At 40.5% G+C, this 115,343-nt stretch carries 99 protein-coding genes (2 of these 99 cut by a window edge); 46 read left to right on the top strand and 53 right to left on the bottom strand.

Features of this window, described 5'->3' with window-relative positions; translation table 11 throughout:
• Positions 1-553: the 3' end of a FlgD immunoglobulin-like domain containing protein gene (locus QZ574_RS04020; RefSeq protein ID WP_297087029.1), read on the top strand. The gene continues 1,226 nt to the left of window position 1, outside the view; 553 of the gene's 1,779 nt are visible here — the last part of the coding sequence; its start codon lies off the left edge, out of view; it ends in the stop codon at positions 551-553.
• Positions 554-693: 140 nt separating this feature from the next.
• Here the strand turns inward: QZ574_RS04020 and tsf are convergent, their stop codons facing one another.
• The 4 genes from tsf to rplM form a co-directional block, all read right to left on the bottom strand.
• Entirely contained in the window at positions 694-1,518 is an 825-nt protein-coding gene (gene tsf / locus QZ574_RS04015) for a translation elongation factor Ts (protein WP_297087027.1), read from the bottom strand.
• 45 nt (positions 1,519-1,563) lie between these two features.
• The gene (rpsB, locus tag QZ574_RS04010) at positions 1,564-2,328 is read right to left on the bottom strand and encodes a 30S ribosomal protein S2 (protein WP_297087025.1); all 765 of its coding nucleotides are present in this window, start codon (positions 2,326-2,328) and stop codon (positions 1,564-1,566) included.
• 100 nt (positions 2,329-2,428) lie between these two features.
• A complete protein-coding gene (gene rpsI / locus QZ574_RS04005; protein WP_297087023.1) occupies positions 2,429-2,815 on the bottom strand; it encodes a 30S ribosomal protein S9 in 387 nt (128 codons plus the stop codon).
• Positions 2,815-3,270: a 50S ribosomal protein L13 gene (gene rplM / locus QZ574_RS04000; RefSeq protein WP_297087021.1), complete on the bottom strand. Its 456-nt coding sequence runs from the start codon at positions 3,268-3,270 to the stop codon at positions 2,815-2,817. The genes rpsI and rplM overlap by 1 nt, the downstream gene beginning before the upstream one ends.
• 404 nt (positions 3,271-3,674) lie before the next feature.
• Here rplM and QZ574_RS03995 point away from each other — a divergent pair, with 404 nt between their 5' ends.
• From QZ574_RS03995 to queA, 5 genes are all read left to right on the top strand, one after another.
• Positions 3,675-4,550, top strand: a complete 876-nt coding sequence (locus QZ574_RS03995; RefSeq protein ID WP_297087019.1) for a permease-like cell division protein FtsX — start codon at positions 3,675-3,677, stop codon at positions 4,548-4,550.
• Positions 4,551-4,580: 30 nt separating this feature from the next.
• Positions 4,581-4,835 carry a DUF3098 domain-containing protein gene (locus QZ574_RS03990; RefSeq protein ID WP_297087017.1) on the top strand — a complete coding sequence of 85 codons (255 nt, stop codon included), beginning with the start codon at positions 4,581-4,583 and terminating at the stop codon, positions 4,833-4,835.
• A gap of 5 nt (positions 4,836-4,840) precedes the next feature.
• Complete coding sequence (locus tag QZ574_RS03985; RefSeq protein ID WP_297087015.1) at positions 4,841-5,620, top strand: undecaprenyl-diphosphate phosphatase; 780 nt, start codon at positions 4,841-4,843, stop codon at positions 5,618-5,620.
• A gap of 42 nt (positions 5,621-5,662) precedes the next feature.
• Complete coding sequence (truB, locus tag QZ574_RS03980) at positions 5,663-6,376, top strand: tRNA pseudouridine(55) synthase TruB (RefSeq protein WP_297087013.1); 714 nt, start codon at positions 5,663-5,665, stop codon at positions 6,374-6,376.
• Between the two features lie 100 nt (positions 6,377-6,476).
• Positions 6,477-7,526 (top strand): tRNA preQ1(34) S-adenosylmethionine ribosyltransferase-isomerase QueA, encoded by a 1,050-nt coding sequence (queA, locus tag QZ574_RS03975; protein ID WP_297087011.1) that lies wholly within the window; start codon positions 6,477-6,479, stop codon positions 7,524-7,526.
• A gap of 133 nt (positions 7,527-7,659) precedes the next feature.
• Here queA and QZ574_RS03970 read toward each other — a convergent pair whose 3' ends face one another.
• The 4 genes from QZ574_RS03970 to rimP all read right to left on the bottom strand — a co-directional run bounded on the left by QZ574_RS03970 (position 7,660) and on the right by rimP (position 15,346).
• Positions 7,660-10,443 (bottom strand): hypothetical protein, encoded by a 2,784-nt coding sequence (locus QZ574_RS03970; RefSeq protein ID WP_297087009.1) that lies wholly within the window; start codon positions 10,441-10,443, stop codon positions 7,660-7,662.
• Positions 10,444-10,593: 150 nt separating this feature from the next.
• Positions 10,594-13,572, bottom strand: a complete 2,979-nt coding sequence (infB, locus tag QZ574_RS03965; RefSeq protein WP_297087007.1) for a translation initiation factor IF-2 — start codon at positions 13,570-13,572, stop codon at positions 10,594-10,596.
• A 62-nt stretch (positions 13,573-13,634) separates the two neighbouring features.
• On the bottom strand, positions 13,635-14,870 hold the full coding sequence (nusA, locus tag QZ574_RS03960) for a transcription termination factor NusA (RefSeq protein WP_297087005.1): 1,236 nt from the start codon (positions 14,868-14,870) through the stop codon (positions 13,635-13,637).
• Between the two features lie 11 nt (positions 14,871-14,881).
• Positions 14,882-15,346 (bottom strand): ribosome assembly cofactor RimP, encoded by a 465-nt coding sequence (gene rimP, locus QZ574_RS03955; protein ID WP_297087003.1) that lies wholly within the window; start codon positions 15,344-15,346, stop codon positions 14,882-14,884.
• 268 nt (positions 15,347-15,614) lie between these two features.
• Here rimP and QZ574_RS03950 point away from each other — a divergent pair, with 268 nt between their 5' ends.
• Genes QZ574_RS03950 through lpxA form a run of 4 tightly spaced genes read left to right on the top strand, consistent with a single transcriptional unit; the run spans position 15,615 to position 20,147 of the window.
• On the top strand, positions 15,615-16,871 hold the full coding sequence (locus QZ574_RS03950) for an HD domain-containing protein (protein ID WP_297087002.1): 1,257 nt from the start codon (positions 15,615-15,617) through the stop codon (positions 16,869-16,871).
• A gap of 36 nt (positions 16,872-16,907) precedes the next feature.
• Positions 16,908-17,945: a UDP-3-O-(3-hydroxymyristoyl)glucosamine N-acyltransferase gene (gene lpxD, locus QZ574_RS03945; protein ID WP_297086999.1), complete on the top strand. Its 1,038-nt coding sequence runs from the start codon at positions 16,908-16,910 to the stop codon at positions 17,943-17,945.
• Between the two features lie 18 nt (positions 17,946-17,963).
• Entirely contained in the window at positions 17,964-19,349 is a 1,386-nt protein-coding gene (locus tag QZ574_RS03940; RefSeq protein WP_297086997.1) for a bifunctional UDP-3-O-[3-hydroxymyristoyl] N-acetylglucosamine deacetylase/3-hydroxyacyl-ACP dehydratase, read from the top strand.
• Positions 19,350-19,364: 15 nt separating this feature from the next.
• Positions 19,365-20,147, top strand: a complete 783-nt coding sequence (lpxA, locus tag QZ574_RS03935) for an acyl-ACP--UDP-N-acetylglucosamine O-acyltransferase (protein WP_297086995.1) — start codon at positions 19,365-19,367, stop codon at positions 20,145-20,147.
• Between the two features lie 65 nt (positions 20,148-20,212).
• Here lpxA and thiL read toward each other — a convergent pair whose 3' ends face one another.
• Positions 20,213-21,250 carry a thiamine-phosphate kinase gene (gene thiL / locus QZ574_RS03930; protein ID WP_297086992.1) on the bottom strand — a complete coding sequence of 346 codons (1,038 nt, stop codon included), beginning with the start codon at positions 21,248-21,250 and terminating at the stop codon, positions 20,213-20,215.
• A gap of 129 nt (positions 21,251-21,379) precedes the next feature.
• On the opposite strand from thiL, the gene sufB reads away from it, so the two are divergent.
• From sufB to QZ574_RS03910, 4 genes are all read left to right on the top strand, one after another.
• On the top strand, positions 21,380-22,825 hold the full coding sequence (gene sufB / locus QZ574_RS03925; protein WP_297086990.1) for a Fe-S cluster assembly protein SufB: 1,446 nt from the start codon (positions 21,380-21,382) through the stop codon (positions 22,823-22,825).
• Between the two features lie 63 nt (positions 22,826-22,888).
• A complete protein-coding gene (gene sufC / locus QZ574_RS03920) occupies positions 22,889-23,641 on the top strand; it encodes a Fe-S cluster assembly ATPase SufC (RefSeq protein WP_297086988.1) in 753 nt (250 codons plus the stop codon).
• Between the two features lies 1 nt (position 23,642).
• A complete protein-coding gene (gene sufD, locus QZ574_RS03915; protein ID WP_297086986.1) occupies positions 23,643-25,010 on the top strand; it encodes a Fe-S cluster assembly protein SufD in 1,368 nt (455 codons plus the stop codon).
• 121 nt (positions 25,011-25,131) lie between these two features.
• Positions 25,132-26,349 carry a cysteine desulfurase gene (locus tag QZ574_RS03910; RefSeq protein ID WP_297086984.1) on the top strand — a complete coding sequence of 406 codons (1,218 nt, stop codon included), beginning with the start codon at positions 25,132-25,134 and terminating at the stop codon, positions 26,347-26,349.
• Between the two features lie 89 nt (positions 26,350-26,438).
• Here QZ574_RS03910 and rbr read toward each other — a convergent pair whose 3' ends face one another.
• Positions 26,439-27,017 (bottom strand): rubrerythrin, encoded by a 579-nt coding sequence (rbr, locus tag QZ574_RS03905; RefSeq protein WP_297086983.1) that lies wholly within the window; start codon positions 27,015-27,017, stop codon positions 26,439-26,441.
• Positions 27,018-27,181: 164 nt separating this feature from the next.
• Here rbr and QZ574_RS03900 point away from each other — a divergent pair, with 164 nt between their 5' ends.
• From QZ574_RS03900 to QZ574_RS03890, 3 genes are all read left to right on the top strand, one after another.
• Complete coding sequence (locus QZ574_RS03900; RefSeq protein WP_297086981.1) at positions 27,182-27,604, top strand: SufE family protein; 423 nt, start codon at positions 27,182-27,184, stop codon at positions 27,602-27,604.
• A 12-nt stretch (positions 27,605-27,616) separates the two neighbouring features.
• Positions 27,617-27,922, top strand: coding sequence for an iron-sulfur cluster assembly protein (locus QZ574_RS03895; protein WP_297086979.1), 306 nt, complete (start codon positions 27,617-27,619; stop codon positions 27,920-27,922).
• An 82-nt stretch (positions 27,923-28,004) separates the two neighbouring features.
• The gene (locus QZ574_RS03890; RefSeq protein ID WP_297086977.1) at positions 28,005-28,643 is read left to right on the top strand and encodes a thiamine diphosphokinase; all 639 of its coding nucleotides are present in this window, start codon (positions 28,005-28,007) and stop codon (positions 28,641-28,643) included.
• Between the two features lie 53 nt (positions 28,644-28,696).
• Here QZ574_RS03890 and lon read toward each other — a convergent pair whose 3' ends face one another.
• The 5 genes from lon to QZ574_RS03865 all read right to left on the bottom strand — a co-directional run bounded on the left by lon (position 28,697) and on the right by QZ574_RS03865 (position 34,998).
• Positions 28,697-31,150 (bottom strand): endopeptidase La, encoded by a 2,454-nt coding sequence (gene lon / locus QZ574_RS03885; RefSeq protein ID WP_297086975.1) that lies wholly within the window; start codon positions 31,148-31,150, stop codon positions 28,697-28,699.
• A 263-nt stretch (positions 31,151-31,413) separates the two neighbouring features.
• On the bottom strand, positions 31,414-31,677 hold the full coding sequence (locus tag QZ574_RS03880; protein WP_297086974.1) for a type B 50S ribosomal protein L31: 264 nt from the start codon (positions 31,675-31,677) through the stop codon (positions 31,414-31,416).
• Between the two features lie 156 nt (positions 31,678-31,833).
• On the bottom strand, positions 31,834-33,000 hold the full coding sequence (locus QZ574_RS03875; RefSeq protein WP_297086972.1) for a GNAT family N-acetyltransferase: 1,167 nt from the start codon (positions 32,998-33,000) through the stop codon (positions 31,834-31,836).
• Positions 33,001-33,407: 407 nt separating this feature from the next.
• Positions 33,408-34,184 (bottom strand): Bax inhibitor-1/YccA family protein, encoded by a 777-nt coding sequence (locus tag QZ574_RS03870; protein ID WP_297086970.1) that lies wholly within the window; start codon positions 34,182-34,184, stop codon positions 33,408-33,410.
• Positions 34,185-34,293: 109 nt separating this feature from the next.
• On the bottom strand, positions 34,294-34,998 hold the full coding sequence (locus QZ574_RS03865) for a hypothetical protein (RefSeq protein ID WP_297086967.1): 705 nt from the start codon (positions 34,996-34,998) through the stop codon (positions 34,294-34,296).
• Between the two features lie 56 nt (positions 34,999-35,054).
• Between QZ574_RS03865 and QZ574_RS03860 the strand changes: the two genes are divergently transcribed.
• The 15 genes from QZ574_RS03860 (at position 35,055) to QZ574_RS03790 (ending at position 51,517) form a co-directional block, all read left to right on the top strand.
• The gene (locus QZ574_RS03860) at positions 35,055-36,371 is read left to right on the top strand and encodes a polysaccharide biosynthesis C-terminal domain-containing protein (protein WP_363313435.1); all 1,317 of its coding nucleotides are present in this window, start codon (positions 35,055-35,057) and stop codon (positions 36,369-36,371) included.
• Positions 36,372-36,402: 31 nt separating this feature from the next.
• The gene (locus tag QZ574_RS03855) at positions 36,403-37,320 is read left to right on the top strand and encodes a class I SAM-dependent methyltransferase (protein WP_297086965.1); all 918 of its coding nucleotides are present in this window, start codon (positions 36,403-36,405) and stop codon (positions 37,318-37,320) included.
• A gap of 88 nt (positions 37,321-37,408) precedes the next feature.
• Complete coding sequence (locus QZ574_RS03850) at positions 37,409-38,533, top strand: AI-2E family transporter (protein WP_297086963.1); 1,125 nt, start codon at positions 37,409-37,411, stop codon at positions 38,531-38,533.
• A 193-nt stretch (positions 38,534-38,726) separates the two neighbouring features.
• Positions 38,727-39,887, top strand: a complete 1,161-nt coding sequence (locus QZ574_RS03845; protein ID WP_297086961.1) for a cytochrome c3 family protein — start codon at positions 38,727-38,729, stop codon at positions 39,885-39,887.
• Between the two features lie 32 nt (positions 39,888-39,919).
• Positions 39,920-42,859, top strand: coding sequence for a TAT-variant-translocated molybdopterin oxidoreductase (locus QZ574_RS03840; RefSeq protein ID WP_297086959.1), 2,940 nt, complete (start codon positions 39,920-39,922; stop codon positions 42,857-42,859).
• A 6-nt stretch (positions 42,860-42,865) separates the two neighbouring features.
• A complete protein-coding gene (nrfD, locus tag QZ574_RS03835; protein ID WP_297086957.1) occupies positions 42,866-44,251 on the top strand; it encodes an NrfD/PsrC family molybdoenzyme membrane anchor subunit in 1,386 nt (461 codons plus the stop codon).
• Positions 44,244-44,756 (top strand): DUF3341 domain-containing protein, encoded by a 513-nt coding sequence (locus QZ574_RS03830; RefSeq protein ID WP_297086955.1) that lies wholly within the window; start codon positions 44,244-44,246, stop codon positions 44,754-44,756. The genes nrfD and QZ574_RS03830 overlap by 8 nt, the downstream gene beginning before the upstream one ends.
• 4 nt (positions 44,757-44,760) lie before the next feature.
• Positions 44,761-45,351 (top strand): cytochrome c, encoded by a 591-nt coding sequence (locus QZ574_RS03825; RefSeq protein ID WP_297086952.1) that lies wholly within the window; start codon positions 44,761-44,763, stop codon positions 45,349-45,351.
• A 38-nt stretch (positions 45,352-45,389) separates the two neighbouring features.
• On the top strand, positions 45,390-46,550 hold the full coding sequence (locus QZ574_RS03820) for a hypothetical protein (protein WP_297086950.1): 1,161 nt from the start codon (positions 45,390-45,392) through the stop codon (positions 46,548-46,550).
• 266 nt (positions 46,551-46,816) lie between these two features.
• The gene (locus QZ574_RS03815) at positions 46,817-47,740 is read left to right on the top strand and encodes an ATP-binding cassette domain-containing protein (RefSeq protein ID WP_297086948.1); all 924 of its coding nucleotides are present in this window, start codon (positions 46,817-46,819) and stop codon (positions 47,738-47,740) included.
• Positions 47,741-47,750: 10 nt separating this feature from the next.
• Complete coding sequence (locus tag QZ574_RS03810; protein WP_297086946.1) at positions 47,751-49,091, top strand: ABC transporter permease; 1,341 nt, start codon at positions 47,751-47,753, stop codon at positions 49,089-49,091.
• A gap of 319 nt (positions 49,092-49,410) precedes the next feature.
• Entirely contained in the window at positions 49,411-50,322 is a 912-nt protein-coding gene (gene cysK / locus QZ574_RS03805) for a cysteine synthase A (RefSeq protein WP_297086944.1), read from the top strand.
• Positions 50,323-50,464: 142 nt separating this feature from the next.
• On the top strand, positions 50,465-50,935 hold the full coding sequence (locus QZ574_RS03800) for a DUF302 domain-containing protein (protein WP_297086941.1): 471 nt from the start codon (positions 50,465-50,467) through the stop codon (positions 50,933-50,935).
• Positions 50,936-50,951: 16 nt separating this feature from the next.
• Complete coding sequence (locus tag QZ574_RS03795; protein WP_297086939.1) at positions 50,952-51,260, top strand: heavy-metal-associated domain-containing protein; 309 nt, start codon at positions 50,952-50,954, stop codon at positions 51,258-51,260.
• Between the two features lie 104 nt (positions 51,261-51,364).
• Entirely contained in the window at positions 51,365-51,517 is a 153-nt protein-coding gene (locus QZ574_RS03790) for a hypothetical protein (protein WP_297086937.1), read from the top strand.
• A 127-nt stretch (positions 51,518-51,644) separates the two neighbouring features.
• Here the strand turns inward: QZ574_RS03790 and QZ574_RS03785 are convergent, their stop codons facing one another.
• The 14 genes from QZ574_RS03785 to QZ574_RS03720 form a co-directional block, all read right to left on the bottom strand.
• Entirely contained in the window at positions 51,645-52,865 is a 1,221-nt protein-coding gene (locus QZ574_RS03785) for an ABC transporter permease (protein ID WP_297086935.1), read from the bottom strand.
• 2 nt (positions 52,866-52,867) lie between these two features.
• The gene (locus tag QZ574_RS03780; RefSeq protein WP_297086933.1) at positions 52,868-54,049 is read right to left on the bottom strand and encodes an ABC transporter permease; all 1,182 of its coding nucleotides are present in this window, start codon (positions 54,047-54,049) and stop codon (positions 52,868-52,870) included.
• Positions 54,050-54,052: 3 nt separating this feature from the next.
• Positions 54,053-55,039 (bottom strand): efflux RND transporter periplasmic adaptor subunit, encoded by a 987-nt coding sequence (locus QZ574_RS03775; RefSeq protein WP_297086931.1) that lies wholly within the window; start codon positions 55,037-55,039, stop codon positions 54,053-54,055.
• A gap of 26 nt (positions 55,040-55,065) precedes the next feature.
• A complete protein-coding gene (locus QZ574_RS03770) occupies positions 55,066-56,592 on the bottom strand; it encodes a TolC family protein (protein WP_297086929.1) in 1,527 nt (508 codons plus the stop codon).
• Positions 56,593-56,630: 38 nt separating this feature from the next.
• Positions 56,631-57,209, bottom strand: a complete 579-nt coding sequence (locus QZ574_RS03765; RefSeq protein WP_297086927.1) for a TetR/AcrR family transcriptional regulator — start codon at positions 57,207-57,209, stop codon at positions 56,631-56,633.
• Between the two features lie 190 nt (positions 57,210-57,399).
• Positions 57,400-58,326, bottom strand: a complete 927-nt coding sequence (locus QZ574_RS03760) for a sugar phosphate isomerase/epimerase (protein ID WP_297086925.1) — start codon at positions 58,324-58,326, stop codon at positions 57,400-57,402.
• A 152-nt stretch (positions 58,327-58,478) separates the two neighbouring features.
• The gene (locus tag QZ574_RS03755; RefSeq protein ID WP_297086923.1) at positions 58,479-60,764 is read right to left on the bottom strand and encodes a patatin-like phospholipase family protein; all 2,286 of its coding nucleotides are present in this window, start codon (positions 60,762-60,764) and stop codon (positions 58,479-58,481) included.
• Positions 60,765-60,852: 88 nt separating this feature from the next.
• The gene (locus QZ574_RS03750; RefSeq protein WP_297086921.1) at positions 60,853-61,029 is read right to left on the bottom strand and encodes a hypothetical protein; all 177 of its coding nucleotides are present in this window, start codon (positions 61,027-61,029) and stop codon (positions 60,853-60,855) included.
• Between the two features lie 59 nt (positions 61,030-61,088).
• Positions 61,089-61,859 (bottom strand): LytTR family DNA-binding domain-containing protein, encoded by a 771-nt coding sequence (locus QZ574_RS03745; protein WP_297086919.1) that lies wholly within the window; start codon positions 61,857-61,859, stop codon positions 61,089-61,091.
• Positions 61,860-61,981: 122 nt separating this feature from the next.
• Positions 61,982-63,049: a histidine kinase gene (locus QZ574_RS03740; RefSeq protein WP_297086917.1), complete on the bottom strand. Its 1,068-nt coding sequence runs from the start codon at positions 63,047-63,049 to the stop codon at positions 61,982-61,984.
• 50 nt (positions 63,050-63,099) lie between these two features.
• Positions 63,100-64,506, bottom strand: coding sequence for a TolC family protein (locus QZ574_RS03735; RefSeq protein ID WP_297086915.1), 1,407 nt, complete (start codon positions 64,504-64,506; stop codon positions 63,100-63,102).
• Positions 64,507-64,636: 130 nt separating this feature from the next.
• Positions 64,637-67,708 carry an efflux RND transporter permease subunit gene (locus tag QZ574_RS03730; protein ID WP_297086913.1) on the bottom strand — a complete coding sequence of 1,024 codons (3,072 nt, stop codon included), beginning with the start codon at positions 67,706-67,708 and terminating at the stop codon, positions 64,637-64,639.
• The gene (locus tag QZ574_RS03725) at positions 67,708-68,781 is read right to left on the bottom strand and encodes an efflux RND transporter periplasmic adaptor subunit (protein WP_297086911.1); all 1,074 of its coding nucleotides are present in this window, start codon (positions 68,779-68,781) and stop codon (positions 67,708-67,710) included. The genes QZ574_RS03730 and QZ574_RS03725 overlap by 1 nt, the downstream gene beginning before the upstream one ends.
• A gap of 89 nt (positions 68,782-68,870) precedes the next feature.
• A complete protein-coding gene (locus QZ574_RS03720) occupies positions 68,871-69,680 on the bottom strand; it encodes a glycosyltransferase family 2 protein (protein WP_297086909.1) in 810 nt (269 codons plus the stop codon).
• Positions 69,681-69,964: 284 nt separating this feature from the next.
• Here QZ574_RS03720 and QZ574_RS03715 point away from each other — a divergent pair, with 284 nt between their 5' ends.
• A complete protein-coding gene (locus QZ574_RS03715; RefSeq protein WP_297086907.1) occupies positions 69,965-71,833 on the top strand; it encodes a pyruvate kinase in 1,869 nt (622 codons plus the stop codon).
• 13 nt (positions 71,834-71,846) lie between these two features.
• Here QZ574_RS03715 and QZ574_RS03710 read toward each other — a convergent pair whose 3' ends face one another.
• Together QZ574_RS03710 and QZ574_RS03705 are read right to left on the bottom strand one after the other, a co-directional pair.
• On the bottom strand, positions 71,847-72,965 hold the full coding sequence (locus QZ574_RS03710) for an adenylate/guanylate cyclase domain-containing protein (RefSeq protein WP_297086906.1): 1,119 nt from the start codon (positions 72,963-72,965) through the stop codon (positions 71,847-71,849).
• Between the two features lie 16 nt (positions 72,966-72,981).
• Positions 72,982-74,142, bottom strand: coding sequence for a Pycsar system effector family protein (locus QZ574_RS03705; protein ID WP_297086904.1), 1,161 nt, complete (start codon positions 74,140-74,142; stop codon positions 72,982-72,984).
• A 218-nt stretch (positions 74,143-74,360) separates the two neighbouring features.
• Here QZ574_RS03705 and QZ574_RS03700 point away from each other — a divergent pair, with 218 nt between their 5' ends.
• Genes QZ574_RS03700 through QZ574_RS03690 form a run of 3 tightly spaced genes read left to right on the top strand, consistent with a single transcriptional unit; the run spans position 74,361 to position 79,683 of the window.
• Entirely contained in the window at positions 74,361-77,984 is a 3,624-nt protein-coding gene (locus QZ574_RS03700) for a BamA/TamA family outer membrane protein (protein WP_297086902.1), read from the top strand.
• On the top strand, positions 77,981-78,616 hold the full coding sequence (locus QZ574_RS03695) for a phosphoglycerate mutase family protein (RefSeq protein WP_297086900.1): 636 nt from the start codon (positions 77,981-77,983) through the stop codon (positions 78,614-78,616). Before QZ574_RS03700 ends, QZ574_RS03695 begins: the two co-directional genes overlap by 4 nt.
• A complete protein-coding gene (locus QZ574_RS03690; RefSeq protein WP_297086898.1) occupies positions 78,613-79,683 on the top strand; it encodes a hypothetical protein in 1,071 nt (356 codons plus the stop codon). The genes QZ574_RS03695 and QZ574_RS03690 overlap by 4 nt, the downstream gene beginning before the upstream one ends.
• Before the next feature lie 63 nt (positions 79,684-79,746).
• On the opposite strand, the gene QZ574_RS03685 is transcribed toward QZ574_RS03690, so the two are convergent.
• The 4 genes from QZ574_RS03685 to rlmH form a co-directional block, all read right to left on the bottom strand.
• The gene (locus QZ574_RS03685) at positions 79,747-80,217 is read right to left on the bottom strand and encodes a DUF6565 domain-containing protein (protein WP_297086896.1); all 471 of its coding nucleotides are present in this window, start codon (positions 80,215-80,217) and stop codon (positions 79,747-79,749) included.
• 109 nt (positions 80,218-80,326) lie between these two features.
• The gene (locus QZ574_RS03680) at positions 80,327-80,725 is read right to left on the bottom strand and encodes a phosphoribosyltransferase (RefSeq protein WP_297086894.1); all 399 of its coding nucleotides are present in this window, start codon (positions 80,723-80,725) and stop codon (positions 80,327-80,329) included.
• 30 nt (positions 80,726-80,755) lie between these two features.
• On the bottom strand, positions 80,756-84,451 hold the full coding sequence (locus tag QZ574_RS03675; RefSeq protein ID WP_297086892.1) for an ATP-binding protein: 3,696 nt from the start codon (positions 84,449-84,451) through the stop codon (positions 80,756-80,758).
• A gap of 3 nt (positions 84,452-84,454) precedes the next feature.
• Entirely contained in the window at positions 84,455-84,928 is a 474-nt protein-coding gene (rlmH, locus tag QZ574_RS03670) for a 23S rRNA (pseudouridine(1915)-N(3))-methyltransferase RlmH (RefSeq protein WP_297086890.1), read from the bottom strand.
• A gap of 229 nt (positions 84,929-85,157) precedes the next feature.
• Between rlmH and QZ574_RS03665 the strand changes: the two genes are divergently transcribed.
• Together QZ574_RS03665 and QZ574_RS03660 are read left to right on the top strand one after the other, a co-directional pair.
• The gene (locus QZ574_RS03665; RefSeq protein WP_297086888.1) at positions 85,158-85,577 is read left to right on the top strand and encodes a DUF4783 domain-containing protein; all 420 of its coding nucleotides are present in this window, start codon (positions 85,158-85,160) and stop codon (positions 85,575-85,577) included.
• Between the two features lie 8 nt (positions 85,578-85,585).
• Positions 85,586-86,530 (top strand): YihY/virulence factor BrkB family protein, encoded by a 945-nt coding sequence (locus tag QZ574_RS03660; RefSeq protein WP_297086885.1) that lies wholly within the window; start codon positions 85,586-85,588, stop codon positions 86,528-86,530.
• Positions 86,531-86,548: 18 nt separating this feature from the next.
• On the opposite strand, the gene QZ574_RS03655 is transcribed toward QZ574_RS03660, so the two are convergent.
• The 13 genes from QZ574_RS03655 to corA form a co-directional block, all read right to left on the bottom strand.
• Positions 86,549-87,430: a rhomboid family intramembrane serine protease gene (locus tag QZ574_RS03655; RefSeq protein ID WP_297086883.1), complete on the bottom strand. Its 882-nt coding sequence runs from the start codon at positions 87,428-87,430 to the stop codon at positions 86,549-86,551.
• Positions 87,431-87,448: 18 nt separating this feature from the next.
• Positions 87,449-88,171: a rhomboid family intramembrane serine protease gene (locus QZ574_RS03650; protein WP_297086881.1), complete on the bottom strand. Its 723-nt coding sequence runs from the start codon at positions 88,169-88,171 to the stop codon at positions 87,449-87,451.
• A 144-nt stretch (positions 88,172-88,315) separates the two neighbouring features.
• Positions 88,316-90,202 (bottom strand): DNA mismatch repair endonuclease MutL, encoded by a 1,887-nt coding sequence (gene mutL, locus QZ574_RS03645; RefSeq protein WP_297086879.1) that lies wholly within the window; start codon positions 90,200-90,202, stop codon positions 88,316-88,318.
• A gap of 40 nt (positions 90,203-90,242) precedes the next feature.
• Complete coding sequence (locus tag QZ574_RS03640; RefSeq protein ID WP_297086877.1) at positions 90,243-90,551, bottom strand: hypothetical protein; 309 nt, start codon at positions 90,549-90,551, stop codon at positions 90,243-90,245.
• Positions 90,552-90,643: 92 nt separating this feature from the next.
• Positions 90,644-91,792, bottom strand: a complete 1,149-nt coding sequence (locus tag QZ574_RS03635) for an iron-containing alcohol dehydrogenase (RefSeq protein ID WP_297086875.1) — start codon at positions 91,790-91,792, stop codon at positions 90,644-90,646.
• Positions 91,793-91,862: 70 nt separating this feature from the next.
• On the bottom strand, positions 91,863-92,171 hold the full coding sequence (locus tag QZ574_RS03630; protein ID WP_297086873.1) for an antibiotic biosynthesis monooxygenase: 309 nt from the start codon (positions 92,169-92,171) through the stop codon (positions 91,863-91,865).
• Positions 92,172-92,230: 59 nt separating this feature from the next.
• Positions 92,231-93,112, bottom strand: a complete 882-nt coding sequence (locus QZ574_RS03625; protein WP_297086871.1) for a mechanosensitive ion channel family protein — start codon at positions 93,110-93,112, stop codon at positions 92,231-92,233.
• Positions 93,113-93,230: 118 nt separating this feature from the next.
• The gene (locus QZ574_RS03620) at positions 93,231-94,667 is read right to left on the bottom strand and encodes a DUF389 domain-containing protein (protein WP_297086869.1); all 1,437 of its coding nucleotides are present in this window, start codon (positions 94,665-94,667) and stop codon (positions 93,231-93,233) included.
• A gap of 79 nt (positions 94,668-94,746) precedes the next feature.
• A complete protein-coding gene (locus QZ574_RS03615) occupies positions 94,747-95,691 on the bottom strand; it encodes a succinylglutamate desuccinylase/aspartoacylase family protein (protein WP_297086866.1) in 945 nt (314 codons plus the stop codon).
• Between the two features lie 46 nt (positions 95,692-95,737).
• On the bottom strand, positions 95,738-96,610 hold the full coding sequence (rimK, locus tag QZ574_RS03610; RefSeq protein WP_297086864.1) for a 30S ribosomal protein S6--L-glutamate ligase: 873 nt from the start codon (positions 96,608-96,610) through the stop codon (positions 95,738-95,740).
• A gap of 14 nt (positions 96,611-96,624) precedes the next feature.
• Entirely contained in the window at positions 96,625-97,098 is a 474-nt protein-coding gene (locus QZ574_RS03605; RefSeq protein WP_297086861.1) for a RimK/LysX family protein, read from the bottom strand.
• A 5-nt stretch (positions 97,099-97,103) separates the two neighbouring features.
• Positions 97,104-98,624 carry a bifunctional GNAT family N-acetyltransferase/carbon-nitrogen hydrolase family protein gene (locus QZ574_RS03600; RefSeq protein WP_297086860.1) on the bottom strand — a complete coding sequence of 507 codons (1,521 nt, stop codon included), beginning with the start codon at positions 98,622-98,624 and terminating at the stop codon, positions 97,104-97,106.
• Between the two features lie 21 nt (positions 98,625-98,645).
• Complete coding sequence (gene corA, locus QZ574_RS03595) at positions 98,646-99,710, bottom strand: magnesium/cobalt transporter CorA (protein ID WP_297086858.1); 1,065 nt, start codon at positions 99,708-99,710, stop codon at positions 98,646-98,648.
• 149 nt (positions 99,711-99,859) lie between these two features.
• On the opposite strand from corA, the gene QZ574_RS03590 reads away from it, so the two are divergent.
• Entirely contained in the window at positions 99,860-100,948 is a 1,089-nt protein-coding gene (locus QZ574_RS03590) for a carboxypeptidase-like regulatory domain-containing protein (protein WP_297086856.1), read from the top strand.
• 79 nt (positions 100,949-101,027) lie between these two features.
• Here QZ574_RS03590 and der read toward each other — a convergent pair whose 3' ends face one another.
• Both der and era read right to left on the bottom strand, forming a co-directional pair.
• Positions 101,028-102,338, bottom strand: coding sequence for a ribosome biogenesis GTPase Der (der, locus tag QZ574_RS03585; protein ID WP_297086855.1), 1,311 nt, complete (start codon positions 102,336-102,338; stop codon positions 101,028-101,030).
• A 77-nt stretch (positions 102,339-102,415) separates the two neighbouring features.
• The gene (era, locus tag QZ574_RS03580; RefSeq protein WP_297086853.1) at positions 102,416-103,300 is read right to left on the bottom strand and encodes a GTPase Era; all 885 of its coding nucleotides are present in this window, start codon (positions 103,298-103,300) and stop codon (positions 102,416-102,418) included.
• 229 nt (positions 103,301-103,529) lie between these two features.
• Between era and QZ574_RS03575 the strand changes: the two genes are divergently transcribed.
• Positions 103,530-105,713 (top strand): hypothetical protein, encoded by a 2,184-nt coding sequence (locus QZ574_RS03575; protein WP_297086851.1) that lies wholly within the window; start codon positions 103,530-103,532, stop codon positions 105,711-105,713.
• Positions 105,714-105,756: 43 nt separating this feature from the next.
• On the opposite strand, the gene dapF is transcribed toward QZ574_RS03575, so the two are convergent.
• Positions 105,757-106,620 (bottom strand): diaminopimelate epimerase, encoded by an 864-nt coding sequence (dapF, locus tag QZ574_RS03570; RefSeq protein ID WP_297086849.1) that lies wholly within the window; start codon positions 106,618-106,620, stop codon positions 105,757-105,759.
• Positions 106,621-106,791: 171 nt separating this feature from the next.
• Here dapF and QZ574_RS03565 point away from each other — a divergent pair, with 171 nt between their 5' ends.
• Positions 106,792-108,021, top strand: coding sequence for an LL-diaminopimelate aminotransferase (locus QZ574_RS03565; protein ID WP_297086847.1), 1,230 nt, complete (start codon positions 106,792-106,794; stop codon positions 108,019-108,021).
• An 89-nt stretch (positions 108,022-108,110) separates the two neighbouring features.
• On the opposite strand, the gene QZ574_RS03560 is transcribed toward QZ574_RS03565, so the two are convergent.
• Together QZ574_RS03560 and QZ574_RS03555 are read right to left on the bottom strand one after the other, a co-directional pair.
• Positions 108,111-108,491, bottom strand: a complete 381-nt coding sequence (locus QZ574_RS03560; RefSeq protein ID WP_297086846.1) for a hypothetical protein — start codon at positions 108,489-108,491, stop codon at positions 108,111-108,113.
• Positions 108,492-108,555: 64 nt separating this feature from the next.
• Complete coding sequence (locus tag QZ574_RS03555) at positions 108,556-109,758, bottom strand: pyridoxal phosphate-dependent aminotransferase (protein WP_297086844.1); 1,203 nt, start codon at positions 109,756-109,758, stop codon at positions 108,556-108,558.
• A 235-nt stretch (positions 109,759-109,993) separates the two neighbouring features.
• Here QZ574_RS03555 and ald point away from each other — a divergent pair, with 235 nt between their 5' ends.
• The 5 genes from ald to QZ574_RS03530 all read left to right on the top strand — a co-directional run.
• Positions 109,994-111,106, top strand: a complete 1,113-nt coding sequence (ald, locus tag QZ574_RS03550) for an alanine dehydrogenase (RefSeq protein WP_297086842.1) — start codon at positions 109,994-109,996, stop codon at positions 111,104-111,106.
• A 177-nt stretch (positions 111,107-111,283) separates the two neighbouring features.
• Positions 111,284-112,087: an ion transporter gene (locus QZ574_RS03545; protein ID WP_297086840.1), complete on the top strand. Its 804-nt coding sequence runs from the start codon at positions 111,284-111,286 to the stop codon at positions 112,085-112,087.
• 167 nt (positions 112,088-112,254) lie between these two features.
• Positions 112,255-113,148: a thymidylate synthase gene (thyA, locus tag QZ574_RS03540; protein WP_297086839.1), complete on the top strand. Its 894-nt coding sequence runs from the start codon at positions 112,255-112,257 to the stop codon at positions 113,146-113,148.
• A 14-nt stretch (positions 113,149-113,162) separates the two neighbouring features.
• On the top strand, positions 113,163-113,666 hold the full coding sequence (locus QZ574_RS03535; RefSeq protein ID WP_297086837.1) for a dihydrofolate reductase: 504 nt from the start codon (positions 113,163-113,165) through the stop codon (positions 113,664-113,666).
• 39 nt (positions 113,667-113,705) lie between these two features.
• On the top strand, positions 113,706-115,343 hold the 5' portion of the coding sequence (locus QZ574_RS03530) for a M14 family zinc carboxypeptidase (RefSeq protein WP_297086835.1). It continues 105 nt past the right edge of the window; the window shows 1,638 of its 1,743 coding nt (coding positions 1-1,638); its start codon is at positions 113,706-113,708; its stop codon lies off the right edge, out of view.

The following is a 115,343-nucleotide window of genomic DNA, read 5'->3' as shown; positions in this document are numbered from 1 at the left end:
ACCGCTTGGTTCGGACACAATTGTTGAGCCGTACTATTTTAATATCCCTGTAAACTTAAGTATGGTATTTAAACATGAATTGTTGGATTCGTTGGGCGTAAGTCCTGAAGATCTGGATGTATTTTTTGCCGACAATACCGGTTTCGAGGAGGTTGACGGGCACGTTGCCGTTGATACGGTTCGGAATAAAATTTATGCCAACATCATCCATTTCAGTACAATTGTGGTTAAACAAGGCGATGCAAAAACATCAGCTGAAAGTATACAGCCACTGCCGGAAAACGCACTTAAAATTTACCCAAATCCGTTTACTTCTTCAGCTACTGTAGAGTTTATGATTGACAAATCGGCAGACATACAAATTGTTATCTATAATCTTTTCGGGCAAGAAGTACAAATGCTTACCAATCGCGCTTACGAAGAAGGCATTCATCGTATAAAATGGAACGGAAATGACAATAACGGAGCAACGGCGACCTCCGGAGTTTATCTTTGCCGCTTTAGTAAAAACGGACAAGTTGAACACGTGAACAAAATTGTTTTGAACAGATAAGCTTTCCTCAGATATAAAAAATTGAGCCTTTTACAGTATTTATACCGAAAAGGCTCTTTTTTATAGTTCGCATCTAATATTTGGGCCACAAAAAAGGCCATCCTTTTTCGGATGGCCTTTTGTATATTCTCTTGCCAGTATTAAGCATTCAAAGTATAGCGATCAAACGCAGTAACTTTTAATTCTGCGTCAGCTTGCTTAAGGTAATCTTTTACAGGCATTTTTCCGTCTTTAACAAAAGCCTGGTTAATAAGTGTTACATCTTTGTACCATTTATTTAAAGAACCCATTGCAATTTTCTCAAGCATTGCTTCGGGTTTACCTTCTTTGCGGTATTTCTCTTTAGCAAACTCTAATTCCTTGTCAATTTCAGCTTGTGGAATTGAAGCCTCGTCGATAGCAACAGGAGCCATAGCAGCAACTTGCATTGCAATATCTTTTCCTACCTGTACATCAACACTTTTGTTAAAAGCAACAAGAGTCGACAATTTATTTCCTGGGTGAATATAAGGAACTACAGCCTCGTCAGCTAAACATTTGTAGTATGAAAGGTCAAGTTTTTCACCAGTTACACCTGTTTGTTCAGTTACTAATGCATCGATGGTTTTTCCATCAATTTCAACTGCTTTTAGCGCCTCTAAGGTTTCAACTTTAGTTTCAAGTGCTTTTGCAAGAATTTTCTCGGCAAATGCAACATAGCTTTCGTTTTTAGCAACAAAGTCAGTTTCGCAATTCAATACAACAATTGCACCGAATTTACCGTCTTCTGTTGCTTTTGAGATAGCTACACCTTCAGCTGCATCTCTGTCAGCACGTTTATTTGCAATTAGTTTACCTTTTTCGCGGATGATTTCCAGTGCCTTGTCAAAGTCACCTTCGGCGTCTTTCAGGGCATTTTTGCAATCCATCATCCCTGCGCCTGATACTTTACGCAATTTTACTACGTCTGCGGTTGTAAAAGACATAATTAAAATCTCTTTAAAATGGTTTATATTTTTCTTAACCTTTACTTACTCTTCAGAAGTTTCTTCTGCATTCACTTCTTTTTTTGAAGTTTCTTCAGTAGTATCTTCTTTTTCTTTCTCAATTTTGCGCTCGTTCAAACCTTCTTTTACTGCGTCGCACATGGCGCCAACAATTAAACGAATTGATTGAGAAGCATCGTCATTAGCAGGAATTACAAAATCAACATCTTCCGGGTTAGAGTTGGTGTCGACTATTGCAAATACAGGAATTCCTAATTTCTGAGCTTCGCGAACTGCAATTTTTTCTTTCAATACATCAACTACAAACAATGCAGCTGGCAAACGGGTAAGGTCTGAGATTGAACCCAAAACTTTCTCCAATTTCGCACGCTGACGAGTAATTTGAAGTTTCTCGCGTTTTGAAAGGTTGTCCCAACTTGTATCTTTCATCATTTTATCGATGGAGATCATTTTTTTAACCGCTTTGCGGATTGTTGGGAAGTTGGTGAGCATACCACCTGGCCAGCGTTCAGTTACGTAAGGCATACCTACACCTTTAACCAAATCAGCTACCAATTCTTTGGCTTGCTTTTTAGTGGCTACAAATAGCACTTTACGACCTGATTTTGCAATTTGTTTGATAGCAGCTGCTGCTTCATCAATTTTAACTACAGTTTTTTGCAGATCGATAATGTGGATACCGTTTTTCTCCATGAAGATATAAGGCTCCATGTTTGGGTTCCACTTTCTTTTCAGGTGTCCGAAATGTGCACCTGCATCCAATAATTCTTGAAAATTTGTTCTTGGCATCTGTTTACTTTTTCTATGCTCTAAAAGCAACCGCTGAGTAGTCCCGGTTTACGGTGAATCTCAGCCGTTTTAGATCCATATAATTGATAAATAAATAATCTTAACGTTTTGAGAACTGGAAACGTTTCCTTGCTTTTGGTTGCCCTGGTTTTTTCCGTTCCACTTCGCGAGGGTCTCTGGTAAGAAAGCCTGCTGCTTTAAGTTGTGGTCTCGACTCTGCGTCGATTTCAATTAAGGCACGAGAGATAGCCAAACGCAATGCTTCTGCCTGACCTTTTGGACCTCCACCATCAAGATTTACCTTCACATCGTATTTTTCTGCCACCTCCAACAGGTTTAGCGGCTGCATAACAATGTACTGTAATGTTTCTGCAGGAAAATATTCTTTTAAATCCCTTTTATTGATGATTACGTTCCCTTTTCCTTCGCTTACGTAAATACGAGCAACAGCTGATTTTCTACGTCCGATTGTGTTTACTACTTCCATTATTTAATCGTATTTAAATCAACAACTTTTGGTTTTTGAGCTTCATATTTGTGCTCGGCACCAATTACTACATGCAAATTTCTGAATAAGTCGCTACCTAATTTATTTTTAGGAAGCATACCTTTTACAGCTTTCTCTACCAAACGTTCAGGATATTTTGCTAAAATATCCTGTGGAGTCTGAGTACGTTGTCCACCTGGGTAACCACTGTGACGAACATAAACTTTGTCCGACATTTTTTTACCGGTTAAAACAACTTTTTCAGCGTTGATAACAATTACGTTATCGCCACAATCTACATGAGGTGTGAAATTTGGCTTGTATTTACCTCTTAACATTTTGGCCACTACACTTGCCAAACGTCCCAATACCATATTTTCAGCATCAACAACTACCCATTCTTTATTAACGGTAGCTTTGTTAGCCGAAACAGTTTTATAACTAAGTGTGTCCACTTTTCTAATTTTTTATTGTTTAAAACACTTCTGATTTTACTTTTTGTCGCATTTTTTGTCTCAACGGAATTTTTTCGACAAACTGCTTTACTAAAAGAAAATCAACTATTTACACTCCTTATTTCTAAGGATAATAATCGGGACTGCAAAAGTATTCTCTTTTTTCGGAATTCCAAAGAAATAACCATCAAAAATTCAATAAGTTAAATCATTTTTTCAGCAATTTTATGCTTACTCAAGCAGCAGGCAACAACAGGCTCATTATCTGCTACTTAAAAACACAGCACGAAAAAACGGTCGAAATCAATTTAATGTTAACAGCACTGTGTAAAAAAGAGGATACCCCAGGAATATTGGAGGGCACAAATTTAGTTACATTTGCATAGCGTTGAAATAAATAAAACATGAGCAAAAAGCCCAAAAGGTTAAAAAACCGTTTTTTTACTTCGTGGATTACTTCGCTTGTTAGCATAAGCCTTGTACTCGTTTTATTGGGGATGTTGAGCTTTATTTTAATTAACAGCAAAAAACTATCTGATTATGTACGTGAAAAAATTGGTTTCACACTTGTTTTACAAGACAATTTAAAAGAAACTGAAATTATAAGGTTGCAGAAGGTATTAAGTGCAGGCGACTTTGTTAAATCGGTTAACTATACCAACAAAGAAATGGCTGCCAGCAAGCTTGCAAAAGAACTTGGCGAAGATTTTGAAGGTTTTTTGGGGTACAATCCATTGTTTGCATCGCTCGACATTAAACTACAGGCTGCATACACCCACCCCGACAGTTTGCAGCTACTCGAGCAAAAGCTTTTATCTTTCCCTCAGGTTACCGAAGTGTACTATCAAAAAAATTTGGTTACGCTGATTAACGAGAATGTAAAAAAAATCAGTCTGGCATTGTTCACCTTAAGTGCGCTGCTTACATTTGTTTTTTTTGGACTAATTAATAATACCATCAGACTATTAATCTATTCGCAACGTTTTACTATTAATACCATGCAAATGGTTGGAGCCAGTAAAAACTTTATTCGCAAACCCTTTCTCCTTAAAAGCGTGCTCCTTGGTGTCAACGGGGGAATTCTTGCCAACATTGTTCTTATTGGTGGCATTTACCTTTATAAGAACGAACTTTATGGCTTAATAAATTTTGCCGATGCAAAAACCTTGCTGATGATAACCGGCCTTGTTTTTACACTCGGCTTTATTATCTCATTTTTATCAACGTGGTTTGCATTAAACAAATTCCTGCGTATGAAATTTGACGAGTTATTTTATTAACTATATTTACACCACCAATTTCACAAAACAATGGCAAAAAAGAATAAAGAGCTCAAAGAGACCGGAGGCTTTGCATTGGGCAAGGAAAACTATAAACTAATGGCAATAGGTTTTGCCGTGATTGTTCTTGGCTTTATACTAATGGCAGGAGGCGGCAGCGACGACCCGAACGTTTTTAGCGAAGATATTTTTAGTTTTCGCAGAATAACACTCGCTCCAATTTTACTACTAATTGGTTTTGCTTTTGAGATTTATGCCATTATGAAAAAACCCAAAGAGGATTAATTTAAATGACAGAAATCCAGGCATTTCTTCTTGGCCTCATTCAGGGACTCACTGAGTTCCTTCCAGTTAGCTCCAGCGGACATCTCGAGATTGGCCATACGCTTTTAAACATTCAGGATAAAAACAATTTGCTTTTTGTACTTACCGTGCATGTAGCCACCGTGTTAAGCACACTTGTTGTTTTTAGAAAAGACATTATGGTGTTGCTAAAAGATTTAATGGCATTTGAATGGAATGAATCGACAAAATATATTGCGAAACTCTTGTTTTCATCGGTACCCATTATAATTGTTGGACTGTTATTTCGCGAAAAAATTGAATCGTTTTTTACCGGAAACCTCTTTTTTGTAGGCTGCATGTTAATATTTACAGCATGTCTACTGGCTCTTACACAATTTGTAAAAAAGAGCGATGGTAAAATAACATTTTTCAAGGCCCTTATTATTGGTATTGCACAAACAATGGCAACCATGCCCGGCATTTCCCGAAGTGGAGCCACCATAGCCACAGGCTTATTATTAAAAGCAAAAAAAGAAGATGTTGCACGCTTTTCTTTTTTAATGGTTTTAATACCAATTCTCGGAGCAGCAGTTGTTGATATCATGTCAGGAGAACTTAATTCGGCCGAGGTTGAACTTTTACCCTTGCTCATTGGCTTTATTAGCGCTTTTATTTCCGGGCTACTGGCTTGCTCGTGGATGATTAAAATCGTAAAACAAGGTAAGTTAATTTATTTTGCAATTTATTGCGCTCTTATTGGCCTAATTGCTATCTTTGCAGCCTGATTTTTCAAAACAGGCTTAAAATACTGAAAGATAGATTCTTAAATGCCCGATTTCAAAAAAACATACAATTTCTCTGGTGGGGAAATTTTACTTTTCGATAAAGAATTGGAATGGACATCGTTTGATGTGGTGAATAAGGTTCGTTATATTTTGTGCCAGAAATTGGGTATTAAAAAAATGAAAGTAGGACATGCGGGTACCCTCGACCCCTTGGCAAGCGGGCTGGTTATTTTATGTACCGGAAAGGCAACAAAAAAAATCGAAGAACTGCAACTGGGAGAAAAAGAATACCTCGCAACCTTAAAACTTGGTGCTACCACACCATCGTTTGATCTGGAAACAGAAGAAGACAAGCAATACGATTATAATCATATCAGCCGTGAAGACTTTGAAAAAATTCTTCCACAATTTATTGGAGAAATAAAACAGGTACCTCCGGTATTTTCAGCGGTAAAGGTGAGAGGCAAACGCGCTTTCAACTATGCACGAAATGGCGAAGAGGTAAAACTAAAAGCAAAAAGTATTGTTATAAAAAGCATTGAAATTGAATCGTTTAACCTGCCCGAGGTAAAATTACGTATTGTTTGTGGTAAAGGAACTTACATACGCTCGTTAGCCCGCGATATTGGAGAAGCATTACAATGTGGCGCTTACTTAACGGGATTAAAACGAACAAGAATTGGCAATTACAAGTTGGAAGACGCTTTTAACGTGAACTTTTTTTTAGAAAATTTAATTTTAGATGAAACCAATTGAATATTTCTGCGTAAAACGGGGTTCTGAATAAAAAAATCAACTGACTGTATTACTTTTGTCAAGTACATAAAAAAGAAGTCATTAATAAATTAATTACAATATGAAGTTATCAAAATTCAAGTACAATTTAGATCCGGAGAAGATTGCCTTGCACCCTGCAGATAATCGCGACGAATCGAAACTTATGGTTTTAAACAGAGCAACACGAACAATTGAACACAAATTGTTTAAAGACCTGCTTGATTATTTTGATGATAAAGACGTAATGGTTTTTAACGATACAAAAGTATTTCCTGCCCGCCTTTATGGCAATAAAGAAAAAACCGGTGCGGAGATTGAAGTATTTCTTTTGCGCGAATTAAACCGTGAACAGCGTTTATGGGACGTACTGGTTGACCCGGCCCGTAAAATCAGGATTGGAAACAAACTTTATTTTGGAGACGATGACCTTTTGGTAGCCGAGGTAATTGATAATACCACATCGCGCGGACGCACATTGCGTTTTCTTTACGACGGGCCTTACGACGAATTTAAACAAACGCTTTACGGCCTTGGAGAAACTCCGCTGCCAAAATTTATAAACCGCCCTGTTCAACCCGAAGACAAAGACCGCTACCAAACTATTTTTGCAAAAAATGAAGGAGCAGTTGCCGCTCCAACAGCGGGATTACACTTTAGTCGCGAATTGTTAAAACGTTTAGAAATCAGAGGTGTTGATTTTTCATACATTACCCTGCACGTTGGGTTAGGCAATTTCCGAAGCGTTGATGTAGAAGACCTTACCAAGCACAAAATGGACTCGGAGCAGATTTGGATAAAAGACGAAGCCTGCGAAATGGTGAATACCGCAAAACAAAACAAACGCAATGTTTGTGCAGTTGGAACCACCGTTATGCGTACACTTGAAAGTTCAGTTTCTACTCAGGGCTTTTTAAAACCGTTTGAAGGATGGACCAATAAATTCATTTTCCCACCGTACGAATTTAGTGTTGCCAACAGCATGATTACCAACCTGCATTTACCCTACTCCACACTATTAATGATGGTTGCAGCTTTTGGTGGTTACGATTTTGTAATGGAAGCCTACGAAACGGCTATTAAAGAAGACTACCGTTTTGGAACCTACGGCGACGCCATGCTTATTATCTGATAAAAATTATAACACTATAAAAAAACCATGGAAATAATTCCGTGGTTTTTTTATGCCTATCTGCCTGATTAGCTATTTTTTAAATAAACGAACGAAAAACGCGACGGTTTTTAGCTCGCTGTTACAAGCTGAATTATTCCAAATCGTAACACACCAAATCGCCATCTTCATTTCCAGCCACCAAACTTAGCGGGCCTCCATTCCTTATTTTTCCAATCGACAACTCAGTGTTGCCGGTTAATGGGAAACCGGGGTATACTTTCCCTGATGATTCAAGCAAGAAAAGCTCATTAGCATCTGCATCGCAGAAGCCTATCAGTTTTTTTGTTGCAGAATTGGCATAGGTATTAATCCCGTGTATATCATTATCATATTTTTCCTCAACCAGCTTTTCTCCTGACTCCGTATAAACATACAACCTGTTTTTATCGGCAAATACAAACTCCGGTTTTCCATTACCATTAATATCGGCCACTTTAAATTCGTGTTCCGAAGACAATTTGGAAGTTTCCTTTTTAGCGTATTTCCCATCAAAAAACAAGTAATACACATCGCCGTCTTTACTTGAATCAACAATTTTCGCAATACCATCAGTATTTAAAGTCACGTCATTTGCCGACGGCGTATAGTTTGCCGGGGCGTTTACCCGCGTCTCTCCCCTCCGGTTCTGAATATAAACTTTGGCGTTATCTTTAAAAACAATATAATCTTTATTATTTACCCTAAAATGGTGAACCGGATTAGTAATCAATCCTGAGGTTTTACCAAACTTCCATCCTGAAATAATATTTCCTTCGTGATTATAGGCATACACTTTCTTGTCGTTGCAGGCTATAAAATAGCGATAACGATTATTGTTATCGTAATCAAAAACACTAACTCTATTGCTTGCATTTGCTTTTAAAACGATAGGAAAATTTGCTACTTTACTACCCGTACGATCAAGCAGGTAAATTTTTTCGTTCGTATTAAACAAGTATTGCAAACGGCCATTATTGTAATAATCAACCTGCTGAATTTCGCCAATAATTTTACCGGATATTGGTATACTCCAAACTATTTTCCCATCGGCGGTTATTAAATGTAGCCGGTTATTCTCATCCTGTACAATAATTTCCTTCTCAGCCTTATTTCTATGGTTAACCACAATTTGTGGCTTACCTGTTACTTGCGCTCCAAGATTACATTGCCAACGTGCACGCACATCTTTTTTAGGTTTTAACTGATAGGCCAATTGTACTGAATTAAAATAAACATTATTCTCGCATACAACCTGCCAACTTATTGCATTAAATTTTCTGAACACCTCCTCATTCTTTTCCAATCCTTTATTTAATTCAGATGAAAACAATTCATGACGTATTGGGTAAATGTTATTTACATTTGCATAAGCAGTCAGGTTGGCTTTATTTTCTGCCGACTTGTTTATTATACCGTAATCTGCATCTGCCTTTAGATTCATTCCGGAGTCCAAATCGTTGAGGTACCTTTCAAGCCCATTTTTCGAGCTGGCAAATACCAGCCAGTCGTCGCGGAAAGCAGCAAACCGGGCCTGTGTAAACTCAAAAGCCCCACCCAGCCAAATACCGGGCAACGAAGGATACGGAAAAGTATAAATGCGGTAAGTTTGTCCCTCGCCGGTAGCACAAGTGCTTGTTAAGCTACTAAATTCAATGGCTTTGCGTTTTGCATAGTTCTTTAGCAAGTTTTCAAACTGCTCACGGTTGTCGTTGCGCGATGGATTATTTACAAGAAACAAGGTTGTCTTTTCGTTTTGGGCCGGCACAGTGGTTACTGCTGCAATAACCCGATCTTTTACCAGATTACGTAAGCTTTCGCGACTATCTGTGCGGAAATTCCTTTCCATCATTTTTAGTTGCTCTTCGCGCACATAGTAGGCTTCAGCGTGTACAAAATACTCCTCAAGGTTTTGAAAAAACAAATCGCGATCGGAAAATGAGAACGCTAAATAAAAAGACGTATTTTTAGGCAAAACGCGATCAGAATTACAACTTACAGCCTCTTGCCCTTCTAACACCGACAAGAAATGATTTAAAGAATCATCGGCTGCAGTAATACCACTTAGGGTTAATCGCTCATTGTAAAAGCTAAGATCCAGCTCACTCCAACTGGCATAGTTTTTTATGTCCAGTACATCGCGCTTGTAATTTATCCTTTCGGTTTCGCCAAACTCGTTAACTACTTTTTTGGTTTTTGCATTAAGAAAATTTGCCCACAGTTCAGGGAAACGCCTATGATTAATATACCACGACACATCTGATTGGCTGGCCACCGTTTTATTTACCAGTTTAAAATACTTATTCTCGCTAATTCCCGGCACGTTTAATTGCCGTATACATTTTTCTACCAGTATAACTTCGGGGCTAATAATTACAAGGTTTCCGGCAACACTATAACTCAGCACATTTGTACCGGTTGCATTGGGCACATCAACTATTGTGTATCCGTTGTAATTTCTTTTCTGAAAAGTAGTTTGCGGAATTCCGGTAAGCTTTTCAATAAGAAGTTCAAGCCCCTGACGTTCTTTTGCATTTTTGAGCGTACTAATAACGACAGGGTACAATACATTTTTTCCAACAAAATCGAGCGCCAGCACGAATGGCCGGTTACTGAAATTGTTTTGAATTTCGGCCTCGTTCTTTATTACATTTTGTATAAACTGGATTTTATTTAGTAAGCGATTAAATTCGCCAACTCCTGCCAATTCCTGAATAACAGGATTTTCGGCTGGTAAAGCTTTTAAAGCATTCGCTTCTAAAAAAACGGGGGAGGTTAGAGGTACCGCTTTATAGAGCGACGACTCTTTTGTAAAAACCTGATCGTTTTTTGTAAAATACAGAAAGCCAGCCACTGCTGCCGCCAAAACAAGAAGTATGATTACGAGGTTCCGCTTCATTTTTTATTCTTTTTGTCAAAAGTAATAATAAGCTAACGCTTCAAACCTTCTTTTTCGTTTATGAAATTAAATATTGATTGTTAATAATTTAAGGGTAACAAAAAAGGCCAGGAAAAACCTGGCCCTTTACTATTTCATTTCAATCGGATTTTACAAAGTTTTGGCAACTTCAACTTCGTGGTAAGCTTCCACGTGGTCGCCAACTTTTATGTCGTTAAAATTCTCGATGTTCAAACCACATTCATACCCGTTCTTCACTTCTTTTACGTCTTCTTTAAAACGTTTCAGCGAGCCTAATAATCCGGAATAAATAACAATTCCATCGCGAATTACACGAACTTTTGAGTTACGGGCAACCTTACCATCGCGTACAATACAACCGGCAACCGTTCCCACTTTTGTTATCTTAAATGTTTCCAGCACCTCAACAGTTCCGGTAATTTCCTCTTTAATATCCGGAGAAAGCATACCTTCCATTGCGGCTTTTATTTCGTTGATAGCATCGTAAATAATCGAATACAAACGAATATCAATTTGTTCGCGTTCTGCCAGTTTACGGGCATTTAACGATGGCCTAACCTGGAACCCAACCACAATAGCCTCTGATGCTGCAGCAAGTTGAATATCGGATTCTGATATTTGACCCACCCCCTTGTGAATGATATTGATTTGGATTTCTTCGGTAGACAGTTTAATCAACGAATCAGACAGCGCTTCGATTGATCCGTCCACATCACCTTTCACAATCAGGTTCAGTTCCTGGAAGTTACCAATGGCGATACGACGACCAATCTCGTCAAGTGTAATGTGCTTTTGTGTACGTAATCCCTGTTCGCGGGCGAGCTGTTCACGCTTATTGGTAATGTTACGAGCTTCGCGCTCACTTTCCATCACATTAAACTTATCGCCTGCCTGTGGAGCACCATTTAATCCAAGGATAATGGCTGGCTGTGCCGGGCCAACAGCATCAACTTTCTGGTTACGCTCGTTAAACATTGCTTTAACGTGGCCGTAATACTGACCGGCAATAATAATATCTCCAACACGAAGCGATCCGCTTTCAACCAACAGGGTAGAAACATAACCTCTACCACGGTCAAGCTCCGATTCGATAATTGTTCCTTGTGCTTTTTTATCAGCATTGGCCTTCAGCTCAAGCATTTCAGCCTCGAGCAAAACTTTTTCAAGAAGATCTTCGATACCAATACCATTTTTGGCTGAAATATCGTGCGACTGGTATTTACCCCCCCACTCTTCAACCAGGTAATTCATATTGGCCAGTTCTTCTTTTATCTTTTCGGGATTGGCTCCCGGTTTATCAATTTTATTTATTGCAAAAACAATAGGTACTCCTGCAGCGGCTGCGTGGTTAATTGCCTCAATGGTTTGAGGCATCACGTTATCGTCGGCAGCAACAATAATAATCGCAATATCGGTTACCTGTGCACCACGTGCACGCATTGCGGTAAATGCTTCGTGCCCCGGTGTATCAAGAAAAGTGATATCTCTTCCGTCTTCGAGACTAACATGGTAAGCACCAATATGCTGGGTAATACCTCCGGCCTCACCGGCAATTACGTTGGTATTCCGGATGTAGTCGAGTAACGAAGTTTTACCATGGTCGACATGCCCCATTACCGTTACAATTGGCGGACGTGGCTTCAAATCTTCCGGGCTATCCTCTTCTTCCTCAATAGCTTCCTGAATCTCAACACTTACAAATTCTACTTTGTAGCCAAATTCTTCGGCAACTACCGAAAGTGTTTCTGCATCAAGACGCTGATTGATCGACACAAACAATCCGAGCGACATACACGACGATATAATTTCGTTTACACCAACACTCATCATGGTTGCCAATTCAGCTACAGTAACAAATTCGGTTACTTTCAATACATTCTGGTCCAGCATTTGCTGTTCCATATCTGCCTGCATCTTTTCATTGGCAGCTGCACGTTTATCGCGTCGGTGCTTGGCACCTTTTTTCGACTTTCCTTTTGTGGTAAGGCGTGCAAGCGTATCTTTTATTTGCTTTTGTACATCCTCCTCGTTAATCTCCTTTTTGAGCGGGCGTTTTTTCTTACCGGCTTGTTGTTTATTGGCCTGGAATTTACCACGTGGACGATCGCCTTGTTGTTGTTGTCTGTCAACACTAACTTTTCCGGTGTCTTTAGCAATACGTTTTCTACGTTTTTTTCGGTTGCTTTGGTCGCCGCCGCTTTCTTGCTTTTTCTCAGGCAAATCAATTTTTCCTAATACAGTTGGGCCACTAAGCCTGTTTGCTCTTGCTTTTATAACATCGTCGCCACCTGTTTTTTGCTGCGATTGATTATCTTTTGCCTGACGCTCAGCGTTTCTTTGTTTTTGTCTTTCCTTGCGCTCTTTTTCACGCTCTTCCTTGGTTTTTTTGGCAGGCCGGGTTTTTTGATTCATGTTACTCAAATCAATTTTCCCCACAACTTTTACCTCATCAACCTTTGGAACTTCAGTTTCCAATACTTTATCTTTTGGTTTTTCTTCAACTGCTTCGGGAGTTTTTTCAACTTCCTTTTCAACTTTAGGAGCAGTTTCTTCTTTTATTTTTTCAACCTTTTTCTCAGGCTTTACTTCTTCTTTTACGGGAGCTTCAGCTTTTACCGGCTTTTCTTCAACCGATTTAGGGGCCTCTTTTTTCTCTTCTTTCTTTTCGGCTGCCGGTTTATCTTCTTTTGGTTGCTCCGGCTTCTTTTTCGGTTTATTGATCTGGTCTAAATCAATTTTATCAAGAACCGTAACTTTTACTTCTGGCTTTGAGATTACCTCCTCCTCTGGTTCTTTTTCTACCTCTTTTTTAGCAACAGGCTCCGTCTTGGGTTCTTCTTTTACGGGCTCAGCCTCCTCTTTGTCCATCGAAATTACTTCTTTTCTGGGACGCTGACTTTTGAGGTTCATTTTTTCCGATTCTTTCTTGATGGTAATATCTGTCTTATATTCCATTTCAAGAAGTTGCACGGCATCTTGCGTAACTTTAGTATTCGGATTTGAATCAATATCATACCCTTTTTTGTGCAAGAATTCAACAATGGTATGAATACCTACATTGAATTGCCTTGCCAATTTACTAAGTCGTGTTGTTTTGCCTGCTACCATATAATTTCTTGTTTACTTTTCTAAATTTCTATGAATAAATTCTCTATTTTCCAATAAGAAACTTATTCAAACTCTGCACTAAGGATTTTCAGAACGTCATCGATGGTTTCTTCTTCGAGGTCAGTTCTTTTAATCAATTCAGATCGAGGGATATTCAATACATTTTTGGCGGTATCGCATCCGATTCCTTTTAAGGCATCAATTACCCATCCTTCAATTTCATCTGCAAACTCATCAAGGTTTACATCCTCATCGTCTTCTTCCATCTCTCGGTATACGTCAATCTCGTAGCCTGTAAGCTGACTTGCCAGGCGGATATTTAGTCCTCCCTTACCAATGGCTAGCGATACCTCTTCCGGTTTTAAGTACACCTCTGCTTTTTTACTTTCTTCAATTATTTTAATTGAATTAATTTTTGCCGGATTTAATGCACGTTTAATAAACAGCTGAAGGTTTGCCGAGTAATTAATTACATCGATATTTTCATTGCGTAACTCACGCACAATACCATGAATTCGCGAACCTTTCATACCAACACATGCTCCTACCGGGTCAATTCGCTCGTCGTATGATTCAACAGCAACTTTTGCGCGTTCACCGGGTACGCGTACAATTTTTTTAATGGTAATCAGTCCATCAAAAATTTCGGGAATTTCCAGCTCAAACAGTCGCTCAAGGAAAGCCGGTGCTGTACGCGATAATATAATCAGTGGATTATTATTTCGTAATTCAACTTTGTAAACAATAGCTCTAACGTTATCGCCTTTTCGGAAATAATCAGAAGGTATTTGTTCTGATTTTGGAAGAATCAGTTCGTTACTCTCATCATCAAGAATAAGAATTTCTTTTTTCCAAACCTGGTATACTTCACCGGTAACAATATCGCCAATCTTATTTTTGTATTTTCCGTAAATATGATCTTTCTCCAGCTCTAATATTTTGCTGGCCAGATTTTGGCGCAAATTTAAAATTGCACGACGACCGAAATCGGCCAGTTTAACCTCATCGGTAACTTCTTCACCTACTTCGTAATCTTCGTCAATTTTTAAGGCATCGCTTAATGTAATCTGCAAATTCGGATCTTCCAGCTCATCATCGGCAACTACCTCGCGGTTTCTCCAAATTTCAAAGTCGCCTTTATCAATATTGATAATAACATCAAAGTTCTCGTCCGTTCCGTACTGACGGATAAGTACGCTGCGGAATACTTCCTCCAGCACACTCATCATTGTAACCCTGTCAATGTTTTTTAGCTCCTTAAATTCGGCAAAAGTATCTATCAGGTTAATATTTTCCATCTTGCGTTACTTTATTTAAATGAAATAACCGCTTTCGCACTTTTTATTTCGTCGTATTTTAAATTATGTTTTTTTACCACCAATTGCTTTTTCTTATGCCCCTCCACTTTTTCTCGTTTCGAGGTTTCAAGCACAATTCCTTCTTCACTATTTTCTAAAAGTACACCTTCCAGTTTTTGGTTTTCCAAAGTTACTACCTCAATTTCTTTTCCGGTGTATTTTTCGTACTGTTGCTTTACTTTAAAACGTTCTGTTAACCCAGGAGAAGAAACCTGCAACGAAAAATCCTCCTCGTCTCTGTCGAGATTATGCTCTACATTTCGGCTAACAGAAATACACTGTTCAATGGTTACTCCATTATAACCATCAATATAAACATTAATATCGTTGCCGGCGCTCACGGTTATATCAACAATAAACATCTGATCATCAAGACGTTCATTCACCAATTCCAATATCTTTTGTTTATCTATCATTTTGCCTTATGTAACAAAATAGGGAACCATCGGTCCCCTAAAAACTTCGTTTTTTAGAAAATTCTCGGCAAAAATAGTAATATAAAACAACATTAACAAATTCCGACACCTATCTTAAGGCTCTGATTTTAAACTAAAAAATCATTAACCGTTTTCTGTGTATAACAATTTATTTTTTATTCTTCTGTTCGTTTTATTTCAGAAATAAAACATTGTCTTTTGCATTAAGGAAAGTTTTTTAATTTTAAACTACTGAATAGGCAGACAAGTGCAACAAATTCAATTAAATAAAAAGAAAATAATTAACGACCCGGTTCTGGGCTTTATCAACCTTCAGTCTGAAATTATATTTGATTTATTGGAGCATCCCGTATTTCAACGCTTACGGCAAATTAAACAGCTGGGCCTGTCATACCTTGTTTTTCCCGGTGCCAACCACACTCGTTTTGAGCACGCCATTGGCACGGTATATTTAATGCGCCAGGCCATTTCGGTTTTGCGTTTAAAAGGGCATCAGATAAGCGATGATGAAGCAGAAGCCGTTACCATTGCTATTTTGCTTCATGATATTGGTCATGCGCCTTTTTCTCATGTTCTTGAAAATACACTGGTAAATATTTCGCACGAAGAAATATCAGTGATGATAATGCAAGAGCTGAATAATGAATTTAATGGCCGGCTCGATCTGGCCATTCGCATTTTTACCAACACTTACAAAAAACACTTCCTGCACCAACTGGTTGCAAGCCAGCTCGACATGGACAGACTTGACTACCTGAGCCGCGACAGTTTTTTTACCGGGGTAGTTGAGGGGACCATTGGTACCGACCGGATTATTAAAATGCTGAACGTACATAACGACCAGCTGGTAGTTGACGTAAAAGGAATTTATTCAATTGAAAAATTTCTGATTTCGCGTCGTCTAATGTACTGGCAGGTGTATTTGCATAAAACAGTTGTTGCCGCCGAGTTTCTGCTTATTAATGTTTTAAAACGCGCCAAAGATCTCCTGATTAAAGGAGAGTCGCTTTTTGTAACGCCAACTTTAAATATTTTCCTTACCAATACCTTTACTCCAAAAGATTTTCAAAACAATATTCAAATAAATGGAAAAGGCGTATTAGGCTGGTACACTTTGCTTGATGACAACGACATTCTGATATCCATAAAAGAATGGCAAAACCATAGCGACCCGGTACTCTCCAAATTATCGGAAAGTATTACTAACCGAAAATTACCGCGCACTAAACTGCACGACAAACCCCTTTCGGCAAGTAAAGAACAAAAGTACCTTAAACAGATTGAGAAAAACATTATTGCCGACCCGGAAATGGCCAGGTATTTTTTAATGACAGGCCTGATTACCAACAATGCATACAATAAAAATTTAGAAAATATACTTGTGCTATACAAAGACGGAACCGTAAAAGAAATAAACGATGCATCAGACATAAATCTCTCTGCACTGGGCAAAACCGTGAAGAAGTATTTTGTGTGTTATCCCAAAGAATTGGACATTTACTAGTTAAAACCTATATTTGCATCGCCAAAAAAACAGATAATGGATTTTAAAGCTACAGACATTGCCTCCTTTCTTAACGGAGAAATAGTTGGCAATGCAGATGTAAAAGTTTCAAATGTTTCGAAAATAGAAGACGGGAAACCGGGTACGCTAGCCTTTCTGGCCAACCCAAAATACGAGAATTACATTTATGAAACCAAAGCCTCGGTTGTTCTGGTAAATAAAAGTTTTATTCCGAAAGAAGAAATTCCTGCTACTTTAATAAAAGTTGACGACGCCTATCAGGCGTTTGCTTCGCTACTCGAACTTTATGTACAAGCCAAAGCCAGCATGAAACAAGGAATTGAACAACCCAGTTTTATTGCTGAAACAGCAAGCGTTGGCAACGATGCCTACGTTGGGGCCTTTGCCTATATTGGTAACAATGCAAAAATTGGAAACAATGTAAAAATTTACCCGCAGGTTCATGTGGGTGAGAATGTTATTGTTGGCGATGATTGCATTTTGTACCCGGGAGCAAAAATATACGACGACTGCGTAATTGGCAATCGCTGCATTATACATTCGGGCGCCGTAATCGGGTCTGATGGGTTTGGATTTGCACCTCAGGAAGATGGAACATTCAAAAAAATTCATCAGATTGGCAATGCCGTTTTAGAAGACGATGTTGAAATTGGCGCCAATACTACAGTAGATTGCGGAACAATGGAGTCTACTGTCATAAAAAAAGGCGTTAAACTCGACAACCTCATACAAATAGCACATAACGTTGAGGTTGGAGAAAACTCGGTAATGGCTGCACAAACCGGTATTTCAGGGTCGACAAAAATTGGCAAAAACTGCATGTTTGGCGGACAGGTTGGCCTTGGCGGACACATAACTGTTGGCGACAATGTAACGCTTGGCGCACAATCAGGAGTTGTATCAAATTTAAAAAGCAATCAAACTTTACTTGGTTCACCGGCTATCGATATAAAGACAGCCATGCGTGCTTATGTACTTTTAAAAGACCTGCCGGAAATTCGCCGCGATGTGCTCCAGCTGAAGAAAACAATCAATACAGACAAAAAAAACTAAGAAATATTTCACTTCCCTATGGTGGTAAAACAAAAGACGTTAAAGAACTCATTTAAAATTGAGGGGAAAGGCTTACATACCGGTGTTAATGTAACTATGAATTTTTTACCGGCACCTGAAAACCACGGCTTTAAATTTAAACGAGTAGACCTTGAAAATAAACCAATTATTGATGCCGACGTTGATTTGGTTATCGATACTTCGCGCGGAACGCTACTTGAAAAAAACGGAGCCCGAATTGGAACCATTGAACATGCACTTGCTGCACTTACCGGGATGGACCTGGACAATGTGCTGATTGAAGTAAACAACGAGGAAGCTCCAATTATTGATGGTAGCTCGAAATATTTTGTTGAAGCAATTGAAAAAGCTGGCATTGTTGAACAAGAAGCCGAAAGAGATTATTTTGAAATAAGTGAAAAGATTGAAATCTTCGATGAAAAATCAGGTTCGCACATTATAGCGCTACCGGATAATGATTACAGCTTAAATGTGATGATTTCGTTTCCATCGGCGGTTTTAAACAACCAGTATGCAACATTAGAGTCAATAAAAGATTTTAAAACGGAAATTGCCGAATGCCGTACGTTTGTTTTTCTTCGCGAAATAGAATTTTTGCTTAGCCACAATCTTATCAAAGGTGGCGACCTTAACAATGCCATTGTTATTATCGACAAAGAAATTAGCCAGGAAGAACTGGACAGGTTGGCTGATTTAACCAATCACCCGCGGGTTGAGGTAAAAGCACAGGGCATATTAAATAATCTTGAGTTGCATTTTGATAATGAATGTGCACGCCACAAGTTGCTCGATGTAATTGGCGACCTTTCGCTATGTGGCAAGCGGATTAAAGGCCGGATTATTGCCTCAAAACCAGGGCACGGTCCTAACACCATTTTTGCCAAGGCCTTAAAAAAACAATGGAAAAAAGAGGCTGAAGCAGCACCTAAATGCAATCCGAACGACGAACCATTAATGGATGTTAACCGAATAAAAGAACTGTTGCCTCACCGGTATCCATTTTTATTGGTAGACAAAGTAGTTTGCATTCAGGAAGATGAAATTATTGGCATTAAAAACGTTACGGCAAACGAACCGTTTTTCCAGGGGCATTTCCCAGACGAACCCGTTATGCCAGGTGTTTTACTTGTTGAAGCGATGGCTCAGTGCGGAGGATTATTGGTTTTAAGCCAGCAAAAAGGGAAATTTGCCACTTACTTTATCCGAATCGACAATGTTAAATTCAGGAAAAAAGTTATCCCGGGCGACACCCTGATTTTTAAATTAAAATTAACTTCGCCGATCAGAAGAGGAATAGCCAACATGAAAGGGGTTACTTATGTTGGCGACAAAATTGTTGCCGAAGGAGAATTTATGGCACAAATTGTAAAAAAAGAAGATTAATCAAGACAGTATAAGATGAAACAACCACTAGCTTATGTCCATCCCGATGCAAAAGTTGCAGATAATGTAGTTATCGAGCCTTTTGTTTCCATCGACCATGATGTTGAAATCGGAGAAGGGACAAGAATTGGTTCTGGTGTAACCATTTTACCGGGAACCAGGATTGGTAAAAACTGTAATATTTTTCCGGGAGCTGTTATTGGAGCCGTTCCGCAGGATTTAAAATTCAAAGGCGAATATTCAACAGTTGAAATTGGCAACAATAATACAATTCGCGAATTTGTAACCATAAACAGAGGTACAGCTGCAAAAGGTAAAACAGTACTTGGCGACAACAATTTGTTAATGGCCTACGTACACGTGGCTCACGATTGTAAAGTGGGAAGCAACATTATTCTGGTAAACAACGTTCAGTTGGCCGGAGAAGTTCAGGTTGACGACTGGGCCATTCTTGGTGGCATGTCGGCAGTTCACCAGTTTGTTCGTATTGGAACACACGTAATGATTTCGGGCGGATCGCTTGTTCGCAAGGATGTTCCACCGTTTATTAAAGCAGGCCGCGAACCACTTTCGTATGTAGGTATTAACTCTATTGGCCTACGTAGGAGACAGTACAATAACGAAAAAATACGCGAAGTACAAGATATCTACCGTTATATTTACCAAAAAGGACTAAATACTGCTCAGGCTGTTGAAATAATTGAAGCAGAAATGCCGGCAACACCTGAACGCGATGAAGTATTGCTTTTTGTAAAAGACTCGAAACGTGGAATTATTCGAGGATATTTCCCCGATTAATGACTACAAAAAACATTAAAAAAATGCCATCACTATCTGATGGCATTTTTTTTAATGTTAATGAGCTATTTCCCATGATTCCACCCCTGGGCCTCCAGGGGGATAGACGAACCTCCTGTTGTTTGCAGGTTAATGCCTTCTCCAGCCTCAGTCATATGACCAATAATGGTAAAATCAGGATCATTTTTAATCTTTTCATAATCATCAAGCGAGAGTGTAAACAACAACTCGTAATCTTCGCCCCCATTCAGGGCTGCTACCAACGGATTAATATTTAACTCTTCAGCCATTTGTTTAGTCTGTAAATCCATTGGTACTTTGTCTTCAAACAAACTGCACCCAACGCCCGACTTGGTGCACAAGTGCATAATTTCCGACGACAAACCATCTGAAATATCAATCATGGATGTGGGTTTAATTCCGATTTTTTTAAAAGCAGCAATAACATCAACCCTGGCTTCCGGTTTTAGCTGTCGCTCCAAAATATAATCGTAACCATCAAGTTTGGGTTGCATCTTTTCATTCACTTTAAACACCTCGTTTTCTCTCTCCAGCAATTGCAGCCCCATGTAGGCCCCACCCAAATCACCCGAAACACATAGCAAATCGTTTGCCCCGGCACCACTTCTTGTTACAATATTTTCTTTTTCAGCTTCGCCAACAGCGGTTATACTTATTGTTAAACCGGTAAGCGAACCAGTTGTGTCGCCTCCAATCAAATCAACATTATACTTTTGGCAGGCAAGCTTAACTCCGGCATATAATTCCTCTAAAGCTTCAACCGAAAATTTATTGGAAACCGCGACGCTTACCGTAATTTGTTTTGGAGTTGCATTCATCGCATAAATATCCGATAAGTTCACAACCACCGCTTTATAACCCAAATGTTTCAAGGGCACATACATAAGGTTAAAATGTACTCCTTCTGTCAACAAATCAGTTGAAACAACAACCTGTTTGTCCTTGTAATTTAACACGGCGGCATCGTCACCAACGCCCAAAAAAGTACTATCGTTTATTATCCGAATGTCTTTTGTCAATCGGTCAATCAGGCCAAATTCACCCAACTCCGAAATAGTTGTTCTTTTGATTTCTTTATTCATTATTAAATAAGGACAAATAAGTATGTATTAAACTGTTGAAGCCACAAAAATACCCATACTTTTATATCTTTGCAATTTTATTTAAACAGTCTTAATAAAGCGTTGTTATAAGGATAGAAAATTCAGAAAATGGAAGAACAAGATAAAATATTGAATGACGTAACGCAAGGCGAATACAAATATGGTTTTGTAACTGATATTGAAACCGAGATTATTGAAAAAGGCCTTAACGAAGACGTAATTCGTTTGATATCTGCCAAAAAAGAAGAACCTGAATTTATGTTAAAATTCAGGTTAGACGCTTTTCAGAAGTGGCAGAAAATGAAGATGCCAAACTGGGCGTATTTAAAAATTCCGCCTATCGATTTCCAGGCAATAAGTTATTATGCAGCTCCTAAAAAGGGACCAAAGTATGAAAGTCTGGATGAAGTTGACCCGGAATTACTGGAAACTTTTGAGAAGCTTGGTATTCCGCTTGAAGAGCAAAAGCAGTTGGCAGGTGTTGCCGTTGATGCGGTAATTGATTCGGTTTCGGTTAAAACAACCTTTAAAGAAACGCTGGCAGAAAAAGGCATTATTTTCTGTTCGTTTTCCGAGGCCGTGAAAGACCACCCTGATTTGGTAAAAAAATACCTCGGACAAGCGGTACCTGTAGCCGACAATTACTTTGCCGCACTTAATTCTGCCGTATTTAGCGATGGGTCGTTTTGCTACATCCCAAAAGGTGTTCGCTGCCCCATGGAACTATCAACTTATTTCAGGATTAACGCAGCCAACACCGGACAGTTTGAGCGTACACTAATTGTGGCCGACGACGACAGCTATGTGAGTTACCTTGAAGGTTGTACTGCACCAATGCGCGACGAAAACCAGCTGCACGCCGCAGTTGTTGAAATTATTACTCTCGACCGCGCAGAGGTAAAATATTCAACGGTTCAGAACTGGTATCCGGGAGATAAAAACGGCAAAGGTGGTATTTACAACTTTGTTACCAAGCGTGGTGTTTGCCGCGGCGAGTCGTCGAAGATAAGTTGGACACAGGTAGAAACAGGTTCGGCAATTACCTGGAAATACCCCAGTTGCATCCTTATGGGCGACAATTCGGTTGGAGAGTTTAACTCGGTGGCGGTTACCAACAATCATCAACAAGCCGATACCGGCTCTAAAATGATTCACATTGGCCGCAATACCAAGTCTACCATTATTTCAAAAGGTATTTCAGCCGGGAAAAGTGAAAATTCATACCGCGGATTGGTAAAGATTATGCCTAAAGCGAAAAACTCACGTAACTTTTCGCAATGCGATTCGCTACTGCTGAATGACACCTGCGGAGCGCACACATTCCCGTACATCGAAGTAGGCAATAAATCGTCGGTTGTGGAGCACGAAGCCACCACATCGAAAATTGGTGAAGACCAGATTTTTTACTGCAACCAACGTGGTATTGATACAGAAAAAGCAATCGGGATGATTGTTAACGGTTATGCCAAGGAGGTACTGAATAAGCTACCTATGGAATTTGCCGTTGAAGCTCAGAAATTGCTTCAGATCAGCCTTGAAGGCAGTGTTGGATAGACAATTAAATAACTTAGGGCAGACAGTTTTAATACACACTGCCCGCAACAGGATAAAATAAAAATGTTAAAGATTAAAGACTTATATGCTTCCGTAGAAGGGATGGAAATCCTGAAAGGAATCAACCTGGAGGTTAAACCCGGCGAGGTGCATGCCATTATGGGGCCTAACGGTTCAGGAAAAAGTACACTTGCCAATGTGCTTGCCGGAAAAGAAGATTATGAAATTACCCATGGCGAAGTGCTGTTTGAAGGGGAAGACCTGCTCGATAGGGCACCGGAAGACCGTGCCAAAGACGGGATTTTCCTTAGCTTTCAGTACCCGGTTGAAATACCCGGCGTACCCATGGTAAATTTTCTGAAAACTTCGGTTAACGAACACCGCAAACACAAAGGGCTAAAGGAACTTACTGCAGGTGAATTCCTGAAACTTATGCGCGAAAAGATGGACCTGGTGGATATGCACACCAAATTAACCAATCGTTCGGTAAATGAAGGTTTTTCAGGCGGAGAAAAAAAGAAAAATGAAATCTTTCAGATGGCTCTGCTGGAACCCAGACTGGCTATTCTTGACGAAACAGACTCGGGACTTGATATTGATGCGCTAAAAACTGTAGCACACGGTGTAAATGCCTTAAAATCGCCCGAAACAGCAGCCATTGTTGTGACCCACTACCAACGTTTGCTAGACTATATTGTCCCTGATTTTGTTCATATTCTTTATCAGGGCAAAATTGTAAAAACAGCCGGAAAAGAGCTGGCACTGGAGCTGGAAGAAAAAGGCTACGACTGGATTAAATCAGAAAACGGAAATTAACATGAGCGTTTTAGTTGACAAAGCAGATTTATCGCTAAAATATACCGCACACTACAACGAAGTAAAGGACGAGCTTTTCAAAAACTCCTCCGACATTCTGAACGCACAAAGAAATAAAGCGTTCCAGAATTTTGTACTGCAGGGTATACCAACGCGAAAAAACGAAAACTATAAATACACCAACCTCAACCCGGCTTTTCTTCCCGACTTTAAATTTATTCATACCAAAGAAGAGAAAAAAGCTAACCTGGGTGAAGTTTTTCGTTGCGATGTACCGCAACTAAATACCAACCTGGCCATGGTTTTTAATGGTTGGTTTTATAAAAACGAAACTGAAAAAGGGAATTTACCCGACGGTGTCATTCTGGACAGTCTCGAAAGTATTTCAAAAGAAAAGCCAGAGTTGTTAGAGAAATATGCCAGCCTGGCAAAAGTGGAAGAAGACCCAATGGTGGCTTTAAACACAGCTTTTGCCAAAGATGGTTTTTTTCTTTACGTACCAAAAAATGTTATTGTTGAAAGTCCGATTCAGATTATAAACCTGCTGCAGGACGAGAAGGCTACTTTTGCGACCCAACGTAACTTTATTTTGGTGGAAGACGGAGCTAAAGTGCAGGTATTGTTGTGCGACCATACACTGAATCTGAACCAGTACCTGAGCAACTCGGTAACTGAAATTTTTGCAGGCAACAATGCTGATGTTGAGTTTTATATGTTACAAAACCAACACAATAAAGCAACAAGCATTCACTCGGTTTTTATTGATCAGCAGCGCGATTCGCGTGTTACTTCGCATACCGCCTCGCTGCACGGCGGATTAATCCGTAACAACCTGAAATTTATGCTCAACGGCGAAAATGCCGAAGCCAATATGTTTGGCATGGCCTTTATGGATAAAAACCAACATGTTGATAATTTCACACAGGTAATTCATGCCTCGCCACACTGCGAGAGCAACCAGGTATATAAAAATGTACTTGATGAAAAATCATCAGGGGCATTTTCAGGGAGAATACACGTGGTGCGCGATGCCCAAAAAACTAATGCTTTCCAGCGTAACAATAACCTGTTACTTACTGACGAGGCCAACATGCAAACAAAACCACAGCTGATTATTGATGCCGACGATGTAAAATGCAGCCATGGGGCTACTGTTGGGCAAATTGATGAAGAAGCGTTGTTTTATTTGCGTGCCCGCGGTATTGATGAAGATAAAGCACGTTTGATGATGATGAATGCCTTTGCGCACGAAGTGGTAAAAGAAATTAAACTTGAACCACTGCGCGACCGGATTGACGAACTGGTTGACAAACGCCTGAAAGGTGAAGTTGCCCGTTGTCACGATTGCGCTTACCAGTGCGATTGCTAAATAATACTTTGTGAAACTTTTTTGATGCCGCACTAACTTTTTGGTAAATAAACCTTTAAGTTAAACACCGGGCACAAAGTTTCACAAAGCATCTTTTCTTTCTTTTGGCTACCTTAGCTCTATGAATTACGATACCGAAAAAATAAGAGCATATTTCCCCATACTTCAGCAAAAAGTATACAACAAACCGCTGGTTTATCTCGATACAGCAGCATCAGCACAAAAGCCGGTTCAGGTATTGCTAAAACTTGAACAATTGCACAACGACTATTACGGAAACATTCACCGGGGTGCACATTACATGGCCGATAAAGCTACGCTTGAATATGAAGAGGTTCGAGACAAAGTGAAAACTTTCATTAACGCATCCTCGCGCAAAGAGATTATTTTCACTAAAGGAGCCACTGAAAGTATAAACCTGGTAGCAAGCAGCTTCTGCGAAAAATATGTTTCAGAAGACGATGAAATTATCGTGTCTGAAATGGAACACCATTCAAATATTGTTCCCTGGCAAATTAATGCCGAAAAACGAAAAGCAAAAATTGTAAAACTTCCGTTTAACGACAATGGTTTGCTTGAAATAGAAAAGTTACCGGAACTGATTACCTCGAAAACAAGACTAATTGCAGTAAACCATGTGTCAAATGTATTGGGTACCATTAACCCCATTTCCGAAATTGTTAAAATTGCCCATAAAGCAGGTATAGCAGTTATGGTTGACGGCGCCCAGGCATCAGCACATTTAAAAATAAACGTACAAGAGCTTGATGTTGATTTTTATGCATTTTCGGCACACAAAGTTTATGGCCCAAACGGTGTTGGTGTATTGTATGGGAAAGAAAAGTGGCTGGAAGAAATGCCTCCGTATCAGGGCGGAGGACAAATGATCTCGGAGGTGTCGTTTAATGGCACAACGTTTAACGAACTGCCCTATAAATTTGAGGCCGGAACCCCTAACATTACAAACCTGGCAGGTTTTGGTGCGGCACTGGATTTGGTTAACGAGATTGGCGTTGAAAACATTGGTCGGCACGAACACGAATTACTCGAATATGCCACCCGGCAATTAAAAAACATTGAAGGTTTAAGAATTTATGGTGAGGCCCCTAATAAATCAGGGGTTATCTGTTTTAATATTAATGGAATACATTCTTACGATTTGGGAATGCTTATCGATAAAATGGGAATTGCCATTCGTACCGGTCATCACTGCGCCGATCCGATAATGCAACATTTTGGCATTTCGGCCTGTGCGCGTATCTCATTTGGGATGTACAATACCAAAGAAGAAATCGATCTTTTTATGCAGGCACTCAACAAAGCAATACTGATGCTGTAGGATATTTCTACAAAAAAGAAAATGCCATCCGATTTGAATGAGTCAAACGAATGGCATTTTTTATAATAGAAGTTCTACTAAAAATAAGCCTAATAATTTGTTTCTTTAATTTCGAAATACGACTGAGGGTGCTGGCAAGCCGGGCACAATTTTGGCGCCGCTTTTCCTTCGTGAATAAAACCACAGTTTCTGCATTTCCAAACTACCTTGTCGCCACGCTTAAATACTTTTCCCTCCTCAAGATTTGTGTATAAAGTGCGGTAGCGGTTTTCGTGTGCTTCTTCCACACGGGCAATTAATTTAAAAGCCATTGCAATTTCTTTAAATCCCTCTTCTTCGGCAACTTTTGCAAATTCCGGATACAGTTCCGTCCATTCTTCGTTTTCACCTTCGGCTGATGCTTTCAGGTTTTCCATAGTTGTACCAATTTTTCCGGCCGGATAAGTGGCAGTAATTTCTACCATATTTCCGTCTTCCAGAAATTTAAAGAAACGTTTGGCATGCTCTTTTTCGTTGAGTGCTGTTTCTTCAAAAATGGCAGCAATTTGCTCTAATCCTTCTTTTTTTGCTTGTTTGGCAAAATAATCGTAACGCATGCGTGCCTGCGATTCACCTGCAAATGCTTTTAACAAATTCTGTTCGGTTTTGGTACCTGCTAATTTTGTCATCTTATAATTTAATTTTAGTTTTTTTTTGAGAAAAATAAAGGTAATAAAATAGCTTAATGCAAACTATACATAAAGTTAGTTTTGAATTAGTCTGAATAAAGCTCTTACCGCATTGTCAGAAATTAAAAAATTACGACCTTTGCTTTCGTTCAAAACATTTTTATATGAGCATAGAAGAAATTCAGCAAGAGATAATTGAGGAGTTTTCGATGTACGAAGACTGGATGGACAAATACGGATACCTGATTGAATTGGGTAACGATTTGGAAGAACTGGATGCGAAAGATAAGAACGACCAGAATATTATTAAAGGTTGCCAATCGCGTGTTTGGCTGGTGGCCGATATGAAAGACGGTAAAATCGATTTTCGCGGCGAAAGCGATGCGGTTATTGTAAAAGGTTTGGTAGCCTTGTTGCTTCGCGTGGTTTCGGGGCGCACACCCAAAGAACTACTTGAAAATGAGCTGCATTTTATTGACGACCTGGGACTAAAACAACACCTGTCGCCTACCCGCTCGAACGGTCTGTTGGCGATGGTAAAACAAATTCGTTTATACGCTGTTGCATATAGCAAGATTGCAGGATAAGGAGGCTATGAAATGGATAAAAGAATAGACTTAATAATAAATAACCTAAAAGAGGTTTACGACCCGGAGATTCCGGTAAACGTTTACGATTTGGGACTGATTTACAACGTGGATGTGGACGAAAATAACCAGGCCAATATACTCATGACGCTCACTGCGCCGGGTTGCCCGGTGGTTGATGTTTTAGTCGACGATATCACTCAGGCGGCCCAATCGGTTGAAGGAATTGAAAAAGTTGACGTAGAATTAACTTTCGAACCACCATGGGATAAATCGATGATGAGCGAAGAGGCCCGGCTCGAATTGGGTTTCTTTTAAGCTTATTGAATTCTTTCCCCTGGCATTCAGGAAACATCTCCTTTAAGCCAAATCACCATAAATTTTGGTATTTTCGCTGCTTATGAATTGGTTCCCTTTTAATTCAAAAGTTGTTATACTTTGTGACGGATCTTTCCCCAACCATGCCGTACCTCTTTCGGTATTAACAAATGCACACGAAATAATCTGCTGCGATGGAGCCGCTGATAAACTCATTGAATTTGGCATGGAGCCAACATTTATAGTGGGCGATATTGATTCGGTATCGGAAGAAACAAAAAAGAATTATGCCGAACGTATTGTTTTAAATACCGACCAAGAAACCAACGACCAAACCAAAGCCGTTGAATTTGTGCTGAGCCGGGGTGCCAAAGAAGTTATTATTTTAGGTGCCACCGGAAAACGCGAGGATCATACCATCGGCAATATTTCCTTACTGTTAAATTATGCTGAAAAGCTTAATGTAATTTCCATCAGCAATTCGGGTATTTTTCGTCCGGTTCTTTATTCGCAGTCACTGCCTTCGTTTAAGAGACAACAGGTTTCCATTTTTTCATTGGGGATTCCGGCTGCCATTACTTCAAAAAATTTAAAATATCCTTTAAAAAACACCACCTTAAGCTCCTGGTGGATGGGCACCTTAAACGAATGCATGGGTGATTCTTTTTCACTTGAGTTTGCTACCGGAAAGCTCATCGTTTTTCAAAAATTTGACCAATAGGCATAAAAAAAAGGCGCCCCTTAAGCGCCTTCTTCCATATTTTTATCTGTACGTTATTCAATTTTCATTGGCTTATCTACTTTTGTTTTCAGCAAAGCAATTTCAAGCACATCCATTATAGTTTCAACAAAATGGAACTTTAAGCCTTTTAGGTAAGCCTCTTTAATATCCTCCAGGTTTTTCCTGTTTTCTTTCGATAAGATAACTTCGGTAATACCTGCACGTTTTGCAGCCAGAATTTTTTCTTTTATCCCCCCAACCGGAAGCACTTTTCCCCGCAAAGTTATTTCGCCGGTCATGGCCAGGTTTTTCTTCACTTTTCGCTGGGTAAATGCCGATGCTAACGACGTAACCATTGTCACTCCGGCCGATGGGCCATCTTTTGGAATTGCCCCTTCAGGTACGTGCACATGCACATTCCAATTCTCGAAAACCTGTGGCTTTATATTTAATTCCTCGGCATGCGATTTCAGGTATTCGTGTGCCAGCATTGCCGATTCTTTCATTACATCGCCCAGGTTACCGGTAAGGGTTAATGCTCCTTTGCCTTTGCTCAGGCTGGTTTCCACAAAAAGAATTTCGCCGCCCACTGCAGTCCAGGCCAGCCCGGTTACCACACCAGCAAAATCGTTGCCCTGGTATTTTTCTTTCGAATATTCGATTACTCCAAGGTATTCGCGAACATCAGCCTTGGTAAGCTTTTTATTGTACGATTCCTCAAAAGCAATTTTTTTGGCAATCCTGCGAACCACCTTGGCCAGCTTTTTATCCAGTTCCCTCACCCCACTTTCGCGTGTATAGCCATCAATTATCAATTCAATAATATCTTTCGGAAATGTAAGGTCTGCTTTCTTTAATCCGTGGTTTTCCAGCTGCTTCGGGATAAGATGTCGTTTGGCAATCTCAATTTTTTCTTCAACCAGGTAACCACTCACTTCAATTAGTTCCAAACGGTCGCGCAACGGCGGTGCAATGGTGCTCAAGGAATTGGCAGTTGCAATAAACATTACTTTCGACAGGTCGTAATCCTGTTCAATATAATTGTCATGAAACTCGCCATTTTGTTCCGGATCAAGCACCTCAAGCAAAGCTGAAGCCGGGTCGCCATGAAAATGTTTCGAAACTTTATCAATCTCATCCAAAATAAACACGGGATTCGATGATTTGGCTTTTTTAATATTCTGAATTATTCGTCCGGGCATGGCTCCGATGTAGGTTTTCCGGTGGCCGCGAATTTCTGATTCATCGTGTAAACCGCCTAAACTCATACGTGCATATTTACGCCCAAGTGCCCGCGCTACTGATTTCCCCAACGATGTTTTTCCAACTCCCGGAGGGCCATACAAGCAAAGGATGGGCGATTTCATATCGTTTTTCAGTTTTAACACTGCCAAGTGTTCCAGCATCCGTTCCTTTACTTTTTCAAGGCCGTAGTGGTCTTCGTCAAGTACTTTACTGGCATGCTTTAAATCAAAATTATCTTCGGTATATTCATTCCAGGGTAAATCGAGCAGGGTTTGGCAAAAAGTAAACTGTACTGAATATTCACCTGCGGCCGGATTCAAACGTGCCAGCTTTTCCACCTCGCGATGAAAAAACTCATCCACCTCTTTCGTCCATTTTTTGTCTTTTGCACGTTCCTTCAGGTTATTAATTTCCTGCTCCACCGGATTGCCACCGAGCTCATCCTGAATGGTTTTCATTTGCTGGTTTAGCATGAACTCGCGCTGCTGCTTATCCATGTCGGTTTTAACCTTTTTCTGGATATCCTGTTTCAGCTCCAACATTTGTACCTCTTTTACCAAAAAGCTAATGGCCTGTATTCCCCTGTCTTTAAGCACTCCTATTTCGAGCAGCTTTTGTTTATCGTCGACATTAATATCGGTATTGGAACAAATAAAGTTGATAAGAAAGGTAGAGTTTTCGATATTTTTAACGGCAAAAGTAGCTTCGGGGGGCACATTTGCCGAGAACTGTGCAACCTTTATCGACAAGTCTTTTAGAGAACCTACAATGGCATTAAACTCGTTATCATCCTCCGAGCTTAAATCATTCAAAGGTTCAACTGATGCCTTAAAATAGGGATCTTCGGCAACAAATTCATTTACTTTAAAACGCCTTTTCCCCTGAATAATCACAGAGGTTGAGCCATCGGGCATTTCAAGCACTTTCATTATTTCTGCAACGGTACCAATATCATACAAATCGGCTGTTTCGGGCCGGTCTACGGTATAATCTTTCTGTGCTACCGTTCCCAGCAATTTACTGCCACGATTAACATCGCGTATTAATTTTAACGAACGTTCGCGCCCAACTGTGATTGGCAGTACTACCCCCGGAAACAATACGGTATTACGCAATGGCAAAATGGGCAACACCGAAGGTACCTCCGTATTTTTAAGTTCCTTGTCGTCTCCATCAGCAATTATTGGAAGAAAATCCGATTCATCATCCATCATTCCCGATCCAAACATTGTATGCAACGCTGTATTTTTATATTTCCCCATGATTCTTTTTATATGATGACAATCTGTCGTTAAACAGATCGGTTCAGGCAAAACAATGCCTTGTTTTAAACGACTTGCATAAAAACAATAGCCATGCCATTTCTCCAGATTGTAATTATTTCGGGCATGTTTACCTATACAAAACTAAAATACCGACAAAATTGCATTAAAATCGTCAGTTCCTGCCTGCGCAGATATTTTTCAGATAAAAAAAAAGCATTCATCAAACTGACGAATGCTTTTCTTCTATTTCTTTATGAAAGTTATTTCTTTCTGTTCTCCATGTGTTTTCCGTAACGGCTCATGAATTTGTCAACACGTCCGGCAGTATCCACAAGTTTGGTTTTACCTGTGTAAAATGGATGCGAAGTATTAGAAATTTCCAGTTTATAAACCGGGTATTCAACTCCGTCGATAGTTTCTGTTTCTTTGGTATCAACAGTAGAGCGGGTAATAAAAGTATGACCGTTCGACATGTCTTTAAAAGCTACCAATCTGTACTCCTTTGGATGAATGTCTTTTTTCATTTTGCTTTATTTTTTCTGGGAATGGTTACATTTCCCTTATGCAATCCATTCGTAAATTTATAATTCAATTCTAATTTTCGGCCTGCAAAGATATATATTGTTTGTAACTTTCCAAAAAGTTATACTATTTATTTGCTTCGTAAACAAGTTGTTAATCTAGCTTATAAGTGGAGCTTTGGTTACCGGTTTGCTCCTGTCGAACATATACCGCATGGTATAATGGGTTTTGGCTCTTTTTGCGCCTGTAGCTTCGTAAATAGCAATTATTTTCGGATTAAAATCGCCTGCCCACGAGAGTTCAACCTCGGTGTAGTGGCGATGCGATTTCTTTTTCATTATTTGCTCCTGATGCCAGAAGATTCCTGACTCAATTCCAGAACGCTGGAATTTTGGATCAACCCCCATCAGAAAAATCCGGGTACGATTGATTACTTTTTTCTTTTTATAGTATAAAAACTTCAGAATCCCCGGCAAATTCAACTTCCCGTTAAGCTTTGCCAACAGCTGATTGATATCGGGAATCATTACAAACATGGCAATTGGTTTTTCGTCGGCATAGGCATACCAAATCATTTCCGGGTCAAGAATGGCTTTTGATTCGGTAAGGAAATCATGTAAATCATCCGGGTCAAGTGGTTTATAGTGCTCATGAAAAGACCAGGCGGCATCGTAAATATCGCAGAAGTCTTTTACAAATTTATCGGCCTGTTTAAAATCGAAATGTTTAAACTGGTACTGCGGCTTTTTGGCCACCCAGCCTGCAATTTTCCAAAAGCGTTCGGGAAAAGGCACCGTATAATCAAGGTGGTAACAATACTGCTCGAAATAAACATCAAAACCAAATTCCCGAAAAAGTTTCTCGTAATATTTAGGATTGTATGGCATGCCAAATCCCTGTGGCATAAAACCGTCAACCAACAGTCCCCAGTTTACGTAATTTTCGCCAAAATTTATGGGACCATCCATGGCTTCCATACCGTTTTCTTTATTCCAATTGGCAGCTGCATTAAAAAGCAGGTTAGCTGCTTCCTGGTTGTCAATACACTCAAAAAAACCACAGCCTCCGGTTGGTTGCTCGTAGGTTTTTGCCAGATTAAAATTTATAAATGCAGCTATGCGGCCTATAAGCTCACCTTTTTCGTTAAGCAGTACCCAACGAATAGCTTTACCATTCCTAAAGGTTTTGTTTTTATTCGGATCAAAAATCCCCTCAACCATTCCCTGCAACGGAGCCACCCAGTTCGAATCATTCTTGTAAATAATATGGGGCACCTGGTGAAACTGTTTTTTTGTCCGCTTGTCAACGACTTCTAGTAACTGCATTTTCTGATTTTTGTGGCAATATTAGTTTAAAAATCAACACTAAATACCATTTTTATTCAATAATCGGTACCCTTTCAAATTCTTTCTACGGGTTAAATAAATCGCGCAAAGTGCAATGCGTTTGTGTTCGTCTGGCTCCGAACGATTTAAACAGGGCATTCATCTTCGGATCAAAATCGCCTACCCAACTCATCTTGACATGATTATACCACTACTTTCATAACACTACTTTTTAAGGTGATAAAAAATGGCCGATTCCATTCCTTTTCCCCGGAAACCTGAACCAATTGGGTAATCAATGTTGATTTTGGGTTGCATAAAGGCCAAAATTAATACTTACAGTCTAAAAATAAAAAAGGACCTGTCGGCTGTTCCAACAAGTCCTTTTCGGTATTTTATTTATTGTATTAATCGCGGCTGGCGATTTTCGACAATAAGCGCAGTATTTCGAGGTATAACCAAATAAGCGTTACCATTAACCCGAAAGCCCCGTACCACTCCATGTATTTTGGAGCACCCTGTGCCGATGCTTTTTCGATAAATGAAAAATCGAGCACCAGGTTTAAAGCAGCAATGGCCACAACAACTAAACTAATTCCAATACTCAAATTGCTGTTACCGTGTAAAAAAGAGGTATCCATCCCAAACATTCCACCAATAAAGCTTACCAGGTAAACAACGGCAATTCCTGCGGTAGCTGCAACCACACCCATCATAAATTTTTGGGTTACTTTAATAATTCCCGAACGGTATAAAAACAGCATTACCATAAAAACGGCCAGCGTTAGCATTACTGCTCTCAACACTATTCCTTGCTGAGGATACATGCTCTCGAATAAGGCAGAAATTCCCCCCAGAAACAATCCTTCGAAAACCGCATAAACCGGAGCTGAAATACCCGAACTTTGCGGGCGAAAAACAGTTACCAAAACTGTTATAAAGCCGCCGATTCCGCCAATGGCCAGCCAGGGTGCAACTGCTGCAATTCCTGCTTCAGGATTACTTGCAACTGCATCAAAAAATTTGTTCCAGGTAAAAACGGCACCGGCAATTACCAACAGCAACATTAATGCTGTTTTATTTATGGTGCCATTTACAGTCATTACATCCGACTGTGCCGTATAATTCCTGCTAAATACATTCTCTTTTAAAACAGGATTTGAAGATTTTGTAATATTCATCATTCTTAATTTTTCGTTTCTTTAATTAAAACATTATCGTTTTCAGCAGCCACTATAACAAACAGTCTGCCACGAAGTTTTTACCTGACAGCTTTTCAGTAGTTCCTTCTCACTAAAGGTTAAAACGTTCCTGAACATATTCGCTGCTTAACTCTTCAAAGAGTTCTTCGCCAAGTTTAACTGCAATTTCGGAGTCGCTTAACTGAAAATTTTTCGACAGTTCAATGCATTGTTCATTTAGCACTTTTGAACGACACCCCATTCCGATTATGGCACGGTAAATAGGCGTATATAATTTTTTGTCTTTTGCCAGTGTTAACAACTCTTCGAAGAAAGGTTCAAACATTTCGTCGATGGCCTTTTTGTCAGTAATTGCAAGTCGCCCAATAAGGTGAACTCCTGAAAAGCGCACCAGGTGTTTTTTGCCGCGGCACCACTCCAGTGCTTTTACAAAGGCAAACTTACTTTTCACCCACAAATTGGTTGAGGCTTGTTCGGCAATTTCGGTATTCTCGAAACTTTTTGTCCAGAAATCCATTTGCTCTTCGGTAACTTCGGCAGGCTCGTCGAGCAGTGTTGCCAATATCATTGTTTCGCGCCATTGCTTATTCCACAGCTTTAACGCCAGCAAATGATTTGCCTCGTAATTTTGTGCTATCTCGCGTAAATCGAGCAACGACACTCCCCAGTTCAATTTATACGAAATACCGCGTTTGTTCATTGCCTCTGCAACTTCACCACTTTGCCTTAATCGTGTAGTTTTTAACAATTGTTGAAATTGCTTCTCTGTTTCCTGGTTGTCAAGAATAAAATCCATTTTCAAAATTTAAGCAAAAATAAAATAAATGCATTTATACCGTTAAAAGTTTATTTTTGTGCAAGCCTTACAATAAATTGCAGCTAAGAACAAACATAAACAATATTTCCGGCCTTCAGTTTTTTCAGATTCTGAGATTTGCAACATTGCTGCTTATTAGTATTGTATTTACAAAAACTAGTATTGGCACCGAAGCTATTGGGAATTACGAATATTTCCTTTTTGTTGCTGCATTGGCCTGTTCTTTTTGGATTAACGCCATAATTCAGTCGTTTTTGCCCTTGTTCAAAAACAATAATACGTTTAAAAATAAAGATCAAAAATCAGCTGAATTATTTAATGTATTTGCTCTCATAAGTCTGCTGAGTATAGGCGTGATAATCGTTCTGACTTCTTTTCATTTTTTGTATTCTAGCCTACCCTATTTTCGCCTGCTACTTCTGTACATTTTTCTCAGCAGTCCGGCTTTTCTGCTTGAATATATCTATTTATTAAAGAACAAAGCTCACCGGATTATTTGGTACGGGCTAATCACTTTTTTGGTGCAATTTGCGTTTGTTGCCGGTCCGGCCTTTTTAGGATGGGATATGAAATACAGTATTGTTGGTTTGGTACTGATTTCGGCAGTACGTTACGGCTGGCTTTGGGTTTTATTAAACAAATATGCCCGGTTTTTATTCTCTGTAGATTTTTTAAAAGAACATATTTCGTTAGCAATGCCACTGGTAGCAAGCAGCTTACTTGGAGCATCAGCGCAGTATATTGATGGGTTTTTGGTACTTAATAAATTCGACACCTCCACTTTTGCCATTTTTCGCTACGGTGCCAAAGAGTTTCCGTTGGTGGTGTTAATGGCCAACGCAATGAACACCGCCTTGATTCCCGAATTCTCTTCAAAAGAAAAAGTGCAAGAATCGTTAAAAGTCTTACGTGCAAAATCTGCGCGATTAGCACATTTTCTTTTCCCGGTAAGCATTTTGTTCATTCTTATTAGTGAATGGCTTTATCCAATAGTTTTTAACGCGGATTTTGTTGACAGCGCAGCAATTTTCAATATTTATTTACTACTGATAATCAGCCGTCTTGTTTTTCCACACACCTTACTAATTGGATTAAAGAAGACAAAAATTGTAATGTATGCCTCAATGGCAGAATTACTGCTAAATATTGTTTTAAGCGTAATTTTTATCGAATACTGGGGAATTGAAGGAGTAGCTTTTGCCACATGTATTGCTTACAGCGTACAAAAAATTATTTGGGTAATTTATAATAAAACAGTGCTAAACATTGCCGCCCGCGAATATATTCCAATACCAATATGGGCTGTTTATTCGCTACTTACTTTACTGGCTTTTGTGCTGGTGTACTTTTAACCGTGCTTTAAATAAAAAGACAAACATTAACATGATAAATAGAACACTTTCTGAAATAGTACATTGTACCAATTGCGGAGCCATTCCATTAACTTCGGCTGAAGGCAAGAGCCAACTGAATTGTAAAAAATGCGGGGCAAATTACGAGGTAAAAAACGGTGTTTTAGTTATGCTTCCCAACCACGCAGCTAAAGAAATGGCCGATTCAGAAATTCACTCAAAGCAAAGTTCGGTTTTTAACTACATCGATCATTACCAGAAAGACGGCATTGAACACGACTATTTTCAGGAACGTGACCCGGGGACAGAACACATCGAGCGCAGGGTAAGAGAACAGATTTTTTCGCAATTTACAAACACAACAGGCAAGGTACTCGATGTAGGTTGCGGCCGGGCGTGGGTTGCGCAACATTTGTGTCCTAAAAACTATGAGGTAATTTCAATGGATATCTCCTTGAAAAACACCACAGAGGCACTAAAATTATATCCGTTTAAAAATCACTCGGCAATTGTTGCCGATGTATTTTCCTTACCTTTCAATGAAAATAGTTTCGACTACATAATTGCTTCAGAAATTATTGAGCATGTTGTTGATCCGAAAATATTTGTTGAAAACCTGATGCGGGCACTAAAACCCGGCGGCACACTGATTGTTACCACACCTTACAAAGAGAAAATCAGATACTCGCTGTGTGTACACTGTAACAAACTAACTCCGCTCCACGCACACATTCACTCGTTCGACGAGAAAATCCTCAGCACCATGTATGCCGGAGAGGATTTACAATCGTGCAATTACATCACATTTGCCAATAAAATTCCCATCCACCTGCGAATGCACCTGTTTTTTCGCTTTTTCGGGTTTCGTTGCTGGAAAATAGCCGACAGGTTTTTTAACCTTATACACAATTCACCCATGCGAATACTGGTTAAATGGCAAAAAAAATAAATTTAGGATTCTTAGTCTGAATTCAATTCAATAACACTTTTGAGTTCGGGTAATTTAAAGCTATTTTTGTTTAAAATCAATTGTTATCATGATTCAACTAAAAGGCTGGGCACGCAACACACTCTTTATAGCCGGACTACTCTTTATCATTTTTTTACTGTGGTACTTTAGCGCCATCGTAAGCTATATTCTTATTTCGGTAGTACTTTCGTTTATAGGCCGTCCTTTAATCCGTTGGTTGATTAAACTAAAATACAAACGACTGAAAATGCCAAAAGGCCTGGCAGCGTTTATAACGCTGCTAAGCTTATGGATTGTTTTTATTTCGTTTTTTCGTTTTATGATTCCCTTGCTAATCAGCGAAGTAGAAACCCTGGCTCGTATTGATTTTACACTGGTGCTTGATTCTATTGAAGAGCCTTTGCTTAACCTGATGCACGTTTTTAGTAAAGATGCTGTTGCCATCGAATCAAAAAATTTCCTCGATATTGTTACCGAAAGCCTTGGTGCTCAAATCGATTTTTCACAGGTTTCCAACTGGTTTGGGCTTGTGGCAGGAACAATTGGCGAACTTTTAATCGGCTTCTTTTCGGTTTCATTCATCACTTTTTTCTTTCTGAAAGACGAAACCATGTTCCGCACTTTTATCATCCTTCTGGTACCTACTCACCTCGAAAAAAAGGTTGCCCACATTCTGGATTCAATTTCGTATTTGTTGCGGCGGTATTTTATCGGACTTCTATTTGAAGTATTTATGGTTATGCTGCTCGTTACCATAGGCCTTACCATTACGGGAATAGAGTTTAACCATGCCGTGGTAATTGGCCTGTTTTGCGGCATGTTTAACGTAATACCTTACCTTGGCCCGTGGATGGGAGCCGCTTTGGGCTTACTTATTGGGGCCGCATTACATATTCATCTCGACTTTAGCAACGAGGTACTGCCAATTCTGGGCTGGATGACCCTGGTTTTTCTATCGGTGCAAATCATAGACAATGTACTTTTTCAACCGCTCATCTATTCCAGCAGTGTAAAAGCCCACCCCCTCGAAATATTCCTGGTGATTATGGCTGCCGGAAGCCTGGCAGGCATTATTGGGATGATTCTGGCTATTCCGGTTTACACCATTCTTCGGGTTATTGCCAAGGAATTTTTTGAGAATATGAAACTGGTAAAAAAAATAACTGAACACCTTGAAAAAGAAAAGGCTTAACGCTCAAATCTTCTTCTCTCATAAATAATTAAAATCGAATTTATATTTTCATAAATCTTAACTATCGCATTTACCGAACATTCTTTTCTGTTTAACGTAAAAAAGTCAATTCTCACAAAACTTTAAGGTCTTTTTATTGTTAATAGGTTAAATCCGATAAAAAGGCCTTTGTTATAATACTAAACTTAACAGAATGAGAGAACACTTCTTTAGGAGAAACTCAGTAAAAAAGATACCGTTTTTCGTTTCCCTGCTCGCTTTTGTTACATGTTTTTCACTGTCAATTAACACTTATGCCGATGGGCTTGAATCAGTCATTTCCGACGGGCATTCGCATGAAGACATAAAACGTGGCGAACGTTTTTTTAAAGGTTTGCTGCCTTTCGAGCGTGCTAACGCCTCTTGTGTTAGTTGTCATAATTTAAAACAGGTCGACACCTTAAACTGGAATCCATCTGCCATGGATATTGCCTTAAAATATGTCGACAAAGATTTTGAAAGTTTTCAGTCCACCGTTCTAAATCCGGTAGGAGTTAAAATGGAAGCTTCACACACAAGTTTCAATATTAGCGAGGAGGACTTGCGAACGGTAAAAATTTACCTCGACGATTTGGTACATACCGGTGTGCCAACACCCAAACCAACCTACTACAACCTTATTCTGTTCTTGTTTTTGGGTTTAATAATTACCTGGGCCATTGTTGAGCTTATTTTCATCCGAAAAATAAAACTTAAATTCATTCCACTGATTTTGCTACTCGGGGCATTTGGCTGGCAGGTAAAAATGATTGTTACCGATGCGATTCGTCTGGGTCGTCAGGAAAATTATGCTCCGGATCAACCCATAAAATTCTCGCACAAAGTACATGCCGGCGACAACGGGATAGACTGCCTGTATTGCCATACTACTGCAGAGCACAGCAAATCGGCTGGCATTCCGGCAACCAATTTATGCATGAACTGCCATGTACTTATCAGGGAAGGAACAAACAGCGGAAAATTTGAAATAGCAAAAGTGGTTGACGCTGCCGAAAATGGGAAACCCATTGAATGGAAACGCATACACAACCTGCCCGACCATGTTTATTTTAACCACGCGGTACATGTTGGCTCGGGAAAACTTGACTGTATGCAATGCCACGGACCAGTTGAAGAAATGGATATTATGGAGCAACACAGCGACCTCTCTATGGGTTGGTGTGTAAACTGTCATCGCGATACCGAAGTAGACTTTGGCAACAACGGTTACTACGAGCATTATGTGCAATTACACGAAGACCTGAAATCGGGTGCTATCGACTCGGTAAAAGCAGCAGACATTGGCGCAAACGACTGTATGCGTTGTCATTATTAATAGATCAAGTTTTAAGCAGAATCAAATAAACTATGACAAAATATTGGAGAAGTTTAGAGGAGTTAAACAATCCGGCAGAGTTTAAAAAGAATGAAATTAAACTGGAACTGGATGCTAAACGTGCCGTGTTAAAAAAAGCCTCCGGCGCATCGCGTCGCGATTTTCTAAAAACCTTCGGATTCAGTGTTGCTGCAGCTGCGGTTGTTGCAAGCTGCAAACGCCCGGTTGATAAAGCCATTCCCTACCTGGTTAAACCCGAAGAAGTTTCGCCGGGAATGGCCAACTATTATGCCTCTACCTATTTTGAGGCCAACGAATATTGCAGCGTTTTGGTAAAAGTGCGCGATGGCCGCCCAATAAAAATTGAAGGCAACGACCTTTCACCCATATCGCAAAAAGGAACCTCGGCACGTGTACAAGCCTCAGTGCTCGATTTATACGATGATGCCCGTTTTAAAACCCCATTAAAACGAGGTGAAGCCACCAATTGGGCAGAAGCCGACAGTTACATATCGAAAAAATTAAGCCAACTAAATGCCGACGGCAAAAAAGTTGTACTGCTGACATCAACCCTAATTTCTCCATCAACCAAAAAAGTAATCGCAAACTTTCAGGAAAAATTCCCCAATGTGGAGTGGGTAAAATACGATGCCGTTTCGGCCAGTGGAATGTTGCAGGCCAACCAACAAAGTTTTGGAACAGCCTTAATTCCTGATTACCGATTTGAACGGGCGAAGGTAATTGCCAGCTTTGGCGCCGATTTTTTGGGTACCTGGCTATCGTCAACCGAATATACCAAAGCCTATGCCGCCGGAAGACGGGTGCTCGACCAGGGCGATGAAATGAGCCGTCATTACCAGTTTGAAGCAGGAATGACACTTACCGGTTCGAATGCCGATGTGCGCGTACCCATAAAACCATCGGAAGAAAAGACACTATTAACAGCCCTTTATTATCAGCTTTTACAGGCTAAAGGAACAGTAACCATTGCTGCCCCCGGAAGCCCGGTTGATGTAGCAGGATTAGCTGAAGACTTACTGGCTAACGAAGGGCAATCACTTGTAATTTCAGGCACTAACGACACTGATACTCAACTGATAGTAAATGCCATAAACAATCTTTTAGGCAACTACGGATCTACAATTTTATGGGATAAACCCCTGCTAAGCCACCAGGCAATTGATGCCGATTTTGAACAGCTGCTTGGCGGGTTAAAAAGTAAAGAAGTTGCAGGTTTGCTCTGTTGGGGGGTTAATCCGGTATACAACCACCCGAAAGGAGAAGAAATAAAAGCGTTGATTCAAGGTGCAGAACTCTCGGTATCGTTTGCCGACAGAAAAGACGAAACAACAGCAGCCTGCCATTGGGTGTGCCCCGCTCCACACTACCTTGAGGCCTGGAACGATGCAGAAGTTAAAACAGGTTCGTACAGCCTGGCACAGCCTGCCATATCAAAACTTTTTGATAGCCGTCAGGCACAGGAAAGTCTGCTGAAATGGGCAGGAAATGAGGCGCCCAATTATTACGAATATGTAAAAGCCAACTGGGAAGAAAACTACACTGGTTTGCAATCAAAATATTCCGATTCAAGATTATTCTGGAACGATGCCTTGCAAAAAGGTGTATTCGAAACAGCGACAATTGCAGAAGCACCTGTTTACAGTGAAAATGGATTAGAAAATGCCTTACAACTTGGCGGAGCTGAATCTCAAGGATGGGAGATTGTTTTCTACCAAAGTGTGGCATTGAAAGACGGAACTGCTGCCAACAATCCGTGGTTACAGGAATTGCCTGATCCCGTTGCGAAGATCAGCTGGGATAATTTTGCCGCAGTTCCGGTAAAATGGGCCGAAGAGAATGGCGTTCAGAACGAATCGGTGATTACTATAAACGGGTTGGAAATGCCTGTTTTTGTTCAGCCCGGACAAGCTCCCGGAACCATTTCGGTGGCCTTGGGTTATGGCCGCCAAATTGCCGGAAAAGTAGGCGATGGAGTGGGTAAAAATATGTTCGCACTCACACCAATTAAAAACGGCGGCAAACAATTTTGGCTAAGCGGAGCCGATGTTCAAGCTACTGAAAAGACATACGAATTGGCTTTGTCTCAAACACACCACTCAATGGAGGGGCGGCCAATTGTGCGCGAAACCAATTTCGATAAATGGCAACTCGACCCTGCCTCGGGGAACGAAATTCGCGAAGTACACAAAAAACACCACGTTTCGCTCTATCCCGAGCAGGAATTTAAAGGGCACCACTGGGCAATGGCTGTAGATCTTTCGAGTTGCATTGGCTGTGGAAACTGTTCCATTTCGTGCCAGGCCGAAAACAATGTGCAGGTGATCGGAAAAGAACAAGTGCGCAACCGTCGGATTATGCATTGGATTCGTGTTGACCGTTATTTCTCGAATGATGCAGAAAACCCCGATGTGTATCATCAACCCGTTATGTGCCAGCACTGCGACAATGCACCCTGCGAAAATGTTTGTCCGGTATCGGCAACACCACACAGTGATGAAGGACTAAACCAAATGGCCTACAACCGCTGTGTAGGAACCAAATATTGTGTAAACAACTGCCCATACAAAGTGCGGAGGTTTAACTGGTTTCAGTACGTAAATAACGATGCATTTGACTATGCCTCAAACAGCGACCTGGGACGCATGGTATTGAACCCCGATGTTACTGTTCGTTCGCGTGGTGTGGTTGAAAAATGCTCGTTCTGTGTACAACGCATCCAGGAGAAAAAGGCAGAAGCCAAAGTTGCCGGTAGAAAACTGCAGGACGGAGAGATTCAACCTGCATGTGTACAGTCGTGCCCGGCTGATGCACTGGTTTTTGGCGACCTGAACGATCCGAACGGCAAAATAAACAAGCTGTTTAAAAACGAACGCAATTATCATTTACTTGAAGAACTGCACACCCTGCCATCGGTAGGTTATTTAACCAAAGTAAGAAACAAAAAAGCATAAACGCCTATGTATAATTCAGCCGTTAGAGGAAAACTTATTGATGGCGACAAGTCGTACAGCCAGATATCGAAGGAGATACTCGCTCCGATACACGACAAAACACCTTTGTGGTGGTATGCGGCCATGCTGGTAAGTTTGGGCATGTTTGGTTTTGGCTTGTATTGTAAATACGTTACCATTTCAACCGGTATTGGCACCTGGGGAGTAAACAACTCTGTTGCCTGGGGCTGGGCCATCATCAACTTTGTTTGGTGGATAGGAATTGGCCATGCCGGAACCGCATTTTCCATATTCCTGCTTATTTTAAGGCAGAAATGGAGAACAGCTATTAACCGTGCCGCAGAAGCAATGACTGTTGTAGCTGTATTTTGCGCCAGTCTCTTTCCCTTGTTGCACATGGGGCGTCCGTGGTTATTTTTCTATATTTTCCCGTATCCGAATACGCGTGGTCCGTTGTGGGTAAACTTTAACTCGCCCCTGTTCTGGGACTTTGTGGCAATTTCTGCCTACCTGCTTATTTCGGCCAGTTTCTGGTATTTTGGTATGGTACCCGATTTTGCTACCGTGCGCGATACGGCCAAATCCAAAATAAAAAAAGCAGTGTACGGTTTTTTTGCATTCGGATGGACCGGATCGAGCCGCGAATGGCTACGTTTTGAAGGACTTAGTTTTGTGCTTGGAGGTATTGCTGCAGTGCTGGTTGTTTCGGTACATTCAATTGTTTCTACCGACTTTGCCGTTTCGGTACAAGCCGGATGGCATACCACTATTTTCCCGCCTTACTTTGTAATTGGGGCTATTTTTTCGGGTTTTGCCATGGTACTTACCCTCGTTATTACCATGCGTGGACTGTATAAAATGAACGATTTTATTACCGACCGACATGTGGATGCCGTTTGCCGCATCCTTATATTTATCTCGCTGATTATGGGTACAGCCTACATGACCGAGATTTTTATTGCCTGGTACTCCGCTTCGGATTACGAGAACTATATGTTCTTTAAAAATCGCTTGTTTGGCGACTACGCCTTTCAGTTTTGGGCCATGTTTACAGCCAACGCTGTAATTCCTCAACTGTTTTGGTTTAAAGCCGTTCGCAAACGCATGTGGATTGTTTTTATCATCTCCATAATTATAAATATTGGAATGTGGTACGAGCGATTTAACATTGTTGTTACCACCCTAAGCCGCGATTATCTGCCCGCTGCATGGGCCAATTACTCGCCCTCGTGGGTTGAAATCGGATTCTTTGTTGGTACCCTGGGCATGTTCATTGCCGGCGTACTGTTGTTCTTCCGCTATATCCCAATGATTGCTATTTCGGAATTAAAAAGTGTGGCAAAATTCGACAAACCTAATAACGGACAACTAAAAGCTAAATCTCATGAGTAAAAAATATATGTTGGGTGTATTTAATGATGAGGCAACGCTGGTTGATGCCTTTGAAAAGCTAAAAAACAAAGGCTTAACTCCGGTTGAGGTGTATACGCCTTATCCGGTGCACGAAATACTGGAAGGAATGCCAATAAAAACACGTATTACACATGCTGCTTTCTTTTTCGGACTGTTTGCAGCAATTGGCATTCTGGGCTTTTTAACCTATGCCGCGGTGTACAGCTGGCCTTTGCACTACGGAGGAAAACCTTTTAACGCATTTCCCTCGTTTATTGTAGTTACCATTGTGGCCACCATTCTTTCTATCACCTTACTAACCTTGTTTACCTTTTCGGCACGTGCCAATATATTTCCGGGCAAGAAGGCCAAAATCTTTCATGAACGTGCAACAGATGACAAGTTTGTAATGGTTTTTGATGAAGCTGATATTGTAAAAAACAGCGAATTGGTAAAAACTATTCTGACGGAACATGGTAAAATTGAAAACAAGATTTCAGACTAAAAATATGAACAGTAAAAAGAACATAAAAGGAAGAAGCTTTTTGCAGAGTTTTACTTTTTCATTGCTGATTGTGGCTTTTGTTTTGCTAAGTGCCTGCGACTACAACCGCCGTACTACCGGGTGGCAGTATTTTGAGGACATGGTAACTTCACCCGCCTACGAGAGTTACACTGCTAACCCGAATTTTGCTGATGGAAAAACGATGCAACCACCTGTGCCGGGAACAATTCCGCGTGGCATGGTGCCTTACGCTTACGAAAAAACAGATGAAGACAGAGTACTGGCTGCTGCAACACTGGTTAACGAACTGGAAAACAATAAAACAAACCTTCAGCGTGGTGAAAAAATGTATGGAGTTTACTGCATGCAATGCCATGGCGATACCGGCGATGGACAAGGTCCGTTGTATGTTAATAAGAAATACACTTACCCACCGGCCAGCTTGTTAAGCGAGAAAATGCTTGCCAGCCCCGAAGGCGATATTTATCATGTAATAACCGTAGGCCATGGTATTATGGCCGAACACGGATCGATGATTCGCCCCGAAGACCGCTGGAAGATTGCCATGTACGTGAAAGAGGTTTTACAAAAGTAATGCGATAAAGAACTGAAAAAGAACAAAAAGGAACAGATATGGAAGACCGTTTAGTACTTTCAAACCGATTTAAAATGGCCACTTATGTTTTAATGGGCATAGGCGTAATATCATATGCGCTTGGTTTTGTTTTTGATGCAGAACGAACCTGGGCAAACTACCTGTTAAACAATTACTATTTTGTTTCGCTGGCTATTGGAGCCGCCTTTTTTGGAGCCATCCAGTACATTACCCAGTCGGGCTGGTCGGCCCTGTTTAAACGCGTGCCCGAAGCTATGGTAGCCTATCTGCCGTTTGCTGCAGTTTTTTTTCTGATCCTTTATTTTGGCATGCATTCGGTTTTTGAATGGACCCACCACGAAGTGGTTCAACACGACCGCATTCTGCAACACAAATCGCCATACCTTAATATTCCGTTCTTTTTTGTGCGCGTAGTGGTATTTTTTGCAGCCTGGATTATTTTAACCAAAGTATTGCGAAAGTTTTCGCTAAAAGAAGATGAAGTAGGCGGCATGCTTTACTTCCGGAAATCCGAATTGTACTCCAAGATCCTGATTTTTGTACTGGCTCTTTCGTTTAGCTTGTTTTCGGTTGATATGTTAATGTCGCTCGAGCCGCATTGGTTTAGCACCCTGTTTGCCGGAAAAAGTTTTATGGCCGGAGTGCTTCATGCAGCATCCATTATTGCATTAATCGTAATACTTTTGTCAAAACAAGGTAAATTCCCGCAATTAAACAGTAGCCACCTGCACGATTTTACCCGCTACATATTTATGGCCAGTATTGTTTGGGGCTATTTTAATTTTGCCGAGTTTATGCTTATCTGGTATGGCAACATCCCCGAAGAAACAGGGTGGTTTGTGCACCGCTGGCATGGTGCCTACAAAGTGCTTTTCTTTGTAAACATTGTGCTTAACTGGGCCATTCCGTTTTTGGTTTTAATGCCGCGCAAAACCTCGCGAAGCAAACTTTTTATGCTGCCCGTAATTTTTATACTTATTGTGGGACAATATACCGAACTTTACTACATAATCTGGCCTCCAACTGTACACGAGGCAAAATTTGGCTTGCTCGAAATTGGTACTTTCCTGGGTTATGCCGGATTATTTACGTGGGTGGTGGGAACAACACTTACAAAAGCCAGTTTAGTCCCCAAAAATCATCCTTATCTGGAAGAAAGTATTCAACATCATTTTTAACCAAAAGTTTATAGCCTCTTAGAATTGCTTGCCCGGTGTAGTATCACTTAATACCTCAAACTATCAAGAAAAGAGTTGTGCGTATTCCGTTGTTATATTTGTTAAGAACATTGGAGTTAGAATCTTTCATGAACAGTTTGTCCTCTAAAAATCACCATTCGCCGAAATTCGTTATCACCGGAAGTATTTTCGCATTTACTTTACGCATATTTAAAACCAAACCTGTAATTTGCAGGAGTTAAATCTTACTATTCAATAAAAACAATATGGAATTATTTGAAGCGCGTAATGTAAACAAGGTTTTTGCCAGCACACAGGCCTTAACTGATGTTAGCATTTCGGTAAAAGAACAAAGTATTTTTGGTTTGCTTGGCCCCAATGGCGCGGGCAAAACCACCCTAATCCGCATTATTAACCAAATCACCGCCCCCGATAGTGGTGAAATTTTTCTGAAAGGCAAACGCATGAACCGTGCTGACATTTCACATATTGGCTATTTGCCCGAAGAACGCGGTTTGTATAAAAAAATGAAAATTGGAGAACAGGCCATCTATCTTGCACAGTTGAAAGGTATGTCGCACCGCGATGCAACAAAAAACCTGAAATTGTGGTTCGAGAAATTCGACATTATGCCCTGGTGGAACAAAAAAGTAGAAGAACTGTCGAAAGGAATGCAACAAAAAGTGCAGTTTATTACCACCGTGGTTCATCAACCTAAGCTGCTTATTTTCGACGAACCCTTTAGCGGTTTCGACCCTATAAATGCCAACCTGCTGAAAAAAGAAATTCTCAACCTGAAAAAAGAAGGTGCCACCATTATTTTTTCTACCCACAATATGGGATCAGTTGAAGAGCTTTGCGACCATATCGCCCTGATTAATAAGTCGAAAAAAATTGAAGACGGTCCAACCGATGAAATCCGCATGAAGTACAAATCAAACACCTTTGATATAAAATACCGGGGCGATTTTAATAAGGTTGACCTGGCGTTAGGTACCGATTACAATATTATCAGCCATAACGAATCGGAAAAAGAAAACACTTTGAAAGTGCAATACCTCAACGGGAATTCGAATAACAACCTGCTATCTGCTATAATGCCGGTTGCCGAAGTTCTGTCTTTTGAAGAACTTATTCCGAGCATGAACGATGTATTTATTAAAGCTGTTGAAGAATCGAACAAAAACTAAACAAGCCATTATGAATAACACTTTACTGATATTAAAGCAAGAATACCTGAAAAGGGTTAAAAAGAAATCCTTTATCATATTAACCATATTAATGCCCTTTTTAATAGCCGGGGTATATGGTTTGGTTATTTATTTTTCGATAAAAGACGACACCGAAGAACGCACCATTGCTGTTTATGATGCCACCAATCTTTTTCTGGGCGAATTTACCGACCAGGGTACAACCAAATACCATTTTGTACCCAAAGAAGAATTTTCGAGCCTGAAAACAAACCTGAAAGGCAGCGGGTATTATGGTCTTTTATACATTCCATCAGACATTTACTCGAATAACCTGGCCCAGCTGTTCTCCGAAAAACAGCTGCCTTTTGAGCTAACCGAACAAATACAACGTAAACTCAGTCGATTTATCGAGAACGATAAACGGCAAAAAGTAATTAGCGAAGCTGGCATACCCAATCTGGAAGAAAGTTTGGACAAAACAAAAACATGGGTTAACCTGAGCACCTTAAAAATTACCGAATCGGGAGAAACCAAAAAAAGCTCGTCGATAGTAGCCTTTATAGCCAGCTATGCCATGGGGCTTATCATTTATTTCTTTGTGTTTATGTATGGAGCCATGGTAATGCGTAGTGTTATGGAAGAAAAGAAAAGTCGCATTATCGAGGTAATAATATCATCAGTAAAACCCAGCCAGTTAATGGCCGGAAAAATTATTGGCACCGCACTGGTTGGCCTAACACAGGTGGCCATTTGGGTTATCTTAGGCGGAATTGGCCTGGTGGTGGTGCAAAGCTTTTTTACACCCGAATCGGCACAACAAATGGGGCAAAACCTGATGGAAACTCAAGGCCAGATGAACCCGGCCATGACTCAGGCTGCCGAACCCAACAAGGTTATGGAAGTGATGGAAATGATAGGCAATTTAAACCTGCCGCTTATTCTCTTTTCTTTTGTTTTTTATTTCCTTGCAGGTTACCTGCTGTACAGCGCATTACTGGGAGCCGTTGGCGCAGCTGTTGATAACGACGAAGACTCGCAGCAAATGGTATTTCCGGTAACCTTCCCGCTAATCCTTTCAATAATGTTGCTGTTTCCAATTGCCAAAAACCCCGAAGGTGCCTTGGCCTTTTGGTGCTCCATAATTCCGTTTACCTCGCCTGTGGCCATGATGGCACGTGTACCGTACGACTTACCACTTTGGGAGCTGTTACTTTCAATGGGATTATTGGTTTTAACAACTATTGGATGCATAATGGCGGCTGCAAAAATTTACCGCATCGGACTGCTCATGTACGGAAAGAAAGTAAATATTAAAGAGCTCATAAAATGGCTAAGATATAAAGGTTAGCACAAGATTGAAGGCAAGGAATGGCGATTCCTTTAGTTGCAATTTGGGCATCGTAAATCTTGAGTCTTCTTAACAAAAAAGCAAAAAACATGATTTTTTTCATATTTATTATTTAGAATCAATTAAAATTACATATATTGCCAACGATTATGAAAAACACCTGTTACCATATGATGATGTGTTGTTGTTTCCAACAAAATGGGAAAGGTGTTATAGTATTTTAAGTTGAACTTAATGGTGAAATTATACAAGGCCTTTCCATAATGGAAGGGCCTTTTTATTTGAAAATACATTACCGAAATAACTCAAAATTTGAAAAATGAAAGCAAAAAACATTTTAGAAACCATTGGCAACACGCCACACGTAAAAATTAACCGCCTTTATCCGGCAGATTACGAAGTATGGGTAAAAGTGGAGAAAACCAATCCGGGCGGAAGTATTAAAGACCGTATTGCCCTGTCGATGATTGAAGATGCCGAGCAGAAAGGCATTTTAAAAGAAGGTTCGATTATAATTGAGCCGACTTCGGGAAACACAGGAATTGGCCTGGCCCTGGTGGCAGCGGTAAAAGGTTATCGATTAATATTAACGATGCCCGAGTCAATGTCGCTCGAAAGAAGAAGAGCACTGAAAGCGCTGGGAGCCGAGCTTGAACTTACTCCAAAAGAAAAAGGAATGAAGGGCGCTATTGCCAAAGCAGAAGAACTGGCTGCCGAGCTTGATAATTCGTGGATTCCCTTGCAGTTTAACAACCCTGCAAATGTTGAAGTACACCGCAAATTTACCGCAAAGGAAATTCTTGCTGATTTTCCTGAAGGTTTTGACTACCTGATTACAGGAGTGGGTACCGGAGGACACATTACCGGTGTTGCCGAGATATTAAAAGAGAAATTTCCTGATTTAAAAGTTTTTGCTGTTGAGCCCGACACCAGTCCGGTTATTGGCGGCAAAGACCCCGGTCCGCATGGAATCCAAGGTATTGGAGCAGGTTTTATACCTAAAAATTTGAATACCGAAATATTGGACGGTACTATAGAAATTGGGAAAGATGAAGCCTTTGAGTATGCTCAGAAAGCAGCCCAACAAGAAGGCCTTTTTGTGGGGATTTCATCAGGAGCATCATTGGCGGCTGTTGCAAAAAAAATTCAGGAACTGCCAAAAGGTTCGCGAATTTTAACCTTTGCCTACGACCACGGAGAACGCTATTTATCCATCGAGGGATTGTATTAATAATTCAGCTGACAAGAGAAAGGAATCATTATTTAGTGGTTCCTTTTTTTATGAATACACGCAAAATATACCATCAAAAATCTCTATCAAACAAAAGTTCCCTATTTATTGTTCCTTTTTTGTAAATTAACAAAAACTTACAATGAAAGGATTAGCTATGTTTTTAACCGGACTAATTACAGGAATACTCTTATCCGTAATAATAATTGTACTTGTACTGCCTAAACAAATGTTTGTTGTAAACGAGAGTAAATATGGCTTCGAAGAGACCGTGGCTAAAATCGAGCAATCGGTAAAAGACAATGACTGGAGCATGCCGCATTTATACGATTTACAGGCAACAATGAAAAAGCACGGTTTTGATGTGAAACCTGTTAAAGTTTTTTCGCTTTGTAAACCCGACCATGCCTACAAAATTTTAAGTAGCGACGAAGAACGGGTTGTTTCGGCACTAATGCCCTGCCGCGTAGCTGTTTACGAACGCAATGGAAAAACCTATGTTTCGATGTTAAACTCGGGGTTATTCTCGAAATTAATGGGCAATAAAGTAAAAACAGTAATGGGAGCTGCAAGTGAGGAAAATAAACAAATACTTGCTCCCGTTATCAAATAAACAAAAACAATTAACCATGAAAAAACTATTTTATGTGCTGGTGCTTTTTGCATTTGTAGCTTGTAACACCAACACCAAAAAAAATGCTGATGAAACAAAAGCTGCTGAAATTACAGAAGCTACAATTAACATTGGTGGCCTTCATTGCGAGAACTGTGTGGCTTCAGTAACCAAAGGAATTAACGAGCTGGAAGGCATTGCAGAGGTTAAAGTAACCCTTGCAGATTCTTCAGCTGTGGTAAAATTCAATGCATCGGCAGTGTCAATTGACGAGATACAGAAAAGCATTGAAAAGCGGGGGTACACCATTAAAAGTGCCGACTAAGCAAAGTAACCCACTGTTATTCACAGTGTTTTGGTGATATCTCAAATTTATTTTTCGGCATAATTTTTGTAAAATAACGTACATTGTGAAAAAGCCATATAGAAATGAAACAAAATTTTAGAAACGGAAAACTGGAAATAAAAGAAACAGGGCCTGTGTGGAAAGTTAAAGTTGCTATTTCTTCAGCAGTTTCTGATAATTCCATTAGGCATTACAAGAATGCCAGGAAATTAAAAATGAAAGTAATTTTGAATTAAAATAAAGCTTTGGTCAAACGATCAATGCTTTTTTTTGAACCAAATTGTGCTTTTACCATCCACTAAAACACCAGCACAAAACAGGTAAACCGCTGCAACTATGCGGTTTCTCCCATCAATAAAAATATCAAAACTCATTTTCAGGCTTTACATTTCGCCTGTCAACATACATTCGCACAAAAAAATAGCCAATGGTTAACAGAGCATAACTGCCAGCCTGCAGGTAAAGTTTTAGCACCTCTGTTTTAACTTCCATTAATCCTACTCCCATTGTACGTATGCGCAAATAAGCAGGTACGCCGGTTGTTCCAGGCAAGATTTTCGACAAGCCGGCTAACCATTCGGGCATAGCTGAAACAGGCCACGAGATTCCGCTTAAAAACAATGCTATGGGCGAAAGAAACATCATAAAAACGATGGCCGATTCGCGGTGCCTGAAAAGGGTTGACAGGCCAATTCCGAAAAAAATAACGGCCAACAGAAAAGGGAAAAGCAACATAAGTACATCAAGAAAATTTCCTTTATCGGGATAACTAAACCAATGATGAATAATAATTAAAGCCAGACAAATATTGAACAATGAAATGAGTAGGTAAGCTCCAACGCGCCCAAAAACCAGGGGAATAATTTCGCGGTAACGTTTTGCCGCTTTAAGCTGAAATGGCGATGCTTTAGATTCGGAGAAAGTGCCTCCCATAATTCCAATGCCAATTAACAATGTTTGCTGAATGATAATAATTATTAGCCCCGGCATAATGAAACTTCCGTAAGCCCCTGAGGGATTGTAAAGCGTGTGCGTTTGAATGCTTAAAGGACCTGCAGCAATTTTTGCCTGCCGTAGCGATTTTCCTTCAGCCAGGTAGTGTTTTACGCCAATCCCCGCACCAAACAGAGCATTAACAGTTGAGGCTGCGGTGTAAAATGTTTTGTATTTTAACAGGTAGCTTCCATCGGCGTAAACGGCAACGTTGGTTTGTTTTGTTGCCAGCATATCTTTCTGAAAACCTTTGGGAATAAGCAATACACCATCAATTTTATTCGTCATAAAAAGCTCCTCTGCTTGTTTTAAACTATGCGGCTTACAATTTACACTTACATTTTCAGTAGCATCAAGCATTCGGGTATACGCCCGGCTGGCCGACGTTTGGTCCAAATCAACTACACCAACCGGCAAGTTGGTTAGCACCTCGTTAAAATACCCAAACGAATACAGCAATGGATAAATAATTAGGGCTCCGATTAGAATTAACACAGCTCCGCTATCAGCAAAAATGGCTTTTAATTCTTTGATGAAGTGAATAGCCGTCAACTCGAAACTGTTCAGGTTTTTACTTTTGTTAGTTATCATTTTTATAGTTTCCCCCAATATTTTGAATCACTTAAGCCTCTTTTATACAACTTGAAAGAACTCATTCCAACCAGCATAAACAAAAGCATATAGCAAAGGTATGGTAAGGCTTCTTTTAGCGGTGCTCCGCGCAACGACTGCGAAATAAAGAGTTTTTCCCACCAGGTAAACGGGAAAATAGCCGTAATAGGTTTAACCAACGGCAACATACCTTCCATAGGGAAGGTTAAACCCGAAAAGGTAATACCCATCATAATATAGGCACTGCCAACTGATAAGGACAAACGCAGGTTTTTTGTGAGTGCCACAATTAGTAAGCCCAGTAACTGGTAGGCAATTATGCTTATTAACTGACCACAAAAAAGAACAAAGAAATTGCCATTTAAGGGTGTCCCTTCAATCACATATAAAAGGTAAGCAATAAACATGGCAAAGCCACAATAGATAAAAGTATAAGGAAACAGTTTGCCTGCAATGGCCAGCCGTACGCTGTTGTTTCCGGCTGTTAACAAACTCTTCCCGGTTCCGCGCTTAAGCTCGTTGCCAAAGGTGTAAACCGAGCTCATAAAAGCAAATAGAAACAGAATGAAATAAAGCATTGCCGAGTTAAGAAAATAGGAATAGTTAGAATACGGATTAAACAAAACGTGCTTTTGAATAGTTACCGGCAAGGCTCTTGCCATGGCTTCTTCGGTATTTGCTCCACCAAGTGCCAGTTTTTTTAGCTGAATACCCGCCGAGTAGGTTCCAAGGGTTGTTAAAACCGAGCGTTGCACAATGCCTGCAACGGTAACATTGGTGCCATTTATGTATACCGGAACAGGAGCTTCAATTCCCTGAAATACATTTTTTTCCAATGCTTTTGGCAATACAACAACCGCATCAACCTTCCCATTTTTCAGCCATTGTTGCGCCAGAAAAATATCGGGGTTAGCGGCAACAATTTCCACATCGGGAGAAGCGTTAATCGCATGGCCAATTTTAATCGACAAGGATGAATTATCCTGATCGACAAGGGCAATTGGCAAACGTTTAGCCACCCCTTGCTGGAAAATAAAGAACAGTAAAAATATGCCTGTTAGCGGTCCCGTTACCAGCAGGAACCGGTATGCCGTATTAGCTTTAATCCTTTCGGTTTCGCGGCTCATTACTTCAAAAATGGGATGCCTTTCTTTCCCGCTCATTTTTTATTGATTTTCGGGTAAAGTAACTACAGCCGTCATCCCGGGGCGTAAGCCTTCTATTTTTTTACACGGACGTGCCTCAATTTCAAACGATTTTAAATCAAATTCGCCGGAGGTTTTGGTAGCATTCCAACGGGCAAAACTTGCCGACGGACTAATGTATTTTACTTTAAATTCGAATTCTTTTCCGTCTAAACCGGGGATTACCGCATTAAAACTTGCCCCCATCTTAAAATGGCTCAAATAATCTTCGCGAATAAAAAGGGTTAGCCACACATCGTCTAAATCAATTAGCGTTACAACCGGAAAGCCGGTAGCCACCAATTCACCTTCCTCTACATTTATTCCCGACACCTCTCCATCGGCTATGGCATTTATCGATGTCTCTTGAAGATAAGCTTCCACCTCGGCAATAGCTGCCTCGGCGCGTTTTACCATTGCTGCTGCTGCTGCTTTATCTTCTTCGCGAGCCCCTTTTTCGGCTTTTTGCCAAATGGCTTTAGCTGCATTTGCGGTTTCGCGTGCCGCTTTCATCTGCGTTTCTGCTTCGTCGCGTTTTTGTGCCGGAACTACCCCGTCGTTAAACAGGTTCTCTACACGGGCAAATGTTTTTTCGGCAAACTGCGCTGCCGCTTCCGCCTTTACAAAAGTGCTGTAGGCAGCGGCAATGTCTTCCTGCTGGGCGCCATTTTGTGCTTTTCGGCTTTGTGCACTGGCAGCAGAACGAGCTGCATTGGCATTGGCAAGTTTGGCAGTTATTTCGGGGCTATCAATGGAGAAAATAAAATCTCCTTTTTTTACTGTTTGTCCTTTTTCAACCGCAACCTGCTGTATTCGTCCCGGAATTTTTGAAGCAATACTGTATTGTTGGGCTTCTACTTCTCCCTGCAAAACCACAGGCTCTTTTTTTGAAACAACCACAAAAGTGTAAATCATAAATGCCAAAATGGCTGCAATTACTATAAGTGTGCTTAACGTCTTTTTATTCATTGTTTTGGTATTTTCTGGTTAAAAAGTTACTGTTTTTCGGTAGTGGTATTTTCTCCGGCTGCGAAGTTGATGTATTGTTCGGGAACACCTGCTGTTTGCAGAAAGTGCGCCAGGGCGACGTCGTAATTGTACAAAACACTCAGGCGCTTTGTTCTTACCTGTAATACCTTTGTATTGGCTTCAACCACATTTGTTGAGGTGGCAAAGCCTTCGTTAAACGCTTTTTGGGTACTATTGCGGTATTCGTTGGCCAGTTCAAGGGTAGTTTCCAACTCGGTTTTTTGCTCTATTTGCATTTGCAGCTCGTGGTATAATTTTACCAGGTAGGCCTCTAAATCGTTTCCGGCTTTTTGTTCGGCAAATTCTACCTGTTTGTGCAATGTTTCGCTCGCTTTTAGGTTATTTTTTCGGCTCATTCCTTCAAAAAGTGTCCATCTCATCCCAATTCCAAGTTGCCAGTCGGGCATGTATGGCGAAAAATCTTTATCTGCCAGGTTGTAATTTCCCATGGCAGCGACGGTTGGCAGGTATTCGTTCTTTTCCACTTTGTGTTTAATCTCCACCAGCTCCTTTTTTCCTTGAATTTGCTTTAGTTGTGGATTCAGATTTTTTGCCTTGGTAATCCAAGTTGATAAACCGTTTAGTTCAGTATTAATAAATAAATTATTTGCAGGAACAATCTGAGTTAGCGAATCGGTAGCAAGGGTAGCTTTTAAACCGGTACGCAAAATTTCAACATTTCGCCGGGCCTCTTTAACTTCGCGCTCTGCCTCGCTTTTTGCCACCTTAGCATGCAACAATTCAACTTTGGCAATCATGCCATTATCGAAAAGTTTTTGTGCATCATTAAAATGGGTTGCCATACTTTTTTGCATTTCTTCGCGCAATTCAACTACTTGTATTCCCAGGGCAAGGCCATAATAGCGCGTTACCAACTCGGTAAGTAAAAGCCCTTCGGTATGCCGTAGTTCTTCTTCGCAAATGCTTAGGTTAACTTCGGCTGCCTGGTTGGCACCATTAATTTTGCTACCGGCATAAATTGGCATGGCAAAGCTTGCTGTTAATAAAGCAAAATTCTTTTCCTGAATTATTTCGTTCCAATCGTGGGCTTCAATAGCCTCGCCGGCCTCAAGCAATTGCTGGCGCACAATAGCGGTACTCATGTCGTCGCCGAGAACCGGTAAAAGAGCACTGGTTGAAGGATCGGGATTAGCCACACCGCTAAATACGCCATAGCTACCAAGAGTTTGGTAGAGCGGCGTAATTGCCTCGCTTACAGGGGTTAAATCAAGATGCAAAGGGTCGAACATTGCCATTGCTGTGGCATTTAGTGAAACCCTTGGCAGCCGTAAACCTTTTTTTGATTTTATTTCGTATTCTTTTTGCCTGATTTCTTCTTTCTGGCGCAGCAAGGCCGGATTCTGCTCAAGCATTATTTGCATGGCCTGGCTAAAGGAAAGTAGCTGACCGCCAGGTTGGGCAAAAGCCGATAAGCCCATTGCAAAAAACACCATTAGGCTTAACATTAATTTTTTTGGGTGAGTTGATTTCATTTTCTCGTTGTTCTTTTTTACAGGAAGTTCAAGTCTTATTATTTCAAAAATTTGAAAATCAATTTTAACAGATGCAATACATCTTGTTCTGAAATTATTTCCTGGTTGCTGTATTTGTATTTTTGGTTGATAAACTGAATGGTGGTAATAATTAACACCAAGTACAAATCCTCAACGTTTAGTGTTTTATCCAATTCGCCCTTTTCGCGGCCCATTTTTATTAATCGCTCAATCAGCTTCAATGTATTTTTGTGAATTTGTTCCTCAATGATAAAATTGTAATCATTGGTAAGCACATACAAGAATTTCACCTTTATGGGCTCGTGGTTGGCAACATTTACAAAGTGCCGAACCAATTCCTCAATGGTTTTCAGAAATGGTAGTTCCTGGCCAATTAATTTTTCAAACATTCCAAATACCTCGGCATAAACCTCTTGCAAAATGGCATTTACCATCTCGTATTTTCCCTTGTAATGCATATAAAAATACCCCGAAGCCACCTGGGCATCTTTGGCGATTAACGCGGCAGAGGCTCCTCCAAAACCACGATCTACCACCAGTTTCATGGTAGACTGTTTTAGGCGTTCAATTTTAGTTTGATCTGTTATTCGTGCCATTCTTATTCACCTGTATTAATAAATGAACATTCATTCATTTATGCAAATGTAATGGCTTTTTGCCAATGCTTAGTAGATTTTTTTTATTAAATCCCCAAAATTTTAATGTGAAATAACATTGAGGGCTTGTCCCCCCCAAAAAAAAACCGGATTCGAAAGAACCCGGTTTTAATGCAAAGCCATTTACAGCTTAAGCAAATACTTTTGATTTAATATTATCAATACTTGTTTTTACACCTTCAAAGGGCAATCCGTTGCCCTGGTTATCGTCTTCAACAAAAAGGTATTTCATTCCTGCTGTTTCGCGGGCTTCGTAAATGCGTTTAAAGTCGATATAACCTGCTCCAACCGACGTAATGTCGTCTTTTACCACATCAAAATATGGTTCTGTTTTTTTCGATCCATCTTTAAAATGGAATAATTGGAAGCGTCCGGGATATTTGTTAAACATTTCAACAGGGTCTTGTCCGGCTTTAGTGGCCCAATACATATCCAGCTCCATGGTTATCAGGTCAGCATCCATTTCTTTCAGGAATATATCGTAGTACGGAACCAATCCGTCAACTGGGAGAAACTCGAAATTATGGTTGTGATAGCCAAACTGGATACCAACGGCTTTCATTATTTCTCCAACTTTATTCCAGTCGGCAATCATTTTCTTGTAGCTTTCCACGTTTCTGTCGGGTTCATTTACCCATGGCTGCACACAATATTCAACGCCAACAGCAGCATGGTCGTCGGCCATTTTTTTGGCATTTTCCATGGTTATTCCTTCAGCTTCAACCATGGTATGGCTACTTATTATTTTCATGCCCAGGTCTTCCACCGCTTTTTTAAACTCGGCTGGTGCCATTCCATAAAATTTGCCATTGGTATAACCTGCCATTTCAACAAATTTATAACCCATATCGGCAATCTTTTTCAACGACCCCATGGTGTCGGCTGCCATTGCATCGCGAATGGAATACAGTTGAAGTCCAACTCCCATAGCGGCACTTTTGCTTACTGCCTGATCGGCTGCTTTTTTGTTAGATGGTTGGCACGCATATGTTCCCAGGGCAATTACACCTGCTGCTCCGGCGGTAGTAATTTTCAGAAATTCTCTTCGATCTCTCATGATTATTTTTTTAGTTAGTTTATTACGTAATTCTGATTGCAAAAAAACTATTTTTTTTTGAATGATTTTAAAAATAGAAAGATTTTGTAAGAATTACAAAAAGCAAGTCCATCGTGCATGACTTCCCTTAAACTCGAACTAATTGAAATCCGTTAAAAAGGAAATCCTATGCTAAAATGAAAACGCGATTCATCATCCTGGTTATTTCCAGAAACCATTAATTGCATTGGCCCCAGTAAAGATTCGTATTTAAATCCGAAGCTGTAGCCGAAGATGCTGTTTTCAAAAGGATTAGAAGCAATTTGCTCAACCAAATCTTCGTAAGTATTTGCTGTTGCCGCTACATTTGCAATGGCTGTAAAATGCACTCCTGTGGCAAATTCCCAGTCAATTGCCGATTTTAAAAATGCAAAATTATAGGCATACACTTCAGCAAAGTTGAAACCGGCAAAATCAACAAATTGCAATTTGTTTCTGCCAAACTGCGATCCTCCAAGCATAAAAATTCCGTTTGATGCGGATTCTTCGGTACTCAAGCCTCCACTTACGCCAAAGTTATAGGTAAACTTCTTTGCAAAGGTTTTGTACCAGTTATGTTCGAGCACCAGCGTTGCATAAGGCTCGTTTATTGCTTTTACAAAATAATCACGTTCATCAAAATGTTTAAGTTTCATGTGGCTGTTGGCCGATAAAACATGCTGAAACCTGATATTAAATTTGATGCCTCGTTTGGGGAAATAGAGGTCATCGGTTGTGTTTGCTTTATAGTACAACTGGTAGCCCCAGTCGTGCGCTTTCAGGTATTCAAAATCAGCTTCAGGATATATCGATTGTAAATCGGCCCGGGGCGTAAGCCGGTTATATTTATAAAAAGCATTGCCGCCAATTTGGTTATTCAATCCAAACAAATACTCTAAGCCATACCCCCCTTCAAAATACCCGCGTTTATAATTCCCAAGTCGTTTCCCCAAATCGTAAAAAGGAAGTTTATAGGAATAGCTGCTCGCGAAAAAATAATCGGATAAACGTTGCTTTTTGCCTACAAATTTGTTCAGCATAATTTCCATTCCCGGATTTTCGGCAATATTAAAAGATAACAACATGCGTGTTGCAGGTGCTATCATGTTTCGCAAAGTGAAATTTGTTACAATTCCAACCCCCAAATCGTCGTCGTAATTTGGAGCAAGTTTAAACATGGCCCTTGGGTTTTCTTTTACCTGAAATACCAGAATATAGCCATCATTTTCAGGATCTTCTTTAAGCGAATAGGTAAGTTTTCCGAAATGCCGCGACCCGTACATAAAATCAATAGCCTCATCAATGGTTTTGTAACTTACCGAATCTCCCTTTTCAAGCCCCGATTTCGACAAAACATAACTTTTGCTTAGGTATTGTAATCCATCAACTTCAAAATCGGTAATTTTAATTTTACGAGGCTGATCGATTTTTTCAAGTGGCTGAAACGTACGATTATATTTGGTGGCCAGTTTTTTTATCTCGGTAAATTTTTCGCGGGCAGCCTCTTCGCCCAGTTGCTGAATTATTGCTCCGTTTGAGAAGTCACCTGCAGAGTATTTACCCAGGTCGGGAACAATTAAAACATCGCATTTCGGGAACTGCTCTTTGGCATCAACAATACCGGCTAAGGCTATTGAGCGCTGCAGAATATCAGTCATCGAGGTCATTTCATCAGCGGTAACATCTTCCTGAAAACCAACATAAACTCCAATAATAATATCGGCCCCCATATCAATGGCTTCCTGAACCGGGAAATTACGTGTGACACCGCCGTCAACCAAAAGCAACGAATCCATTTTCATGGGCGAAAATACGGTTGGAATGGACATGCTTGCACGAATCGACTGTACCAAATCTCCGGAGCTGTGTTCAATTGTCTCTCCCGAAATCATATCAACCGACATGCAATGAAATGGAATGGGCAGTTGGTTAAAATTGGTTTGTGAAGTAAGCGGCCACAGCAACTCTGAAAAATAAGCCTCAAGGTGTTGTCCCTCGATTAGTCCGGCCGGGAGGTTAATTTTATTATCCCTTACCGGAATTTCAAACAGGTATTTTTTTGTTTCCTGTTTCTCATCCATTGCCACACTTAACAGTTTTACTTTGTCGGTAAGCAGCTGGTCCCAATTTGCGTTTTTATTAATTTCCGTCAGCTCATCAGAAGTGTACCCGGCGGCATAAAGCGCCCCAACAATGCTTCCCATGCTTGTTCCGGTAATAATATCCGGTCTTATCCCGGCTTCTTCCAATACTTTTAACACACCAATGTGGGCCAGGCCTTTGGCTCCTCCTCCGCTTAAAACAAGGGCAATTTTAGGTGTTTCCCGAGTATCTTTTTCCTGCGCCTTAACAGGGGGCAAATTCAAAAATAAAAATAAGATGACAAGAAATGGACAGGTTTTAAGTGTAGTCTTTTTCATTTCGTTTGGTTCAATCTTGTGTTTAAACTCAAGTCATAAAAAAACTGTTAAATCCTATCTTTAAGGGGTAGATTTGATTAACGTTCTTTTAATCGTATGAATTTAAAAAATTAACCAATTCGCGCACTTCTTTTTGCGATGAAAACGGATAACCACCGTTAACTTTTAACGAATAAATGTTGTGGTACAGAATACTTTCTTTTTGAGGAGTTGCATCTTCAATCATTGCGATTGCTTCTTCGTATAACTGATCTCTTTGTTTCATTCTTTATTGAAAATGTGGTCAAATATATGATAAACTATTAACAGTTCCTTTATTTTTACTTACTTCCCTACCCACTCTTTAAATTCAGTGGCTTTTAAGCGGCTAATAATTATGGGCTCATCAAAAGGATGAATAAGGCGCAGTATTAACTTTCCTCCAAAATGATTTTCGAATTTCCGGATAGAGTTGATATGAACGATTGTACTCCGGTTGGTTCGAAAAAATTCCTCGGGATTTAATTGTTCTTCCAGTTTCTCAATGGTTAAATCAACAACATGCTCTTTACCCTGGTAGGTAACAGCAGTGGTTACCCGGTTCTCGGTGTAAAACCATGCAATATCTTTAACATCGAGTTTAAAATACGAGGTAACACCCGAAATAAGAAAGCGGTTGCGGTATTTTTTTTCGCCTGCCGTAATGGCTTCCAAAAGTTCTTTGTAATCGGGTTTTGATTCAGCTGACGAGTTAGTAGTTTGAAAAATGTGTTCGAATTTTTCGATGGCCGTACGGAGTTTTTCCTCTTTTATTGGTTTCAGCAAATAATCGATACTGTTTACCTGAAAGGCACGTAAAGCATACTCGTCATAGGCCGTGGTAAAAATTACCATACTTGTTACCTCAACCTGGTCGAATATTGAAAAGCTGATACCATCAGTTAGTTGAATATCCATAAAAATTACATCGGGTGGCGGATTTTGTTCTAACCAGGCTACCGTGCTTTTAACACTTTCAAACCATTCATCAATTTGCCATTCCGGTCTGATTTTTTCAATCATCCCCTTTAACAATCGATAGTTATGCAGCTCGTCTTCAACAATTATAACTCTCACAACTTTACATTTAATGTTAACTTTTAATCCTAAGCCAAAACCTGTTTAACTTGCAATATCACTGATTTTATTGTAACCGTTTGTAACACATGTCGCATTTGTACAATTTTGCTGCTTCGCAATTATAGCAAAGGTACTTTAACTTCAAACCGTTCTTCGTTATACTGAATGACCACCTCGCGCTCGGTTAACAGTGCGTAGCGTTTTACCAGGTTTTTCAGGCCTGTTTTGGTGGAATATGACGATTCGCGCCGGTTAATGCTATTTGAAACGATTAGATAATCATCCTCGATATAAGCCTTTACCCGCAAGGGCGTTTCTTTACTGGTTATATTGTGTTTAATTGCATTTTCCATTAATAGTTGAGCTGTCAAGGGTGCAATTTCTTTATCCCAATAAACTTCCGGGAAATCTTTTTCGACAATCAAACCATCTCCCAGGCGTTCCTTATGCAAACCATAGTAGGCCTTCATAAATTCCATTTCTTCGGTCAGTTTCACCAAACGTTTGTCTTTACTTTGAAGCACATAACGGTACACATCGGTAAAATTTTCGGTAAAATTAAGAGCCGACTCCTGGTCGTATGTTATCAATGATTTTAATACACTCAAATTATTAAATAAGAAATGTGGATTAATTTGGTCTTGCAGCGAGTTATAGTCCATGCGAAGTTTTTCGCGTTTTATTTCTGCCATTTCCTCCTGCGTATCGAGCATTTTTTGTGTAAGCCGCGCAATTGTAAGCGAGTTGGCTACCATTTGAACAAATACCAATCCTGTTAATATACCCATAAATACACCCGATTCTGATTCTCGTTCAAGAATTTGCGGATGTAAGAAACGCATAAGTAACGAATGAGCCGCAACAAGTGTAAGCAAGCCCAGCGAGATTTGCAAGGCTATCCGGAGCTTAATTTTTTTGGGTACCGGTAAAACGCGCTCCAATATATTATCCAAAAGAATTTGAACCTCGGCCGCCACATTAAACCCCATAATCATTACAATATAAATAATTGCAGGCGGGCCGCTATACCCCTCGGGCTCGGGCACTACCACCAACAACAAATGCAAAATACCCACAGCTATTATACCAATTATAACAAAGCGCACCAAAATATTTAGCGGATGATAACTGGGCAAGCGGGTTGCCAGTGTTCGTTTTTTATTGTTATGGTATTTAATACACTTCATTTAACCTGTAGCTGCTCTATGTCTTAAAACCCTTGCGTTTCTTCTGTTTTTTATTGCAATTGCGAAACTGGCTCCCCATCTGGTGCATACAAATTGCCTGTTACCCGTTCCCACTTTGTTTCAAGCACTTTAAACCCGGCCACTGCCTGTATTAATTGCGATTTTGCTGCCGCCCACTGGGCCTGTGCATTTAGCATGTCGGTGGTTGTATTCAGTCCTACCTCAAAACTGGCTTTTGTTTCTGCCATGCTTTCGGCGGCTTCATCAACACTTTTCTTTGCTATTTTAATCGATTCGTATGCTTCTTCCACCTGAACGCGCACTTGCATAACTTCAAGATTAATCAAATCATTTGTATGTACCAAATCGGTTTGTGCCTGTTCAATGCGTAACTGAGCTGCACGTTGCTTCTTTTTACCTTGTCCCCACTGAAAAATTGGGATAGAAACCGATGCTGCCAACATTGGCTGGGGGTCAAAACTTTCATTTAAATCGTTGATGTAAAAGTTGGTGTACTGAGCGCTGACTCCAACAGTTGGCAGGTAGTCGGCACGTGTAATTTTTGCATCCAGTTCCGAGATTTCTTTTTGTTTTTCCAAGATTTTAATTTCACTGCGCTGATTTATTGCCTGCGTTACCCCATCTGCCAAATCAAACAACAGCACATCTGCACCAACATTGTGGCTCACATTAATATCGGTATCTAAAGGCTGTCCTAAAATCTGGTTCAGGTACATTTTTGCAATCTTCAGGCCGTTATTGGCTTTCACCAAATTTAATTCTGCCTCGTTTTTCTGAACACTTACACGCAGTTTTTCGCTGGCCGGCTGTAAACCCACCTCATACATTGCACGCATTTGTTCTTCAAGCTCTTCCAGCATTTTTATATATTCCCGGGCGGTTTTTATATTCTCTTCAACTGTAACAACATTCCAAAAGGCCTGGTCGGTATTTTCAATTATTTCGGAGTATTTAAGATTTAATGCATGCCCGGCTATTGACACTCCCGCATCGGCCTGTTGGTTAGAATATTTAATTCTCCCGCCTGCATAAACAGGCTGTTCAACACTCAGTCCGCCGTATATTAGCGAAAGGTTATCGATTGCGAGAGGAAATCCGGGACTCCAAATATTACTGGTGCCAAAATCACCTGCCAGGGCCGCGGCCTCACTTTCGGCAGTTGGCAAAAACCCTCCTCCCGAGAGATCGACATCAACACCCGGAACATACATTCCCGTAAGGCTACCGCTAATACTTGGCAAATATGCGGTTCGGGCCACCTCCTGATTAACCAGGGCTTCTTTGTTTTGCAATACTGCCTTTTTCAACTCCTTGTTGTATTCAACAGCTTGTTGGCGACATTCCTCAAGGGTCATTACTTTTTGCCCATGGGTTTTGCCAAACACCAAAAGAAAAACAACAAGTGTGCTTGTTATATATTTTATTGATTGATTCATAATTTCTATAATCTGAATTTATCTATTTAACTTCTTTGGGATTTTATAATCCCTTCCCTTTCCCTCCCCAAAACCGGGAGGGAAGATTCTGTCGTTGACAAAATCAGGGAAGGAATCCTTACATCCCCTATTAAATGCCTTGTTTTTCAACTATTGCAGATGCATTTCTCAATTTACTTCCATCAACTTTGTATAGCACGGTGTAAAGAACGGGTACAACAACCAGGGTAATAACTGAGCCAACTGCCAGGCCAAACATAATTACAATGGCGGTTGACTTAAACATTGGATCCCAGATTAAGGGGCTCATTCCTAAAATGGTGGTTAACGATGCCATCATTACAGGACGTAGCCTCGACATGGCAGCATCAATGGTGGATTGCAACCTGCTTTTCCCTGCTTTAAGATTAAAATTCACCTCATCCATCAGTACCACAGCATTTTTAATCATCATACCAATTAACCCGAGCGCACCAATAATTCCGGCAAAAGTAAGGTAGGTGCCAGTGCTAACCAGGCCAATTACAATACCTACAAAAGCATAGGGAAATACCATACCTATAATCAGCGGTTGTTTCAGGTTATTGAACAGACCGATAATAATAATGGCCATTAACCCCAGCGCCAGCGGCAAGAACATAAACAAGCCGGCATTAGCTTCGCCCGATTGTGCTGTAGCTCCTTCCCAGCGCATGTTGTAACCTGCCGGAAGTTCAATAGCTTCTACCTGCGCCTGTATTTTTGCCTGCACCTGCGCGGCAGTATATCCTTTTTGAGCATCGCAACGGGCTTGTATCGAACGCTCGTTGTTCAAGCGGTTTATCAGTTCGTATTCCCAATGCAATTCTAAACTGTCAACAATTTGAGACAAGGGTACACTTGAGGTGCTTTGTTGCCCCCAAACCGGTATGTTCAATATTTCTTCGGTATTAGTTGCCACATTGTTAGATGTTTTCATCACAATTGGGAGCATTTTGTCGCCCTCGTAAACGGCTCCGATTGGCATACCGTTGGTGGCTACCAAAATGGAATTACCCATGTCCGAACGGCTTAAACCAAGCGGCTGCGCACGTTCAACCGAATAGAGTGGAACAATCTTCTTGGTTTGGTTTTTCCAGTTATCGTCAACATTTATGGCAGTTGGTTCGGCATGCATAATAAGTTTTGCCTGGTTGGCAAGGTCTTTTAGTACAGCCGGATCGGGGCCAGTAAATTCCACTTCAACATCAGAGTCGGAGAATGCTGCTCCATACTCTTTTGTACGGAAAAAGGCATCGGGATAGTTTTCGTTCAGGTAGGCTTCCACCTCGGGAATAAGCGACTCGATACGCTGGATTTCTTCCGTTTGAATGATTAAGTCGCCATAGTTTGAACCACCTGTTGCCAACAAACGTAACAACTGGTAACGTGCAGGCGGGCGTCCAACAGCGGCGGTAATCGAATGCACGCCTTCCATCTCTAAAATATCTTCCTGTATTTGAAGCAGGTCAGCCTCTACCGCTTCAATATCGGCTCCCTGAGGCAAATAATATTCTACATAAAACTGGTCGTAATCTATTTTCGACATAAAATCAACCGTTACAAAACGGAAGGACCAGAACGCGATAACCAAAACAGCCAGGGCACCGGCCGAAAAAACATATTTATTACGGATACTCCATGCTAACATGGCTCCAAAACCACGATAGAATTTGGAGTCGTAGTGCTCTGCTTTTTCACCTTTCGGACGCTCTTTACGGTAAAAGAATTTAGCGTTGAAAGGGGTTTGAATCATGGCAAACACCCAACTCAAGAACAACGAAATAATGAGCACCGTAAACAAGGATGAAAGAAATTCGCCTGCCATATTTGGTGACATTCGCAAGGGTAAGAATGCCAAAATTGCAACAACTGTTGCTCCCAACAAAGGCAGGGCCGTTTTTTGGGCCGTATGAACAAAGGCCTTGCTACGATCCATTCCTGATTTTAGATCAACCAAAATACCGTCGGCCACCACAATAGCGTTATCAACCAGCATACCCATTGCCAAAATAATTGCAGCAAGGGTTACCCGGTGCAAGGGCAAACCAATTGCCATCATCACAATCAGAGTTCCTAAAATAGTAAACACCAAACCGCTTGAAATAAGCAAGCCAGAACGTAAACCCATAGAGAACATAAGCACCACAATTACAATAGCAACTGAGATTACAAGATTCCACATAAAGTTTTTTACGGCAGCGTCAACGCGGTCGGGTTGGTAGTATACCTGATTTACTTCAATACCTGCCGGCAGTTCTTTTTCCAGCTGGGCCAGCTTTTGGTCAAGTCTTGCGCCAAGCTTTACCACGTTAATTCCACTTTCGTTTGAAAGCCCAAGAGTCAATCCTTTTTTACTGTTATAGTACAAAGCCTCTTGCATTGGCTCCATATACGAACGTTCAACTGTTGCAATATCGCCCAAGCGAAAGTTACCACCGCCAGGCACCTGTATCAGCAAATTTTCAATATCCTCAACCGACGAAATCTTATCACCAACACCAACCCGTATCGATTCGGTACCAGTTACAATGGAACCAGGATTGATAATTGCTGTTTCGTTTTGCATGGCCAAAGCAATCATCATCGGGTTAATGTTCAGGCCGGCTAATTTTTCGGACGAGAAGACCACATCAATGGTTTCGGTTTTTTTCCCAAACACCTGCGAACGACGAACGCCGTTAACGCTCAACAATTCACGCTCAATAAATTCGGTGTACTTTATCAGGTCTTTGTGCGAGTACCCCTCGGCTGTAATAGCATACAAAATACCATAAACATCTGCAAAGTCGTCGTTTACAATCGGATCGTAAGCGCCTTGTGGCAATTCGCCCTTTACATCATTTACTTTTCGGCGCAGGTGGTCCCAAAGTTGGGGTAACTGCGGCGTTTTTACTACAGGATCAATCTCAATGGTGATAAACGAAACACCGGGACGCGAAACCGAAGTAATTTCATCGATGTTCTCCAGTTTCTGGATTTGTTTTTCCAATACATCGGTAACTTCCAGCTCCACCTCATGGGCTGTTGCCCCGGGATAAACCGTAATTACCATTGCCGATTTAATTGGTATCTCGGCATCCTCCAGCTTCCCAATGTTTGTATAGGCAATAAAACCACCAATCAATACTGCAAACAGTATGGTGGTAATCATTGCCTTTTGGTTCAATAATTTTTCCAGCATTACAACAGCCCTCCAACGTTGGTTACCGATGGTTTTTTAACCAACTTCACTTTTTGTCCCTCATATAAATAATGTACACCGGCTGCTACCACCTGTTCGCCATCTTTTAGGCCCGAGTGAATAAATGCCCGTCCTTGCGATCCACCTTTTGCTATCGTAATTTCTCGTTTTTCAACCTGTTGGCTACCTGGGTTATACACCCAAACAAAATCATTTTCCTTTTCGTGAAACAATGCCGAACCGGGAACCGAAATCTGGTTGTTCAGAGCCATACACATTAAAGTAACTTCGGCGGTCATACCCGGTGCTACTTTCATATCCTCTTTATTTTCGAACAAGAATTTCACTTCGTAAAGTCCATCGTCCATAGCTTTTTCACCAATACTTAGCAGCTTAACTGGCAAGTTCCGAACACCGGCATTGGCAACTGTTAACAAGCTTTCTTTATCGCTTTTCACCCGTTGTAACTGGCTTTCTGAAACCCAAACAACAGCTTCGAGTTTTGAGTTATCAATAACTGAAACAATAGGCTGGCCGGGAGCAACCGTTTGATGATTTTCGGTAAATTTTTCAAAAATATAACCCGAAAAAGGAGCTTTTAACTCGGTATCGTATAACTGATTTTGAGCATTTTCGAAGGCGGTTTTTGCCATCAGATACCCCGATTTTACCTTTTCGAATGTGTTTTCCGGGATTTTTTTTTGCTCGATTAATTGTTTGTAACGATTGTACTCGCTTTCAAGCTGCTCGAACTGTGCTTTTGTGGTTTGCACCTGCAACTCGTAATCGCGTTTATCAATTTGTGCAATTACCTGCCCCGCGCGTACATAATCACCTTGTTTTACATTCAGTTTCAATAGCGGGCCACCCACACGAAACGACAAAGAGGTAAGACTTTTTTCTTTAATCTTACCATTCAGTGTCAGTTTGCTTTGCGTGGTGCTGCCATTAATGGTTTCCACCTTCACATATTTAACTGTTTTGGCTTGAGGCTCGTCGCCAGTTGTTGTTTTGCAACCTGTAAATGCAAAAGCAATGGCAATCATTCCAATAAAAAAGTTTCTGAGTTTCATTTTTATGACTGTTTTTTTAATTGTTTCTTTTTTGTACAACAAAAGTATATACCTGAATAACAGGCGCTTGTTAATACTTCTTGAAATGGTTAAACTGCTTCTTGAAATGCATTTTTAAGCGATTTCATTTCAATACTTCCCACCCGGTCTTTTAATATTTTCATTCGGCGGTTAAGTTCAATTTGTACACTTGTAATGGTGGATTGAGTATAGTTTTGTGTTTTCTGAATATTATTCTGTAAACGCTTGGTCATCAGGTCAATGTTCGACAGTAAGGCATGGGCCACCTCAAAAGTTTCGTTTTGCACTGTGGCAGAAGTATTTAACTGCGGGGTTTCAAGCGCTTCAGTTGGGATTTGCAAACCATGAAGAGCCGCAAAATGAATGCGTTTACCCAACGTTTGGTAGTGCAGCAAAATGTAGGTGTCAACACCATAACGAATTTCGCTTATATCTTTAAGTATTGGCAGCACATCTTTTTTAAGCAGCGCTTTTTGCCCCAAAAGTGTTTTGTAGGGGTTTAAGCTAAAATCTACGGTAAGACCTGAAGGCGAACCGACAACAAGTTCGGCCTTACCCGAGACCAACGGAGTTAGCATTGCTGAAAAATGATCTTTACGAACCTCGGTGACATTTGCATCAAAAAACAGGATAATTTCATTGGTGGCATATTCAACTCCATAGGCCATTGCATAATTTTTCCCATGGTTTTCAGTCAATTTGAGGTAAGCAAAATCGTAATGAAACGACAGGGTTTCCAATACCACTTCGGTATCATCCGTTGAACCATCGTCAACTACAATTATTTCAGCTTCGGGGTTGTGTTTACAACAGGCAGCTACCACATTAAAAATGGTATCCTGCTCGTTGTAGGCACACACAATAATACTTGTTTTCATGTTGCTAGCATTGTTTATTTTCGAGGCATTGCTTCAAAACTGCACTTCATTTTTCTGATTTTCAGCTATGATTTTCAGCATGATGCTTCAATTACCGCAAGGCTCTCGGTTTGTTTTCAGGACTAAAATAAAACGGCGGCGAGGTAGTTTAGCGACAAACTTTCGTGAAATGATAAAAACAATGCGTGAGGTGAAAACCAGTAAAATTTAATACTTTATGAGTTACATTTCCGGCTCTTGATTCATAAAAAAAGCGTATTTTCATTTCTCTTAATTTTCTTATTATGAAATTCAACCCGGAAGTTTTACAGCAGATTAATGTACGGCTGAGCGAAATAATTGATAAAGCCAAAATGCTTGAAAACAATTACTCTGAACATATATTGCGGGTGCTGCCTGTTTACCGAAGAAGTGCACTTAACCTGGTGCACTATCTGGCATTTCGCACCTTTAACATCGATGAACTGCAACAACAGCTTCGCGAGTTAGGATTACCCAGTCTTTCCAGCATTGAAGCCCATGTAATGGATAGCCTGCTTTCCATAAAAACCATAATAAACCATTTGCAAAATAACCCTACAACTGAGGATATACCCGGCGTTGTGCGTATTCACGAAAGCCGAAAACTACTTAAAAGGAATACCAAATTATTGTTTGGCTATAAATCGAAAAAACGATTGACCCGCATTATGGTTACCTTGCCCGGTGAGGCTGCCGACAATTACAATTTTGTGCAAAATTTAATGGAACTGGGGATGAATAGTGCCCGTATTAATTGCGCGCACGATGGCCCTGAAGAGTGGAGTAGAATGATTGCCAACGTAAAACAGGCAAAAAAGACCCTGAAAAAAAATTGTAAAGTAATGATGGATTTGGGTGGTCCTAAATTACGCACCGGAGAAATTAAACCCGGGCCTCAGGTACTTCGGATAAAACCCGCGCGCAATGTGTTGGGGCAGGTAATTAAACCGGCACGCGTATGGCTGGCACCACAAGGCTCAGAGCGTCCAGCAACTGCTCCTGATGCGGTAATTCCGGTTGATACGCAATGGCTGGCCAATGTAAAACGCCATTCTGCAATTTTTTTTACCGATAGCAGAAGCAAAAAATGCAAAATTACCATGGAAGGACGCGAGGGAGAAGGGCGTTGGGGAGTTTGTTACGACTCGGCCTACCTTACTTCGGGTACCGAACTGATTTTAAGGCGTACCAAAAAATCGGGTAAGGAAATTGTTAAAACAGGCGAATTACTTCCACTCGAACAGTATATTACCCTGCATGTTGACGATACGCTTCTGCTAACAAAGCATCCTGTTGCCGGAGAAAATGCCGTGATTGCCGATGATGGAAGCCTTGTTGAACCGGCACATATTTCGTGCACCTTGCCCGCTATTTTTAAGGATGTTAAAAGGGGCGAACCTATTTATTTTGATGATGGAAAAATTGAGGCAACGATTGAAGAGGTTTTTCCTGAAGCACTAAAAATTAAGATTACTTATGCCCGCGACAATGGCGGCAAACTAAAAGCCGACAAAGGAATAAACCTCCCCAATTCTGATTTAAAAATTAGCGGACTAACAGAAAAAGACAAGCAAGACCTGGCCTTTGTTGCGGAGCATGCCGATGTGGTTAATTTTTCGTTTGTAAACTCGGAAAACGATGTGCAGGAATTGATTGACGAGCTGCGCGAATTGGATGCACGGATAGGAATAATTTTTAAAATTGAAACTCAAAAAGGATTTAAAAACCTGCCACTAATTTTGCTTAAAGGTATGGAAACCTACCCGATTGGCGTAATGATTGCTCGTGGCGATCTTGCTATAGAAACCGGCTGGAACAATTTTGCATCCATCCAGGAAGAAATTTTACGAATATGCGAAGCTGCCCATATTCCGGATGTGTGGGCAACACAGGTATTGGAAAACCTGGCAAAAAAAGGGGTGCCATCGCGCGCCGAAATTACCGATGCTGCAGCAGCAAACCGTGCCGAATGTGTAATGCTGAACAAAGGGTTGTATATTGCAAAAGCAGTAAAAATGCTGGATAAGATTTTGCGTAGGATGCAACGTTTTCAGAAAAAGAAAGACACCCTTTTGCCGCGTTTGGAGAATGCTGAAAACCTTCAGCTTTCGCATAAAGAGTTTGATGTTTAATGGCCACTACCCATCAATCAACTTTGTGTACTTCGTAAATTTTAATCGATTTTTTCTTTCCAAAGAATTTAACCAGGTCAACGTATTCAATTTTGTATTCCCTGGTATTTTTAATTAAGCGAACAGCAAATTCACGGGTTACCAAAACCCGCTTTCGGTAGCGTTTACATTGTTTCTGAATACGGGCTGCCGTATTTAAAACATCGCCATGGAAGGCCAGTTCGCGCTTAATTTCGCCCACCTCGGCTGCCATAACCTTGCCCACGTTCAACGAAGCCGTAAAAACGGGCATCATGCCATAATGTTCTTCAAAGTATGCTCGTCGCTTACTCAATGCTTTTTCATAGAGGTAATAAAAATCAACCGCTCGCTTAAAACTCGATTTCTTTTTGGCATCCCAGTTAATAACCACTTCGTCGCCAACAAATTGATATACCCTTCCACGGGTAGCCAGCAGCGAGTTTGAAACACACTTAAAACAATCCTGAATAAAATAACTGTACCGCTCGTGCCCCAGTTTCTCGGCAACCGCTGTTGATGATTGTAAATCGAGGAACATAAAAATCAACTCTTCTTCCCGCGGTTTTTGATAATATCCCATCATTATTTTTCCGAGCGGCGCATAACCAATCTGATGAAATAATGTATTTATTAACTGGTAAACATACCCCCCGATAAATAATACAATCAGAAAAAAGAGAATGGTTGAGTTAAACAAAAAGCGCGGCAAGTGATTAATAGCTTCCGTAAGGCTCAGATCTTTTGAAACACTGTAATGCACAATTCCGAGCAAAATACTTATAACCAAAAAGATGATAATATCAAGCATTACAACACCCACAGTAAGACGCCTCATTTTAAAATTGCGCACTAAATGCGGATAAACCATGTTTAAGGTAAACCAACTTAATGTTGCAAAAACAGAAATTACTACCGACGAAGAAACGATTTCATCAACCAAAAAAGTCATGCCTTTCGAAAGCATATCTGCCATGTGATGATCGCGGGCTCCAAGCATGCGCATAAAAATGGCAAAACGTATTACCACGTTCCAGTACACGAGTGAAAATACCAACAATTTAAGCTGGTAGCGGCGCATGGCACCTTTATATGTTCTTTCAAGTTTTGGCATTGATGAGTTTAAAGAACTACATTTTAGAAACGTAAACAACTAAGAAAGTAATTACTGCACTCACAAAACTAATCATAAACACATTGTAGGAATAGCGGAGCAATTTATATTTTTTGGCCAAAACCTTACCCAAATTGTATTGATCTTTGGTAAGTGTACCGTACAAATAATCGTAATCGTTCATCATATCCTTTACACCTTTCTCGTAAGTTTCGTAGGGCATTTTAAAAAAGTTGCCAAAAAACAAGAGGTTTAGTTTACGCTTTTTAAAATCTTCGTTGCTGTAATTTCCGGTTCCAAACTTTGGGATTACCGACAGGATAGCAAATATTAGTGAAATCAGGCAGCCAATTAGTAACACCATACCCGGAACCAGAAAATTTTGTTCGCTTGTGCGTAAGGTTAAAGCACTGGTACTCATTAAAACCGACACTAAAACGGCATTTATGGTAAGCATTATATTGGCTTTATTGTCGGCAATCGAACTCAGATTTATTTGATTACGCGCGGTTAACCTAAACATGGTTTCAATACCCCGGGCCGTACTTCGGGGTGCATTTTTGGGTAACTCCGAAGCTTTTTCTACCGATAACTTTTTTATGCGTTTCTCCACTCTTTTGATGTTCTGAATACGCACCGGTTCGAAATTTGTTTTGGCATATTCGGTATAAAATTTTACATCCAGAATAAACTCCAGTGTTTGTTTCCAATAATCTAATTTCGAGCACTTTCGCTCTACAAAATTACACATCTCTTTACGCAGCAAATTCGAAATTTCCATAAAATTATCCATCCCGGCATGTGCATGGTCGGCATCTCCCAAAATCTCTTCAAGCAGGGTGTTTTTTGGCGCTCCCATTTTTGTTGAGCAAATGCATTTCTCAACCTCCGCCATAAAAGCTTCATCCATCCCTTTCTCCGATAAAAATTGCTTAGCAATTTTGCAACTCTCCGTTTCATGGTCTTTTAACGAAACCGCATGCCCGATATCGTGAAACCAGGCGGCCACAACAACAATACTTTTTTTTGTGTCATCCAGTTTTTCTGCTTCAGCAATGCGTTCCGAAACATCGGCTACCAAACGGGTATGTTCAATCGAATGGTAATTCAGCAACGACGAAACATTGGCCTCGTAATAATTTATGGTAAAATCTTTAACCTCTTCTATTATTTTCATATTACCTCTTTTATCCGTCATTTTGGCTTATTTGTTTACACCTAACAAAACTCCGTAAAAAACACCACTAATCGAAATTTTGCTGAAGTTAAAAATAACTACTTTTGATTCAAAGAAAATATTTATCTGCACAGCATACCTGTTTTTGTGGTTTTTAAGCGATAAAACAGGAAGAACCATTTTGGCATAAAGGTTATATTTGTTAAAATATGAAACGAATGACTAAACTTTTTCTGACAAAGATAAAATCGCTTAAAATCAATACGCTTGTTCTTGTGTTGTTTTGTTGCCTATTCTCTTCTGCTCAAAGTCAGCCAATTAAATACAGTGTTTTTTTAGCCGGCAACACGGCAAGCGAACAGCCTGAAACACAAAATAATTTCATCGGCCAGCTCACCCAAATTCCTCAGCCACACTCATTTGTATTTCTCGGCAATTTTTCAAGCTACACCACTCACGACGATAAATTTGCTTTTACCTTTTCGCCGCAATTAAAAGATAAAAACACCCCTTTGCTGTTTGCCAATGGTTTAAACGAATGGAAAACCGGCAAAAAGCATACAAAGAAAGTTAACAAGGCATTGGGTAAAACATTTACTGAAAATACTTTTTACACAACCGACTGGGGGTGCCCGGGGCCCACTGAAGTAGAGCTTAGCGATGACCTTACCATTATTTTAATTGACACCTACTGGTGGCTAACCGCATTGGATACCCGTTACGGGAAATGTGGCATTGAAGAAGACGAAGATGTTTTTATCTGGCTGCAGGATGCCTTGCGTAACAACAGGCACAAAACGGTTATTGTGGCCGGTTACCACCCTATTGAATCTTATGGACCACATGGCGGGAAGTTTTCTGCTGCTACCAGTATTTTCGGATTTCCGTATGCCCTGTATAAAAATACACTTGGAGGCAAACACGACCTGGTTCACCCCAATTACAAAAACCTGCGTCACCAGTTAAAAAGTATCTTAAACCGTTTCCCGAATGTAATTTATGCATCGGCATTAGAGAACAGTCTTCAATACATTAAAACCGACAATATCCACCAGGTTATAAGTGGATCGTTGGTAAAGCAAAGCTACGTAAACGACCAAAAAACAAAGTTTGCCAGTAGCAAGGCCGGTATTTCGCGCATCGATATATGTGAAAACGGCGATGTTGTTCTTAATTTTTTCACGATTGAAAAGGGAACAAAGGAACCCCTTTACAGCAGGCTTTTATACTCGAAAAATGTTGAAACACAAGATCGCCTGAATGCCCAGCGCGAAGATCTGTTTAAGGAACCAACACATACAACTTATGCCAGCCGGCAATACCTGGCCACCGACAGGTATAAAAAATGGATGGGAACCAACTACCGCCAGGTTTGGGCCACACCAGTTGAAGCTCGTATTTTTGACATCAGCAAAGAAAAAAATGGTCTGACGCTACTTAAACGCGGCGGCGGACAGCAAACAAAATCGGTTCGTTTAGAAACTGAAGAAGGGCACCAGTACGTATTGCGTTCGCTTGAAAAGTTTGCAGAGGGAGCGCTACCCGAGGAAATGAAAATAACCTTTGCTAAAGATATTGTACAAGATCAGATTTCGGCTTCGAACCCCTACTCTGCATTGCCTGCAGCTGTTTTGGCAGAGCACGCCGGAGTTTTTCATACCAACCCGGAGCTTGTTTATGTGCCGCAGGACCCCTTGTTTCAACATTATAAAGAAGACATGCGCAGTGGCTTGTTTTTATTTGAAGAACGACCGGCTAATGACCGGCGCGATTTAAAAAGTTTTGGCTACTCGAAAAAAATTGTTGGCACAGATGAGGTATTGGAGAAAATTATTGAAAGCGAAGACCACCAGGTAGATCAGCTGGCTGTTTTACGTGCCCGCTTACTTGATATTTACATAAACGACTGGGACCGGCACGACGACCAATGGCGCTGGGCTTCATTTAAAAACGACGGTCTTACTACCTACCAACCTATTCCGCGTGACCGCGATCAAACCTTTTTTGTAAACCAGGGTATTCTTCCGGGATTTGCCTCGCTGCCATTTATTTTGCCAAAAATCCAGAATTTTCAGCCCCGAACAAAATATGTTATCGGGCTTGGATTTAATGCCCGTTATTTCGATCGCACCTTTTTAAACCAGATGGACTGGAACGATTGGCAAAAAACCAATGCCATGCTGATGAGCAAAATGACACCGGAAGCCATTAACGAAGCAGTGCAGACTTTTCCGAAAGAGGTGCAACCTATGGTGGCCGATTCTACTGCAAAAATCCTGTTAAAACGAAAAGATTATATGGAAGAGATGGCCCGTGAGCTCTACCTTTATCTCTCGAAAAGAATAAATATTGCAGGTACCGAACGAAGAGATCTTTTTGAAATTAACCGAATAAATGATGAGGAAACAACAATTAATGTTTACCACATAAAAAAAGACGATACCAAGGGGAAACAAATTTACCAGCGAACCATTAAAACCAACGAAACTCGCGAGGTGGTTTGCTATGGATTAGATGAAGAAGACCGTTTTGAAATAAGCGGATCGGTAAACAAAGGCCCCGTAATACGAATTGTTGGCGGACAAGATAAAGATGTTGTTGTAAATAATTCATCAGTATCAGGACTGAGGGCAAAAACAGTTGTTTATGATTTAAAAAAGAGTACAAAAGTAAAGGGGATCGGACGAACCAACAAACAACTTACACATAACAAAATTATTCATGAATACGACCGTAAATATTTTAAACCTGATATTGGAATGCCCCTGGCATCGGGCGGATACAATGCCGACGATGGAGTTTACCTGGGCTATGGTCGATCGTGGTATAAACAACGTTTCCGTCGCGACCTGAAAACTTCTTTAATAGGCGACTACGCCATAAAAAACTCAGCTTTTAATATAAAAGCACAGTTTGAATCACTATCAACAAACAATGGACTAGATGCCATATTTGGAATTGATATTAGTGGCCCCAATTACACCACCAACTATTACGGGTTGGGGAACGAAACCAGCCACCAGTTTCCGGGGTACGACTATAAGTATTTCAGAACAAAACAACAGAGAATTGTTGCTGCCTTCTCGCTGCAGAAACGATTTGGCGAATCGGTTTGGGCCCGGTACGACGAGGAAGACCTGCATAAAGACCACCCCATTAACGAACATAAAATTGGGCTACAAGCCAGCTGGAAGCTGAACGACACACAAAACCTGGAAGATAAATTCATTTCCAATTTCGAGCAAAACAACCTTTCTCCTGCGAACCTGGGACAAAAACAGTATGCCATTTTAGGTGGCTATTACGAATATCAGAATCTGAATAAAGATTTTAGGCCAACACGCGGATTTGTACTAAATGCATCGGCTAAGCACTTTGTAAACCTGCACGGAAACGAACCCAATTTTACTAAAATTGGCGGAACGGCAGCCACCTTGTTAAGTTTTAACAAATACCCGCGCACGGTTTTAGCCATGCGCATTGGTGGCGAAAAAATATTTGGCGATTTTTATTTTCACGATGCTGCTATTTTAGATGGAAAAACAAACTTGCGTGGTTTCCGAAAAACACGCTTTTATGGCGATGCCAGTGCTTACCTCAACAGTGAACTGCGTTTTAAAGTAATTGATTTTAAAAATTACCTCTTAACCGGTGAACTTGGCCTGCTTTTATTCGACGATATTGGCCGGGTTTGGCTCGATAATGAAAGCTCATCAAAATGGCACAACGGCTATGGTGCTGGGATTTGGTTATCGCCTTTTAAAATGGCCATTGTTACCGCCACTTTAAACAAAAGCCGCGAAGAAACGTTAGTTCAATTTAACTTTAGCTTTTTGTTTTGAAGACAGTAGTTTGTAGCCTTTTAATACTTGTAGCCTTGTGGCCTGTGCACCAAATAAATGCACAGGAGGTGGTGCTAATCCGGCATGCCGAAGTTAAACTCGAACACAATGGATGGATGGGTGCAAAAAAAGCAGCCAGGCTTCGCAATTCATACGACACCGCTCCAATCAGCCAGTTTAATCCGGATACCGTATTACAAAAAGTGCCGGATAGATTAACCGATACCATTTATGTTAGCAACTTATCACGATCGGTTGCCACTGGACTAAAACTTTATGGCGACTCGGCCATTTTGGTATCGCTAAAAGAGCTCAACGAATTTGAAATGCACATGGTGTGGCTACCGCTGGTATTACCGTATAAAGGCTGGACTTCCTTATCGCGTGCGCTGTGGCTAATGGGCCTCGAAAAACCCGGAACGGAATCTTTTCAGGAGGCCAAAGAACGAGTGAACAAGGTATGTTCGTTTATTGAAAAAAAAGCGGAACACAACAATCAGGTTGTACTTGTTACCCACGGGTTTATAAATAGAAACATTGCAAAAGAACTGGAGCAAAGAGGCTGGGTTGTTATTAAAAACAAGGGGAAAGAGAACCTTGGAGCAACAGTTTTAAAAAAATATAATAATTGAAAAGATTGAACGTTATTAGCCTTGTGAAATATTTTTTGGGAATCATATTAATTTTGTTTTGTACGCATAGTTTTGCACAAGATACACTCTCTCGCGAAGACTGGACTCCGTATTTTGAAAACAACCTTCCCACGCGTTTTTTCTATTTAAAAATGGAAGGGCCTTTTCAGTACAACATTTCCTCCACATCCGATTTGGAAGAAATTGGCAACGGATCGGCTGAAATTACGGGTAACAGAACGGTTACAGCCCGGCTAAAATTCCCTTTAATTAACAAACAGCGGGTTAAACTTACCGGTGGATTTCGTTATGTAAACGAACAGTTCTATTTTGAAGATCTGGAACCTGATGACTACCCCATGTATGTGGGGCTGAATGATCGGAATCTGCGGCGATTAGGCCTTGATATGAAAGGACTTTTTCACCTGAACGACAACCGTTCGCTGGTGATGCAAACCAGCTGGAACCTGGCCGGCGACTTTCATATCCAGGACGAAAAGTACTTTTCATTTGGCGACCTGCTAAAATCGTCGCTTGCCCTGGGATATGCCATACGTAAAGACCGAAATACTTATTACGCTTTTGGGGCATATTTTGGCTATACCTTTGGCGAACCATCAATTTACCCTGTGTTTAACTACTCTAAACGGTACGCAAATGGAATTGGTATTGATTTATTGTTGCCCCAGGGATTTAAAGCCTGGAAACGTGTGAATAATAATTTTTATGTTTTCTGCGATGCCGAAATATCGGGAACCAGTTATACCGTACGGGTTGACGATACCGTTTTAAGTGAAACTGAAAGTATTCAGCTACGTCAGTCCACCATCGACGCAACGGTGGGGATTATTACTAAAATAAACAGGTGGGTTGGTTTTGAGGCTAAATTTGGCTACTCCAACAATATTAATTTCAATGTTACCGAATCAAACTTTAAATCAGGAAGTACACTGCCCCGCCCTGATACCGACTACCTGATTAAATCAACCGTTTCGGGGGCACCTTATGCCAGTGTCTCTTTGTTTTTATCGGTTCCAAAAGACTTAATGGAGCGTTGCATTGAATAGCACAAGCCTTTGAATTAATCAAATTATAGCTTATTTTAAACCACACAAAATCAAGGTTTTGCCCTAAAAAGATTCGTCTAATTCTTTTACCACTTGTTCTAACACTTTAACCGCTGAGTCGCCAATTTCTGTTGCTCCATCTATAATCTTGTCCAGATCCTCATCCAGGTCTTCATCAACATATTGTTGAAATTTGTCGCCAATGTTATTTACATCATCTTTAAAAAGATCGTGTAACAAATCGCCAATACTCTCCTTGTTCTTTAAGGCATGGTATTTAATAATCAATCCTTTTATTTTTATCTGATCTTCAAAAGTAAATTCATTGCGGTAGTTTATATACCATTCTGAATTGTATCGTTCAAACTTTTTATCGGCCCATTCCCAGTCATTAGTAGTATATTTTTTATGGTTTTCTTCCACCCGCTGAACAAAGCGGCTAAACTTGTTTAGGTAATCTTCTTTTGATGTAGGTTGCGAACACGACAGAAGGTAGATCAGACCAAAAACAAACAAAAAATTTATTGGTTTCATACTTAAAAATTGATGAAAATACTGTTGCCTGTTACAAACTTTACGCTGTTTTTAATTTAACAGGCCTCAAGTAAAAATATTAAAATTATGCCCTGTCCAGTAATAAAATTCAGGGTTTCCATGGCCACTTAACACAATCTTTTATTTCAGGGAATAGCACAAAATCGGCTTTCCCTTTCATTGCACAAGTTTGCACGTTCAGCCCTTTTAGTTGTTTTAAAGCGGCATTCATTGTTTTCCCCGAAACCGAAACATCATCAACCAATAAAATACGTTGGCCGGCTAAGTTCCAGTTGGCTTTTTCCAGCACTTTCGGTTCCTCGTAGCGCGGATTATTTTGCTCGTCGCGATAATTCAGTGTCATCACAAACAGTTCCGATTTTAAATGATAAGCCAGCATGGTGGCTGCAGGCACTCCGCCCGATCCTATACCGATAACAACATCAATCTCCGGAAATTTTATGGTGTGCAAACGTGCTGTTATTTGTTTAAAAGATAATGGTGTCATTCGTATTGTTTTATCACATGTTTATTTTATTTAAACTTCGTGCAACTCATCGTTTTCGTTAAAAACCGGAATTTCAAGGAAAAAAGTGGAGCCAACGCCCAGCTCAGTTTCAAACCATATTCTCCCTGCAAAATTCTCCACAATATTTTTTACAATGGCCAGTCCCAGCCCCATACCGCTTGTTTTGGTAGTAAAACTTGGGCTAAAAAGTTTATCGCGTAATTCAAGCGGTATTCCCATTCCATTATCCTGCACCGAAATTACAGCCATGTGCTCGCGTCGGTTAAGCTTTAACAAAACAGCTCCTTTTTGGTCTTCGGGAATGGCTTGAATTGCATTTCTGATGAGGTTGATAATGGCACGCGAAAGCTGTTCGCGGTCGGCATTAACATTGAGGCACTCTTGCCCGTTGGTGTCGAATTCAATTTTTGCCCGATCGTGCGTTTCGTATAAATCGATGGTTTTTCGCAACTGCTCGGCCAAACAAAATACCTGGTTACGAGCTGTTGGTATTTTGGCAAAATTCGAAAACTCGGTGGCAATATTCGAGAGGTTATCTATTTGTTCGATTAAGGTTGAGGTTACCCGCTCCAAAAATTCATTGTATTCCTCGTTTTGTCCCTTGGCGCGCTGTAAATACTGAATATTCAGTTTCATTGGGGTGAGCGGATTTTTAATTTCGTGGGCAATTTGTTTGGCCATTTCGCGCCAGGCCGACTCTCTTTCAGAGCGCGCCAATAAATCGGCACTAATTGCCAGTTCATCAACCTTTTTATTGTATTCGCGCACCAAACTTCCAATCTCGTCTTTTCGGCTGTACTGAATGGGTTCGTTACGTTTTCCCAGTTGCATTTTTTGCAAATTCTCCTGAATAACCACAAGCGGTTTCGTAATCTGGTTGGCAATAAAAACGGCCGCAATTATACTGGCTAAAAACAGCAACACATACAGGTTGATAAAGGCTACAATAAAAGTTGAAATTTCCTGGCTATAGTTATCTTGCCTAATAAAATAGGGCAGGTTTATCACGCCCAGGTAATTTCCCCGGTTATTAATTATGGGCCGGTAAGCCGACAGGTACGACAGTTTTCCGATATTCTCGGGTTGAAAATAGCTGATGGAGAAATTCTGGTAAACTTCGTAATTAGCGCGGGCATTAATTTTTGTTGACACCAAACCGCGCTCAAAAATCTCTAAACGCGATGAGGCTATCAGGTCGCCATCAACGCCGTAAATATTAATGTCTGTGCGGAAAATATTTGAAAGTTTGGCTAACTCGCGGTGTAACCATATTTCCAGTTCTGGTGTAATTTCTTCTTTGTCTTCCAGGCGATGGTCTATCTCCTCGGCAATCGATTTCATTTTCTCATTCAGGTCGTTCTGGTGTTTCTGCCTGTATTCTTTTACATTATAAAACAAAGTAACCGCTGCCACTACCAGTAACGAAATAAACACAATGGAAATAATGGCAGCCTGTATCTTAAATTTCAGGTCGAAAAATACCCTTCGCTCGCGAATCGACTGGTTGACAACCATTAACACGACCAACAAGGTAAGAAAGTAAAATACAAACAAATAAGGGAACGAAATCAGGTAATCGATGGGGCTTAACAAAACCCGCGAAACCACCACATAGTTTTGCTCGCTGGTGTGATAAACCAAATGCTCCAGCTGATCCTGGCGCAGGTACGAGAATTCATCGTCGGACTTAAGGTAAACGTGCCCGTTGTAATTGTAATTGTATTCGCCAAACTTATCGGTAAGTTCTCCGGCGTAATATTTTGCGTAGTTAAATTTTTGGTAGATATCCGACCGCGCCATCGATTTATCAATGAGCAATTCAGGAAAACCAATACCTTCAAACAATAAATCCGAATCCAGGTCGATATAAATTGAGACTCCGCGGCCATCGTCGGCCAACGGGTAGTTAAAACGCCCTGTATAAGAAATACGGCCATTCATATTATCCATAAAGTAGAAACCTGTTCCGGGCACTTGAATACCCTCCGCTTCTATTTTCTGATCCAGGTATTCCCTGCACAACACCATTCTGTTATCGGGTTCTGTTATCAGACTATCAATGCTTCGGCATACGTAAATATTCAATAAATATCTTCTGAAATAGGTATTAAAATACGACTGGCGAAAATACTCCTCCACGTCAACAAATTCGCGTTGAAAAAGTAAACTATTAATAATTGCCGAATCCCTGTTAATCTGATATTGTACTTCGGTCATAAACACTTCTGCCGCCGGGTCGCGCTCAGTTACCAGGGTTACTGCCAGAAGTTTCTGGTGCTCGCGATCTTTTTTACTAATTGTACGGTTAATAATAAACAGTGAATACAGCGATACAACAGCTACGTAAATTATAAGGTAACTTAAGGTAAAAGTGTGTAAGTAATGCCGGCTGATTAAAGAAGCCAGCAAGGCGCATGTTATAAAAAGCAACAGCGCATAAATTGATACATTGTGTACCGCGAGGTATTGAACTCCGGCAAAAAACAAACTAATTGCCAGCACCAACACTATCAAATAAAACAGAGTAAAATCTTTTAAAATCTTTTCGTTGATACGGATGGTAAAAAACACCACGCCCAACAACAACAATCCCATTGAAAAAACACCCATTATACTCTGCGGAGAAATGGCAATAATTTTATTCAATGCAAACGAAATGGTTGAGTTGAAAATAAGCTCTTTAATAAAATAATCAACAAGCAAATACAGGCTGGCATTAAAAAGCAGTAGCAATGCTATTACCATTTTACGGGGCAAAGTTGAGTTTTTCTGTAAATCCTCGATATTCAGATCGATGGCGAAGTTGTAAATCCAAAACAAAAAGAACATTGCCAGTAAAAAATAATCGCCTAAGGATGGCAACCATTCGTTAATTGCAAAATAGTCGGGGCCAAAAAAACGCAAATGAAAAAATACTTTGGGCACCTCAAAAATCAGGTGGATCCAATAAACAATAAATAAGGCAACTCCTAAGCTCACCAGTTTTAAAAAGAACGGAGCGTCTTGCTCAACAAACTCTTTTCTGAAATAAAAAAGTAACAATATCAGGCCCAGAAAATAGAAAGCCGCCGGAAAATAAAGTTGATTTGTTGTGCAAAGGTATTTACCATAAGGCAGTAGAGTAAAAAGATAAGCGCCTTCGGTATTTTTGATTTCGTAACCTCGCTTATTCTTGTTTATTCGTACTACATAATCGTTTGGGAGCCTGTAGCTTTTGTAAAAATTGCTTTGCAGGTATTTATTTTCGTAGGTATACCGTAGCTTTACCAAATGAAAACCTACCGCTGTATAATCGCCAACACAAACCGTATCAACCATGTAATAACCATTCGGGAGCCTCACCATGCCGGTAGTTCCCGGTAGTTCTTCCAGGTAATTATAGAAAGCTATCCCCCTGTCGGTCCAAAAAATAAGTTCGTTGTTGCGAAAAATTAACGAGCCAAAACCCGTTTCGCGAATCAGCGTTTCTTCCTGTGCAAAAAATTCATTCAGTTCTTCTTCAAAGTCTTCAGTTTTCAAAATCTCGCCTAAGCGGCTAAGATTAAGTGCCAGTTTCTGCTCATTTACAAGCACCTGCTCCTGAAAATCTGTAATTAGTTTTGTCTCAGGGTTTCGCCGAAGCAAACTGTTTTCTACAATTGCAGCTACAATAAAAAAAACTATTGCCGCTACTAAAAAGGTATATTTATTTTGTTTTAACCCCATTAGTTAAACATGATGATATGGTTCGCCTTTTAAAATAGTAAATGCCCTGTAAATTTGCTCTACACACAACAATCGCACCATTTGATGCGAAAATGTAAGCCTGGAGAGTGAAATTTTTGACTGGGCACGTTGGTATACTTCATCTGAAAACCCATACGGGCCACCAATAACGAGTAAAAGCTCCTTTGGGCCGTTAATCATTTTCTTTTCAATAAACTTCGAAAACTCAACCGACGAAAACATTTTTCCCTTTTCATCAAGCAAATGCAATTCTTTGCCTGCAGTTAGTTTTGCAAGAATAAGTTCGCCTTCTTTTATTTTCTGAATTTCAGGATTCGTGTTTTTCCCTTTTTTTATGTCCGGAATAATTTCCAGTTCAAAATTTATATAATGTTTTAGTCGTTTCCGGTACACATCAATGCCATCGCGCAAATAAGCGGCATCTGTTTTTCCCACAACCAACAATGTAATTTTCATCCGTAAATTTTTACACCTTTTTTCAGGCAGTATTTCTTGCAAATCGTTTGTAAAACGCTTAGCAAAAAAACCAGCTATAAGGCTCTGATGACGAAGTAAATAAAATTATGTATCTACTCCAATCGCCTAATTGATTTTTAATTTTATAAATTTACAGTAAAAATAGGCGTAGAAAAGTGTTTTTGCATAGTTTTTGCGAACTATGTTATACCAAAACCGAATATTGAATATGATGATTACCTTAAAAAAGATATTTTCCGCAAGTCTGTTGCTTTGTATTGTGCTGGCTGTTACAGCCATAGCACCGCAAGACAACCAAAAAATACCCAGCGAAATTGTTGTAGGATTAGAAACCGGGAATGCCAAAACGCTTTCAACCTATTTTAACCAAAACGTTGAGATGGTGGTGCTTGATAACGACAATGTGTATAGCAAAGCCCAGGCTCAGCAAATTGTAAGCAACTTTTTTAGTAAGTTTCCTCCGGTGGCCGAACATGCTTTTTCCATCATTCACGATAGCGGAAAAGCTGATGCCAAATACGTTATCGGAAAATTAAAAACTGAAAAAGGAGATTTTAGAGTGTATTTTCTACTTAAAAAGAATAGTGGGACAGAATACATTCACCAACTCAGAATAGAAAAACAATAAAGGCGTTTATGTCAGCGGATAGAATAACTTTTAAACGGTTAAAAAAGCTGGGAGAAAGAGCCGTTGAACGTGCCAAAAACATTTCGCTCCCTCTTTTCGACGGCGTACCATTGTACGATGTATTGTTGTTTTTTTGGAGAAGCATTGTTGATGGTTCCATAACTACCCGCGCCTCGGGAATTGCCTTTTCGTTTTTTATTGCCCTTTTTCCCGGCATTATTTTCCTGTTCACTTTAATTCCCATTAGTGGTTTTCAGAATGAGCTTTTTGTTATCATTCAGGAATTGGTACCTGAAAGCACCTGGCCAACCATTGAGGAGACAATTACTGAAATTATTTTAAGACCACGTGGTGATCTGCTGTCGTTAAACTTTTTTATGGCGCTTATTTTTGCTACCAACGGATTGGTATCGATGATGAGTGCTTTTGATGCTACGGTACACAACATTAACCGCCGTACCTGGTGGAGCCAATACATTGCGGCCATTTTTATGCTCATTATTTTCACCTTGCTTTTATCGGTAGCAGTTGTGCTTCTAACCGTAGGACAGGATCTTATTAATTACCTCAGTCAAATTGATATTATTCGCGACCGTTTTCTTGTGGTGATACTTATTGTGGGGAAATGGATCATTACGATCAGCATGTTCTTTTTTGCCTTTTCGTTTCTCTACTACATGGCTCCTGCCAAAAAAACCAAGTGGCGTTTTATTTCGGCCGGTGGAACTCTTGCAACTATTTTAAGTATTATTGGATTTATTGGATTTAAGTATTACATCAATAATTTTAGCCAGTACAACAAACTCTACGGCTCGATAGGCACGCTGCTGGCTATTTTATTTTTGATGTATGTAATGTCGTTAATTCTGCTAATTGGGTTTGAGCTAAATGCCAGTATTTACCAGGCACACACCTACCAAAACGATGAAGAAGCACAATTAAACTACGACTAAGAAACAGCCTGAATTCCTTTAATTTTTGCCCTGTTTAAAAAGAATTTCCTTTTCCTGCTTTGTTAAACTATCGTAACCCGATTTCCCTATTTTATCAAGAATACGATTAACTTCATCTTGCTGCACATTTTTCTGGCGGTTGTATTCTCTATCGTCGCGTGGTGGCTTTTTGTAGCTCACCTTCATTCGGCTTTTAGGCTTAAAAAGCCCAGGCAAATACGTGCCCGCTTTGTTTAAAAATGTTACCAGCCCTGCTCCCATATCTTTCCCTTTTCGTAACTGAGAAATATAAAACCACCCCCAAAAAGCACCTCCTAAATGCGCAATATTTCCTCCGGGATTAGTTGACGAAATACCTATAACGGATAACAGTAGATAAAAAGCAGCTACATATTTTAAAGGGAAACGCCCAATAAAAAACAAATGAATTTCGCGATTGGGGTCGTAAACTGCTATTGCCACCAAAATTGCAAACAAGGAGGCCGAAGCCCCCAGCAGTAAACCATAAACCGAATTAAATACCGGGAACAAATTATAGGCAAGAATATAGAAAGCAGCACCAACAATACCACCAAGCAGATAAACGCTTAAAAGTTTATTCCCTTCAAAATGATATAAAAACAACTGCCCAAACCAAAAAAGCCCCAGCATATTAAATAACAAATGAATAAAACCAGTGTGCAAAAACATATAGCTTATTGGTGTCCACGGACGTTGAACAAGCACTTCGGTAACCGACGGAACAGCCAGCCATTGAAAAAGCTGGAAATCTTGACCGGCCAGGTAAAAAAATACGCCAACAATTTTTAGCACCAGAAAAACCCCAATGTTCAGGTAAATCAAGCGTGTAAGAACCGAGCCTTCTTTAAATGTGCGTTTTATTTCTCCTGCAATATCCACAACAGTATTCCCCCGTTTTTAGTAAAAACGTTTTGAGTTTTTATTCCAGTATTTAATCATAAAATACCCAAAAAGCATTCCTCCCAGATGGGCAAAATGGGCCACATTACTACCTGGTTGCGATATTCCCAACACCAACTCGAGTACTCCGTAACCAATCACAAAATATTTTGCTTTTATAGGTATTGGCGGAAAAAGCAACATCAACTCGGTATTGGGAAACAACATTCCAAAACCAAGCAAAATACCAAATACTGCACCCGATGCACCAACTGTTGGTGTATTTAAAATCATGGTCAGTTTTTCTGAAGCGGTATTCGGAATGTATTTGCCCTGTGCAGCCAGTTCTTTTAAGTAAACCAGCTGGTCGGGTGATATTTTTGCAAGCGCCGATTGGTATTCGAAATAATTAACAAGAGTATGCAAAACCGCAGCTCCCAAACCTGTTACCAGATAAAAAATCAGAAAACGGCGGGGTCCCCAAACACTTTCGAGCACGCGCCCAAACATAAAAAGGGCAAACATATTAAAAAAGATATGCCCCAGGCTACCGTGCATAAACATATGGGTAAACATTTGGTGCAAACGAAAATTATCGGATGCCGGAAAATATAAACCCAGAATTTTGTAAAGGTCGGTTCCGGTTTGTTGCATTACCATGGTAACAACAAAAAACAAAACATTGGCAAGAATCAGGTTCTTTACCACCGGTGGCATATTTAATGATGGACGATAATTCATAATAAAAAGGTTGGAAGACCGAAGACCGAGGTTCTATCAATTCCTGGCTCAACGATATTCGTTGTTATAACTATTTTTAAACTTTGGCGCTAACAATACAATTGCCAGACCAAATTTTAGAGGCCGTAAATTAACGACAATCTGTCACTTTGAAAAACTTTTTTCGATATCATCTGTCGAAATGATGGTTAACACCTTTTTTCCATCGGGCGAAAAGTTGGGTGTTGCACAGGCAAATAAATTGTCAATCAGGTGATCTACCTCCTCCTGTTTTAATTCGGTACCATAATCCATTGCAGAAGCTTTTGCCAACGAAACAGCAATTTGTTCTCTTGCTTTTGAACGGGCATCAACCGGCGAATTTTTATACTCTTCCAAGAGTTTCTCTACAATAAGCTCGGGCGAAGAAACATCGAGTACACCCGGTGTTCCGTTAATAATAAAGGTATCTTTTCCAAATTCACGAATATCGAATCCCAGCTGCAGCAAATCCTGTAAAATACCTTTCAGCAAGGCCGAATCAGCCGGATTAAGTTCTATGGTTTGTGGAAAAAGCTGTTGCTGACTGGCTACCGAGTCCGATTTCATTACGTCTAAAAATTTCTCGTATAAAATTCGTTCGTGTGCCCTTTTTTGGTCGATTACCATTAAGCCCGATTTTACAGGCGTTAAAATATAGCGCTGTTTCAGTTGCAGTACTCTTTTTCCACTGAACTGCTCAGGAGTATTGGCATACAAATCTTCATGCGGCACTTTTATTCCCCTTGGCTCGGGTTTCAGTTTCAACTGCGCCCCCTGGTAAAGATCTTCCCAGTTTTCTAAATTTCTTTTTTCGCGACCAGATTCCGGCATGGAACTGCGCCCCTGCCCGGCTTCTTTATCGAATGGCGAATAGCCGCGCTCGGCAAACTTCTTTTCGTTATCAAAAGGATTGTAGTCGGGATTAATCTGTATTTCAGGGAAACGCACATTGTCGGCACTTTTTTTCGGCACCGGTATATCTATGCTTCCGCTTTGGTCAAAATCTATTGACGGTACAACATTGTGCTTACCCAATGACTCGCGAACTGCGGCATGAATAATTGGCCAGATATCGCGTTCATTCTCAAACTTTATTTCGGTTTTTGTGGGATGAACATTGATATCAATTTCACCCGGGTCGAGTTCGAGAAACAAAAAGTAAGAAGGATAAGTGTCGGGTGGCAATAGTTGTTCGTAAGCCCGCATAATTGCTTTATGGAAATACGGATGCCGCATAAAGCGTCCGTTTACAAAAAAGAACTGCTCACCCAGGGTTTTGCGGGCGTATTTTGGCTGGCCAATAAAACCAAAAACTTTCACAATACTTGTCTCCTCATCAACATTCACCAGGCTTTGGTTCAGCGCTTTTCCAAACACATCAACCAGGCGTTTACGATGATTGGCCGGTGGCAAATCGTAAACGGCAGATCCGTTATGTATTAACAACAAACGGATATCAGGATTTGGCAAGGCCACGCGTTGAATTTCCCAAATAATATGTTTTAATTCGGTAGCGTTTGATTTGAGGAATTTTCGTCGTGCCGGCACATTAAAAAACAGGTTTTTAATCATAAAATTAGTGCCATTATTACCAGCTGCCGGCTCCTGAGCTTTTACCTCCGATCCAATAATGTGGATTAAAGTACCTATCTCATCCTCTTCTCTTTTGGTACGCAATTCTACATCGGCAATTGCCGCTACCGAGGCCAAAGCTTCGCCTCTGAATCCCATTGTGCGAATGGCAAACAGGTCGTTTGCCGATTTAATTTTTGATGTAGCATGTCGCTCAAAAGCCATTCGTGCATCAGTGGGCGACATTCCGCATCCATTATCAGAAATCTGGATGAGTGTTTTTCCGGCATCCTTAATATTGATGGTTACTTCCGTTGCTCCGGCGTCAAGGGCATTCTCTACCAATTCTTTCACCACCGATGCCGGTCGTTGAATAACCTCTCCGGCAGCAATCTGGTTAGCTACTGCATCGGGTAATAACTGAATAATATCGCTCAAAGTGAGATTTTTAAATGTTTAGTATTGAATTTTGGGGAAATCAGGCAAAAAAGTCTGAAAAGAAAAATAGATAAAGAACCATGGCTAAAATCAGTACAATCCACACCAGCCTGCGATTTTGAGCTTTTCGGGCTGATTCTGATGATCGGGCCCAGCCGTCTCCCGACCGAAACTGCCCTTTTACATTGGGACGATAATGACGGCTGGTTTCTTTCTTCTCGTCAACTATTCCCAATTCTTCTTTTATTCGTCGTTCACGTTCGTCCCGTTCGTCTTTATCCGGATCCCAAAAACGCGGAGTAATGTTAAACTTTTTAGTTCCCGGTGTATGAAAAAATCTGCCAATCATCGTGTATAAATTATGCTACAAAGATAACTTTTATTCTACAAAAATTGTTCCGTAGCCAAAAGCCTTTCCAATCGCAGAATGGATTGTAAAACTTAAAATGATTTTTCTAAAATGCGATACAAGTCTTCGTCTGTTAATTCTACCGGGTTACCTTTCATACTACTTGAAGCTTTTGCTTTTTTTACCAGCTCCGCGAAATCCTCTTTTGTTATGCCAAATGCTGATAGCGATGGAATCCGCAGTGTGCTTACCAAATCAGCCGCCCAAATAACGGCATCGGCGGCCACAGCGTTAGGGTTTGCAGTAAGAATTTTGGCTAATTCATCAAACTTTGTCAGGGCTTTGCCTTCTCGTTGCAAGGCATTAATATTTGTTTCTATTACTGCAGCCATCAGGCCGGCACAAACTGCTCCATGTGGTATGGGAAACATTCCTCCCATGGGGCCGGCAAATCCGTGCACGGCTCCCAATTTCACATTGGCCAGTGCCATTCCCCCCAACATACTTGCCATGGCCATATCCTCGCGTGCTGTTCTATCATTGCCGTTTTTATACGCTTTTAACAACGATCGTGCTATCCGTGTTAACCCTTCGCGACAAAGCATATCGTTAAACAGGTTGGCCTGACTGGATACAAAAGTCTCAAGCAAATGTGTTAAAGCATCCACACCGGTGCTGGCTGTTAAAGCCGGAGACATGGAGTAGGTAAGCACCGGATCGACCACTGCAATATCAGGATACATGTAATTGCTGCGCAAGCTAACTTTCACCTGTTTTTCTACTGATTTTAGTACTGAATTTTTGGTTACCTCTGCCCCAGTTCCGGCAGTTGTGGGTATAGCAATGCAAGGTAAAGGTTTTTGTGAAAGGGGTTTCCCTAAACCGATCACCTCAAGGTAATCCATTAACTTCCCCGGGTTGGTTGCCATGGCTGCTATGGCTTTGGCACTATCAATTACACTACCTCCGCCCAAACCAATTACCACGTCACATTTTTTTATCCTGGCCAGTTGCACTCCCTCCTCAATAACACTGGTAGTGGGTTCACCCTTAATACTGTAATACGTACATTCAGTCTCATCGGGAAAAGCAGTTCTTAATTCCGCTGCCTTGCTTTTATTTCCTCCGGTTACCAACAGTACTTTTTTGCCAAAATTCGTCACCAAATCCGGGACACTGTTCACCGAATGGTTTCCAAAAATTAGCTGACCCGCTGTGGCAAATGAAAAATTAGACTCCATGTATTCATTTTTTTTGAATTATAAACTTTCCTTGTTTAAGGGTTAGCTGCCAAAGTACAATCCGGCATGATTACTCCCAACCTTCTTCGTCAGGATGAACATTAAAGAATTTTATTGCAGTGCGTGGTTCAGCCATCATTTCGGCAACATCGTCGCGCCACTTTTTATAATGTAAGGTTTCTTTATGTTTTGCCGGATCATTGGCCGTACGGTATACTTCAACTAATACAAAACGCGTAGGGTCGTCTTGCTGCTGCACAAAATCAAAACGTGCAATACCCGCTTCTTTGATACTATTTTTTGCATTTTGTACCGTTGCAGCTTTAAATGCATCAATACAATTTTCTTTTACGTTAACAAAAACATGAACGATAAACATATTACCTTTTTTTAATGGTTTGATTACACTAGCTGAAGATAAATTTCTCTTCTGCTATGCTAAGCATTCTTATTAGCAATTTTAACTGTAGAATCAGTCTTTTCGGGCTTATTTTTAAAAACCAGCGTTCGGTAAGGAAACGGTATTTCCACCCCTTCCTTATCAAATCTTTTTTTCACACTTTCAAAAACATCACACTGTAATACAAAAGCCTCGTCGTTTGATTTTGTCCAAACATAAGCTCTTATATTAACCGAGAAATCACCTAATCCTACCAATCGCATAGTAATAACTGGTGCTCCGGCATCTTTTTCTTCATCAGTACGATTATCAATAAAATTCGGATGTTTTAGAATTTCCTCTTCAATTATGCTTTTTGCCTTATCAATATCCGAGTCGTAACTAATGCCAAAATCAACATGCTTTTTAATTTTCTCATCTACCATTGAGCTGTTCAACAAGGTGGTTTCGCTGATTAAACTGTTTGGTATCACAATTCGGCGGTTTTCGTAGTCGCGAATTACGGTATGCCTTAAAGTAATTTCTTCCACCACCCCTTTAAGCATATCCGATTTAATTTCGATGGTATCCTGTACACTAAATGGTTTAAAAATGAGGATAAAAATTCCGCTTAATATATTTGAAAATGCTTTTTGTGAGGCAAAACCGATGGTAGCTGCCAAAATTCCTGCACCAGCAAACAAGCCCTTTCCAATATCATTTAAGGCCGGCGTTATCAGAAAAATAATGATAAGAGCGATAGTAAAAATGATAAACGAAACACTATTTTTTAAGAAGACAAATTTCGTTGGATCCTCTTTCAGGTTTTCCGACTTTTTTCGGATGATTCGCGCCAAAATACGCCGGGCAATAAACGAAACAAAATAGGATATAACGATAATCCCAACAACAAAGCCCCAATACAAAAAATCTATTTTCACTTGAGTGTAATTTTAATTAAACATTCATTTGGTATACTTTAAAAATGCGGCTGGGTTGTACTTTTAAAGCTCATTTATTTTTTTTAGGTGGTACCTGCACCATTTACAGTACCTCCATTTAATATTCAATTACCTTTATGTTTTTTGTATTTAGCCGAATTTGCAACCATTCTGAAATTCGTGATTTCAGGTCGTCTTTTTCGCTAACTTTTACCTGCTTGTTAAAACTAACCGCAAATAAAGGTATGGTGTCCATTTGTACAGTATCGCCAATACTTACCACCTGTGTTGCTTTGGCAAACGAGTATTTTTCCACCTCCGAGAAATGATATTTTATTTCTTTATTTACCTGTTTATAAGGTATGGTATCTTTTTTATTTAAACGAAAAACCTCGTCTTCCAACAATTTTATTTTCAGATCTTTATCCCGAATCGACTGTTCATTTTTCGTGTAAATATCTTCAAGAATATTAAGCCGCAAATCGTTGTTAAAATCCGTCATTCTTTTTTCAAAATCTATCGACATATCCGTTTCCTGGTGCACCCGTACCACTGTTTTCTTGGTTATAGGAAAACGGCTGGTTCCCACAAGACCGTAATTTAACAGCATATCCTGCAAATGCATTTTTCGTTCGTCGCTTACATCGTTTCCCAGGTAATACAAATCTATTGTTGATAAAGTATCGGAATAGGTCACTTTTTTACTAATCAGTTCTGATCCATCGAAGTAACATTTTTCGGCAATAAAATTCTCGGCTGCAATGGTAAACCGGGTTTCCTGTATTACCCGATAAAAAATTACGCCGCTAGGAATAATAGTAATTATCAGAAACAGAATAAGTACAATGCGGTACCGTTTTGCTTTTATCGGATTTAAGAATGATACATGCGGAAATTTAAGGTATTTTACAACTAAGAATGTGGCCAGGCTAATAAACACCGAGTTGATAAAAAACAGGTAAAATGCGCCAAAAAAGTAGTTCATTTTTAAGGTCGCCAATCCGTAGCCTGCCGTACAAAGCGGAGGCATAAGTGCCGTTGCAATTGCTACCCCCGGAATTACACTTGATTTTTCTTTTCGCGAACCGGCCACAATTCCTGCAAATCCGCCAAACAGGGCCACCAAAACATCAAGAATGGTTGGTTGAGTTCGGGCCAGTAGCTCTGACTGCTCGATATTTAACGGAGTGAGCGAAAAATACAAGGTAGAAGTTATAAGGGCTATTGAAACTGCTATACCCAGGTTTTTAAGCGAACGCAACAAGGTCTCGAAATCGTTGGTTCCGATGGATAAGCCAATACCCAAAATTGGCCCCATTAAAGGCGAAATTAACATGGCCCCGATAATTACCGCAGTTGAGTTAACATTTAGGCCGATACTGGCAATAAAAATCGAGAAGATAAGAATCCAGGCTGTTGGGCCACGAAAACCAATGTCTCGTTTTATACCTTCAATTGTTGCCTGAACATCTGTGCCGTCTTTGATACTTAAAATATGACGCAGAAACCGACGAACCGCAACAACCAGATAACGTGAATTTGAATTCTCTTTCATAAACATTGAAATTTTAGACTAGTTAATTAGCACAATTATCAAATCCCGAAAGTAAAATACCCGCTCAAAATCAACAAAACTATTGGTTGCCGATATGATAAAGTGCATCGCCCTCGGTTACAATTGGCGAATTGCTAAGCCCGATTATATAGCCATTTGTTTTGGCTTTTATCAGGTATTCAAATTCGCCAAACGGATCGGAAATACTTCCAAGTGTGTGCCCTTTAAGAATGTACTCGCCACCGGCAATAAACGAACGAAACAATCCTGAATGCCGGGCTCTGTGCCAGTATGACTCTTCAATAATAATCGGGTCTTTTAAATCATTTTGATTGATACTGGTAGAATAATCGCGCATACCAATGGAGTGCATAATCCGCATAATTCCGTTCAGTCCGGCTTCGGTTACATCGTTATTAAAATCAAGCGATTTGCCACCTTCAAAAAGCAACACTTTCAGTCCCTCGTTTGTTGCCGATTCGCGAAAGGATTTATCACGATTTTTTGCATACACAATAAACTGCGGATGAAAGGCCTTTGCCAAATCAAGCAAGGTGTCATCGTTGCGCGATATCCGGATTTGAGAGATATTAAACCGGTTTGAACCACCGGTATGAAAATCGATACAATAGTTGGCATGTGGCACAATTTCCGTCATAAAAGTGTAGGCAAACTGGCTGGCTAAAGAGCCTTTTGCCGACCCCGGGAAGAAGCGGTTTAAATCTTTACCATCAGGAAATTCGCGCGATTGGTTTAAAAACCCAAAAACATTTAAAACCGGAATGCAGATAACCGTACCTTTTTCAGGGCGTAACATATTGCTGGAAACTGCTTTTCGTACAATTTCAACACCGTTAACTTCGTCGCCATGTATACCCGCATTAATTAACAATACCGGCCCATCTTCCTCCGCACGCTCAATAATAACAGGAACATTTATGCGTGTTCGCGTATGCAGGCGCACGGTATCGAGGTTAATTTGAACAGATTGCCCCGGTTTTATCTCGCGATTTAATATTTTCATGGTTTACATGCTATTACTAGTAGATAATTAATTTTGTGCCAAATGCTTATACATTTCGCTCTACGTATCGAATAATGCTTTTGGCAATATCAATTCCAGTAGCACTTTCAATGCCTTCGAGCCCTGGTGATGAGTTCACCTCCATAATTAGAGGCCCGTGTTTCGATTGTAACATATCAACACCGGCTACCCCCAGCCCCATAACGCGGGCAGCTTTTAACGCGGCATTTTCTTCTTCATCGCTCAATTCAATAACTTCGGCTGTTCCTCCCCGATGAAGATTTGACCTGAAATCACCAGGTTTACCACTCCTTCGCATGGCCCCAACAACCACTCCGTCAACCACAAAAGCCCTGATATCGGAACCTTTAGCTTCCTCAATAAATTCCTGGGCAATTACCCTAGCCTTTAATCCGTTAAATGCTTCCATTACCGATGAAGCGGCATTTTTATTCTCGGCTAGCACTACTCCAATCCCCTGGGTGCCTTCCAGCAACTTTATCACCAATGGAGCTCCGCCAATACTTTCTATAATTTGATCGGTATTTTTGCTGTAATTGGTAAATACCGTTTTGGGCAAACCCAGCCCGGCCCGCGAAAGAATTTGCAGGCTGCGCAGTTTATCGCGCGAGCGCCCCAGCGCTATCGATTCAACTGCCGTAAATACTTTCATCATCTCGAACTGGCGAACAACTGCTGTTCCGTAAAAAGTTATTGATGCGCCAATACGTGGAATTACAGCATCAACATGTTCGAGTTTTTTCCCGTGATAGATTACCTGAGGCTTTTTCTTTTCAATAACCAAATCGCATTTCGAGTGGTCAACAATCATCATATGGTGCCCGCGTTCTTCGCCGGCCTGAACCAATCTTCTGGTGGAGTAAAGCTTTGGATTTCTTGATAAAACTACAATATTCATAATGTTTTGTGTACTTATTTTTCTGTGTTTACTTTTGTTTTTTTAACTAATTTATGCGACAAATTTGAGACTGAAGTATCCACCAGAAATTTCTTATTCAGAAATTTACGGCCAATTAATACATCATACTTCATTAAGCGTCTATCAGCCAACGATAAGTCTATCAGATATAGCTTATTAAAAAGTTTGATCTCGGTTCGAATTAAAAACCGGTTTTCGCTTATTCCGTTTGAGCTTTTAATACGCTTCTTTTTGTATTTCGAAAAACGGAATTCTTTACCGTCATATTTTGGATGTTGCGGATCAAGGAATATACAAACCAACACCGCTTCTCCATTAATTATTTCTTCGGCAACATAATGGCAATTTATACTTGAGGTATAAGCACCTGTATCTATTTTTGTTTTTATTTCGGTAAGCGCTAATTGGGGGAAATCAACAAAATCCTTCCTTCCAATCAGTTCTCGCGTCAATTCAACATCTTGCATTTCACTTATTTCTTTTTCAGGTCAAACAAATCGAGCCTGCGGTCTTTAAGGTTTCTCACACTTCCAAACTGGTTAAGCTCGCGCAGCAGGCCAATATCTACATCGGCAATTAATATCATTTCGGTATTTGGAGTAGCTTCGGCTTTTACCCCATTTGCAGGAAACGCAAAATCGCAGGGCGTAAATACCATTGACTGGGCGTACTGAATATCCATATTGTGCACCTTTGGAAGGTTGCCAACGCTACCGGCAATGGCCACATAACATTCGTTTTCAATTGCTCTTGCCTGCGAACAATTACGTACCCGCGAATAGCCGTTTTGAGTATCGGTTAAAAAAGGTACAAACAAAATATCCATTCCTTCGTCGGCCAATAAACGGCTTAATTCCGGAAATTCGGAGTCATAACAAATCAGCACGCCAATTTTTCCGCAATCGGTATCCAGTGCCTTTAGCTTATGTCCACCCTGCATACCCCAAACTTTTACCTCATCAGGGGTAACATGCAATTTCTCGTAACGTTCGCTGGTACCGTCTCTCCGGCATAAGTAACCTGCGTTGTACAAGTTGCCATCTACCAGCTCGGGCATACTTCCGGTTAAAATATTGATATTATAACTGATGGCCAGTTCCGAAAACCTTGCGATAATATCATCGGTATGGGCTGCCAGTTCCCGAATTGCTTCCGGTTCCGTAAGGTGATTGTTTTCGGCCATTAGCGGTGCATTAAAGAACTCGGGGAACAGCGCAAAATCGCAACGATAACTGGAAACGGCGTCAATAAAAAATTCAGCCTGAAACATCAGGTCTTTTAGATTTTTATAAGACCTCATTTGCCACTGAACCAACCCCAGACGCACAACAGTTTTAATTGTTGCCGGTTTTTTCCGGGGTTTTTCGTAATAAATATTATCCCACTCCAGCAAAACAGCATATTCATTCGATTCCTTATCGTCTTCGAGGTAGCCTGTTATTATTTTGGCCGGATGAAAATCGTTCGAGATTTGAAAGTTCAGAACCGGATCGTGAATTTCTTTTGTTCGCACCTTTTGAATGTATTCTTTTGGCGACATTTCATTCTGGTAAAGATGGTAATTAGGGATTCGGCCTCCAAAGGCAATCCCTTTCAGATTGAGCCTTTCGCAAAGTTCTTTACGGTAATCGTAAAGTCGTCGTCCCAGGCGCAAGCCCCTAAAATCTGGTTTTATAAAAACATCAATCCCATACAGCATATCGCCATCGGGCGAATGGGTTTCAAAAGTATAATTTCCGGTAATTTCCTTGTAGGTATGGTTGTCTTCAAATTTATCGTACTCCACCACAATTGCCAGGGCGCAACCGGCAATCTGGCCATTTACTTTTAACACCACCTGCCCTTCCGGAAAACGTTTTATCAACGATTTTATATGGTGCTCTTTCCAGTACGCATTGGGCATGTTGGAGTAAGCCTCAATCATTGCCTGCTTAAGCTCCTGATAATCATCAAAAGTAAGGTACTTTAATTCTATATTTTCAATATCATGCATTTGTGAAATTGTTGTTGCTTTTTACAGCCATTTTTTTCGTTTAAAATACATTAATAATCCGCCGCCAAGTATAAGAATAACTAACCAAAAAACAAGGTAACCATACTTAAATTTCAGCTCGGGAATATACTCAAAATTCATCCCGTAAATACCGGCTATAAAAGTTAATGGAATAAAAATAGATGCGAAGATTGTCAAGATCTTCATTACCTCATTCATTCGGTTGCTAATGTTTGAGTTATAAATATTTAGCTGATCGGAAGTCATATTATTATAAAGCTCAACAGCTTCTGACGATTGTACTACCAGGTCGCTTAAATCTTTCAGGTAAGCGGTATTTTTTTCGTGAAAGAAGGTATCCTCGGTTCGTAAAAGCGAAGCAATAACTTCACGCACCGGCCGAACGGCTTTACGGATATAGTTTAGTTCGGTTTTAAACTGGTAAATTTCTTCAACAATTTTGGTGTCCATCGATTTAAACAACCGATCTTCAATATCTTCAACCTGCCGTCCAATTGTTTCAATTAAAATAGAATAATTGTCTACCAGTGCGTCCATTAAAGCATAAGCCAGATAATCGTTTCCACACGAGCGAATCCGGCCTTTACTTTTACGAATGCGTTCGCGTACAGACTCAAAGAAATCGCCTTTTCGTTCCTGCAGCGTTAACACATAATTCTCTCCCAACAATAGGGTGATTTGCTCGGCATGAATACGGTTTGAATCCTTTTCTTTATGAAGCATTTTCAAAATAAAGCCATCGTAAGCTACTCCATTTTCATATTTCGGCGGTTGATCTGTGTTTACAATATCTTCGAGTAAAAGCGAAGGAAAACCAAAATCTTCACCTATCTTCTTAATCATTTCCAAATCGTGCAAACCGTAAATGTTTATCCAATTCACCTTTCCCGGTGCAAAATTTTGTTTAATCTCGTCCACCGAACTAAGTGTTTTTTCCTGCAACTCTTCTTTGTTGTACCCGATGTACTGAATAAGGGTTTGTTCCATTTTCTGCCTGCCAATTAATACCAGCGAGCCGGGAACCATACCTTTCGCTTTTGAACGATCTTTTAAAAAACGTGCCATAACAGATCAATTTATCTTCTGAGAACTCTTCTACCTTAATTGTTTTGTATCAGAAGAATTTTAGCCAATTTAAGAAATAAATTAATGTAATGGAAAGAGCCTATGGTGGTGTGGAATAATTTTTGCTTTCTTTTGTAAAAACAAAAACAATGATTCTAAACCGCTGGTTTCTATTCGTATTTTCCGTGTTTATTACCATAAACTCCGCACAGGCACAACAAATAATACTTGAGGGACGGGTAACCCATGCGCAAACACAAGAACCCATTCCACACACCGAAGTTTTTATTTCGGGCACCACCATAGGTTGCATCAGCGATTCGCTGGGTAATTTTTCGTTAAAAGCACCTTTTTTCCCCTGTGTGCTGGTGGCCGACCATGTTGCTTTTGATGCCCATATAAAAACACTAAAAGAAAGCAGCAAGCTTCACATTCAGCTTCATCCTTCGAATTATAATATTTCAGGCGTTAATGTTTCGGGAAAGAACAAGCGAAAACGCAATCTGCGCTTTTTCTACTCGCACTTTATTCGGCAATACCGCGATAAAATTGAGGTTTTAAACGACAGCAACCTTGTTTTTAACAGAGATGAAATGCAGTTTTTGGCCAGCTCGAAAAATGCACTGCTCATTGAAAATAACTACCTGGGCTACCGGATAAAACTTGTGCTTCAGGAATTTAGCGTAAAAATGTACGATGGCCCTGAAGGCCAACAAATTCCATTAAAATCGTTGGATGGCGGAGAAGTAATGAAACTAAAAGGTTATTTTTACTATGAACCACTTGATAAGGAGCAACCTCATAAGGCAGACTATTTTAACCATAACCGAAGGATTACCTATCACGGATCGTACAGGCATTTTTTAAAATCGATTTACGACAATAATCCGGGAGCAGAGGGTTACAAAATTAAGGTTTACCCTGAAACCGAGGCAGCAGCCTTTTACGAGCTTGAAAACAATGAATTAAGTACGCCGGCCAAAGAATTTGCAATACAAGCCCAAAAACTTGAGGTGTTTTACCGCTTTGATGACGACCTCTTTCCTATTCCCGAGGAATTTTTAACCGACCGCTATTACTTTTCACAAAAGAAATCGGTCATTTATCCGTCCCGGCAATCCTTCACTATCCGCCCTAACGGTACCAGCCCCAATGTTAATTTTATTATTGATGGCTATATGGATATGAAAAATTTTGCCAATTCGCTACCCGAAGATTACACACCTCCGCAAAACTAAAAATTCCACCTGCAATAACTACAGATGGAATTTTCTGACTTCCAACTTCGGCCTTCCGACTTCCGGGTCCCAGCTCCCTCTATTTCTGCCTGAAATAGATTTGAATAGGAACACCTGTAAAATTAAAATTATCGCGCAACTGGTTTTCGATATACCTTTTATAAGGCGCTCTGATGTATTGCGGCAAATTGGCAAACAAGGCAAAGGCCGGAGTAGGCGAAGGCAGTTGGGTGCAATATTTAATTTTTATAAATTTCCCTTTTACCGATGGCGGACCATAATTTTCGATCGCTTCAAGCAACACTTCGTTTAGTTCCGAAGTTTTAATACGTTGTTTACGGTTTTGATATACCTCCATGGCTATTTCAAGCGCCTTGTGTACACGCTGTTTGGTAAGTGCCGAAATAAAAAGAATAGGTACATCGGTAAATGGTGCCAGGCGTTGCTGAATTTCTTCGGTCATTTTTTTGGTGGTCATGGTATCCTTATCTATCAAATCCCATTTATTAACCAAAATAACCACCCCCTTTTTATTTTTTAGAATCAGGTTCATAATGTTCATGTCCTGGGCTTCTACTCCGCGGGTTGCATCAATTAACAATAAACACACATCCGAGTTTTCGATGGTCCGTACCGAGCGTAAAACCGAATAAAACTCCAGGTCTTCGCTAACCTTTCCTTTTTTTCGCAAGCCGGCAGTATCTACAATCATAAAATCGTGGCCAAATTTGTTGTAGCGCGTATGTATCGAGTCGCGGGTTGTTCCGGCCACATCGGTAACAATGTTCCGGTCTTCGCCGATTAATGCATTTATGAAAGATGATTTTCCAACATTTGGCCTTCCTACCACCGACAGGTAGGGAAGCTCGTGCTCCTCTTCCAGTGCATCTTTGTGTGGGAATTTTTTTACCAGCTCATCCAACATATCACCTGTTCCGCTACCGGTCATCGACGAAATGCATTGAATTTCGCCCAGTCCCAGGCCATAAAATTCCTGTGCGTCAAGTATCCGGGCATTGTTGTCAACTTTATTAACAACCAGCAAAACCTCTTTTTTGCTTCGGCGTAAAATATTGGCAATGGCATCATCCAGATCGGTTATGCCGGCCTCTACATCTACCAAAAAAACAATCACATCGGCTTCATCGATGGCCAAATGCACTTGTTTGTTTATTTCTGCTTCAAAAACATCATCAGAGTTTACCACATAACCACCGGTATCGATTACCGAAAACTCCACACCCGACCATTCGCCTTTGCCGTAATTGCGGTCGCGGGTTACACCTGCTGTTTCGTCAACAATGGCTTTTCGCTGTTCAATAAGACGATTAAACAAGGTCGATTTTCCTACGTTGGGGCGTCCAACTATTGCTACTATTCTGCTGCTCATTTTTTCTGAAATTCAATTTATAAATAGCCCAACAATTTAATAACCTACAACTGCCAGGTTATAAATTCGAGTAAAAACTAAAATTTATCGTACCCGAATTGTTTTAACGAACCATCTTTTTCGCGCCAGTCTTTGGCTACTTTTACATATAGTTCCATGAATATTTTCTTGCCAAAAAATTCTTCGGCATCTTTTCGGGCTTCTGTTCCAACACGCTTAATCATCTTTCCCTGATGACCAATTATAATCCCTTTCTGACTATCACGAGAAACATGAATTACCGATCGGATATGAATAATCTTTTCTTCTTCTTTAAATTCCTCTACTTCCACTTCAACCGAATACGGAATTTCTTTCTGGTAATGCAGCAAAATCTTCTCGCGAATAATCTCCTGCACAAAAAATCGTTCGTTTCGATCTGTTAATTCGTCTTTTGGGAAAAAGGCAGGCCCTTCGGGCAACAGTTCAAGTATCCGGTCGAAAATTGGTTCGATATTAAATTTTTCGAGTGCCGAAATGGGAAATACATCGGCCCCTGGAAAAGTATCCGACCAGTGATTGTAGAGCTTTACTACCTCTTCCTGGTTCGACAAATCAATTTTATTAAGCAAAACAATAACCGGCATATTCGATTTTCGTACTTTCTCGATATACTCCGGATTTTTATCCACTTTCTCTTTTACATCGGTAACAAAAAGGATTACATCAGCATCAATTAACGCGGTGTCAACAAATTTCATCATCGATTCCTGTAGCTTGTAACTGGGCTTTAAAATACCGGGAGTATCGGAATAAACAATCTGGAAATCGTCGCCGCTAACAATGCCTTTTATACGGTGACGCGTGGTTTGCATCTTTTGGGTAATGATAGACAGTTTTTCGCCTACCAGTGCATTCATTATTGTTGATTTTCCTACGTTTGGATTTCCAACAATATTCACAAATCCTGCTTTATGTGTCATTATTTCAACTATTAGGTGTTCCTTCCCTTGCGGGAATTCTTTGTTATTTTTTAAAAACCGGCACAAAGATAATCGAAATAAACAAATGGCACTCATTGCACTATAATATTTTGATTTTCAAGGCAGAACTTTCGCAACATCCGGCTCAGAATATGGCCATTTCCTTTTGATTTACGCCCCTTTTTTAGTAACTTAAAATAGTACTGCAACACCAGTAAAACTTAATGCCATGGATTCAATTGCTTTTTGGGATAAGGTGGGCATTTCGGTGCGTGCCCGAAAAACACTACAAAAATTGCTGGATGAAAACCCGGTTCTCGAAAAAATTATTCGCAATTCGGAAAATGTAGTTGAAATTCATGAAGCCATACGCAACTGGGTTTTTCCGATTTTAAAACGAAATCAGGCCGCATTACATTATTACAGAAACACAAAAACAGATCCGGATCTGGCATTAAAACTAAGCTGGCAAGACCAGGCAGCCATACGCATTTTGGATTATATCGACCATGCAGGCAGTGAGTTTCCCGATCAGAATATTGGCGGACAGCTGGCTAAAACCAACCCGTTTAAGCTACTTTGGCTGGCTACACACAATGGTACAGGCGGAGCAAAAGTTGCCTTTTTTAAAGATATGCTGGAACTTTTCAGGCAGTTAAGTGGCAAAAATGCTCACCTCGCTCCACAACGTAAACAACTAAATAGCTGGATGGAAAAGTACCCATCAGGGCTGGATGTAAAAGTTGATAAACTACGTAAAATCAATCAGAAGAGGATAATTCGCATCCTTATTGAAAAAATTGACAGTGGTGAAATAACGAGCAAACGCTATTGTTTCGCGAAAGGCCTGAGCTTTTACGAAAAAGAAGCTCAAATGGAGCAATGGTGGCAAGAAAGCAACTTTCATTTGCGTTTTGCTGTGCGCTCGCCCGAGTTGTTAAACGAAATGCTGGATTACACCCTTACGAACGAAACCATGAAGGTGTTAAATAAAGCACGGCGAAAAGGCATTCCGTTTTTTGTTAATCCCTACTACCTGTCGCTTTTAAACTCCTACATTCCGGATTATGTAGTAGGTGCCGATTTGGCCATTCGGTGTTACGTTATTTACAGCAAGCAACTGGTTGAAGAGTTTGGAAATATTGTTGCCTGGGAAAAAGAAGACAAAGTTAAACCCGGCAAACCCAATGCTGCCGGATGGCTTATTCCATCATACAATATTCACCGGCGTTATCCCGAGGTAGCCATTTTTATACCCGACACAGTTGGGCGGGCCTGTGGTGGCTTATGTGCCAGCTGCCAGCGCATGTACGATTTTCAAAGCGGCCGTTACAATTTCAACCTGAAAAAGCTAAAACCTGAGAAATCGTGGTCCGAACGTCTTCCCAGATTACTGGAGTATTTTAGATACGACGCTCAGCTTCGCGATATTCTGATAACAGGTGGCGATGCCTTAATGAGCAGTAACAAAAGCCTGAAAGAAATTCTGGATGCAATTTATAATATGGCAAAAGCCAAAATTGAGGACAACAAAAGGCGCGCGGAAGGCGACAAATTTGCCGAAATTTTACGAATAAGGATTGGAACACGACTGCCGGCTTACCTGCCCCAACGCATAACCCCCGAGTTGGGTAAAATGCTGGCCATTTTTAAACAAAAAGCACAAAAAATTGGCATAAAACAGTTTGTTATACAAACACATTTTCAGTCGCCCATGGAAATAACACCCGAATCAAAACGGGCCATTCAGCTATTGCTAAAATCGGGATGGGCCGTTACCAACCAGCTTGTTTTTACCGCCGCAGCATCAAGGCGAGGGCACAGTGCGAAACTCCGAAAAGTTTTAAACGAAATTGGCGTACTCTCGTACTATACTTTTACCGTAAAAGGTTTTAAAGAAAACAAAAGCAACTTTACCCCAAATTCAAGAGTTCTGCAAGAACGTATGGAAGAGAAAATTTTTGGGAACATCCCCGAACATCAAATGGATTTTGCACAAAACCTGCTCTTGCAACCCGATAAAATTGTGGAGAATATAAAAGGATTATGCAATATTGCCGATATTTCGTTTTTATCCACTGACCGAAGCATTCTTAACCTTCCCGGTGTAGGAAAAAGTATGACTTTCCGCACCATAGGAATTACCCGTTACGGACGAAGAATTCTGGAATTCGACCACGACCCTACTCGGGCCCATAGTCCCATAATTCATAAAATGGGAAAGGTAATTGTTATCGAATCAAAGTCCATTGCCGAATACCTCGATCAGTTAGAAGAAATGGGCGAACGCAAAGCAGACTACAAAGGAGTTTTTGGCTATTCAATAGGACAAACCGAACCGCGAATGGCAATGTACGAATACCCGGATTACAGCTATAAGGTAAGCGAAAGAATCACCAACCTGGAAATCTGAAGTTGCTAAATTTTCATTATTAAAAAGCTGAAAAGCATTGGTTTTACAACTCCAAATCCTGCAGCAGTTCAGCACTTAATGTTCCTGATGCTATTTCACGAACCTCACCGGTCATTCGAATTTCCCAATCCTCGTCAATTTCAATGGCCAGGCTACCCCCCGGCATTTTTATACTAAGGTTTCGTTCCGTTAATCCGCGCTTCACCACTGTGCATGCCACTGCACACGACGAGCTACCCGATGCCAGTGTCCAGCCGGCACCACGCTCCCAAATTAATACCTCCACTTCGTTGGGCGAAACCACACGGGCAAACTGCACATTTATCCGGTTCGGAAACATCGAATGGTTTTCAATTTCAGCACCATAGGTTTTTATCTCCAACTCATCAAGTTCATCTTTTAAAATAACACAATGCGGATTCCCTACCGAAACACAGTTAATTTCGTAACTGCGTTCTGCCAATTCCATCACTTCGCCAATGCACTCTTCATTTGCGCAGGCAACAGGAATTTTTTCCGATTCAAAAATGGCTTTTCCCATATCTACTTTAATGGTTTTAGCCTTGTTGTTTTTCTCTTCAATTACCTCGGCCTTAACCAAACCTCCCAGTGTTTCAATACTAAACGATTTTTCTTTAGTAAACCCATAATCGTACAAATACTTCGCAAAAATACGCAAGCCGTTGCCACTTTTCTCGGCTTCCGAACCATCGGGATTCAGAATACGCAAACCAAAATCGGCGTTATTGCTTGGCACCTTTAACAAAATCCCATCCGAACCAATTCCAAAATGCACGTCGCAAATACGCACAATGGCTTTTTCTGTTAATTTAAAGCTTATCTCATCTTGGTTAAGGGTGATATAATCGTTACCTAATCCGTGTGATTTTACAAAAAAGTTTTGCATGATTAAATTAATTTTTGTCAAAACTAATACAGATGATAGAAATAAAAGCTGACTACCCGCATTAAATTAATCTAAATAGCCATAAAGGCACAGAGCTTGAAAAAATACTTGCCGGTAGATTTTTTTATCTTTACGCCTCAATTGCTGAAAATCATTATAAAATAGACAGATATGGCACTTATTAACGAAAATTACCTGAAACTTCAGGCGGGGTATCTTTTCCCGGAAATTGGACGTAGGGTTAACGAATTTATTGAAGCAAACCCGGACAAAAAGGTTATTAAAATGGGTATTGGAGATGTTACCCGGCCGCTGGTACCAAGTGTTGTTAAAGCCTTTCACGAAGGTGTTGACGAAATGGCCAAAGGCGAAACATTTAAAGGCTATGGCCCCGAACAAGGGTATGCTTTTTTACGCGAAGCCATTGCAAAAAACTCGTACCAGGAGAAAGGTATAGATATTTCGGCAGATGAAATTTTTGTTTCTGACGGCTCGAAATGCGATACCGGAAACATTCAGGAGATTTTTGGCCACAACAATAAAATTGCCATTTGCGACCCGGTTTACCCGGTTTATGCCGACACTACTGTGATGAGCGGAAAAACTGGCACTTGCCAGGAAAATGGCCATTACGAAGGAATTATTTACATGCCTTGTACAAAAGAAAACGGCTTTATTCCTGAGCTTCCAACAGAAACTCCTGACCTGATTTTCCTTTGCTACCCGAACAATCCAACAGGAACGGTTGCTTCGAAAGAAGAATTGAAGAAATGGGTTGATTATGCCATCGAAAAAAATGCGATCATTCTTTACGATGCGGCTTACGAAGCTTTTATAACTGAAGAAGGTATTCCTCGTTCGATTTACGAAATTGAAGGTGCAAAAAAGGTAGCCATCGAGTTCCGCAGTTTCTCGAAAACCGCCGGTTTTACAGGTACCCGTTGCGCCATTACTGTTATACCGAAAGAATTGGTTGCTTTTGATTCGGCAGGAAAAGCACACCCCGTAAAAGCATTATGGAACCGCCGCCAATCAACCAAGTTTAATGGTGTTTCGTACCCGGTACAAAAAGCAGCTGCTGCTATTTACACCAAAGAAGGCAAAAAGGAAGTAGAAGAAGTAATTGCCTACTACCTTGAGAATGCTAAGATAATGCGCGAAAGCCTGGCCGAAATTGGCTATGAAGTTTATGGTGGTGTAAATGCACCCTATGTTTGGGTGAAAACAAAAAACAACATGACCTCGTGGGACTTTTTTGACAAAGTGTTAAATGAAGCAAACATTGTGGGAACACCAGGATCAGGCTTTGGCCCTGCCGGTGAAGGTTATTTTCGTTTTTCGGCTTTTGCCGACAGGGAAAATGTACTGGAAGCAATGGAAAGAGTAAAAAATCTATCGTAACATTGATATTTACAACACATAAAAAAATCCGGGCTGTTTTTTCAACCCGGATTTTTTTTATTACTTTTTTTACAAAATCGGTCCTGTTACTATATATACTTTCGGAGCATTAAAAAGGCCAGGCCTGCCATAAAAAGACATCCTCCCCAACCAATTACCAGCAACTCCCAGGCAGCTTTAGTAAGCCCATCAAAATCATTGAACTCTGACCAAACAGCCAGAAAAAAATAAAAACTGAGAATAAAGATACTTCCTGCCAAAATAATATTTAAAGCTTTCGATTGAAGAAAGAACTGTAAGACCAATAAGCCAATCATACCTCCGGCAAATACCGATGCGGTGGCTCCTTTATCAAAAGGGAGCAGGTATAAAATAAAAACAATAACAAGAAGGAAACAGGCAATTCGGCTCACCAAATGGTCTTTATCAAGCAAATCAATTTTTTTCCCAAAAGAAAGAGTAGCAGGCATAATTATCTGATTACGTTTTAATACCAACGCAGCATGCCTGCCAATATTATCTAGAAGCTATTTTCTATTTGGAAGTTCTTCCGGGATAAACCTTTAAAGCTTCGGTTAATATTTTTAAACAAACCGCCAAATCGGCCTTATTCAGCACATAAGCAATTCGCACCTCGTCCTGCCCTTTATCTGAACCGGTATAAAAGCCCGAAGCCGGTGCCAAAAACAGGGTTTGCTTTTCATATTGAAAGTCGGACAATAGCCATGCGCAAAATTTATCGGCATTATCAACTGGTAAGCGGGCAACAGTGTAAAAAGCCCCCATCGGAATAGGCGAATATACGCCATCAATGCGATTAAGCCCATCGATCAGAAATTTGCGTCGCTGCACATACTCGTTATAATTATTAAGCATGTATTCCGGATCGGCATCCAATGAAGCTTCAGCAGCAATTTGCCCGATAAGTGGCGGGCTTAATCGTGCCTGGCAAAACTTCATTACATTCTTTTTAACAGCTGCATTTTTTGTAATCAAGGCGCCAATACGCAAGCCACATTCGCTGTAACGTTTCGATACAGAATCAACCAGAACGACATTTTGCTCAATGCCTTCGAGGTGAAAAGCAGAAATATATGGAGCACCCGTGTAACAAAATTCACGGTACACCTCATCCGAGAACAGGTAGAGGTCGTATTTTTTTACCAGGTCACGAATGGCATTCATTTCCTGTTGCGTATACAAATAACCGGTTGGATTGTTAGGGTTACAAATCATTATCCCCTTGGTTTTTGGGGTAATCAATTTTTCGAACTCCTCAATCGGAGGCAATACAAACCCCTCTTCAATATCGCCGGGTATCGATTTAATTTTTGCCCCCGCAACAATTGCAAAAGCTTCGTAATTAGCATAAGCAGGTTCTGGCACAATAATTTCATCACCCGGATCAAGGCAACTCATAAAAGCAAAAGTTACAGCCTCACTCCCGCCCGATGTAACAATAATATCATCAGGCGTTACGTCAATGTCGAACTTGTGGTAATATTTGGCCAGTTTTTGGCGAAACGACAAAATTCCTTCACTGGGTGTATATTCCAGAATCTTTCTGTCGATCGACTTGATTGCCGCCAGCGCCTCAGGAGGAGTTGGTAAATCGGGTTGTCCGATATTTAAATGGAACACTTTAAGCCCTCGTTCTTTAGCTTCATGAGCTAACGGAGCTAATTTCCTGATTGGTGAATCAGGCATTATCCTTCCTCTGTCTGATACTGTCGGCATGTTATAAAATATATTTTAAAAGCAAGCAAATATAAGATTATCAATCTGAAATTAATAACGCATAAATTCAGACAAATTAACATCTTATTGCAAACTTAACTTCTAATTCCCTAAAAGCCTCTGCATAAAGCAATCGTAAAAATGTATTTTATTTGAAATCCTGAGAATTTATCATGTTTTAGTCATATCGAGTGGTCTATTTTTGAACTAAGAAAAAACTCAAATATTTTAAGAAATGATAATTGGTGTACCAAAAGAGATTAAGAATAACGAAAACCGCATTGCATTAACACCTGCAGGTGCTGCGGAATTGGTTAAACGAGGCCACGATGTATATGTACAGGCCGGAGGTGGACTGGGTAGCGGTTTCCAGGATGATGATTACACAGACGCCGGTGCGAAGATGCTCCCCACCATTGAAGATGTTTATGCTATTGCAGATATGATCATCAAAGTAAAAGAGCCGATTGAGCCGGAATACAAATTAATTAAAGAAGGACAGATTCTTTATACCTACTTCCACTTTGCTTCGTGCGAGCCATTAACGTATGCCATGATAGAAAACAAGTCGATTTGTTTGGCTTACGAAACAGTTGAACTAGCCGACCGATCGTTGCCACTGCTGGTACCAATGAGCGAAGTTGCAGGCCGTATGTCGGTTCAGGAAGGTGCAAAATACCTTGAAAAAACATTTGGCGGTTATGGTGTTTTACTTGGTGGAGTACCAGGTGTTCCTCCGGCAAATGTACTGATTATTGGTGGTGGTATTGTTGGTACCGAAGCTGCAAAAATGGCAGCTGGCCTGGGTGCTGATGTTACCATTATGGATGTATCGTTACCACGCTTGCGCTACCTCGATGATATTATGCCGCCAAACGTTAAAACCATGATGAGTAACGAATACAACATTCGGGAAATGGTAAAGCTAAACGACGTTATCATTGGTGCTGTATTAATTCCTGGTGCAAAAGCTCCGCGTTTAATTACCCGCGACATGCTTAACACCATGAAACCCGGAACTGTTTTGGTTGACGTTGCTGTTGACCAGGGAGGTTGTTTTGAAACCACCAAGGCAACTACGCATGCCGAACCTACTTTTGTAATCGACGATGTATTACACTATTGTGTTGCCAACATGCCGGGTGCTGTACCACGTACTTCAACCATTGCATTAACAAATGCAACGCTTCCGTATGCTATTGAAATTGCAGAAAAAGGCTGGAAACAAGCTTGCATTGATAGCGAACCGTTGCGCAAAGGTTTAAATGTGGTTGATGGCAAAGTGGTGTACAAAGGTGTTGCCGAGGCATTCGACCTGCCTTACCAAAAAGTTGAAACTGTTTTATAAAAAACCAATTCGGAATATTTTTACGAGCCTTTCCTGATTCAGGAAAGGCTTTTGTTTTTTCACCCTTGCACCCAACAGCTTCGTTTCCTGCATCTATCAGGAAACTGTTCGCTGTTGCAAACACCAAAAACTGTGTTTAGAAAAAAACAGTATCTTTAAAACTAATATCGAAAACAGATGAGTACAGCCAAACAAAAGATCTACGAAATTATTTTTGAAGCCGACACTCCCTCGGGAAAATTTTTCGATGTTTCGCTTTTAGTTGTTATCATCCTTAGTGTGGCCTTGGTGATGCTCGAAAGTGTTCCCGGCATTCGACAAAACCACCAGGAACTGCTTCATGGAATGGAATGGGGTATAACCATAATTTTTACCATCGAATACCTGCTGCGCATTGCAATTGTTGATAAGCCCTTTCGGTACATTTTCAGCTTTTACGGCATTATCGATTTATTATCGGTTTTACCAACATACATTGGCTTGGTGGTGGTTGGGTCGCATAGTTTAGTGGTAATACGTATTTTGCGCTTGCTACGTATTTTCAGAATATTAAAATTAACCCGTTACACCCTTGCCGGACGTTCGCTGGCACGAGCCATCTGGGCAAGCCGGGCTAAAATTAGTGTGTTTATTTATTTTGTTATTATTCTGGTTATAATTGTTGGCACCATCATGTACCTGGTTGAAGGCCCGGAGCATGGTTTCTCCAGCATTCCGCGCGGAATTTACTGGGCCATTGTTACATTAACAACGGTGGGCTATGGCGATATCAGCCCCGAAACTCCAATGGGACAGTTTCTGGCAAGTATTGTAATGATTATGGGCTACGCCATTATTGCCGTTCCTACCGGAATTGTTACTGCCGAAATCATTAACCCAACCATTGAGAAAAATACCCAGGTTTGCCCACAATGCCTGCACCATTCGCACGACGACGATGCGGCTTTCTGCAAAAAGTGTGGCGCACCAATAAACCAATAAGAAAACAATTGAACCCTTAAATTGAAAACCTCAGCCGTTAACAAACTTAGGGCAATTGTGAATATTTATACCGGTGAAACAGAAAGCAGATTCTTTTGATCAATTATTTTTGCAGGAGAAATAGTACAAGCCGCTTTGTCAGAAGGTGTGCTACTTAAAAAATAGAAATGAGGCAGTATTTAGATTTGTTGGAGACCATACTGGAAAAAGGGACAGAGAAGAAAGATAGAACCGGAACAGGAACCATCAGTCGGTTTGGACACCAAATGCGTTTTGATTTGAGCGAAGGATTCCCGGTAGTAACAACAAAAAAGCTGCATCTGAAATCCATTATTCACGAATTGCTTTGGTTTTTAGCCGGCGATACCAACCTTCGGTACCTTGCTCAGAACAATGTACACATCTGGGATGCCTGGCCTTACCGACGTTACAAACAGAGTGCAGAATTTCAGGGCGAATCAATTCGCGAATTCTCGCAGAAAATAGCCAACAATGAGCAGTTTGCTGCAACATGGGGAGAACTGGGGCCGGTTTACGGAAAACAATGGCGCGATTTTTCGGGCATCGACCAGATTAAGTGGGTGGTTAACGAGATAAAATACCTGCAAGAGAACAACGAAAGCCCCAACGGAAGACGCCTTATAGTTTCGGCCTGGAACCCACCGGAAGTTGAAGAAATGGCCATTGCCGGCCTGCCGCCTTGCCATACGCTGTTTCAGTTTTATGTGAGCAACGGAAAATTGTCTTGCCAACTGTACCAACGTAGTGCAGACGTATTTTTAGGCGTTCCTTTTAATATTGCTTCCTATGCGTTGTTAACTATGATGATAGCTCAGGTAAGCGGACTGGAACCCGGCGATTTTGTGCACAGCTTTGGCGATGTACATATTTACTCGAACCATATTGAACAGGTAAAATTGCAGCTAACGCGCGAACCCTACCCGCTGCCAACCATGAAGATAAATCCGGATGTAAAAAACATTTTCGACTTTAAAATTGACGACTTTGAATTAATTGGCTACCAATCGCATCCGCTGATTAAAGGTGCTGTTGCCGTTTAAATGCTGATAAAAAAATGACAAATAAAATACACAGGAATATCTCTATAATTGTTGCCATTGCCGAGAATTTTGCAATTGGAAAAAACAACGACTTACTTTTTCATTTACCAAACGATTTAAAGCGTTTTAAAGCCATTACCAGCGGACATACAATAATTATGGGCCGTAATACTTTGTTGTCGTTACCCAAATGGCCGCTACCCAACCGACGACACATAATTATTACTGATAAAAAAGAGGATGTTTTTGAGGGCTGCGAAACCGTATTTTCGATTGAAGAAGCCATTGAAAAGGTAAAAAACGAAGAAGAAGCTTTTATTATTGGTGGCGGAATGATTTACCGACAGTTCTTCCCGCTGGCCGGAAAACTTTACCTTACTCTGGTTCATCAACCATTTGAGGCCGACACATTTTTCCCTGAAATTGATTACCAGAACTGGAAAGAACTTAATCGTGAAGATTTATACGACGAAAAGAATGACTTTAACTATTCTTATTTAGATTTAGAGCGAAAATAAATTTTGCGGTCTGCAGCTTTGCTGTAAAAACTTTATACAATGACAAAAAAAACTGCCCTGCTCATTGCATTTTTTGCAATGCCCTTTTTGCTGTTTGCACAAAAGCCATTGCTCCACCTTAAGTACGAGCAGAACTACACCCCAACCTACTACGAAATTATTGAAATGTTTAAACTGCTGGATTCGGAATACGACAATGCCAAGCTTATAGAAAATGGCTTAACTGACGTTGGAAAGCCACTGCATACTTTCATAATTAACAGCGAAGCCGAATTTAGCCCGGAAAAAATAAAAGCTCGGGGTAAGACCGTTTTACTGATTAACAATGGCATTCACGCTGGAGAGCCATGCGGAATTGATGCCAGCCTTGAATTTGCCGACAATATTTTACGCAACCACAACAATATGGCTGACCTGCTGGAAAATACCGTAATTGTAATTATTCCGGCCTATAGCATTGGCGGCTTGTTGCAACGCAGTGCCTACAACCGCTCGGGGCAAACAACACCTTACGAAACAGGTTTCAGGGGCAATGCCGGCAACCTCGATCTTAATCGTGATTTTGTGAAATGCGACTCGGAAAATGCTAAAAGTTTCAACCGGATTTTTAGCCAATGGGACCCCGATGTATTTTTGGATACCCACACCACCAACGGCTCAGAACACCAATACAGTGTAACGCTGATTGCCCCATCGCCCGATATGTTTCCGCCAAGCCAGGAAAAATTTATCCGAAACAAACTACTACCCGGGCTTTACGAAAACATGAAAAAAGGCGATTATGAATTAATCCCGTATGTAAGCTGGATGTACCCAGATCCTAAAATGGGTATAAAAATGACTCAGGAAAGCGCCCGCTATTCTTCAGGCTATGCCGCCTTATTTAACAGCTATGGTATGATGACCGAAAATCATGTTTACAAAAATTATGCAGACCGCGTAAAATCATGCTACCAGTTTATTGAAGTTTTGGCAAGATTCACCTCGGCACATTCAAAAGAAATTATTGAAAGCCGTAAAACAGGGATTGCAGAATCGGTGGAAGCAAAAACCCACAATATTAATTTTGAATTGGATACCACCAAATTTGAAACGATTGAATTTAAAGGCTATGAGGTGGATCGCGAACAAATTAGCCCGGTAACCGGTCTCCCTCGATTTGGCTACGATAAAAGCAAACCATATACCGCTAACATCAAATATTTTACGCAGTACAAGGCAACCGAAGAAATAAAGGTGCCGGAATTTTACATTTTGCCACAGGCCTGGAGTGGTGTAATTCAACTGCTGGAACTTAATGAAATTGAATTTTCGCGCTTACCCACCGACACTACACTTGAAGTAGAGGTATATTACATTGAAGAATATTCTGATGCAGAACACTTAAACAACGGGCACTATTTTCACCACAAAGTTACTACCCGCAGCGAAACGCAGGAGATTAACTACTATGCCGGCGACCTGGTAATCCCTGTACGGCAAAAGAAAATTAAATATTTGCTTGAACTACTGGAACCCAAAGCCCGTGATTCATTCTTCCGCTGGAATTTCTTCGATCAGATACTGGATACTCGTGAATATTTCTCATCGTATGGATTTGAGGAAAATGCCATGAAGTACCTGAGGGAACATCCGGAATTAGAAGAAAAGCTGGAGAATAAACGAGCATCTGACCCG

Origin of the sequence: uncultured Draconibacterium sp., assembly GCF_913063105.1 — a bacterium.
In the GTDB taxonomy this organism is placed as follows: Bacteria; Bacteroidota; Bacteroidia; order Bacteroidales; family Prolixibacteraceae; genus Draconibacterium.
The sequence above is the reverse complement of the archived record's forward strand: the minus strand, read 5'-3'. Positions and strand labels throughout refer to the sequence as shown.

Bases quoted from the DNA above. Each gene is read 5' to 3' on its own strand.
- rimP (WP_297087003.1), bottom strand. From the start codon at position 15,346: ATGATAGATAAACAAAAGATATTGGAATTGGTGAATGAACGTCTTGAT.
- QZ574_RS03650 (WP_297086881.1), bottom strand. From the start codon at position 88,171: ATGAATTATCGTCCATCATTAAATATGCCACCGGTGGTAAAGAACCTG.
- QZ574_RS03740 (WP_297086917.1), bottom strand. From the start codon at position 63,049: ATGAAGTGTATTAAATACCATAACAATAAAAAACGAACACTGGCAACC.
- lon (WP_297086975.1), bottom strand. From the start codon at position 31,150: ATGGGGAAATATAAAAATACAGCGTTGCATACAATGTTTGGATCGGGA.
- QZ574_RS03990 (WP_297087017.1), top strand. From the start codon at position 4,581: ATGGCAAAAAAGAATAAAGAGCTCAAAGAGACCGGAGGCTTTGCATTG.
- QZ574_RS03825 (WP_297086952.1), top strand. From the start codon at position 44,761: ATGAACAGTAAAAAGAACATAAAAGGAAGAAGCTTTTTGCAGAGTTTT.
- QZ574_RS03830 (WP_297086955.1), top strand. From the start codon at position 44,244: ATGAGTAAAAAATATATGTTGGGTGTATTTAATGATGAGGCAACGCTG.
- QZ574_RS03785 (WP_297086935.1), bottom strand. From the start codon at position 52,865: ATGATAACTAACAAAAGTAAAAACCTGAACAGTTTCGAGTTGACGGCT.
- QZ574_RS03880 (WP_297086974.1), bottom strand. From the start codon at position 31,677: ATGAAAAAAGACATTCATCCAAAGGAGTACAGATTGGTAGCTTTTAAA.
- QZ574_RS03865 (WP_297086967.1), bottom strand. From the start codon at position 34,998: ATGGATTTTATTCTTGACAACCAGGAAACAGAGAAGCAATTTCAACAA.
- QZ574_RS03700 (WP_297086902.1), top strand. From the start codon at position 74,361: ATGACTAAACTTTTTCTGACAAAGATAAAATCGCTTAAAATCAATACG.
- QZ574_RS03795 (WP_297086939.1), top strand. From the start codon at position 50,952: ATGAAAAAACTATTTTATGTGCTGGTGCTTTTTGCATTTGTAGCTTGT.
- QZ574_RS03940 (WP_297086997.1), top strand. From the start codon at position 17,964: ATGGTGGTAAAACAAAAGACGTTAAAGAACTCATTTAAAATTGAGGGG.
- rpsI (WP_297087023.1), bottom strand. From the start codon at position 2,815: ATGGAAGTAGTAAACACAATCGGACGTAGAAAATCAGCTGTTGCTCGT.
- era (WP_297086853.1), bottom strand. From the start codon at position 103,300: ATGACACATAAAGCAGGATTTGTGAATATTGTTGGAAATCCAAACGTA.
- QZ574_RS03605 (WP_297086861.1), bottom strand. From the start codon at position 97,098: ATGCAAGATGTTGAATTGACGCGAGAACTGATTGGAAGGAAGGATTTT.
- QZ574_RS03765 (WP_297086927.1), bottom strand. From the start codon at position 57,209: ATGGCACGAATAACAGATCAAACTAAAATTGAACGCCTAAAACAGTCT.
- QZ574_RS03995 (WP_297087019.1), top strand. From the start codon at position 3,675: ATGAGCAAAAAGCCCAAAAGGTTAAAAAACCGTTTTTTTACTTCGTGG.
- nrfD (WP_297086957.1), top strand. From the start codon at position 42,866: ATGTATAATTCAGCCGTTAGAGGAAAACTTATTGATGGCGACAAGTCG.
- QZ574_RS03705 (WP_297086904.1), bottom strand. From the start codon at position 74,142: ATGAAAATAATAGAAGAGGTTAAAGATTTTACCATAAATTATTACGAG.
- queA (WP_297087011.1), top strand. From the start codon at position 6,477: ATGAAGTTATCAAAATTCAAGTACAATTTAGATCCGGAGAAGATTGCC.
- dapF (WP_297086849.1), bottom strand. From the start codon at position 106,620: ATGCAAAACTTTTTTGTAAAATCACACGGATTAGGTAACGATTATATC.
- sufB (WP_297086990.1), top strand. From the start codon at position 21,380: ATGGAAGAACAAGATAAAATATTGAATGACGTAACGCAAGGCGAATAC.
- QZ574_RS03575 (WP_297086851.1), top strand. From the start codon at position 103,530: ATGGATTCAATTGCTTTTTGGGATAAGGTGGGCATTTCGGTGCGTGCC.
- QZ574_RS03770 (WP_297086929.1), bottom strand. From the start codon at position 56,592: ATGAAATCAACTCACCCAAAAAAATTAATGTTAAGCCTAATGGTGTTT.
- QZ574_RS03895 (WP_297086979.1), top strand. From the start codon at position 27,617: ATGGATAAAAGAATAGACTTAATAATAAATAACCTAAAAGAGGTTTAC.
- lpxD (WP_297086999.1), top strand. From the start codon at position 16,908: ATGGATTTTAAAGCTACAGACATTGCCTCCTTTCTTAACGGAGAAATA.
- QZ574_RS03735 (WP_297086915.1), bottom strand. From the start codon at position 64,506: ATGAATCAATCAATAAAATATATAACAAGCACACTTGTTGTTTTTCTT.
- QZ574_RS03555 (WP_297086844.1), bottom strand. From the start codon at position 109,758: ATGCCGACAGTATCAGACAGAGGAAGGATAATGCCTGATTCACCAATC.
- QZ574_RS03710 (WP_297086906.1), bottom strand. From the start codon at position 72,965: ATGCCAAAACTTGAAAGAACATATAAAGGTGCCATGCGCCGCTACCAG.
- cysK (WP_297086944.1), top strand. From the start codon at position 49,411: ATGAAAGCAAAAAACATTTTAGAAACCATTGGCAACACGCCACACGTA.
- QZ574_RS03535 (WP_297086837.1), top strand. From the start codon at position 113,163: ATGACAAATAAAATACACAGGAATATCTCTATAATTGTTGCCATTGCC.
- infB (WP_297087007.1), bottom strand. From the start codon at position 13,572: ATGGTAGCAGGCAAAACAACACGACTTAGTAAATTGGCAAGGCAATTC.
- QZ574_RS03665 (WP_297086888.1), top strand. From the start codon at position 85,158: ATGATGATTACCTTAAAAAAGATATTTTCCGCAAGTCTGTTGCTTTGT.
- QZ574_RS03855 (WP_297086965.1), top strand. From the start codon at position 36,403: ATGATAAATAGAACACTTTCTGAAATAGTACATTGTACCAATTGCGGA.
- lpxA (WP_297086995.1), top strand. From the start codon at position 19,365: ATGAAACAACCACTAGCTTATGTCCATCCCGATGCAAAAGTTGCAGAT.
- QZ574_RS03750 (WP_297086921.1), bottom strand. From the start codon at position 61,029: ATGAAACAAAGAGATCAGTTATACGAAGAAGCAATCGCAATGATTGAA.
- truB (WP_297087013.1), top strand. From the start codon at position 5,663: ATGCCCGATTTCAAAAAAACATACAATTTCTCTGGTGGGGAAATTTTA.
- QZ574_RS03725 (WP_297086911.1), bottom strand. From the start codon at position 68,781: ATGAAACTCAGAAACTTTTTTATTGGAATGATTGCCATTGCTTTTGCA.
- QZ574_RS03890 (WP_297086977.1), top strand. From the start codon at position 28,005: ATGAATTGGTTCCCTTTTAATTCAAAAGTTGTTATACTTTGTGACGGA.
- rpsB (WP_297087025.1), bottom strand. From the start codon at position 2,328: ATGCCAAGAACAAATTTTCAAGAATTATTGGATGCAGGTGCACATTTC.
- QZ574_RS03640 (WP_297086877.1), bottom strand. From the start codon at position 90,551: ATGATTGGCAGATTTTTTCATACACCGGGAACTAAAAAGTTTAACATT.
- QZ574_RS03755 (WP_297086923.1), bottom strand. From the start codon at position 60,764: ATGAAAAAGACTACACTTAAAACCTGTCCATTTCTTGTCATCTTATTT.
- QZ574_RS03800 (WP_297086941.1), top strand. From the start codon at position 50,465: ATGAAAGGATTAGCTATGTTTTTAACCGGACTAATTACAGGAATACTC.
- QZ574_RS03720 (WP_297086909.1), bottom strand. From the start codon at position 69,680: ATGAAAACAAGTATTATTGTGTGTGCCTACAACGAGCAGGATACCATT.
- tsf (WP_297087027.1), bottom strand. From the start codon at position 1,518: ATGTCTTTTACAACCGCAGACGTAGTAAAATTGCGTAAAGTATCAGGC.
- QZ574_RS03780 (WP_297086933.1), bottom strand. From the start codon at position 54,049: ATGAGCGGGAAAGAAAGGCATCCCATTTTTGAAGTAATGAGCCGCGAA.
- rimK (WP_297086864.1), bottom strand. From the start codon at position 96,610: ATGAATATTGTAGTTTTATCAAGAAATCCAAAGCTTTACTCCACCAGA.
- thiL (WP_297086992.1), bottom strand. From the start codon at position 21,250: ATGAATAAAGAAATCAAAAGAACAACTATTTCGGAGTTGGGTGAATTT.
- QZ574_RS03840 (WP_297086959.1), top strand. From the start codon at position 39,920: ATGACAAAATATTGGAGAAGTTTAGAGGAGTTAAACAATCCGGCAGAG.
- QZ574_RS03875 (WP_297086972.1), bottom strand. From the start codon at position 33,000: ATGCAGTTACTAGAAGTCGTTGACAAGCGGACAAAAAAACAGTTTCAC.
- QZ574_RS03620 (WP_297086869.1), bottom strand. From the start codon at position 94,667: ATGAAAGAGAATTCAAATTCACGTTATCTGGTTGTTGCGGTTCGTCGG.
- QZ574_RS03790 (WP_297086937.1), top strand. From the start codon at position 51,365: ATGAAACAAAATTTTAGAAACGGAAAACTGGAAATAAAAGAAACAGGG.
- rlmH (WP_297086890.1), bottom strand. From the start codon at position 84,928: ATGAAAATTACATTGTTGGTTGTGGGAAAAACAGATGCCGCTTATTTG.
- QZ574_RS03910 (WP_297086984.1), top strand. From the start codon at position 25,132: ATGAATTACGATACCGAAAAAATAAGAGCATATTTCCCCATACTTCAG.
- QZ574_RS03615 (WP_297086866.1), bottom strand. From the start codon at position 95,691: ATGAAAATATTAAATCGCGAGATAAAACCGGGGCAATCTGTTCAAATT.
- QZ574_RS03730 (WP_297086913.1), bottom strand. From the start codon at position 67,708: ATGCTGGAAAAATTATTGAACCAAAAGGCAATGATTACCACCATACTG.
- QZ574_RS03985 (WP_297087015.1), top strand. From the start codon at position 4,841: ATGACAGAAATCCAGGCATTTCTTCTTGGCCTCATTCAGGGACTCACT.
- QZ574_RS03870 (WP_297086970.1), bottom strand. From the start codon at position 34,184: ATGATGAATATTACAAAATCTTCAAATCCTGTTTTAAAAGAGAATGTA.
- QZ574_RS03630 (WP_297086873.1), bottom strand. From the start codon at position 92,171: ATGTTTATCGTTCATGTTTTTGTTAACGTAAAAGAAAATTGTATTGAT.
- QZ574_RS03565 (WP_297086847.1), top strand. From the start codon at position 106,792: ATGGCACTTATTAACGAAAATTACCTGAAACTTCAGGCGGGGTATCTT.
- QZ574_RS03900 (WP_297086981.1), top strand. From the start codon at position 27,182: ATGAGCATAGAAGAAATTCAGCAAGAGATAATTGAGGAGTTTTCGATG.
- QZ574_RS03820 (WP_297086950.1), top strand. From the start codon at position 45,390: ATGGAAGACCGTTTAGTACTTTCAAACCGATTTAAAATGGCCACTTAT.
- der (WP_297086855.1), bottom strand. From the start codon at position 102,338: ATGAGCAGCAGAATAGTAGCAATAGTTGGACGCCCCAACGTAGGAAAA.
- ald (WP_297086842.1), top strand. From the start codon at position 109,994: ATGATAATTGGTGTACCAAAAGAGATTAAGAATAACGAAAACCGCATT.
- QZ574_RS03545 (WP_297086840.1), top strand. From the start codon at position 111,284: ATGAGTACAGCCAAACAAAAGATCTACGAAATTATTTTTGAAGCCGAC.
- QZ574_RS03970 (WP_297087009.1), bottom strand. From the start codon at position 10,443: ATGAAGCGGAACCTCGTAATCATACTTCTTGTTTTGGCGGCAGCAGTG.
- QZ574_RS03560 (WP_297086846.1), bottom strand. From the start codon at position 108,491: ATGCCTGCTACTCTTTCTTTTGGGAAAAAAATTGATTTGCTTGATAAA.
- QZ574_RS03675 (WP_297086892.1), bottom strand. From the start codon at position 84,451: ATGGGGTTAAAACAAAATAAATATACCTTTTTAGTAGCGGCAATAGTT.
- QZ574_RS03660 (WP_297086885.1), top strand. From the start codon at position 85,586: ATGTCAGCGGATAGAATAACTTTTAAACGGTTAAAAAAGCTGGGAGAA.
- sufC (WP_297086988.1), top strand. From the start codon at position 22,889: ATGTTAAAGATTAAAGACTTATATGCTTCCGTAGAAGGGATGGAAATC.
- QZ574_RS03815 (WP_297086948.1), top strand. From the start codon at position 46,817: ATGGAATTATTTGAAGCGCGTAATGTAAACAAGGTTTTTGCCAGCACA.
- corA (WP_297086858.1), bottom strand. From the start codon at position 99,710: ATGGCACGTTTTTTAAAAGATCGTTCAAAAGCGAAAGGTATGGTTCCC.
- QZ574_RS03775 (WP_297086931.1), bottom strand. From the start codon at position 55,039: ATGAATAAAAAGACGTTAAGCACACTTATAGTAATTGCAGCCATTTTG.
- QZ574_RS03590 (WP_297086856.1), top strand. From the start codon at position 99,860: ATGATTCTAAACCGCTGGTTTCTATTCGTATTTTCCGTGTTTATTACC.
- QZ574_RS03685 (WP_297086896.1), bottom strand. From the start codon at position 80,217: ATGAAACCAATAAATTTTTTGTTTGTTTTTGGTCTGATCTACCTTCTG.
- QZ574_RS03850 (WP_297086963.1), top strand. From the start codon at position 37,409: ATGATTCAACTAAAAGGCTGGGCACGCAACACACTCTTTATAGCCGGA.
- sufD (WP_297086986.1), top strand. From the start codon at position 23,643: ATGAGCGTTTTAGTTGACAAAGCAGATTTATCGCTAAAATATACCGCA.
- QZ574_RS03680 (WP_297086894.1), bottom strand. From the start codon at position 80,725: ATGACACCATTATCTTTTAAACAAATAACAGCACGTTTGCACACCATA.
- QZ574_RS03600 (WP_297086860.1), bottom strand. From the start codon at position 98,624: ATGCATGATATTGAAAATATAGAATTAAAGTACCTTACTTTTGATGAT.
- nusA (WP_297087005.1), bottom strand. From the start codon at position 14,870: ATGGAAAATATTAACCTGATAGATACTTTTGCCGAATTTAAGGAGCTA.
- thyA (WP_297086839.1), top strand. From the start codon at position 112,255: ATGAGGCAGTATTTAGATTTGTTGGAGACCATACTGGAAAAAGGGACA.
- QZ574_RS03715 (WP_297086907.1), top strand. From the start codon at position 69,965: ATGAAATTCAACCCGGAAGTTTTACAGCAGATTAATGTACGGCTGAGC.
- QZ574_RS03635 (WP_297086875.1), bottom strand. From the start codon at position 91,792: ATGGAGTCTAATTTTTCATTTGCCACAGCGGGTCAGCTAATTTTTGGA.
- QZ574_RS03760 (WP_297086925.1), bottom strand. From the start codon at position 58,326: ATGAGAGATCGAAGAGAATTTCTGAAAATTACTACCGCCGGAGCAGCA.
- QZ574_RS03810 (WP_297086946.1), top strand. From the start codon at position 47,751: ATGAATAACACTTTACTGATATTAAAGCAAGAATACCTGAAAAGGGTT.
- rbr (WP_297086983.1), bottom strand. From the start codon at position 27,017: ATGACAAAATTAGCAGGTACCAAAACCGAACAGAATTTGTTAAAAGCA.
- QZ574_RS03845 (WP_297086961.1), top strand. From the start codon at position 38,727: ATGAGAGAACACTTCTTTAGGAGAAACTCAGTAAAAAAGATACCGTTT.